The 115343-nt window shown below is 67.6% G+C and carries 73 protein-coding genes and 11 pseudogenes (2 of these 84 cut by a window edge); 45 read left to right on the top strand and 39 right to left on the bottom strand.

Features of this window, described 5'->3' with window-relative positions:
• A protein-coding gene (locus OG332_RS42110; RefSeq protein WP_327418388.1) for an ImmA/IrrE family metallo-endopeptidase crosses the window boundary here: on the top strand, positions 1 to 105 show its end. It extends 423 nt beyond the left edge of the window; the window shows 105 of its 528 coding nt (coding positions 424-528); its start codon lies beyond the left edge, outside the window; the stop codon is at positions 103 to 105.
• 28 nt (positions 106 to 133) lie between these two features.
• Here the strand turns inward: OG332_RS42110 and OG332_RS42105 are convergent, their stop codons facing one another.
• Entirely contained in the window at positions 134 to 511 is a 378-nt protein-coding gene (locus OG332_RS42105; RefSeq protein ID WP_327418387.1) for a hypothetical protein, read from the bottom strand.
• A 46-nt stretch (positions 512 to 557) separates the two neighbouring features.
• On the opposite strand from OG332_RS42105, the gene OG332_RS42100 reads away from it, so the two are divergent.
• The gene (locus tag OG332_RS42100) at positions 558 to 1829 is read left to right on the top strand and encodes a HupE/UreJ family protein (RefSeq protein WP_327418386.1); all 1272 of its coding nucleotides are present in this window, start codon (positions 558 to 560) and stop codon (positions 1827 to 1829) included.
• Positions 1830 to 1987: 158 nt separating this feature from the next.
• On the opposite strand, the gene OG332_RS42095 is transcribed toward OG332_RS42100, so the two are convergent.
• From OG332_RS42095 to OG332_RS42085, 3 genes and pseudogenes are all read right to left on the bottom strand, one after another.
• Positions 1988 to 3040, bottom strand: a complete 1053-nt coding sequence (locus tag OG332_RS42095) for a GNAT family N-acetyltransferase (RefSeq protein WP_442816406.1) — start codon at positions 3038 to 3040, stop codon at positions 1988 to 1990.
• Between the two features lie 232 nt (positions 3041 to 3272).
• Positions 3273 to 3824 (bottom strand): hypothetical protein, encoded by a 552-nt coding sequence (locus tag OG332_RS42090; protein ID WP_327418384.1) that lies wholly within the window; start codon positions 3822 to 3824, stop codon positions 3273 to 3275.
• A 299-nt stretch (positions 3825 to 4123) separates the two neighbouring features.
• Positions 4124 to 5436 (bottom strand): annotated as a pseudogene (locus OG332_RS42085) (heavy metal translocating P-type ATPase); the annotation flags it as partial.
• Positions 5437 to 5678: 242 nt separating this feature from the next.
• Between OG332_RS42085 and OG332_RS42080 the strand changes: the two are divergent.
• Positions 5679 to 6134: a tellurite resistance TerB family protein gene (locus OG332_RS42080; RefSeq protein ID WP_327418383.1), complete on the top strand. Its 456-nt coding sequence runs from the start codon at positions 5679 to 5681 to the stop codon at positions 6132 to 6134.
• 33 nt (positions 6135 to 6167) lie between these two features.
• Here the strand turns inward: OG332_RS42080 and OG332_RS42075 are convergent, their stop codons facing one another.
• Together OG332_RS42075 and OG332_RS42070 are read right to left on the bottom strand one after the other, a co-directional pair.
• Positions 6168 to 7853, bottom strand: a complete 1686-nt coding sequence (locus tag OG332_RS42075) for an ISAzo13 family transposase (protein ID WP_327418382.1) — start codon at positions 7851 to 7853, stop codon at positions 6168 to 6170.
• Positions 7854 to 7949: 96 nt separating this feature from the next.
• Positions 7950 to 8947 (bottom strand): annotated as a pseudogene (locus OG332_RS42070) (IS5 family transposase).
• A gap of 138 nt (positions 8948 to 9085) precedes the next feature.
• On the opposite strand from OG332_RS42070, the gene OG332_RS42065 reads away from it, so the two are divergent.
• Together OG332_RS42065 and OG332_RS42060 are read left to right on the top strand one after the other, a co-directional pair.
• On the top strand, positions 9086 to 10294 hold the full coding sequence (locus tag OG332_RS42065) for an IS4 family transposase (protein WP_327417459.1): 1209 nt from the start codon (positions 9086 to 9088) through the stop codon (positions 10292 to 10294).
• A 318-nt stretch (positions 10295 to 10612) separates the two neighbouring features.
• Positions 10613 to 11245, top strand: coding sequence for an aminotransferase class V-fold PLP-dependent enzyme (locus OG332_RS42060; protein WP_327418381.1), 633 nt, complete (start codon positions 10613 to 10615; stop codon positions 11243 to 11245).
• Positions 11246 to 11266: 21 nt separating this feature from the next.
• Here OG332_RS42060 and istB read toward each other — a convergent pair whose 3' ends face one another.
• From istB to OG332_RS42045, 3 genes are all read right to left on the bottom strand, one after another.
• Positions 11267 to 12040 carry an IS21-like element helper ATPase IstB gene (gene istB, locus OG332_RS42055; protein ID WP_327411911.1) on the bottom strand — a complete coding sequence of 258 codons (774 nt, stop codon included), beginning with the start codon at positions 12038 to 12040 and terminating at the stop codon, positions 11267 to 11269.
• A complete protein-coding gene (gene istA, locus OG332_RS42050; RefSeq protein WP_327411910.1) occupies positions 12037 to 13455 on the bottom strand; it encodes an IS21 family transposase in 1419 nt (472 codons plus the stop codon). Before istA ends, istB begins: the two co-directional genes overlap by 4 nt.
• A 115-nt stretch (positions 13456 to 13570) precedes the next feature.
• Entirely contained in the window at positions 13571 to 13909 is a 339-nt protein-coding gene (locus OG332_RS42045) for a hypothetical protein (protein ID WP_327418380.1), read from the bottom strand.
• Between the two features lie 65 nt (positions 13910 to 13974).
• Between OG332_RS42045 and OG332_RS42040 the strand changes: the two genes are divergently transcribed.
• The gene (locus OG332_RS42040) at positions 13975 to 15036 is read left to right on the top strand and encodes an IS630 family transposase (protein WP_327411887.1); all 1062 of its coding nucleotides are present in this window, start codon (positions 13975 to 13977) and stop codon (positions 15034 to 15036) included.
• A 113-nt stretch (positions 15037 to 15149) separates the two neighbouring features.
• Positions 15150 to 16147, top strand: a pseudogene (locus OG332_RS42035) (IS5 family transposase).
• Positions 16148 to 16166: 19 nt separating this feature from the next.
• Here the strand turns inward: OG332_RS42035 and OG332_RS42030 are convergent.
• From OG332_RS42030 to OG332_RS42005, 6 genes and pseudogenes are all read right to left on the bottom strand, one after another.
• Positions 16167 to 16703: a hypothetical protein gene (locus OG332_RS42030; protein WP_327418379.1), complete on the bottom strand. Its 537-nt coding sequence runs from the start codon at positions 16701 to 16703 to the stop codon at positions 16167 to 16169.
• Between the two features lie 155 nt (positions 16704 to 16858).
• Complete coding sequence (locus OG332_RS42025) at positions 16859 to 17602, bottom strand: DUF5655 domain-containing protein (RefSeq protein WP_327418378.1); 744 nt, start codon at positions 17600 to 17602, stop codon at positions 16859 to 16861.
• 77 nt (positions 17603 to 17679) lie between these two features.
• Complete coding sequence (locus OG332_RS42020; protein ID WP_327417518.1) at positions 17680 to 18951, bottom strand: hypothetical protein; 1272 nt, start codon at positions 18949 to 18951, stop codon at positions 17680 to 17682.
• Between the two features lie 359 nt (positions 18952 to 19310).
• A complete protein-coding gene (locus OG332_RS42015) occupies positions 19311 to 19649 on the bottom strand; it encodes a helix-turn-helix domain-containing protein (protein ID WP_327417517.1) in 339 nt (112 codons plus the stop codon).
• Positions 19646 to 20713, bottom strand: a complete 1068-nt coding sequence (locus OG332_RS42010; protein ID WP_327417516.1) for a tyrosine-type recombinase/integrase — start codon at positions 20711 to 20713, stop codon at positions 19646 to 19648. The genes OG332_RS42015 and OG332_RS42010 overlap by 4 nt, the downstream gene beginning before the upstream one ends.
• A gap of 178 nt (positions 20714 to 20891) precedes the next feature.
• Positions 20892 to 21050, bottom strand: a pseudogene (locus OG332_RS42005) (transporter); the annotation flags it as partial.
• Positions 21051 to 21693: 643 nt separating this feature from the next.
• On the opposite strand from OG332_RS42005, the pseudogene OG332_RS42000 reads away from it, so the two are divergent.
• The 6 genes and pseudogenes from OG332_RS42000 to OG332_RS41980 all read left to right on the top strand — a co-directional run bounded on the left by OG332_RS42000 (position 21694) and on the right by OG332_RS41980 (position 27755).
• Positions 21694 to 22938 (top strand): annotated as a pseudogene (locus tag OG332_RS42000) (IS110 family transposase).
• Between the two features lie 446 nt (positions 22939 to 23384).
• Positions 23385 to 23534 (top strand): annotated as a pseudogene (locus OG332_RS48035) (IS630 family transposase); the annotation flags it as partial.
• 236 nt (positions 23535 to 23770) lie between these two features.
• Positions 23771 to 24982 carry an ABC-three component system protein gene (locus OG332_RS41995; protein WP_327418377.1) on the top strand — a complete coding sequence of 404 codons (1212 nt, stop codon included), beginning with the start codon at positions 23771 to 23773 and terminating at the stop codon, positions 24980 to 24982.
• Positions 24979 to 25470: a three component ABC system middle component gene (locus OG332_RS41990; protein ID WP_327418376.1), complete on the top strand. Its 492-nt coding sequence runs from the start codon at positions 24979 to 24981 to the stop codon at positions 25468 to 25470. The genes OG332_RS41995 and OG332_RS41990 overlap by 4 nt, the downstream gene beginning before the upstream one ends.
• Complete coding sequence (locus OG332_RS41985; protein ID WP_327418375.1) at positions 25467 to 27437, top strand: DUF3732 domain-containing protein; 1971 nt, start codon at positions 25467 to 25469, stop codon at positions 27435 to 27437. Before OG332_RS41990 ends, OG332_RS41985 begins: the two co-directional genes overlap by 4 nt.
• Positions 27438 to 27587: 150 nt before the next feature.
• Positions 27588 to 27755, top strand: a complete 168-nt coding sequence (locus tag OG332_RS41980) for a hypothetical protein (protein WP_327418374.1) — start codon at positions 27588 to 27590, stop codon at positions 27753 to 27755.
• A 27-nt stretch (positions 27756 to 27782) separates the two neighbouring features.
• On the opposite strand, the pseudogene OG332_RS41975 reads toward OG332_RS41980, so the two are convergent.
• Positions 27783 to 28301, bottom strand: a pseudogene (locus tag OG332_RS41975) (substrate-binding domain-containing protein); the annotation flags it as partial.
• 90 nt (positions 28302 to 28391) lie between these two features.
• Between OG332_RS41975 and OG332_RS41970 the strand changes: the two are divergent.
• Positions 28392 to 29633 (top strand): IS256 family transposase, encoded by a 1242-nt coding sequence (locus OG332_RS41970; protein ID WP_327411484.1) that lies wholly within the window; start codon positions 28392 to 28394, stop codon positions 29631 to 29633.
• 25 nt (positions 29634 to 29658) lie between these two features.
• On the opposite strand, the pseudogene OG332_RS41965 reads toward OG332_RS41970, so the two are convergent.
• Together OG332_RS41965 and OG332_RS41960 are read right to left on the bottom strand one after the other, a co-directional pair.
• Positions 29659 to 29853: pseudogene (locus OG332_RS41965) on the bottom strand (LacI family transcriptional regulator); the annotation flags it as partial.
• A 33-nt stretch (positions 29854 to 29886) separates the two neighbouring features.
• Positions 29887 to 30027 (bottom strand): annotated as a pseudogene (locus tag OG332_RS41960) (transposase); the annotation flags it as partial.
• Between the two features lie 728 nt (positions 30028 to 30755).
• On the opposite strand from OG332_RS41960, the gene OG332_RS41955 reads away from it, so the two are divergent.
• The gene (locus tag OG332_RS41955) at positions 30756 to 31037 is read left to right on the top strand and encodes a hypothetical protein (RefSeq protein WP_327418373.1); all 282 of its coding nucleotides are present in this window, start codon (positions 30756 to 30758) and stop codon (positions 31035 to 31037) included.
• Here the strand turns inward: OG332_RS41955 and OG332_RS41950 are convergent, their stop codons facing one another.
• Together OG332_RS41950 and OG332_RS41945 are read right to left on the bottom strand one after the other, a co-directional pair.
• Positions 31038 to 31487, bottom strand: coding sequence for a hypothetical protein (locus OG332_RS41950; protein ID WP_327418372.1), 450 nt, complete (start codon positions 31485 to 31487; stop codon positions 31038 to 31040).
• A gap of 60 nt (positions 31488 to 31547) precedes the next feature.
• A complete protein-coding gene (locus OG332_RS41945; protein WP_327418371.1) occupies positions 31548 to 32861 on the bottom strand; it encodes a Dyp-type peroxidase in 1314 nt (437 codons plus the stop codon).
• A 421-nt stretch (positions 32862 to 33282) separates the two neighbouring features.
• Here OG332_RS41945 and OG332_RS41940 point away from each other — a divergent pair, with 421 nt between their 5' ends.
• Positions 33283 to 34443 carry an ISAs1 family transposase gene (locus OG332_RS41940; protein WP_442816266.1) on the top strand — a complete coding sequence of 387 codons (1161 nt, stop codon included), beginning with the start codon at positions 33283 to 33285 and terminating at the stop codon, positions 34441 to 34443.
• An 11-nt stretch (positions 34444 to 34454) separates the two neighbouring features.
• Here the strand turns inward: OG332_RS41940 and OG332_RS41935 are convergent, their stop codons facing one another.
• Both OG332_RS41935 and OG332_RS41930 read right to left on the bottom strand, forming a co-directional pair.
• A complete protein-coding gene (locus OG332_RS41935) occupies positions 34455 to 34865 on the bottom strand; it encodes a hypothetical protein (RefSeq protein ID WP_327418370.1) in 411 nt (136 codons plus the stop codon).
• Between the two features lie 556 nt (positions 34866 to 35421).
• Positions 35422 to 36207: a tetratricopeptide repeat protein gene (locus tag OG332_RS41930; RefSeq protein ID WP_327418369.1), complete on the bottom strand. Its 786-nt coding sequence runs from the start codon at positions 36205 to 36207 to the stop codon at positions 35422 to 35424.
• A 637-nt stretch (positions 36208 to 36844) separates the two neighbouring features.
• Between OG332_RS41930 and OG332_RS41925 the strand changes: the two genes are divergently transcribed.
• Positions 36845 to 37048 (top strand): cold-shock protein, encoded by a 204-nt coding sequence (locus OG332_RS41925; protein WP_030299464.1) that lies wholly within the window; start codon positions 36845 to 36847, stop codon positions 37046 to 37048.
• Between the two features lie 224 nt (positions 37049 to 37272).
• On the top strand, positions 37273 to 37728 hold the full coding sequence (locus tag OG332_RS41920) for a SpoIIE family protein phosphatase (RefSeq protein ID WP_327418368.1): 456 nt from the start codon (positions 37273 to 37275) through the stop codon (positions 37726 to 37728).
• Between the two features lie 135 nt (positions 37729 to 37863).
• Here OG332_RS41920 and OG332_RS41915 read toward each other — a convergent pair whose 3' ends face one another.
• From OG332_RS41915 to OG332_RS41900, 4 genes are all read right to left on the bottom strand, one after another.
• A complete protein-coding gene (locus OG332_RS41915) occupies positions 37864 to 38340 on the bottom strand; it encodes an alpha/beta fold hydrolase (RefSeq protein ID WP_327418367.1) in 477 nt (158 codons plus the stop codon).
• Positions 38341 to 38363: 23 nt separating this feature from the next.
• Positions 38364 to 39605, bottom strand: a complete 1242-nt coding sequence (locus OG332_RS41910) for an IS256 family transposase (RefSeq protein WP_327411484.1) — start codon at positions 39603 to 39605, stop codon at positions 38364 to 38366.
• A 58-nt stretch (positions 39606 to 39663) separates the two neighbouring features.
• Positions 39664 to 41388 carry a transposase gene (locus OG332_RS41905; RefSeq protein WP_327418366.1) on the bottom strand — a complete coding sequence of 575 codons (1725 nt, stop codon included), beginning with the start codon at positions 41386 to 41388 and terminating at the stop codon, positions 39664 to 39666.
• A 144-nt stretch (positions 41389 to 41532) separates the two neighbouring features.
• Positions 41533 to 41754: a hypothetical protein gene (locus OG332_RS41900; protein WP_327418365.1), complete on the bottom strand. Its 222-nt coding sequence runs from the start codon at positions 41752 to 41754 to the stop codon at positions 41533 to 41535.
• Between the two features lie 664 nt (positions 41755 to 42418).
• On the opposite strand from OG332_RS41900, the gene OG332_RS41895 reads away from it, so the two are divergent.
• The 9 genes from OG332_RS41895 to OG332_RS41855 all read left to right on the top strand — a co-directional run bounded on the left by OG332_RS41895 (position 42419) and on the right by OG332_RS41855 (position 57530).
• Entirely contained in the window at positions 42419 to 42823 is a 405-nt protein-coding gene (locus OG332_RS41895; protein WP_327418364.1) for a hypothetical protein, read from the top strand.
• A gap of 333 nt (positions 42824 to 43156) precedes the next feature.
• The gene (locus OG332_RS41890) at positions 43157 to 44218 is read left to right on the top strand and encodes an IS630 family transposase (RefSeq protein WP_327418363.1); all 1062 of its coding nucleotides are present in this window, start codon (positions 43157 to 43159) and stop codon (positions 44216 to 44218) included.
• A 549-nt stretch (positions 44219 to 44767) separates the two neighbouring features.
• Positions 44768 to 45070: a hypothetical protein gene (locus OG332_RS41885; protein ID WP_327418362.1), complete on the top strand. Its 303-nt coding sequence runs from the start codon at positions 44768 to 44770 to the stop codon at positions 45068 to 45070.
• Positions 45071 to 45408: 338 nt separating this feature from the next.
• Positions 45409 to 48687 carry a DUF6603 domain-containing protein gene (locus OG332_RS41880; protein WP_327418361.1) on the top strand — a complete coding sequence of 1093 codons (3279 nt, stop codon included), beginning with the start codon at positions 45409 to 45411 and terminating at the stop codon, positions 48685 to 48687.
• Positions 48688 to 48693: 6 nt separating this feature from the next.
• A complete protein-coding gene (locus tag OG332_RS41875; protein ID WP_327418360.1) occupies positions 48694 to 50922 on the top strand; it encodes a hypothetical protein in 2229 nt (742 codons plus the stop codon).
• On the top strand, positions 50922 to 54563 hold the full coding sequence (locus OG332_RS41870; RefSeq protein WP_327418359.1) for a hypothetical protein: 3642 nt from the start codon (positions 50922 to 50924) through the stop codon (positions 54561 to 54563). The genes OG332_RS41875 and OG332_RS41870 overlap by 1 nt, the downstream gene beginning before the upstream one ends.
• Before the next feature lie 38 nt (positions 54564 to 54601).
• Positions 54602 to 55966 carry a hypothetical protein gene (locus OG332_RS41865; protein WP_327418358.1) on the top strand — a complete coding sequence of 455 codons (1365 nt, stop codon included), beginning with the start codon at positions 54602 to 54604 and terminating at the stop codon, positions 55964 to 55966.
• A gap of 157 nt (positions 55967 to 56123) precedes the next feature.
• A complete protein-coding gene (locus OG332_RS41860) occupies positions 56124 to 56879 on the top strand; it encodes a transposase family protein (protein WP_327418357.1) in 756 nt (251 codons plus the stop codon).
• 213 nt (positions 56880 to 57092) lie between these two features.
• Positions 57093 to 57530 (top strand): hypothetical protein, encoded by a 438-nt coding sequence (locus tag OG332_RS41855; protein ID WP_327418356.1) that lies wholly within the window; start codon positions 57093 to 57095, stop codon positions 57528 to 57530.
• Positions 57531 to 57950: 420 nt separating this feature from the next.
• Here OG332_RS41855 and OG332_RS48030 read toward each other — a convergent pair.
• A pseudogene (locus tag OG332_RS48030) lies at positions 57951 to 58235 on the bottom strand (pirin family protein); the annotation flags it as partial.
• A 142-nt stretch (positions 58236 to 58377) separates the two neighbouring features.
• Between OG332_RS48030 and OG332_RS41845 the strand changes: the two are divergent.
• Entirely contained in the window at positions 58378 to 58572 is a 195-nt protein-coding gene (locus OG332_RS41845; RefSeq protein ID WP_327418355.1) for a hypothetical protein, read from the top strand.
• Between the two features lie 36 nt (positions 58573 to 58608).
• On the opposite strand, the gene OG332_RS41840 is transcribed toward OG332_RS41845, so the two are convergent.
• The 3 genes from OG332_RS41840 to OG332_RS41830 form a co-directional block, all read right to left on the bottom strand.
• On the bottom strand, positions 58609 to 59646 hold the full coding sequence (locus tag OG332_RS41840; protein WP_327418354.1) for a phosphotransferase: 1038 nt from the start codon (positions 59644 to 59646) through the stop codon (positions 58609 to 58611).
• A gap of 280 nt (positions 59647 to 59926) precedes the next feature.
• The gene (locus OG332_RS41835) at positions 59927 to 60847 is read right to left on the bottom strand and encodes a LysR family transcriptional regulator (protein WP_327418353.1); all 921 of its coding nucleotides are present in this window, start codon (positions 60845 to 60847) and stop codon (positions 59927 to 59929) included.
• Between the two features lie 294 nt (positions 60848 to 61141).
• Positions 61142 to 62596, bottom strand: coding sequence for a carboxylesterase family protein (locus tag OG332_RS41830; protein WP_327418352.1), 1455 nt, complete (start codon positions 62594 to 62596; stop codon positions 61142 to 61144).
• Between the two features lie 320 nt (positions 62597 to 62916).
• Here OG332_RS41830 and OG332_RS41825 point away from each other — a divergent pair, with 320 nt between their 5' ends.
• From OG332_RS41825 to OG332_RS41795, 7 genes are all read left to right on the top strand, one after another.
• Complete coding sequence (locus OG332_RS41825; RefSeq protein WP_327418351.1) at positions 62917 to 64185, top strand: cytochrome P450; 1269 nt, start codon at positions 62917 to 62919, stop codon at positions 64183 to 64185.
• A gap of 26 nt (positions 64186 to 64211) precedes the next feature.
• Positions 64212 to 65486: an LLM class flavin-dependent oxidoreductase gene (locus OG332_RS41820; RefSeq protein WP_327418350.1), complete on the top strand. Its 1275-nt coding sequence runs from the start codon at positions 64212 to 64214 to the stop codon at positions 65484 to 65486.
• 5 nt (positions 65487 to 65491) lie between these two features.
• The gene (locus tag OG332_RS41815; protein ID WP_327418349.1) at positions 65492 to 66454 is read left to right on the top strand and encodes an LLM class flavin-dependent oxidoreductase; all 963 of its coding nucleotides are present in this window, start codon (positions 65492 to 65494) and stop codon (positions 66452 to 66454) included.
• A gap of 6 nt (positions 66455 to 66460) precedes the next feature.
• Positions 66461 to 68749 carry a CoA transferase gene (locus OG332_RS41810; protein WP_327418348.1) on the top strand — a complete coding sequence of 763 codons (2289 nt, stop codon included), beginning with the start codon at positions 66461 to 66463 and terminating at the stop codon, positions 68747 to 68749.
• A 47-nt stretch (positions 68750 to 68796) separates the two neighbouring features.
• Positions 68797 to 70134, top strand: a complete 1338-nt coding sequence (gene ccrA, locus OG332_RS41805) for a crotonyl-CoA carboxylase/reductase (RefSeq protein WP_327418347.1) — start codon at positions 68797 to 68799, stop codon at positions 70132 to 70134.
• 165 nt (positions 70135 to 70299) lie between these two features.
• Positions 70300 to 71061 (top strand): class I SAM-dependent methyltransferase, encoded by a 762-nt coding sequence (locus tag OG332_RS41800; RefSeq protein ID WP_327418346.1) that lies wholly within the window; start codon positions 70300 to 70302, stop codon positions 71059 to 71061.
• 38 nt (positions 71062 to 71099) lie between these two features.
• A complete protein-coding gene (locus OG332_RS41795) occupies positions 71100 to 71606 on the top strand; it encodes a flavin reductase family protein (protein WP_327418345.1) in 507 nt (168 codons plus the stop codon).
• Between the two features lie 123 nt (positions 71607 to 71729).
• Here the strand turns inward: OG332_RS41795 and dnaE are convergent, their stop codons facing one another.
• Positions 71730 to 75287, bottom strand: coding sequence for a DNA polymerase III subunit alpha (gene dnaE / locus OG332_RS41790; RefSeq protein ID WP_327418344.1), 3558 nt, complete (start codon positions 75285 to 75287; stop codon positions 71730 to 71732).
• A gap of 129 nt (positions 75288 to 75416) precedes the next feature.
• Here dnaE and OG332_RS41785 point away from each other — a divergent pair, with 129 nt between their 5' ends.
• From OG332_RS41785 to OG332_RS41770, 4 genes and pseudogenes are all read left to right on the top strand, one after another.
• Positions 75417 to 76607, top strand: coding sequence for an IS4 family transposase (locus OG332_RS41785; protein WP_327418343.1), 1191 nt, complete (start codon positions 75417 to 75419; stop codon positions 76605 to 76607).
• 274 nt (positions 76608 to 76881) lie between these two features.
• Positions 76882 to 77917, top strand: a pseudogene (locus OG332_RS48025) (winged helix-turn-helix domain-containing protein).
• 391 nt (positions 77918 to 78308) lie between these two features.
• Positions 78309 to 78629, top strand: a complete 321-nt coding sequence (locus tag OG332_RS41775; protein ID WP_327418341.1) for a response regulator transcription factor — start codon at positions 78309 to 78311, stop codon at positions 78627 to 78629.
• Between the two features lie 996 nt (positions 78630 to 79625).
• A complete protein-coding gene (locus OG332_RS41770) occupies positions 79626 to 80261 on the top strand; it encodes a dihydrofolate reductase family protein (RefSeq protein WP_327418340.1) in 636 nt (211 codons plus the stop codon).
• Positions 80262 to 80330: 69 nt separating this feature from the next.
• Here the strand turns inward: OG332_RS41770 and OG332_RS41765 are convergent, their stop codons facing one another.
• From OG332_RS41765 to OG332_RS41730, 8 genes are all read right to left on the bottom strand, one after another.
• Entirely contained in the window at positions 80331 to 81575 is a 1245-nt protein-coding gene (locus tag OG332_RS41765) for an MFS transporter (protein ID WP_327418339.1), read from the bottom strand.
• Positions 81576 to 81807: 232 nt separating this feature from the next.
• A complete protein-coding gene (locus tag OG332_RS41760; RefSeq protein WP_327418338.1) occupies positions 81808 to 82485 on the bottom strand; it encodes a 4'-phosphopantetheinyl transferase family protein in 678 nt (225 codons plus the stop codon).
• Between the two features lie 2 nt (positions 82486 to 82487).
• Positions 82488 to 83348 carry a metallophosphoesterase family protein gene (locus OG332_RS41755; RefSeq protein ID WP_327418337.1) on the bottom strand — a complete coding sequence of 287 codons (861 nt, stop codon included), beginning with the start codon at positions 83346 to 83348 and terminating at the stop codon, positions 82488 to 82490.
• A gap of 122 nt (positions 83349 to 83470) precedes the next feature.
• Complete coding sequence (locus tag OG332_RS41750; protein ID WP_327418336.1) at positions 83471 to 84268, bottom strand: phytanoyl-CoA dioxygenase family protein; 798 nt, start codon at positions 84266 to 84268, stop codon at positions 83471 to 83473.
• Between the two features lie 231 nt (positions 84269 to 84499).
• Positions 84500 to 85549 carry an aldo/keto reductase gene (locus OG332_RS41745; RefSeq protein WP_327418335.1) on the bottom strand — a complete coding sequence of 350 codons (1050 nt, stop codon included), beginning with the start codon at positions 85547 to 85549 and terminating at the stop codon, positions 84500 to 84502.
• A gap of 19 nt (positions 85550 to 85568) precedes the next feature.
• The gene (locus tag OG332_RS41740) at positions 85569 to 86429 is read right to left on the bottom strand and encodes a phosphotransferase family protein (RefSeq protein ID WP_327418334.1); all 861 of its coding nucleotides are present in this window, start codon (positions 86427 to 86429) and stop codon (positions 85569 to 85571) included.
• Between the two features lie 4 nt (positions 86430 to 86433).
• Positions 86434 to 86628 (bottom strand): ferredoxin, encoded by a 195-nt coding sequence (locus OG332_RS41735; RefSeq protein WP_327418333.1) that lies wholly within the window; start codon positions 86626 to 86628, stop codon positions 86434 to 86436.
• Between the two features lie 25 nt (positions 86629 to 86653).
• Positions 86654 to 87583, bottom strand: a complete 930-nt coding sequence (locus OG332_RS41730) for a cytochrome P450 (protein WP_327418332.1) — start codon at positions 87581 to 87583, stop codon at positions 86654 to 86656.
• Positions 87584 to 88014: 431 nt separating this feature from the next.
• Between OG332_RS41730 and OG332_RS41725 the strand changes: the two genes are divergently transcribed.
• The 6 genes in view from OG332_RS41725 to OG332_RS41700 are tightly spaced (at most 48 nt apart) and all read left to right on the top strand, a layout consistent with a single transcriptional unit that may run on beyond the window.
• Positions 88015 to 88893: an HpcH/HpaI aldolase/citrate lyase family protein gene (locus OG332_RS41725; protein WP_327418331.1), complete on the top strand. Its 879-nt coding sequence runs from the start codon at positions 88015 to 88017 to the stop codon at positions 88891 to 88893.
• Positions 88890 to 89708: a cyclase family protein gene (locus OG332_RS41720; protein WP_327418330.1), complete on the top strand. Its 819-nt coding sequence runs from the start codon at positions 88890 to 88892 to the stop codon at positions 89706 to 89708. Before OG332_RS41725 ends, OG332_RS41720 begins: the two co-directional genes overlap by 4 nt.
• Positions 89709 to 89714: 6 nt before the next feature.
• The gene (locus tag OG332_RS41715; RefSeq protein ID WP_327418329.1) at positions 89715 to 90893 is read left to right on the top strand and encodes a cytochrome P450; all 1179 of its coding nucleotides are present in this window, start codon (positions 89715 to 89717) and stop codon (positions 90891 to 90893) included.
• A 1-nt stretch (position 90894) separates the two neighbouring features.
• On the top strand, positions 90895 to 91086 hold the full coding sequence (locus tag OG332_RS41710) for a ferredoxin (protein WP_327418328.1): 192 nt from the start codon (positions 90895 to 90897) through the stop codon (positions 91084 to 91086).
• A gap of 44 nt (positions 91087 to 91130) precedes the next feature.
• Entirely contained in the window at positions 91131 to 109001 is a 17871-nt protein-coding gene (locus OG332_RS41705) for a type I polyketide synthase (protein ID WP_442816297.1), read from the top strand.
• A 48-nt stretch (positions 109002 to 109049) separates the two neighbouring features.
• On the top strand, positions 109050 to 115343 hold the start of the coding sequence (locus OG332_RS41700; RefSeq protein WP_327418326.1) for a type I polyketide synthase. It continues 8073 nt past the right edge of the window; only the first 6294 of its 14367 coding nucleotides appear in the window; its start codon is at positions 109050 to 109052; the stop codon falls past the right edge of the window.

The following is a 115343-nucleotide window of genomic DNA, read 5'->3' as shown; positions in this document are numbered from 1 at the left end:
GGGCTCACGATTCCGCGTCTGGCTGAGGAGCTCGGGTGGTATCCGGCCCGTGTCCGACAGCTCCTGGGTAATCCCGACACCAGGCCGGTGCTGCGCATCGTGTGACAGCGGTCCGGGCCCGGTCGGGCATCGGTCAGTCTCGGGAGTTACACGGGCTGCTGAACAGGACATCCTTACTCCTCCAGTCGTCTCCGGATGCGATGGGGGGAGCGAACACGTAGAACACCAGGAACCGCACCCCGTTCATCACCCGCACCGTCGCCGCTTCGGCCCTCGCAGCCGATGCCCTCCTTCTGGCCTCCGTCTCTGCGGCCGCCGATGTCGAGTTGGAGTCCCACACGGCGCTGCCGAGGCCGAACCGAACCACCCTCAGCATCTCCTCCCTGTGGGTTGTACTGCCCACGGGGTCGTGCCGGGCGAGGTCACCCTCGCCGGTGCCCCGGCCGTCTGCAGGCTGGCGCCGATCTCGGACGGGTACAACCTCGCCGGCCCGGCCGTCGCGCCCGGGCACCGACCTCGCTGGCCACCGGCGAGCCAAGCCTGACAAGCCTTGCGCGATGACGGATATGCTCGCCCGGCGCGGAGCCAGGCTGACCCACCACGAGGCCGGCTTGCAGCGCCACACCACGCATCTCAGACCGGCCTCCGTGCTCTCGCGCGCATGGTCTGCCGCGGCCCGTCGCCACCCGAGGAACGGGCCAGGCGATGGCGGATCTCGGCGATGCCCTGCTGCCGTGGCGCCACGAATGTGCCTGCCTCCTGAAAGGTCACGCATGCTCAACCCACAACACCGAGGTGCTGCTCTCATATCGTTGACAGCCCTGCTCCTTGCAGCGTCCGCGCCGTCGGCGTCCGCGCACGGCATCGGCCCCGCGGCCGGCAAGAGCGCACCGGAGTTCGTCTGGCTGGGCACCACGCACATGCTGCTGGGATGGGACCACCTGCTCTTCGTCGGCGCCGTTCTCCTTCTGGCCGGCTCGGCCCGCCGCGCCGCCGGGCTGATCAGCCTGTTCGCCCTGGGCCACAGCACCACCCTGCTGATCGCCACACTCGCCGGTTGGCGAGTAAACCCGGTCGCCGTCGACGTCGTGATCGCGCTCAGCCTGGTCTTCACCGGCGTGGTCGGCCTGCTCGGCGCGGGACACCGCCGCTGGTTCGCCCCCACCGTCGCCGGCTTCGGCCTCATCCACGGGCTGGGCCTGGCCACTCGCTTGCAGGACCTGAACTTGCCGGAGGACGGCAAGGTCCTGCGGGTGCTGGCGTTCAACCTCGGCGTGGAGATGGGGCAGATGATCGCGATCGTCGCATTCATCGCCCTCGCTGCGGCCGCCCGCAGGCTCCCTACCCGGTTCCGCCCCGCCAAGCGCGTGCTGCAAGGCGCACAAGCCGCGCTCGTGGCATGCGGCGTAGTGGCTGCCGCAATTTTGGTGGTCGTCGGCAACCCGCCCGAGAGCGCGCAGGCCTTGAATCACTGCCAGGTCCGCGATCGCACCGAGTCGTTCGTGGGTGACTCCGGCCACCCGAAGGTGCAGTTCACCGAGCCCGACCAGCCGGCCCCCGAATCCGCATTCGGCCACATCATCGGCGACGGTTTCATCATCGTCCAGTACCGGCCCCAGCTCGAAGCAGCCGAACTGGACGCACTGCGGAACTATGTCACCGACCCGCTGTCCGGCCGCGTCGTTGCCGGACCCGCCCCTGCCCAGAAAGAGGCCTTCAAGGCCGTCAACGCCTACCGCACGCTGAGCTGTACCCCGTTTGACCTCGACGCCCTGAAGACGTTCACCCTTGACTGGTGGGCCGACCCCCGCTCACGCCCCGTCGAGTAGCAGCCCGGCTCGACTGCGGTCCCCGCGACCGCAGTCGAGCCCGACGGCTCGCCTTTGTCGTCGCAGAAGACGAACCGGACCTCGTAGCGAACCAGTCAGCGGCATTCCGAAACGATCAGCCGGTCATGGAAGGTGTCTCGGCGCTGGTGCGGTGCTGTTCAGGGGCGGGGGTCACGCATCTTGCCGATTGTCTCCAGGGTGCGTACGGCTGCGGCCTTGAGTTGGGGTCGCTCTCTCACGAAGCGGCGGACAGCACGTGACGGCTCGCGGCTGAGCCAGTGGACAGCCGCACCCGGCCTGGGCCGCAGAAGGGCGCCTTCATGCACCATGAGCTCCCGTGTTTTGAGGGAATCCTTGTAGGCGGCATCACCCCTGCCGAGATCGAGCATTTCGATGCCGGCGGCAGCGGCTGCCTCGATCATGCGGAGATGGAGAACGAGACCGGGGGAGAACTTGGCGAAGTTCCGGTCGTACGCGGGGAACCAGCACGACAGGACGGTGCGCGAGCGCAGTCCGAAGTGCGCGGCGACAGGCCTGTCACCTGCGTAGAGCACCGACAGCACGCCCGTGCAGGCGGGTTCGGTGGTGTCGGCGAGGATGCGCACCAGGTTGTTGATCCAGGTTTGGGCGAACCGGTCGCGTCGGCCTGTTCGGCGGTACTGGGCGGATTTCCACGCCATCAGCGTCCGCAAGGCGGCCGGGTTCCGTTCGTCGAATACGAACTTCAGCGGTCCGACGTGCCGTCCCAGGCGGCGATCCTGTGCCAGCGTCGTTTTGAGGAACTTGCGGGAGCCTGTTCGGAGCAGGTTTTCGTAGTGGGTGTAGCCGCCAGGGACGTCGATGACGGGCGAGGCGAAGCGCCCTGTGGCGAAGGGGAGGAACAAGTCCTGGCCGCTTTCGAGATGGTTGAACTCCCAGACGCTCAGGGAACTGGCTCGCAGCAGCTCGTGCGGATCCAGGTGCAGGTCAGGGTGGAGGACAGCCCCTTGGGAGTCGGAGACGCCCAGGCCGATCGCGCGGCCGCGGCTCCACCGGCCGCGCTCGAAGGGGAAGAAGCCGGCGGGCTCGCCGTCCTGGCGCACCACCGCGACCCTGGCACCCGGCCGGACACGGCCGACCGCCTGGCAGAACTCGGGGCTCATGAAGGGATTGGCCACGGGTGCTGTCCTGGCCCGCAGCTCGCCCCACAGTTCTACGTCTGTCGGGCGCATGTCGGCAGGGTGGATCACGTCGATGCGTTGGGTGGTCACATGGGCTCCTGCTGCTCGGATCACTCACGGGGCCGTGACCGGTCTGCCACCACACAAGTGCTGGATTACGGCCAGGCCGAGGACAACGACAACGGGCGCACAGGCATGACCCCGGCATCGTCAGCGAGCCGGGAAGGGTCTCCCCTCAGCCGAACCTGCTTGATGGCGAAGCCGGGTCGGGATGCGTGGGCGCCTATGGCCTCACGACTGCCGAAGCGTCAGGCAGCCACGGGCGATGACGCCGAGGCGGGCCCCGGCGCACCAGCGCGTCGGCCAGGAGGACTTCATGAAGGGATGCGCCCCTCGGGCCGCTTCGAAGACCGTTGAACGGCCGCGGATCTTGCGCGTTGGTGGGGCTGATCCAGGGGACGAACAGAGCGCGCAGGCCTACGGCCAAGGAGCCCAGCTCCTCCTGCACCGCGCTCACAAGCCACAAGCAGGCGGTGTCGGCGGCGTGCAGTGCCCAGCCGACGGCAAGAGTCAGGGCGAGATAGGACATGCCCCACGGCCCGTCGTGGGAAGAGGCCAGCGCAGACTCAGGGGCATCACTGAGGTGAGTGAAAAACCAGGAGGTGACTGCCTGGGCGACGGCCATGGCAGTCAGATCGATGCTCAGCGAGCCCGGCCTTCCGGCTCGCGGCAAGGCTGCGGCGAACAGTCCGAGTGCGGCAATCAGACATGAGTTTGCCGACGGCGTGCCACCGAAGACCAGATGGTGTCCTGCGGCCGCCAGCACCGTCGCCATGACGGCAAAGGAGGCAGCCCGCGTCACTCCTCTTCCGGACGCCGAAACGAAAGGAGGAAGAAGAGGTGAAGGGAACAGGAAGGAGCAGGCCGTCATCAGGACCCATACTCGGCGAGAGGACGAGTGCGGCGCCGTGGAATGAGACGACTGGCGTATCCGAACATTCGCTCTATTTGGCCCCTAAAGAGTCCCCCGCGCGCCGTCACGCGGTTGCAGCAGCCCCGGCACACGGTCACCGGCACCGGCCCGGGCAGATCCGGCCCCAACCGGGCCGTACTTCGTTGTGGCGCGACGGCGGCTCACTGGGTATGTCCGGTCCGGACCTTCTCCCATGCCGCCTGCCGCAGCAGGCGCAGACCGTTGAGACCCACGAGAACGGCGGATCCCTCGTGGCCGGCGACTCCGAGGGGCAGCGGCAGGTGTCCGACCAGGTCCCAGACGACGAGCACCGTGATGAACGTTCCCGCGATGAACAGGTTCTGCACGACCAGGCGGCGCGCTGCCCGTGAGAGCCGCAGGACGGCGGGGATGGCCGCGAGCTCGTCGCGCACCACCACCGCGTCGGCGGTCTCCAGGGCGAGGTCGGAGCCCACGCAGCCCATGGCCACGCCGGTGTGGGCGGCGGCCAGGGCTGGAGCGTCGTTGACTCCGTCGCCGACGACGAGCACCTTGCGTCCGCCAACCTGGAGTTCCGCTACGGCGGCGACCTTGTCCTGCGGGAGCAGGCCGGCGCGGACGTCGGTGAGGGAGACTTCGGCGGCCAGTCGTGCGGCCGCGCGAGGGTTGTCCCCGGTCATCAGGACGGGCGGCGCGCCGGTCAGCGTGGTCAGAGCGGCGACCGCGTCCGCGGCGGCGGGCCGGAGGCGGTCGGCGAAGGCGAGCACTCCTGCAGGCTCGCCGTCGACGAGTACAAGGACGGCGGTACGGCCCTGGGCCTCCAACTCGGCAACGACCTCGTCGACGTCCGGCGTACGGGCACCCGCCGACAGGCGGGTGGGTGCAGCGACCTCGACGTGCCGGCCGCCCACGTTGGCCGTGACCCCTTGGCCGGGAATCGAGGTGAAGGCGTCGGCGGCCGGGAGCTCGAGGCCGCGGGTGCGGGCTGCGTCGACGACGGCGCGGGCCAGCGGATGCTCGCTCGCGTGCTCGGCTGCGGCTGCCAGCAACTCGCTCTCGGCGAGTCCGGACCCGGTGCGGGGACTGATCTCGGTGAGACGGGGGCGCCTTCGGTCAGGGTGCCGGTCTTGTCCAAGGCGACGGCGTCGATCTGGCCGATGCGTTCCATGACGACGGCGGACTTGACCAGGACTCCGTTCCGGCCGGCGTTGGCGATGGCGGAGAGCAACGGCGGCATCGTAGCCAGCACCACGGCGCACGGCGAGGCGACGATCACGAACGTCAACGCCCGCAGGAGGGTCGGCTGAAGGGCGGCGCCGAGGGCCAAGGGGATGGCGAACAGGGCGATCGTGGCTGTGACCACGGCCAGGGAGTAGCGCTGTTCGACCTTCTCGATGAACAGTTGCGTGGGGGCCTTGGTCTCGGATGCTTCCTCGACCATCTTCACGATTCTGGCGATCACGGAATCTGCTGGATCCCGGTCGACACGAGGTCGGCGACTTCTTCGAAGGAGACGACGAGGACGAGGGCGACGACGAGTCGTAGCCCATTCAGGCGCACTGGGCCGATTCGACGGCCTGGTGCGCCGCTCTCATGTTCGCGGGGGTAAGAGGATCCGGCCGGGGCACACTGCATCGGGAGCCATCACGCTGATAACTTCTACAAGACTGCAGAAATCGGGGCGGTCCGGGTCGTACCCCGTTGCCGGACCGCCTGCCCGACCGATACGGAGTTGGCATGGCCCTGTGGGACCGGATCAAGGAGTCCGCATCGACGATGCAGACCCAGCTGGTGGCGAAGAAGAACGACCTCAAGAGCGGTGCGTTCCGCGACGCGTCGATGGCGATGTGCGCCCTGGTGGCCGCGGCCGACGGCACGATCGACCCGTCCGAGCGCCGCCGGGTGGCGCAGCTCATCTCCACCAACGAGGTGCTGCAGAACTTCGACGCCGCCGACCTCCAGCGCCGCTTCGACGACAACCTGAACAAACTGACCGCCGACTTCGACTTCGGCAAGGTCAGCGTCATGCAGGAGATCGCCAAGGCGAAGAAGAAGCCCGCCGAGGCCCGCGCCGTCATCCAGATCGGCATCGTCATCGGCGGCGCCGACGGCGACTTCGACAAGACCGAGCAGGCCGTCGTACGCGAAGCCTGCTACACCCTCGACCTGCCGCCCCACGAGTTCGACCTCTAGAGCCAACGCCGTTCAGTTAGGGCTCGCAGATCATTAACTCGCTGGTTTGATCTCTGCTGGGAGGGTGATTCCACGGGTGCTGGCGAAGTCGTAGAGGTCGTCGAGGGTGGCGAGTCGGTCGTCGGCGGGCTGGATGGGGTGCCCGGCTGTTTCCAGGAGCTGCCGGATGTCGCGGATGCGTCTGTTGATTGTTCCGGGGTGGACGGTGAGCAGGGCGGCGACGGCGACTTGGGGCAGGGCGAGCCGGTAGTGGAGGAGTGTGGCTAGGAGCCGGTCGGCGAGGGTGAGGACGGGGCGTCGGCCGGTGGTGCCGTCGCCCTTGACGCGAGGTCGGTGGCCGCGTCGTTGGTCCAGGTGAGTCTCGCGCTGGGCGTCGTGGAGGATGGTCAGCGCGGTGATGAGGGTGTCCCACTCGGCGGGCGGCAGTCCGGTCAGGGCGGGGTGGCATAGCCAGGCGAGGTCGGGGCTCGGCTGATCGAACGGGTCTGGTGCGTCGTTGACCTGGGTGTATGCCTCGGGGCGGAGTGTGTAGTTCCAGTCGCCGTGCCAGTCGTGGCGTGTGACGGGGAGGACGTCCATCTGCCCGTCACCGATGCGGACCCCGGTCTCGTAGGTAGCGGTGCCGAGTTCGGCGTGGACTTTCAGCCCGGTGCGGGTGGTGGTCGCGGCGATGCTCTGCACGATGACTTCGTGGCTGGTCAGCGGCCTGCCGCGCCAGTTCATGGTGATGTGTGAGAACAGCCGGTGCTCGATCCGATTCCATTTCGATGTGCCCGGAGGAAAGTGACAGACAGTGACCTCCATGCCTGTTTCCAGGGCCAGGGCGGCGAGTTCGGCCTTCCAGGCGCGGGTTCGGTAGCCGTTGGAGCCGCCGGCATCGGCGGTGATCAGCAGCCGCCTGGCCTGCGGGTAGTCCTCCTTGCCGCGGGCATTCCACCAGCGGCGGATGGATTCGACGGCGAAGGCGGCGGTGTCGTGGTCGGTGCCGACGCTGACCCAGCCGGTGTTCGCAGCCAGGTCGTAGATGCCGTAGGGCACGGCCTTCCCGAGTTCCTTGTCCGGGAAGTCGTGGGTGCTGACCCGCTCGGGGTTGCCTGCGGGCCGCCATTCCCGGCCGCCGTTCTTGAACGGCCCCACCACTTCCTTCTTTTTCGTATCGACGCTGATCACCGGGTCGCCGGCCACCTGGTGGGCCTTGGCCTGCTCGTTGATATAGCGGAACTGGCCGTCCCGGTCCGGGTGCTGCCGGCCTTCGATGACTTTGGCGTTGCCCTGGAGGCTGAAGCCTTCCTCGCGCAGCACGTCGGCGACGGTGTCGGCGGATATCCGGTGGCCTTGGCGCGTGAGCTCGGCGGCGAGGTGGCGGGTGGACTTCGTCGTCCACCGCAGGGGCGACATCGGGTCCCCGCGCATGTCCGGCTCGACCAGGGCCAACAGTGCCGGACGCAGTCCCGGATCCAGGTCCACTACCCGCTTGCGGCCACCACCGACCCGGCGCGCCCGCCCCAACGGGGCTTCACCGGAGTCCAGTTCAGTGACACCAAGCGACACCGTGGCCTCTCGCACTCCAGCCGCCCGGGCGACCAGCCTGATCCCGCCATGGCCCAGTACCCGGGCCTCGGCCGCCAGCAGGAGACGACGCTGACGTTCGTCCAGATGCGGGAACAGCACCGTGAACTTCGCCACCAAGGCCGCCGCTATCTCTTCCGCCGCTTCCATACCACGCCAACGACCGCCAGATCGGGAAGCTACGGGTTAATCCTCTGCGAGCCCTAACTGAACGGCGTTGCCTCTAGGGCCTGTTCTGAGTTGAGATCACGGGAGGGCTGGCAGGCTGCGTAACCAGAGGATGGATCCGCGCAGGTGGAGCCCGGCGGCATAGCTCTCAGGTGTCTTGTCGTAGCGGGTGACCAGCCCCCGCCATTCCTTGAACTTGTTGATGGCGCGCTCGACGGTGTTGCGATCTTTGTAGAGCGTGCCGTCGTGGCTGACCGGGCGGCCGCCGGAGCGTCCCTTCTTCTTGCGATTGGCAGCCTGGTCGGCCTTTTCCGGGATCACCGCCTTGATGTTGCGTCTGCGCAGGTGGGCGCGGTTGGCTCGGGAGGAGTACGCCTTGTCGCCGGCCACTGCGTCCGGCCGGGTCCTGGGGCGGCCGATCCGGCCGCGCACCTTGATCTTCTTGAGGACAGGGATGAAGTGCGGGCTGTCCGCGGCCTGCCCGGGGGTAAGGATGATGGACAGCGGGCGGCAGCGCCGCTCGACGGCAAGGTGGATCTTGCTGGTGAGCCCGCCCCGGGAGCGGCCCAGTTCGGCGGCCCGCAGTCGGGCCCTGCGGCGCCGGCGCACGGCTCGGCGCTGTTCCCGCTCGGGGTCCTCCCTGTCCGCGGATCCCTCGCCTACGGGGTCGTTTTGTCCCTTTGTTGCAGCCCCTTTTCCTCCGCCACGGCCTTCTCCAGATCCTCAAGGAGCTCCGGGGCGACCGCCGTGCCCGCCGCGTGGTGATGCGCCCGAGCAACGGTCGAGTCCACGCTCACCAGGCTGAGATCGACATCGTCGCGAGCCTCCGCCTCGGCGATCATCGCGTCCATGAGGGTCTGGAAGACCTCGTCACGCGCCCACATCCGGAACCGGTCGTAGATCGTCGACCAGGAGCCGTAGCTCTCCGGCACATCCCGCCAGGGACTGCCGGTCCGGAACCTCCACATCACCGCGCTGAAGTAGCGGCGCAGGTCAGGGATCGGTCCGAACGCCCCCAGCGGCAGGTGCGGCTCGATCAACTCCCACTCGGCATCGGTCAGATCATCACGAGTCATGCGACCGGTCTACCCCGGCCAGCACCCTCCTGAAGCGAGAATGACCGATCCCGTGATCTCAACTCAGAACAGGCCCTAGCCCCAATACCAGTGACTTAAGGATCTCGGCTGGTAGGGTGTTGGCCAGGAGGTGTCTGGATGCCACGCCCTGGACAGGTCAAGCCGGAGACGGACGAGCGGTTGTCGGATCGGATCGCGATCGGACTGCTGACGCGGACGTTCCCGCCGGAGCTGGTGGACCGGGTCGTGGAGGAATCCGGGAAGGCCGGGCAGCGCAACCGGCTGCTGCCTCCACGGGTGGTCGTCTACTTCGTGCTGGCGATGTGCTTGTTCTCCGGTCAGGGCTACGAAGAGGTCGCACGGCTGCTCACTCAGGGTCTGGCCTGGGCCAAGCACTGGTCGGGTTCGTGGCAGGTGCCTACGCCCGGTGCGGTTTCCCGGGCCCGGGCCAGGCTCGGGCCCGAGCCGCTCAAGGCTCTCTTCGAGCAGTCCGCCGGGCCTGTGGCGACCGAGTCCACTCCCGGTGCGTGGTACGGGTGTTGGCGTCTGATGGCGGTCGACGGGACCACGTTCGACGTGCCGGACAGTGAGGAGAACGACGCCCGGTTCGGTCGTCCCGCCACCCACCGGGGCGAGCGGACCGCGTTCCCGCAGGTGCGGGTGGTGGCGCTGGCGGAGTGCGGCACGCACGCCATCACCCGCGCGGCTCTGGGGCCGTTCACCACCGCGGAGTCCGTGATCGCGCGGGAGCTGTTCGACGCCCTTGGACCGGATGACCTGCTGATGGCCGACCGGGGCTTCGCCGGGCTGGAGCAGTGGCGAGCGGCATCGGCCGGCGGTGCGGACCTGCTCTGGCGCATCAAGTCCAACGCCGTCCTGCCCGTGCGGCGCGAGCTCCCCGACGGGTCCTACCTCTCCGACATCGTGGCGGCCAAGGACCACCGCAAACGCACCGATCCCACCGTGGTGCGGGTCATCGAGTACACCCTGGACGACCCCGGACGCCCGCAGCACGACGCCCCGTACCGGCTGATCACCACCATCCTCGACCACGAAGCCGCACCCGCGGCGGAGTTGGCGGCCCTCTACAACGAGCGATGGGAGATCGAGACCACACTGGACGAGCTGAAGACCCACCAACGCGGCCCCGCCCAGGTCCTGCGCTCCCGATCGCCCGACGGCGTCGAACAGGAGGTCTGGGCCCACCTCCTCGTCCATCACGCGATCCGCCAGCTCATGCACACCGCCGCCCGGGACACCGACACCGATACCGACCGGCTTTCCTTCACCCGCACCCTCCGCCTCGCCCTACGCCAGGTCACCGCGCAGGCGGCCTTTTCCCCCTGACCGCCTGGCCACAGCCCTCACCGACGGGATACGAGAGATAGCCCGTCACCTCCTGCCACCGCGACGACAGCGGTCGAACGCCCGCGTCGTCAAACGCAAGATGTCCAACTTCGGCGTCAAGCGCACCGCACACCGGCTCTGGCCACAGCCGACACTCGACCCAGCCCGAGCCGTGGCCATCGCCCCACACCACAAAACGGCCCCGACCAACCCACCGAAGACCCCAGGCACCCCGGACCCTTAAATCACTGGTATTGGCCCTAGCCCCCGACTTCGTTCCGCGCGACATCGCCCATCCCCAGGAAGGGATGCATCCTCGTGCCCACAACTGCCCAGCCCGTGTACCAGTACAGCCTCCTCACCGCCGACGCCCAGAACGCCCTGGTCGGCGACGGGATACTGTCCGGCCAGATCGCCACGTTCAACGGCGCCCTCATCCCGCAGCTCGAAGACCGCGTCGCCCAGCTGACCGGCCGTGCGTCCGCCCTCGCGGTCGACTCCGGATCCTCCGCCCTGCGGATGGCCATGCGCGGACTGGAGATCCGTGCCGGACAGGAAGTGATCATCCCGGAGATCGGGTGGGTCTCAGTCGGTGCCGCCGCCGACATGCTCGGTGCCGCGGTCCGTGTCGCCCCGGCCACCGACTCGCTCACCCCGACCTTGAAGGAGATCGAACCCCTCATCGGGCCGGACACCGCGGCTGTCGTCCTCGTCCACCTCCGGGGACGGCCCGCACCCGGTACCGCTGAGATCGCCACCCGGCTCCGCGAACGCGGAATCCCCCTCATCGAGGACTGCGCCCAGGCCTGGGGTGTCGACGTCGGCGGTCGCCCGGTCGGCGCCTGGGGCACCCTAGTGCTGCTCCGCGGAAGTTCGTGGAGGGGTGTTGGGGTCGGTCAGGCGGGGGTGTGTCGGCGTACGGGCTGTAGTGCAGAGGTGTGTACGGGCTGATGTGCAGAGCTTGATCCTGTGTCAGCTGGCCGCAGTGATGCCGCCTTCGATGGCTGTGAGGCGGTTCTTCAGGCGGTAGCTGGCGCCGTTGATGGCGAGGATCTCGCAGTGGTGGAGTAGGCGGTCGATGATGGCAGTGGCCAGGACGTCGTCGCCGAAGACCTGACCCCACTCACTGAAACTCTTGTTCGAGGTCAGCAGGGTGGAGCCCTTCTCGTAGCGCTTGGAGAGCATCTGGAAGACGAGGTTTGCCTCGTCACGCTCCAGCGGGAGGTAGCCGACCTCGTCCACCACGAGAACGTGAGGCCGCAGGTAGGTGCGGAGTTTGCTGGCCAGGCGGCCGATGGAGTCGGCGGCCTTGAGCTGGCGGACCATGTCGTCGAGGGTGGTGAAGTAGATCGAGTAGCCGGCCCGGCAGGCGGCGACAGCCAGCGCGACGGCGATATGTGTCTTGCCGACCCCGGGCGGGCCCAGCAGCGCGACGTTGGACTTGGCCTCGACGAACGCGAGGGTGGCCAGGTCCTTGACCTTCCTGGGGTCGAGTTCGGGCTGGTAGGAGAAGTCGTACTCCTCAATCGTCTTGTGGTGTGGCAGGCGGGAGACCCGTAGCGCGTGGCGGAAGCGGCGTTCTTCACGGACGGCAAGTTCTTCTTCCAAGACCAGGTCGAGGAAGTCGAGGTAGGCCATCGACGCGGCGTCGGCCCGGCCGACGTGCTCGGCCAGGGCCTCGGTGAGGTGGGGCAGGCCGAGTTTGGTGGCGGTGGTGCGGATCCGGGCGGTGACCAGCTCGCTCAACGCATGTCCTTGGGGTCGATGGGGGCGGGGTTGAACGGGCGGGTGCCGGCGATCTGGTCGTAGAGGGCCAGCGGACGGGTGCCGACGTGGACTTGCGCGGCTCTGGCCCGGGTCAGCAGCGAGATCAGACCGCCCGGTTCCTCGGCGCCGGAGCGGGCCGGCCTGCTCACGGGTGGCGGAAGGTCGGTGGTGGTGGCGCGGGTGTGTCCGTCGGGCAGGGCCTTCCAGTGGGCCTCATCCACGATCCTCGCGCTGCGTCCGACCGCGCGGGAGTGCACGGCCAGCAGCGTGATGCCCTGCGCGTCGGGCACGGTGGAATGCAGGGCCACGGTGCCTGCGGAGGCTCTGACCTCGACGAGCTGGCGGTGGCGGACCTTGGTGGCGGGCACCGAGTAGAGGTTGGCGTCGAAGGCGACCAGGCAGTCCTTGGCCACGTGTCGCAGGTGCCGATCGGCCACGATGTAGGGCTTGGCGGGCAGCGCCCGCAGCGCGGCGTGATCCCGCTTGGCCCGCACGCCGATCACCTCGCCGTGGGTGCGGTGCGTACGCGCCCGGCGCTGGGGCACCCAGGCCATGAACGCCCCGTCCATGTCATCCAGGCTGGAGAAGGACCGCCCCGCGAGCACATGATCGCGGACGATGAGGACCTGGCGCTCGACGCGGCCCTTCCCCGTCGGCCGGTAGGCGGCCAAGACGTCGATGTCGAAGTCGTAGTGCCCGGCGAACGCCACGGCCTCCGGATGCAACGGGACCGCCTCGCCCGGGGCGACGTGACGGCGCACGACAGTCTTGGTCCGGTCGTAGACGATCACCCCGGGCGCCCCGCCGAAGTGCGCGAACGCCCGCCGGTGGCACTCGAAGAACGATGCCAGATTCTGGCTGGTGGTGAAGCAGCAGAACGGATCTCGGGAGTAGGACAAGGTCATGTGGAAGGAGTAGACCTTCGGGATGCCGACATGGGCCAGGATGTTGCCCTCGTCGCCCCAGTCGACCTGGGCCTGGGCGCCGGGCACCACCTCGAAGCGGCGGTGCAACTTCGCCAGCTCGCGCGGGGTATATCCCAACTCCTCGGCGATGCGGGGTCGGGCCTGCTGCACGTACATCTTGACGCGCTGGTAGTGGTGCGGGAAGGCATACTGCTCGACCAGACGCTCATGGATGACCGCGGCCTTCAGCAGCACCTCAGCCCGTAGCCACGCATCAATCACATGCGCCCACGGCTTGATCACCTGGTTGCCGAGATCCGAGCGCGGCGCCGGAGCCGGCGGAACCGGAGGACCGTCGCTCTCCAGATACTTCTTGACCGTACGCCAGTTCAGACCGGTCTCCCGAGCGATCTCCGAGATGCTCGCGCCCGCCTCATGCAGAGCCCGGAAACGCCGCAGCTCCAGCCACCGCCCCGGTTCCAGCAACATCCGACAGGCCCTCCTCGACGCTTCACAAGATCAGCGTCAGGCTCCTCTCATCGAGCCGGGCCCCACCCCGACACGCCGAGTCACCTCTGTAGATCAACCCGTACGCACCTCTGCATCAGAGCCCGTACGCCGACAGGGTGTCGAGGTAAAGGCCGCCGGCGCAGTCGAGGCAGTCTTCGGGACTGCCGATGGGCAACCCTGTGGGCAGGTAGTTGTCCTGGTATCCGCCGCGGCTGGCGAGGTAGAGGGCGAAGCCCCAGGTGTGCAGGACGCCGGTGAAGCGCAGGCGGCACAGGGGTAGTTCCTCCCCGTCCTTCAGCTCGGCTGCTACGCAGGCGAATCCGGCGCGGAAGCGGACGTGGACCCGGGCCAGCTGCGGCCAGCGGGCCTGGGCGTGGGTGTTCAGGCGCTGGCGCAGGTGGTGCTGCATCGATTCCGGGGGGTTCTTCGGCACGGGCCCATCCTGCCGGGTGTGGCACCGGTCCGCCATGATCGTCTGCCGTGCAGTGTGAAGGACGGGTGGGGACGGCGGTTGCGGTGGTGCTCGGGCCGGAGGTTCGTGAGCGGCTGGCACGAACGGTCTGCTCGCCGAAGTCGCAGGTGCGGGCAGCGCTGCGGGCCAAGATCGTGCTCGCGGCGGCGGACGGGCGAGCCAACGGCGCGATAGCGCGGGAGCTGGAGGTCAGCGTGAACACGGTACGCAAGTGGCGGGGCCGGTTCGCCGCCAGCGGGCTGGACGGGCTGCGGGACGCCGGGCGGTCCGGACGGCCGAAGATCTACGGGCCCCACGTGCGGGTGGCGATCGTGGCCACGGCGACCAGTGCTCCGCCGCACCCGGAGGCGACCTGGTCGCACCGGACCATCGCCGCACAGATTGCGGGCACCTGCTTCGCGCCGGTCTCCGCGTCGCAGGTCGGGCGGATCCTGGCGGACCTGGACCTGAAGCCGCACAAGGTCCGCGGCTGGCTCACCCGCCGCGACACCCCCGACTTCTGGGAACGCGCGGCGGACGTGTGCGCCCTCTACCTCGACCCGCCCGAGGGCGTGGTGGTGCTCTCGATCGACGAGAAGACCGCGATCGCCGCCCGCTCGCGCCGGTATCCCGGGCGCCCCGCCGCTCCTGGCGAGTTCGCCCGCCAGGAGTTCGAGTACCGGCGCCACGGCACCGCTTCCCTGGTCGCCGCCTTGGAGGTGACCAGTGGCGAAGTGCTCACCGAGGTGATCGCCCGCAATGACGCGGCGACCTTCACCGCGTTCCTGGACCAGCTGGACCGGGCCATTGCCCCCGACAAGGAGATCCACGTAGTGCTCGACAACGGCTCCTCCCACACCGCCAAGCACACCAAGGCATGGCTGGCCGCGCATCCGCGCTGGCACGTTCACTGGACCCCACCGCACGCCTCCTGGCTCAACCAGGCCGAGCTGTTCTTCTCCGCCCTGACCCGCCGGGTCCTGCGGAACGGCGACTTCGCCAGCCGCGACGACCTGATCAACAAGCTGGAGACCTACGTGATCAAGCACAACGACACGGCCAAGCCTTACCGCTGGACCTACGAGGGCACCCCACTCAAGGCGGCCTGATCAACACCCCTCCACGAACTTCCGCGGAGCAGCACTAGGGCCTGTTCTGAGTTGAGATCACGGGATCGGTCATTCTCGCTTCAGGAGGGTGCTGGCCGGGGTAGACCGGTCGCATGACTCGTGATGATCTGACCGATGCCGAGTGGGAGTTGATCGAGCCGCACCTGCCGCTGGGGGCGTTCGGACCGATCCCTGACCTGCGCCGCTACTTCAGCGCGGTGATGTGGAGGTTCCGGACCGGCAGTCCCTGGCGGGATGTGCCGGAGAGCTACGGCTCCTGGTCGACGATCTACGACCGGTTCCGGATGTGGGCGCGTGACGAGGTCTTCCAGACCCTCATGGACGCGATGATCGCCGAGGCGGAGGCTCGCGACGATGTCGATCTCAGCCTGGTGAGCGTGGACTCGACCGTTGCTCGGGCGCATCACCACGCGGCGGGCATGGCGGTCGCCCCGGAGCTCCTTGAGGATCTGGAGAAGGCCGTGGCGGAGGAAAAGGGGCTGCAACAAAGGGACAAAACGACCCCGTAGGCGAGGGATCCGCGGACAGGGAGGACCCCGAGCGGGAACAGCGCCGAGCCGTGCGCCGGCGCCGCAGGGCCCGACTGCGGGCCGCCGAACTGGGCCGCTCCCGGGGCGGGCTCACCAGCAAGATCCACCTTGCCGTCGAGCGGCGCTGCCGCCCGCTGTCCATCATCCTTACCCCCGGGCAGGCCGCGGACAGCCCGCACTTCATCCCTGTCCTCAAGAAGATCAAGGTGCGCGGCCGGATCGGCCGCCCCAGGACCCGGCCGGACGCAGTGGCCGGCGACAAGGCGTACTCCTCCCGAGCCAACCGCGCCCACCTGCGCAGACGCAACATCAAGGCGGTGATCCCGGAAAAGGCCGACCAGGCTGCCAATCGCAAGAAGAAGGGACGCTCCGGCGGCCGCCCGGTCAGCCACGACGGCACGCTCTACAAAGATCGCAACACCGTCGAGCGCGCCATCAACAAGTTCAAGGAATGGCGGGGGCTGGCCACCCGCTACGACAAGACACCTGAGAGCTATGCCGCCGGGCTCCACCTGCGCGGATCCATCCTCTGGTTACGCAGCCTGCCAGCCCTCCCGTGATCTCAACTCAGAACAGGCCCTAGTCGGCGGGGGAGGGCCCGCCCCAGCGGGCAGGGTCAACGTCCTTGCTCTGGAGAAAGCGCTGCATCGGGATCGAGACCGGCTGCTCCACGGTGAACTCTGTCCCGTGCCGTCGCTCCAGCTCCTCCCACACGCGATCGAGAAGACCTCTTCCTCGCTGGAAGGGGTGGATCCAGACCCAGGTCAGGCACTTCTCGTCCAGGTCGAACCCCACCGCGCCGCACGCAACTGGCGACAGCATGATCACGTCCCTGGAGTTGATCAACAGCACCTCCTGACTGCTGTCGCTACCAGTGGCCGTGAACTGGAGGAAGTCGAACCGCAGCTCGCGCTTGAAGTAGCTGGCGAACTGCTCAACCACCTTCCGTAGCCGTATGTCATCCGTGGCCACGATGAGACGCCCTCCGATGACATCCTGGTCGGCGACGAACGGCAGCGGCACCATATCGATCAGGTACTTCTGGCGGAACCCGTCCTCCCCGTGCCAGTAGGTCTCCAGCTCTTTGTCTCGGCGGGTGAGCTCGTCAGAATCCATGCGCAGAGGCTAGCCGTCGAGTGCTCTGATTCCGCCCGTTCAGCGCGTCAAGGCAGCAACTCCCGGTGGACATGGATGCAGGCATGGTGCACCCCGAACTGCCACCCAAATCCATTGGTGTTCTCCTAGCAGCCACCGCCCGCGTCTTACCCGGCTCATGCAGCCTCGTAGCTCATGCGCAGCATGGGCTCCGCCCGTCGCAGATCGCGCTCCGTCCGGAGGCGGACCTCCAGGTCGCCTGTGCCGTGGTGGCCGACCGTGCTGACATCCCGGGTGAAGCCCGGAGCGAGGTCGATGTCTTTCGGGCTCACCCGAAGGGTGACGACGACCTCCTGCTGGTGGGCATGGCTGACGCAGGCAAAGTTACGCAGGCGCCGGTAGGCGCGGTACTGCTTGCGATCCACACTGCTCACGTCGTCACCGAACCCCCTTACCAGCTCGTCGAGCGTGCCGCGGAGGTCGGACGTACCAGCGCCACGCGGTCCGATCGGCGCACCTTGCGAGGGGCGCCTCCGCCCGCCCCTCGCCGGCACACCAGTCGTCACCTTCGCCACCGCCTCGAGTGCGAGCAATGCGCTGCCGAAGTAGTTGTAGCGGACCAGGTCGATGGTGCGGCGAATCTCGCGTACAGCGTGGAGGTCGTAGCGGGTGAAGCCTTCTGCGATACAGATCAGCCGGGGGCTACTCCACAGCACCTGGGCTGCTGAATCCGCCCCGAGTTGCTCACTGACCAGGTGCTGGAACTCTGCGCGGTGATCGGTCAGCCAAGCGAGGTAGAAGAGGCCCTGGTTGATGACGCCGGCGTCACGCCCACGCTTGTACTCGACTACAACAGGAGACCCGTTCTCATCGATGCCCAGCGAGTCGATCCGGCCTCCGTGAAATCCCCGCGAGTTCACGATTTCTGAAGGTATCGAAATCTGAACTGTAGGTGCTGCTGGGGGATTTGGAGGTTCTCTGGCCGTGGGTTCGCAGGTTACCCGGTCGTCGTTTCGGTGCCTGCCGGGCTGGCCGCGCGGGTGTAGCGCAAGCTGGCCTGGGCGCTGAGGTTGAACATGGTGGAGATGCGGAGGGGATCGGGTCCGGCGGCGATCGCTTCTTCGAGGACCCGGTCCTGGCGGAGGCTGTCGGCCGTGGCGGGCAGCCCCTTGAACAGGCGCTTGAGCCAGAAGTCGCTGACTGGACCCTTCCTCTTGGCTGTCTGCTGGGTGAGGAGGAGATGAGGGTTTGCCGAGTCCGGCCAGCGGGCGTCACGGTAGCGCCGGTACTTGCGGATGGCTTCGGCGGTGAAGTCGTCGAGGGGCCGGCTGACCTCGGCCCGCCGGAGGCGCCCGGTGCTCAGCTCGATGTCGGAGTCTTGGAGCATTCTGATCTCGTGCGGGAAGAGGGCGTGGATGCCGGCAAGGGCGACGACGGCCAGGAGGGCCGGGCTCTCAGCCGCGGCTCTGGCCACTTGTTTGAGTTGGTCTTCCGCGACCGGTGTGGGCGGGTTGACGAGGGTGTTGCCGGGCCTGATGCGTCGGGCTGGGTCGGCGAAGATCAGCCGCTGTGACTTGAGCGTCTTGAACATGTCCCGGAGCGCGACGATTTCGCGCTGGACGTTGTTCCGTTTGGACAGCCAGTCAGTAATGTCCTCGGGGGTGACCTGCCTCAATGTCGAGTATCGGAGGGCACAGTACTGGGCAGTGAACGGGACGATCAGCCGCAGGTGGATGCCGACTGTGTGAGGCGACCTGGGGCGGCGGCGGGGGGCTCCGTTGCGGAGGATGTCGAAGTAGGCGGTCACCTCGACGCGTATCTGCTCGGGAAGCACTGTGAGGTGAGCTCTGACAAGTTGTTCGAGGGGGTCGGGTGCGTCGTCGAGCAGGATGTCGAGATCGTTGAGCATGTCGATGAGATGGACTGCGGGAACATCGATGTCCCGGGAGAGTGCGTGCACCGTGGTGGCTTTGATCCTTTCGGAAGGCTGGTGCAGGGCCGAGAGGATCATCAAGCCGCACTTCACGCGCTTGATGGTGCAGTGGTTCCAGCCCCGTACCGCCGCGACGTCCCTGGCCCGATCGACGAGGAAGTCCGAATATCCGGGATCTGCCGGGGTGAATCCTGTCCAGGAGCGCCCCTTCGAGCCGTTCGGGTTCCGATAGCGCCGGAAGTCCCGGACCGGCTCGAAGAGCGTGAGTTGGATGCTCTCGGGCGGCTTCAGCAGCAGGGGGTGTCTGTGCGTCGTCTCGCTCGGCAACTCAGGCACCTCCGCTGTTCTTGCGGTGAGGTGGTGGCGCCGATTCCATTTGATCAGGTCAGCGAGAAACGTCTGGTGCCCGGTTGCGGCTGCGACCGTGAGGTCCAACCGGGCCCCGTGGCCGGCTGACGGGACCTTGATACGGCCGGCGACGAATGCGGCCTGGTGACGGCAGGCCCGGCAGACTCCGTCACGCAGGGGGACGGTCGCGCCGCACGTGCCGCACGAGTCGGCAGGATACTTGTACCACCATGCCCTGCACGCATAGCAGAGGATCTTCGAGCCGCCCGGGTTAGGGTGCAGGCCCCAGGCCATGCAGACCTCGCAACTCTCAGGCGTCCCAAGCCCCTTGGCCTTCGCTTCCTTCGTCACAACGGCGGCATCAAGTTGCGGGAGGCCGGGCCGCCGCCGCTCCGACGACGGTTCTCACCAACAGCGGGACGGATGGCCGCCCTGCTCTCATCCTGCTCCGGTCGTTTCGCGCGGGCCTTCTCGGGCTCACGGACAAGCAGATCGCTGGGCTCGCATTGCAGCACCTCGCAGATCACGTCGAGATCGTCCAGGCGGATAGTCACCGGCTGTCCGGCCCACAGGTTGGACATCTTGCCCGCACTGATCACCAAGCCCGCGTCGGCCAGCATGCGCTGGAGTTCGGAGGACTTCCAGATGTCCCGCTTGGCCGCGGTCATCCGCAGGTTCCACTTCATGACGCTCCTCCGAATCGCGCCCGTCCACGCTCACCCGCACGGACCCACGCGTCCTCGACATGAGTCTGGTTGACGTGTACGTAGATCATGGTGGTGTTGATCCACTTGTGGCCAAGCAGCTCTTGGATCGCCACCACATCCATGCCCTGACGGTAGAGCTCCGAGGCAGCGAAGTGCCGAAGCGTGTGCGGCGTCAGCTTGCCTGCCTGGGAAGGAAGGTGCTGGGCGACCATTTTCTTCAGATGCAGGCGGAGCGTGTCGGTATCCACCCGCAGGCTCGAGCCGTCTGCGGCCCGCCGCTCCGAGGGGAACAACGGCGCCTCTGGCTCATCCACCCGATCGTCGCACTGCCATCGGGGGCCGTCGACCCACCACTCCAGCAGCGAACGGCTCCCGTTGATCAGCGAGACGAGCCGTTCCTTCTTCTTGCCGCGCCTCCCCTTGCCCCGCAGAAGAATCTTTCCGAACTGGCCGAGCTCCCAGTGGATGTCGTCGACGTTCGCCAGGCTCAGCTCCGAGACCCGGGGACCTATCAGACTCGCCAGCCTCATCGCGGTGTAACTCCGGACGATCGACAACGGTTTACGCGCCTGCGGCACCTCGTCACGCCAAGCCGAGAACAGATGGTCGACCTCCCCGAGCGGCGGCGGAACCCGCAACCGGGACAGGGTCGATCCACGGGGCCGGTTGATCTCATCCAACGGCGACTCGACGACATAGCCGGTTGCCCTGTGGATGGCGGGCTTGTGCCGTAGTTCAAGGAACTCGAAGTACACGCTGAGAGAGTGCGCCTTGTGGACCTTTGTGGCATGAGCCAGGCCCTGTTGATGTCGGCCGAAGAACCGGTCCAGATCGCGAGGTTCCATCTCCCACAGCGGGCGCGTGAACCATGAGCGCACTTCGACGATCACGCCGACATCGCCGGCGACCGTCCCATCGCTGATGCCGGCCGAAGCCCGGGCGAGCACGAACTCGGACAACAGGTCCTGCTCGAAGGCCGCGAGCTCCTCCGGCGTCGTCAAGCGCAGTTCCGGACGCAGGTCTCGCACGATCGCCAGGGACACGAAACCTCCAGCTCGACCATTTGGCCAACTGATCGGACTGGACGATATTATCTCAGGAATTGCGAGATTCCATCGGGATGGACAACCTCTCGCGTGGGACGGATAGACCTCCAGGTCAGGCGCACGCTGCGGCGAGACCATGCTTCGGTGTGCTTGAGGAACCCTCGGGAGGAGAGTCAACCGGCCCCGTGCTGTACTCGCTCGCCACGAACCGGACCCCGAGCATGGTCTGCATGTGCCCCTCGACGAGGTCCTGCACATCGGCTTCGACCTCAGCCAGACGCGGCGCAACCTCGGTCACACCGCTCTTCGTGTTGAACAACTTCAGGCCCGACACCTCCCCCTCCGTACCGACCTACCGCCAACACGCAGCCGACTAGATCTATTTCCGGTATGCAGCAGGATGCTCGGGAGCCCAGCCACGACCGTCACCGTACGTAGCCGGACCCAAGTCCGTGACCCCGGGCCGGGTTGGAGCCTCGCCAAGTACGACGGGCGCGAAAATGCCGCCTTCCACACCAGGATTTCACCCTGGTACGGAAGGCGGCTTTTTCATGCTGACGCCCCATCAGAAAAGACGCCGGGCGTGCGTCAAACGTGCGTCACGAGCGTCAAATCTGCGTCAAGATATCGCCCGTAACGCCCACAGCGCACATAACGCACACTGCCCAAACCTGCAGGTCAGCGATCCAGCGCACCTTCGGTGCGCGCCGGGGGCGTGGTAAATCCCGGGCGCGCGCCGGGGGTGCTTCTGTCTGCCCTGCCGGGGGCTGGTACCGGTTCGGGAACCTTGGGGTGTTCGTTCCGGCCGAAACCGATGCCTCTGTGATGCCCGTGAGCTCGCAGGTCAGCGTGGTGCTGGGGGCCGTCCACGGGAACCGTGGAGTGTTGCTGTGAAGCACGTGCGTCAGAATTCCTGATTCACCCTGGCCCTCCCGGAACGGCATACCCGGTTGTCCGGCGAGGGAGGGAGCAAGACCGTGGACGTGCTGCACGAACGCTGCGCCGGCCTCGACATCAGCAAGAAGGACGCCAAGGTATGCGTCCGCACCCCCAGTACGAAGCGGCGGGGGTCCTTCACGGCCGAGACCACGACGTGGGGATCGACCTCGAACGCAGTCCTGGACCTGCGGGATCACCTGCTCGCCACCGAGGTCACCCTGGTGGTGATCGAGGCGACCTCGGACTATTGGAAGCCGTTCTACTACGTGCTGGCCGAGGGCTTGAACGTGATCCTCGTCAACGCGCGGCAGGTCAAGAACCTGCCCGGCCGCAAGACGGACGTCTCGGACGCGGCCTGGCTGGCCCAGCTCGGCGCCCATGGCCTGGTGAGGCCCTCCTTCGTCCCACCCCAGCCGATCCGCGAACTACGAGACCTCACCCGCGCCCGGACCACCGCCACCCGCGAACGCAGCCGTGTGGTCCAGCGGTTGGAGAAACTCCTGGAGGACACCGGAATCAAGCTGTCCGCGGTCGCCTCCGACATCATGGGCGTCTCCGGCCGGGCCATGCTCGAAGCCCTCATCCGCGGCGAAGCCGACCCGCACGTCCTCGCGGACCTGGCCAAACGCAAGCTCCGCAGCAAGATCCCCGAACTCACCGAGGCCCTGACCGGACGCTTCCGCGAACACCACGCCTTCCTGACCCGCCTGCATCTGGACCAGTACGACCAGCTCACCGGGATGATCGACCAGATCAGCGGACGGGTCGAGGAGGCGATGTCGCCCTTTCGTGGCGCCCTCGACCTGCTCGACACCATCCCCGGGATCAACCAGGCCACCGCCGAGGTGATCATCGCGGAGACCGGCGGGGACATGACACGGTTCGCCTCCGCCAAGCACCTCGCGTCCTGGGCCGGGGTCTGCCCCGGCCACCATGAATCCGCCGGCCGCACCAAGAACACCAAGGTCCGGCCCGGCAACCCCTACCTCAAAGGCGCCCCCGGGCTCGCCGCGTTCGGCGCGGTCAGAACCAAGGACACCTACCTCGCCGCCCGCTACAAACGCCTGACCGCCCGCCGCGGCCCGCTCAGGGCCCTGGTCGCCGTCGAGCACTCGATCATCACCGCGATCTGACACATGCTCACCGACAACGCCGCCTACCAAGAACTCGGCGGCAGCTACTTCACCCAACGCGACCCCGAACGCGCCACCCGCCGGGCCATCGGCCAGCTCAACCAACTCGGCTACACCGTCACCCTCAACCCCAGGGAGACCGCCGCCTGACCGGCAGACCAGACACCCGGCGGCCCTCAACGGCCACCGGGCACCCAGCCCTGCCCACACCCACCCTGACCTGCTGCTATTTACGCGTCAGAGGCCCTTTCCAACGGGCTCAAGGATCGCGACGCACTCGACATGATGGGTCATCGGGAACAGATAGAAGATCACGTCGAAGGCGAAAGCCATCACCGAGCCCCCCGCTCTCACCGTCGCAGGTCAGCAATACCAAACGGGCACATGCGGCTACCACTGCCCGTTGCCCCATTGCTCCCCCGACGCCGTTGTCACTGCGTGGAACGACATAGATGGCTGACCGGCCCGGGGTGGGAGAAGATCGAGGCTCCGCTCTCAACTCGGCGCGGGCGGGGCGGCCGCTGAAGAGATCAACGAACGGTCATCGACGCAACCTTCTGGAAGTGCCGCACCGGAGCACCGTTGCGCGATCTGCCGCCGGCTTCACCCGACGCTCGCCCCGGGGACGGACCTGGGGCCGGCGGGGCCGCACCCCGGTCGGGACCGTCAGCGGCCGACGTTCGGGACGGCTGTCGGTGGCCGGGCTGATCGCGATGCGGCCGGGTTCTAGAACTCGGCTGTGTCACCTGTCCCTTCCGGCCGCTCAGCGGGCGCCGATCGCGAAGGGGCCGCCCGGCGCGACAGGACAGGAAGCTCATTAGTTCGAGTTCACCGCCATCCCTAGAGATCGCAGCAAGGTCCCTCGACTTGGCCGCACCTCCAGCTCAGGTGCGGCATGGCTGTGCTGGGGACTGTCCTGGGTGAGGTTGCCGTGCCAAGATCGGTGTCACGTTCGGTGAGCTTCGCTGCACTAGGGGGAATCATGGCGGAGAAGGTGGACCCGTTCGAGGCGTCGGCCTCGGCTATCGGCTACGTGTATCAGCTGCGCCAGGCTCTCCACCTCTGCGTCGGTCATCACGGACGGGGGCTTGAGTGGTCGGTAGCCATCGAGGCCGGGGACGACATTGAGGAAGTATCAAAGTCGGGCGCGGTCTACTACCAACTCAAGCACAGGGCACCGGGGATCAGCCTCACGGATGCCAGCACCGACCTATGGAAAACGCTACGGATCTGGGCTCACGCCATCACTGGTGACCAACTGAACCTTGATGAGACAGATCTGGTTTTGCTTACCACTGCCGAGCTGCCGGGCGGCTCGGTGGGCAACATGTTGCAGCCGGCAGTGTCTGGCTGCCGGGACGAAGACCGTGCCCTAGCCGCGCTGGTAGCAGCGCGAAAGGCTTCGACGAACAAGGACTTGAAGAGGGCTTTCGAGGCGTTCGACAAGCTGACGGACAGCCAACGGCAACGCATGGTCGCCCGCATCCAAGTGTTCGGCAAGGCTCCCGATGTGGACGCGGTGGAGGATCTCCTGTTGGAACGGGCCGTCACTGCCGTCGGCCACCAGTACGCGCGTCCATTCCTGAGCCGGCTGGAAGGCTGGTTCTTCCAGCGCACCATCCGCCAGCTACGGGCCCAGGACATGGACGCGATCAGTGGCGGCGAGTTCGACCAGATGTTCACCGACCAGCGCAATCAGTTCCGACCGGAGAACCTGCCGATCGACGAAGACATCGCCACCCTTGAACCGAACCTCTCGAAGTACACCGACCATGCCTTTGTCGGTCAGCTGCTTCTGATCGACATCAGTACATCGCGCGTTAGTAGAGCCGTCCGGGACTATATGAGGGCCTTCACTCAGCGCTCTCGCTGGTCCGACGAGAACCTCCTGCTGCCAGGGGAGATCAGCCGGTATGAGCGCCGCCTCGTCGAAGAGTGGGAAGAGCTCTTCGAAGAGATGCAGGACGAGCTCGGTGCTCAGACAGCAGAGACCGAGAAGGTGGCCGCAGCAAGGAAGATCTACCGGTGGGCGATGAGCGAGGCACAGAGGCGCATCCGCCCGGACTGTGACGAGCCGTTCGTATCAAAGGGCTCCTTTCACATGCTGGCAGACGACTACCGGGTGGGCTGGCACGTCGACTTCGGAGCCAGACTGATGGCGGTTCTGGAGCCCGCGAAGGCCGCCTCGTCATGAGCGAGTTCGCCAACCTCAGCCGTGAGGAGCGTGCGCTGTACAACCCGGCTTTCACGGCCGTGCTCACTGCCAGGGCAGTACAAGGACACGAGGTTCAGTACAGCCAGCCGTGCCCAATTCCTGTTGCCGTGCTCAGTTCCGTCATGGCCTTGCAGCCGGCAATACGTGACCGGCTGCCCAGGACGACCGGCGCCGGACTGAACCGCTGGCTGGAAGAGAACAGGGCCGTCAAGGTGAACATGACCCAGAACGCCACCGCGCTGGCCGCCGTCGTCCGCCCCGGTCTGCTGATGGCGCTGCAAACCGCGCTAGTGCGCTGCACCGACCAGGGGCTGCTGTTCCTTCCAGCCGGTCGACTGAAGAAGGTAGTCACCGGCCGGACCGAAGAAGTCATCGCCATCCAGCAGGCCGCGCACATGCTGGGTCGGTGGCTACCCAGCACAGGAAGCATGAGTACTGTGATGACCCTGCTAGGAGTCCGGCCTTGACCTTCCAGATCAGCGCCATCTCGATCTACAGCGCCGACGGCCGGATCCGCACCGTGCCGTTCAAGACCGGGCGGATGAACATCATCACCGGGGACTCGCGGCGCGGGAAGAGCGCCCTGCTCAACATCATCGACTACTGCCTTGCCAGCGACGACTACGGCATCCAAGGCGCGGCCCTGCGTAACTTCGTACGAGTCTTCGCCGTCACTCTCGTCAAGGGCGATCAGCAGCTCTTCGTCGCCCGGCCGGCGCCCCCCGCCAAAGCAGCCACCGCGACCACGATGTGTGTCGTCTCCCAGGCCCACGGTGCGGCGCCCCCGCCTCTGATCAAACTGATCTTCGCGACCCCGCTCGATATCGCCAAAGCCCTGCTCTCGGACTTCGCAGGCATCGACCACACGCTGCGAATCCCGGCGGTGCGCAGCGCCAAGCCCATTCCGCCCTCAGTACGGCACGCTCTGTTCTTCTGCCTCCAGAAACAGAACGAGGTGGCCAATCCGGACCTGCTCTTCCACGGGCAGAGTGAAGACTTCCACCGGGCGGCCATCAGGGCGATGCTGCCGTACTTTCTGGGTGCTGTGGACCCCGAGCGAGCCCTGCGCGAACACAACCTTCGGCTCCTCCGCCGACAGCTGGCCGACATGGAGAACGCACTTGCCGCCGCCCGCACAATGGGTCCGGCTTCCGGCCAAGCCCGCGCCCTGCTCACCGAGGCCATAGAAGCAGGCCTACTTGCGCCGTTGCCAGGAGGTCACGCGCTGCTGACAGCCGCACAGGTTCTCATGGGGCTGCGCCGGGCAGCATCCGGCGCGGTTCCCGACGCGAGCCCCTCTGGGTCCGAGGACCCTCTGACGGCTCTGACCGAGGACCGCAGGGGGCTCCGCCAAGCCCACGGCCGCGCCCGAGCACGCATCTCCAATCTCAAGCGGATCGCTCAGGAGAGTGACGAGTTCCTCGGCCAGGCCGCCGAACAGCATGCTCGCCTAGCCACCCTCGGTCTCCTCCCAGAACCGCGAACTCATGAGGAGGAATACACCGGGCAATGCCCTGTGTGTGGCAGCTCGACACCCCAGCCCGGTCAAATCGCCGACATCATCCGCCAGGACCTAGCCCGACTGAACGCCGAGATGACCACCATCGGTAGCAGCACTCCCGACATCGCGGCGCTGATCGCCGAGGAAGAGAACACGCTGCAGGAACTGCGCGCCTCTCTGGCCCGTAACCAGGAGGAGATCGACACCCTGGCTGCGGGCCAGCGGTTCACGGCTGGTCAAGGTGACCCTCTGAGACGTGCTGCCGTGGTGCAAGGACGCATCAGCCTCTTCTTGGAAACGGCCGCACGCCATGAGCACGTGCCCCAGGTGGTCGACCGGCGCGAGGACATCGTCGCGCAGATCACGGAACTGGAGGAGCAGCTCGGCACAACCGTCCAGGACGATCGACTGAGCAGCTCCACCTCCCTTGTCAGCGCAAAGATCAAGGACAAGGCGATCAGGCTGGACCTGGAGCATCGCGAATCCCCGATCCGGCTGGATCCTCGGGCGCTGACGGTCGTGGCGGACACCACCCGCGGGCCGCTTCGCCTGCCCGAGATCGGAGGCGGGGAAAACGCGATGGGGTATCACGTCGCCACCATGCTCAGCTTGCACGAATGGTTCCGCGAACAGGGCAGCCCCGTCCCGCGCTTCCTCATCCTCGATCAGCCCTCCCAGGTGTATTACCCCGAAGACGCCAACGACGGCACCCCCGTGACTGACCGGGCAGCGCTACTGAACCTGTACAAGACCATCCAGCGCACCATCGACGCCTTGCAAGGCGAGTTCCAGGTCATCGTCATGGAACACGCCGACCTCGACGAGGAACCCTTCCGCAGCGCCGTTCAAGCCCGCTGGAGGCGCAGTAACGGCGACGCCTTGGTCCCGCATGACTGGATAACAGATGACATCAACGAGGACGTAACCAGCTAAACCATCCCATCAAGGGCTTCGAAGAGCCAGCTCCGGCACGAGGCAAGCCGCCCCCGGCAAGGCGCCGAGAAGGAGTCTCTACGACGTTCCGGGTAACCCAACGGCCACAAGGGACCTCAACCGGCGTGTCATGGGCGCCTCTTCTGGAAGGTGTCCCTGGATCGAGGTGCCGCTCAGCGCCTCGTCTTCACCATCGCACCCGAAGACCTGATGGTGTGGAACTCGGGCAACTGGACACTCGTTCCCGGGCTCTACACCTTCGCCGCGGCGCGTGCGTCCCGCGACATCACCGGGCAACGCACCCTCACCATCGGCTGACCGACGTTCTGCCCTCCCGGTTCCGCATCACCGTGAGGGCAGAGAGGAGCTGCGCACCACCAGTTCCGGCTGCAGCACGATGTGCCGGTGCTCGTGTACGGCCCCGGCCTCCCCCGTCTCCTCCAGGAGCATCTCGGCCGCCAGCGTGCCCATCGTGACGGCTGGCTGCCAGACGGATGTCAGCGGGACCGCGGCCGCCGCGGCGAATTCGATGTCGTCGTAGCCGACGATGGCCACGTGGTCGGGGACCTGCACGCCGGCGGCGTACATGGTCTGGAGGAATCCGAGGGCCAGCAGGTCGTTGGCGCAGAAGACCGCGGTCGGCCGGTCGGACAGGCCCAGGAAGCGGGATCCCGCGTCCCGGCCCGCGGCCACGTCGAGGCTTCCGGCCGGCAACTCAAACAGCGCCGACTGTGCCAGGCCCGCTTCGGTCAACGCGTTCCATGCCCCGATGCGCCGGTCCCTGACCTGGCTGAGGATGGCGTCCCGCCACGTGGTGTAGCCGATCAAGGGTGAGGTGTGCGCGGGCTTGCTCGCCGGGCGCACACCCGCGGAGGGCTCGCGCTCTCTGCGCATGAGGTGGGCCACCATGCAACTCTCCGTATTGAACGGCCAGTTCAACAACGGAGGTGCGAGGTGGCCCTGTCCCAGTCTGACCTATTACGCCTGCTGGAGTCACTACGCTCGGCAGACGGACTCGAACTCGTCCGCGGCATCGCCGAGCGGATGCTGCAGGAGCTGATCGAGGCCGAGGCCGCTGCCCACATCGGTGCCGGCTGGAACGAGCACACCGAGGCCCGTACCGCCTTGCGCAACGGGCACCGCGAGAAGACGCTCACCACCCAGGCCGGCGACCTGGAGCTGGCCATCCCCAAACTGCGCGCCGGAAGCTTCTTCCCCAGCCTGCTGGAGCGCCGGCGCCGGATCGACCAGGCCCTGTACGCGGTCATCGTGGAGGCCTACGTCCATGGCGTGTCCACCCGGTCGGTGGACGACTTGGTCAAGGCCCTGGGCGCGGACACCGGGATCTCCAAGAGCGAGGTCTCCCGGATCTGCGCGGACCTGGACGAGCCGCTGACCGCCTTCCGCACCCGGCCGCTGGACCACACCCGCTTCCCCTACATGTACCTGGACGCCACCTACTGCAAGGCACGCGTGAACCACCAGATCGTCTCTCGCGCCGTGGTCGTCGCCACCGGGATCACCGAGGACGGCGGCCGCGAGGTCCTGGGCGTCATGGTCGGCGACAGCGAGACCGAGGCGTTCTGGGCCGAGTTCCTGCGCTCCCTGCGCGAACGCGGCCTGACCGGGGTCCGCCTGGTCCTGTCCGACAGCCATTCCGGCCTGGTCAAGGCGATCCGCAAGGTCATGCTCGGCGCCGCGTGGCAGAGATGCCGTGTTCATTTCCTGCGAAATGTCTTCGCGGTGATTCCGAAGGAGGCGACCGAGATGGTCGCCGCAACCATCCGCACAGTCTTCGCCCAGCCCACCCAGGACGCGGTCCGCACCCAGCTCGACACCGTCGCCGAGATGCTCGGCAAGCAGTTCCCCAAGGTCAAACAGATGCTCCTGGACGCCAAGGACGACCTGACCGCCTTCGCGGCCTTCCCGGAACGGCACTGGAAGAAGATCCAGTCCACCAACCCGCTCGAACGGATCAACCGCGAGATCAAGCGCCGCACCGACGTCGTCCAGGTCTTCCCCAACGACGACGCCCTCCTGCGACTGGTCACAGCCGTGCTCTTCGAACTGCACGACGAATGGATCGCCTTCCCCCGCCGCTACCTGCCCGAGGGAAGCATGGACGAGATCTACCCCACCGAGCTCCCTAAAAGCGCCCCCGCACCACCCAACGCCACCAACGCGCCCACCGAGTGATCGGCTACACCACGAAGGGGGACATGACCTGGCTGAGCTCCTCGGGCCCGGACACGTAGCCGATGGAACGATGCCCGGCATCGATGAGGTGGTGGACGGCCAAGGCCCCGCCGACCACGTCGTCGACCGAGACCGAACACTGGTCGGCGCCCTCGGCAACCCGGTCGACGACGATGAAGGGAATGCCGTGCCGCCGGAACGCCTCTAGGTTGCGGCCACTGGACGTTCCGGCCTTGGTCCCGTCATCGATGTCCGCCCGGCGCATCCATTTCCACAACGTCATCGGGTGGACTCCGAAGTCGGTGGCGACCTGCTCGACCGTCACACCCGGGCCACGGTTCCGCGCGACGCGCACGACGTCCTGGCGGAACTCTTCCGGATAGGGCTTGGGCACAGCGACATCCTTCCCACCTGCCCTACAGGGCAAGCCACTTCAGATGTCACCCGATCGTGCGGCAGACCCCTCCTACAGCACCACATCTTCCCCGCGCTCGGCACCCGCCGGATGAGCACCTTCGACCACAAGCCGGATGAGCACCTTCGACCACAAGGTGGTGGACGGCTTCATCCGGACAATGGAGCGCAACGGTGTGGGACTCGCAGCGCAGTCGAACGCATTCGACAAGCTGAAGTCGATCCTCCTCGACGCGCATCGCCTGGGGCTCTTCGACGACAACCCCCTTCTGGGCGTCAAGGCACCGCAGTACGACCCCAAGCGGGCCGTCATCCCCTCCCCTGCGCAGCTCCAGACTCTTCGGGAGGCCGGCGACGACACCTTCCGGCTCATAGTGGAGCTCATGAGTGGCTGCGGCCTTCGAAACGGTGAGGCCGCTGCGGTCAACGTGAACAACATCGTGGACGACGACGTCTACCGGGTTACCGAGCAGGTCAACCAGTCAACGAAGACGTATGACCGTCTCAAGCACCGCAAGATCGGCGAGTACCGCGACGTCCCTCTCCCGCGCCGGACCAAAGGCGCCATCGAGTCGTACGCCGATCACCACGGCACCATCGATGGCTACCTACTGCGCCATCCCCAGGACCCGAGCCGTCCAGCCGTACCTCCTGCAGAACCAGTGGCAACGGCTCAAGAGGCGGGGCGAGCTCGACATACCCGACGGCATGGTCATCTACAGCCTCCGCCACTTCTTCGCCTCGAACTGCCTCAGGCACAACATCCCCATCACCGACGTCGCCGAGTGGATGGGCCACAACAACATCGACATCACATTCCATGTTTCCGGCACGACGCATGGCAGCGTTGTTCCGGCACGGTCGACCTCCGCTGCCCACGAGGCGCGGGCGAGCGAGGGGCAGCAACCTCTGGCGCGGGTCAGGGTTCGGTGTACACGAGTGGCGATCCACCGACGAAGCGAACGCTTTTTTTGGGGATGCTGCGCATAGTCATGTGGTGGTGGGCGCGGCAGGGTGTCGAGCATCGGGGTCCAAGGGCTGCCGATACGGGCCCAGGAGCAGCGCCATGTCTTCTTCCTTGGCTGCTACCTCGGCGATGGCGTCGTCTGCTTTGAGCCGGATGACGGTGGGTTGCTTGCCGAGCCGTTTTATTTCATCGTGGCGGGCTGGTCGTTGCTGATCCAGTCCGTCGGCGGGGACAAGTGTGTTGCGGAAAAGGAACGGGCGCTTGCTCCAGATGAGGATGTCACGGACCCAGCGTCCGTAACCCCGGCTCCACTTGGGTCGCAGGCCGTCGATCTCCCCGCTTGCGACCCGGATGGCTCCGCGGAAAGCGCCGGGTTGCTTTGTCACCCAGCGTTTTCGGCCGTACACAACCACTGCGTAGAAGACGATGACGATGAGGTCGACGCCGAGCACGGCGAGCAGTGCGATCAGCATGTGGGCCTCCAGGGTTGTACTGGAGTCGTTGCGAGGGCAGTGAGCTGGGTGGATCGCCGGTTAGCCTTCGGCGAGCGAGCGAAGTGCTTGCAGGCCGGGCAAGAAGGCGTACGCCCCTCCTCTCACTCGGGTGAACCGGGGCAGGCCACGCAGTGTTTTCCTGATCGGCTTTTTCTGGACGGTCATGTTGTAGGTGCCGTCGTGATCGCCCGCGATCGGATCTTTGTCGTGGTCCAGGCCAAGAAACTTGGGGGCGTTGATCCATTCCTTCTGTACAAACTCGAACTGTCGCTCGAGATCTGCGCAGCCGAAGAAGAGCGCAAGCCCGCGATCCATTCCGTCGTCGGGTGAGCCTTCTGGGAGCAGCGGTCCGTACGGGAGTCCCCAGCGGATCAGCCGTCGCCGCTGGATGTTGCCGATCGTGTCTCGTGGGTTGACGCGTCGGATGTGGGCGCCGATGGGGCAGGCGAGTCCCTGCGGGTCCATCTGCCCGTAGTTGAAGTTGTTGTTGCGCTCCGGATCCGCGACCAGCTCCGGGTCATCGTGGTGGGGCGCCAACACCAGTGGGGCACCACTGCGCCAGCGTCCCAGCAACTTAGCGGCCAGTAGTTCCTGCTCGTCACGCGTGGCAGCGTGGCGCCCCAGGAATTCCCGGAAGGCGATGACATCCTCGTAGAGTCGTCGATAGGCGAGGAAGCTGCCATTGCGGCTGAGCCATTCCGGCTGCGGGAGGGATGGAATGGAGCTGGTTTCGTCGGGATAGCCGAGCACGAACTCGCCGGGCTTGACGGCAGGACCGCAGCCGGGTGGTGGCTCGATTCCGGTTCCCTCGACATAAATCCTGGAGATACCGTCCTGATAGCCGAAGTGCTCGCGCCTTGTCTCCGGTAGCGCAACATCGAGTTCGGACAGGATACGGACGCCGGTTGACGCTATAAGCGAGTGGATTTCCTCGATCCGCTGAGCGCGTTCAGTGAGGTCCGCGCCGAAGAGCAGCAGCAGTGCATGGAGATCGGAGCTTGCCAGGCCGCCAACCCACTGATCGGGATGGCTTTCTCCATGGTCGCCAAGCTCTTCCGCACGGGCCGGCATGCCTACCCGGAACGCTTCGGGAAAACTCTGGAGCGATGCCTCATCGACGCCCAACGTGCGCAACCCGTTGCACGTGAGCGCCAGGTGGACACGCGAGATGGGCGACCCGATCACGGGCTCGGCCGAGCACACCTTGTCAACGACCCTCGTGAGGAATGCTCGTGCTTGGTCAGGGTGGCGAAATGTGAGAAAGAAGTATTGGCCGCAGGGCATGGGCACCGATCCCAGCAGCAAGCCCTGGATTTCGTCGAGCTCAAGGACGAATGACGTATTCTTCAACACGGAACGAACGCCTCGCTCGGCAGTCTGAGTCCACACGGCAACGCGTGAGGGGGCATACGGTTCGAAGAGGCCCGCGGCCACACTCCTCCCGGCGCGCCTCTTGTTCAGGAAACACAAGAGGCGCTCCGCAACGGGCTTCCGTCAGCTTACTGGAAGTCCTCCAGCACGGCCTCCATGTTGGTCCGGATGCGCAGCGCTTTTTCGATTTCTGGGCAGGTCACTCCGGGGAAATGGGCGTACGTGAGAAGGTCCGGGACCCAGGGCATCGGCACGAAGGTGACTTGAGGGTGTTCACCCCAACTTGCCTTGCTGGGAGGGTTCGTGACGAAATGTGGCAGGCACGGTCACCGGCGATCATGTGAGTGTCTACGTCCCATGATCCTGCTGGAAGACCGTGCCTGCCGTTGCCGAATCATCCCTCATGCCCGCCTCGCTTGACCAACTCGCCACCGCATCGTCTCTGTCGGTTGAGGAGTGCCCGGGCCTGTTGACCTGCCTTGCGACGGTGACGGACCCCCGTGACCCACGGGGCCGGCTTCACCCCCTGGTCGGCGTGCTCGCCATCTGCGCCGCTGCGGTCCTGACCGGCGCGACCTCTCTGCTGGCGATCAGTGAGTGGGCGGCTGACGCCTCGCAGTCGGTCCTGGCCCGGCTCGGTGCCCGCTGCGACCCCTTCACCGGCCAACACCACGCCCCTGGTGAGGCCACCATCCGCCGGGTACTCGCCCAGGTCGACGGTGACGTACTCGACCGAGCCGTCGGCAGCTGGCTGTCCGCCCGATGCCCGCAACCCAGCGAGCGGTTGCTGCGGGCGATCGCGGTGGACGGCAAATCCCTGCGCGGCGCCGCCCGCGCGCACGACCGGAAGATCCACCTGCTGGCGGCCGTCGACCACGCCACTTCCGCCGTCCTGGGCCAGGTCGACGTTGAGACAAAGACGAATGAAATCACCTGCTACCAGCCACTACTGGATGCCATCGACCTGACCGGAGCGGTCGTGACCAGCGACGCGATGCATACCCAACGCGAGCACGCCGAGTACCTGGGAGGCCGGGGCGCCCACTACATCGTCATCGTCAAGGGAAACCAGAAGAAGCTCCGCAAGCAGATGAAGTCCCTTCCCTGGAAGCAGATCCCACTCCAGAACCGCACCGTCGGGACCGGCCACGGCCGCAGCGAGATCCGCCGGATCAAGGTCTGCACTGTCGCCGGCCTGCTCTTCCCCGGCGCCGCCCAGGCCATCGAACTCAAGCGGCGCCGAGTCAACCGCAAGACCGGCAAGGTCAGCACCAAGACCGTGTACGCGGTCACCAGCCTGACCGCCGAGCAGGCCAATCCGGCCCAGCTCGCGTCCTTGATCCGCGGCCACTGGTCGGTAGAGGCGCTCCATCACGTGAGGGACACGACCTTTGCCGAGGACGCCTCACAGCTGCGGACCGGCAACGCGCCCCGCGCCATGGCCACCTGGCGCAACCTCGCCATCGGAGCCCTTCGCCTGGCCGGTCTCCGCAGCATCGCCACAGCTCTCAGAGGAAACGCCCGCGACGCCACCCGGCCCCTGCGAATCCTGGCCATTCCGTGATCAAAAAACGGTCATACCTGCTTCATGCCGGAGCCCTGGTCCGGGACCCTGTGAGACTTCCAAAATTCAATGAACCCCTCACGGTCATTCGGCCCCGGCCAGTCTTCGCAGTAGCGCAAGACTGCATCAAATCCCACTCCGCCGAGAGTGACAGTGTAGAAATCGTCGAGGTAGGGCTCGATGTCGCCGTCGAATTGGCTGGCGAAAAGGAAGGTGTCATCGTTGATGATCGCAACGCGCACGAAATGCACAGTGCCGACCTGCGCAAGCGAACCAGTCGGGTCCTCAATGTTCTTGGCGTTCGCGGACACTGCTTCGCGAAGCGCGTCCGCCTGTCCCGGCTTGATCTTGGCTATGAGGAGGAACGCCGTCGTGGAAGGCGCCGCGGATGCTTGCGTGGCCTCCGCCTGTTGTGTAGCCATAGCTTCTCCTGCTGATCAATACGGTTGGAGTCGCTCAAATCGTCCAGGCCGACCTTGGCCGACCGGCGCCGATTGCCGCCAACCTAAGCGAGAGAGAAGCGAATTCGTATGCGAACTCAGGCATACAGTCCGGCCCAAGCACGACGCCTGTCTCGCGGTTGGTGACGAGGCTTCGTGATTGCCACACCATTGTACGGCGAGAGGAGGAAGATGAGCAGGTGTGCCAAGGCTGGCAGCGAGCTGCGGCCGGACGGTTACGGTCTCGTCTTCATCGCGAAGTACGGGACTCCGATCGAGCCGGGGAGTCCGCGATGGCTCCGCGTACACCGGCCAGCTCCCCCACGACCAACCCGGGAAGGCCGTGCCGCTGGGTCTGCCATTGGTGCAGGGACTGGCGGGCTGCCAGGTGCTGGCTGGTGCCGTACGCCTGGGTGGAGAGCAGGTGTCGGTCGGTGACCGGTGGGCGTTCGTGGGCTGGGTTGTCACCGCGGCTCCGTGGGTGTGAGCAGACCATCACAGAGGAGTAGGAGTACCTGGGGGCGGTGAGTCCCACCCCTCAGTCGGCGATGCGGGCTGCCCTTTCGCGGAGCTCCTGGGCCTCCGGGACTCCGCTGTATCGGCGCAGGCGTACGCGCATGTCCTGGAGGGCGGCCTGGACCTTCACGGAGCGGATGCCGTCCGCGCAGTCGAGGAAGTCGCGCCAGGTGACCATGGCCCCATCTGCATCGCCTTGGCGCAGGCGGACACAGCCGAGGTCGGCGAGGACGATGGCGCGGGTGCGGCGGTCGAGGCCGTGGATGTCAAGGGCGAGGTGGAGGTGTTCCTCTGCGGCGTCGAGGTCGCCGAGGCGGGAGAGGATCATGCCGGACTCGTGGGCCCAGCGGCCGGGGGAGTAGTGCGCGGCCCAGGAGTCTCCGCCCGCGGCGGCCGGCTTGCCGATGGCCGCCTCGGACATGGCGAGGTGCTTGGTGGCCATGCGGCGGTCGTCGTCCTGGGCGGCGGCGTTGGCGAGGGTAGCCTCGTAGTAGGCGACGGCGCGCGGGTTGTCGAGGTGGCGGCCGTAGTCCACGCAGGCTTCGCCGAGCTGGACAGCTTCGGCTCGGTAGCCCAGGTCGACGCACTGCACGGCGAGGCCGCGCAGCGCGGTCGCCGACAGCTCCGGATCGCCGGCTTCGGCAGCCAGGCGGAATGAGTGCGCGTAGTAGCGCTGGGCGAGCCCGCGGAGTTCAGGGGTGTCGCCTTCGTCCTGGGCCATCCAGCCGGCGAGGTGGACGAGCTGGGAGGTGGCGGCGAACAGGTCGCGTCCGGTGGCCTGGGCCAATCGAACCGGGGCGTGCACCACCAGTCGATCGTCCCGTCGGAGGACACCAACGCGGCCGTCTGGAGATCACCGACCATCCCGTGATCGGCGATCGCCGGGTAGGCGCTCATAAGAATCTCCCGTCGTCGTTGGAGCCGTGACGGCATCCGACAGACGGGAGCATCAGGGCGCGCCCTCGGGAAAAATCCGGACCCCACACACGTCCTCGCGCCCCGAGACGGGGCCCGCCTGCCCGGCCGCCCGAACACACCTCCAACGAGATGCGACCCCGACAACGCCGACACCGACACCGACACCGAGGCATGGCTCGTCATGCCCTCAGGCGCATTCTGCCCCCATATATTCGGTAAAAGCAGGATGCCGCGCGGTGACCGCACGGGGTGACTCTGCGCGGGCAGGGCGTTGTGGACGGTGAGGTAAGCGGTCAGCGGCGACACCAACGAGGGTCTGGCGGCACCCGATCCCGGGGCCGATTGCTGGGCGACTGGACCTCAGGGAGAGCTATGACGCGGCCAAGTTCATCCTCACGGGTGAGGCTCGGGGAGGATGGCGGATTTCGCCGCGACGGGAGGAAAAGATCAAGTATCGGAGCCTGCTCGCTGGGCTGCGGCTGGCGCGTTGCAGATCGCGCCGTAGCACCGAACGAAGGACGGAACCGATGGCAACAGGCACTGTGAAGTGGTTCAACGCCGACAAGGGGTACGGTTTCATCAGCCAGGACGATGGCGGCGCAGACGTGTTCGTGCACTTCGCAGCTATCCAGACCAATGGATACAGAAGCCTGGAAGAAAACCAGCGGGTGGAGTTCGAGGTCACCCAAGGACAGAAGGGTCCGCAAGCGGAAATGGTCCGCCCCTTGTAGCCCCTTGTTCTGGCTGTGCTCTGCTCCACCCGATGCCGATGGAGCAGAGCACCGCCAGCCGGCTGACGCCCGGGCCTCACATCGACGACACCCGCTCGCGAGCCCCAGCCCTTGCACCGTGCGATCCGGCTCGGCGTGCTCGCGCAGTGGGTTAAAATCAGCAACGCAGACGCTGTGGTGCGTGCCGTCACCCGTCCTGTGCGGTCCAGAGCAGGACCCCGGCCTTGGAGCGGTCGTGCCGAGCGCGGTGGCCACCTCTTCGGCTGGCAGACCGTCGTCGCACAGCACGCTGGCGGCCTCCCGGCCCACCACCGGCGATCCGCTCCAGCCCGCTGGCAGCGCGCAGCGCGGCCAGCCGCTCGGGCAGCGGAACGGCCGCCTCGCGGACAACCCTCGCTACCGCCGATCAGCACACCCTGGCCGAGCTCCTGCACCCCAACGCCGCCACGGAGACCTTCGCCTTCGCGCCGGGAGACACGCTGCTCCTCTACACAGACGGCGTTCTTGAGGCACGTGACGAGAGCGGGGCCTTCTATCCCCTGCATGAGCGCTTCGCCACTTTCCCCGGCGCAGGCCCGCACGATCTGCTGCGTCACCTGCACAGCGATCTCCTCGCCCATGCCGCAGGAGGAGTCCTGGGGGACGACGCCGCGATGGTCGCAATCCAGCGCGTGCAGTGACGGCCGACCGCGTGAGGTCGCGCCGCCAACGCCGGCCGGGGGCCCACGCAGGCACTCCCCGCTCAAGGTGGTCCACGTGCTCACCACTTCGTCAAGGACACCGCAGGAGGCGCGACTCTGACGGCCGGCCGACCTCTACGACAGAACGCCCAACTGCCGGCCGAGGAATCGTTCGACCACTGCCGCCAGCGTCTCTGGGCTCTCTTCCGGGGCGAAGTGGCCGGCGTCGTCGAAAACCTCGAGCTCGGCGTTCGGATACCACTGCAGCCAGGTGGACCGCACGGTGTCGGGGCCCATCGCCGGGTCGTTCGCACCAGCCACGACAAGCACCGGGGTCGGATTTCCCTCGAGCCGCTCGTGGATGTCGGAGCCCCGAGTCCAGGATTCGAGGTAGGAGCGCAGGGCAGCCGGCGAGGAGCGTTCCGAGCCGCTCACCCTGGCATCCAGCCATGCACCGTTGTGCCGACCGCCGGTGGTGACTCTGTTGCTCAATTCCGGGGTCAGGCTGTGAGCTGGTAGCCGAGGCGAGCGAGGCGGCCGGTTCGGGGTGGGGTGTCCGTGGTGGTCCAGTGGGCGTCGAGGCGGACGATGTTGATCGCGGTGGCGGGTCATGTCCCCCTTCGTGGTGTAGCCGATCACTCGGTGGGCGCGTTGGTGGCGTTGGGTGGTGCGGGGGCGCTTTTAGGGAGCTCGGTGGGGTAGATCTCGTCCATGCTTCCCTCGGGCAGGTAGCGGCGGGGGAAGGCGATCCATTCGTCGTGCAGTTCGAAGAGCACGGCTGTGACCAGTCGCAGGAGGGCGTCGTCGTTGGGGAAGACCTGGACGACGTCGGTGCGGCGCTTGATCTCGCGGTTGATCCGTTCGAGCGGGTTGGTGGACTGGATCTTCTTCCAGTGCCGTTCCGGGAAGGCCGCGAAGGCGGTCAGGTCGTCCTTGGCGTCCAGGAGCATCTGTTTGACCTTGGGGAACTGCTTGCCGAGCATCTCGGCGACGGTGTCGAGCTGGGTGCGGACCGCGTCCTGGGTGGGCTGGGCGAAGACTGTGCGGATGGTTGCGGCGACCATCTCGGTCGCCTCCTTCGGAATCACCGCGAAGACATTTCGCAGGAAATGAACACGGCATCTCTGCCACGCGGCGCCGAGCATGACCTTGCGGATCGCCTTGACCAGGCCGGAATGGCTGTCGGACAGGACCAGGCGGACCCCGGTCAGGCCGCGTTCGCGCAGGGAGCGCAGGAACTCGGCCCAGAACGCCTCGGTCTCGCTGTCGCCGACCATGACGCCCAGGACCTCGCGGCCGCCGTCCTCGGTGATCCCGGTGGCGACGACCACGGCGCGAGAGACGATCTGGTGGTTCACGCGTGCCTTGCAGTAGGTGGCGTCCAGGTACATGTAGGGGAAGCGGGTGTGGTCCAGCGGCCGGGTGCGGAAGGCGGTCAGCGGCTCGTCCAGGTCCGCGCAGATCCGGGAGACCTCGCTCTTGGAGATCCCGGTGTCCGCGCCCAGGGCCTTGACCAAGTCGTCCACCGACCGGGTGGACACGCCATGGACGTAGGCCTCCACGATGACCGCGTACAGGGCCTGGTCGATCCGGCGCCGGCGCTCCAGCAGGCTGGGGAAGAAGCTTCCGGCGCGCAGTTTGGGGATGGCCAGCTCCAGGTCGCCGGCCTGGGTGGTGAGCGTCTTCTCGCGGTGCCCGTTGCGCAAGGCGGTACGGGCCTCGGTGTGCTCGTTCCAGCCGGCACCGATGTGGGCAGCGGCCTCGGCCTCGATCAGCTCCTGCAGCATCCGCTCGGCGATGCCGCGGACGAGTTCGAGTCCGTCTGCCGAGCGTAGTGACTCCAGCAGGCGTAATAGGTCAGACTGGGACAGGGCCACCTCGCACCTCCGTTGTTGAACTGGCCGTTCAATACGGAGAGTTGCATGGTGGCCCACCTCATGCGCAGAGAGCGCGAGCCCTCCGCGGGTGTGCGCCCGGCGAGCAAGCCCGCGCACACCTCACCCTTGATCGGCTACACCACGTGGCGGGACGCCATCCGGTGGCGGAGAACGTGTGTTGGAGGCGGACCTTCGGGAGGCCGCGGTAGCGGGCCCTGCGCAGGCCAGTGAGGTCGAGGGCCTGGTTGATGGTTCCCTCGATGCCCGAGCGCAGGGCGTACTTGTCCTTCCAGGTCCGGGACTTCTGCTCGGCGCGGGCCGTGGTCAGGGCAGCGTGGAGGTGTTCGGGGTAGAGGGTGAGCATCCGGTTGCCGCGCCGGGACCGGGTGCACAGCTTCAAGACGGGGCACTCGCGGCAGTCGGAGCGGGCGAACTCGACGACGATGGCGTCGCGTCCGTGCTGTTTCACCGGGTGCCACCCGGTGCTGGTGCGGCCTTCGGGGCAGGTGGCCTGGCGTGTCTTCCAGTCGATGCCGAAGGCGTTCTTGTCATAGCCGGCGGCCGCCTTGGCCTGGGGCGAGTGGTCCAGGAGCACGGGGGTGACCATGATGATGCCCTGCCCTGCGGCCTGGGTGATCAGGTCGGCCGAGGGGTAACCGGAGTCGAGGTAGTGCTCGGCCGGCTTCAGGCCGCGGGCGGTGAGCGCGGCCTGGACGGTGGCGGTCGCCTTCACGTCCGGGACGGTGGCCACCGTGGTCAGCACATCCGTGATCAGGTTCACCGCCCGGACCGGCTCCTGCCTCCCCACCGCCCCGGCTTCGGCTTCGGCTTCGGCTTCGGCTTCGGCTTCGGCTTCGGCTTCGGCTTCGGCTTCGGCTTCGGCTTCGGCTTCGGCTTCGGCTTCGGCTTCGGCTTCGGCTTCGGCGGGAGTGTCGCAGGTCTCGGTGAGGTGGACCTTGTAGCCCAGCCAGAACAGATCCTCGCCCTTGGCCGCCCAGCGCGCGTCGGCGTCATAGGGCGAGGCGAGGCGGAGATGACCGGGCGGAACGCCGTCCGTGTCGGCCTCCCGCTTCCTGACCACCTCCCGCCCGCGCGTATCGGTGCTGATCACGTACGTCTGGACCAGGACCTGCCGCAGCAGGGCGACCGGCTCGATCTCCCGCAGCCACCCGGGCGCCCCCGGTGCCCAGACCGCCCGGCACAGGGCCAGCGCATCCTGCCCGAAGACCAGCGCGAGCCGCTCCCGCTTCGTCTTCGAGGCCGGAAGCGTCCAGCCCTCAATCCGCTGCCCGTAGCGGTGGGCGAGTTCGGGCACGTCTACCACGCTGGCCAGCCAGGACGGCGCGGCCGCCGCGAGGGCTTCCAGCGCGGCCCGCACGCTCTCCCCGGCCAGCTCCAGCCGGTTCAGGTCCCGCACCGCGCTGATCACATGGGTCGCGTCCGTGCGCTGCTTCCCGCCCGCCGCCACCAGCCCCGCCTCCCGGCAGTGCTCCAGCAACTTCTCGAAGACCACCCGCTCCATGTCATGCTCGACCAGCCGGGCCCGGAACTTCGACAGCACGCTGAAGTCGAACCCCGGATCCTCCAGCTCCACCCCGAGCGCGTACTTCCAGTCGATCGCCCGCACCGCCATCACCGCGGCCTGCCGGTCGGTCAGGTTCTCCGCGAACTGCAAGACCGTGACCAGCGACAACACCCCCGGCGACAATCCCGGGGCCCCACGAACCCCGAACGCCTCGACGAACGGCTCGTCCGCGAACACCTCACCGAGCCGATCCCGCACCCGTATCGGCAGACTCCCCTTCGGGAAAGCGGCCCGGGCCACCCGCGCCGTCCGTTCCGGCACTGGCGGCAACCCGCTCGACCGCAGCGACATCCACATCACCCCCACGGCCGCACGACAGGGAAGCGACCGCACGATAGATCATCACGCACCAACCGAACCACGCAGCCGGAATTGAGCAACAGAGTCGGTGGTGACGTCAAAGATCGTCCTGCGGCTGCCGGAATCCTCCACAGCCCCGACGAACAGCTCCCACATCTCCCCTTCGAGCGGGAACCCGGACGCGGGTACCGGTGAGATGCCGACGATAGAGCGGACCCGCGAGGGGGCGTCCAGCAACATCAGCTGGGCCGCCTTGCCGCCCATGGAGTGACCGATGACCGAGAAGGTGTTCCAGCCCGAGGTCGTCGGCCACGGCGAGGGCGTCCGCCGCGACCTCCTCCATCGTGTACGCGCCGGGGGCGTCCATCGCCTCGCCGTACCCACGGCAGTCCACGAACGCGTAACTGAACGCGCTCCCGTCCAGGTACCGCCGCAGATGGCCGAAACTCGACCTGTCGCTGAGCCAGTGGAGTGCGAGGACCCGCTCCGGACCGTTGCCCAGTACCTCATACGGAATTACGTGTCCTGCTCCATGGCCTGTCACAATGCTGGGTCTCCCCCTCCGGGCCGGGCCCGAAATCCCGTCGGCTTGTGGATTCGCTCCGACGGCGTAGCAGCGTGGGCGGGCAACCGAAGGCGTCGCAAGCCAGATGAATCCTGCTGGTCAAGCCACCCCCGCCCGGGAACCTCCAGACGATCCCGTAAGGGCCCCACTCCGACTCGATACTCCGGACCCCGACTGCGCCGACATCAGCGGTCGAGAGATCGACCCGAGGCGGCGGACGAGGAGCGGATGCTGCTGGCCGCGGCCACCGCCCACCCCGAGGACCTGCTGCGGATGCGGTAGCTGCACGAGACCGACCTCACCACTCCGCTGCACGCCGCCCTCGTCGCCTGCCTCACCGGCCTGGCCCGCCGTGGTGCACCGGTGGACCCGATCACCGTGCCGTGGGAGGCACAGCAGCGCGGCCTCCTCCACGACGGGTTTGGTCCCACCGATGCCCTCTACGCGGTCTCCCATCCTGCAGGGGCACCGGAGCACTGGGGGCAAAAGATCCTCCAGCGCGCCCTCCTCCACCGAGCCGAGGATGTCGCCGCCCGGATCGAAACCCTCACTGCGGACGAAGCCACCACAGTCCACCAGCTAGCCACCGGCAGCCGCCGGGCCCTCGCCGCGCTGTCCACCGTCCGGGCCCGCTGGCACCAGGCCACCAGCGACTGCACCGAGACGGCCCCAACCCGCTCGTCAGCTGCCGCTCGGACTCCCGCCGGCCGCACCCCGACTGTACGAGCTGGCCCCGCCGCGCGGATCCCAGCCCGGCCAGGCCGATGACCATTTCCACCCCGAGCGGCGTCTGCGGGAACGGTGGCGTGGAAGGCGTCCCCGAGTCGGCCGCGCAGCTCAAGTCGCTCCTGGCCACGGGCGTACCCGTCGGCTGCACGTTCACATCGACGACTGCGCGGCCTTCAAGGAGCTGTCCGCGCGCAGCTCGCGGAAGATCCGCCACGACTCCAATCGCGCAGCGCCGCGCTCGACTGGTGCCCGCAACTGGCGGCATACCGGCTCGCCCCTGCCTCAGGTCATCAGCCATCCCGCCGAGCTGAGATGTGTCCTGTTCAGTGCTATTGATCCGAAACGCTTTGGGTTCATGCTCGTTGATGGTGTGTGAGTGATCTGGTGGGGGATGCGCGGGCCTGGCCGCCGGACGCGCAGGAGGCCGTGCGGTTGCTGGCGGTGTCCGCGCTGGTGGAGGGCCGGGACCGGGTAGAGGTTGCCTCCCTGTTCAAGGTGTCGGCCAGGGCCGTGGACAACTGGTGGGCGAAGTGGCAGGCCGGCGGCCGGGACGCACTGCTCTCCCGCCCGCGAGGCCGTCGCGTGGGTGAGCATCAAGTCCTGTCGGAGGCCGAGCAGGCAGCCGTCCGGCAGGCTGTCCTCGATCACATCCCCTCCGACCTGGGGCTTTCTGGTCAGCTGTGGACACGGGGGCAGATAGGCGAGCTGATCTTCAAGCTGTACCGGGTCCGCTTCACCGAGCCCGGGGTGGGCAAGTACCTCAAGCGTTGGGGGCTGACCTTCCAACGTCCGGACAAGCGGGCGGTCGAGCAGGACCCGGAAGCGGTCCGCCTCTGGCACGAGGAGACCTGGCCGGCGATCCGGGCCAGGGCGAAGGCGGAGAACGGCGAAGTTCTCTTCGGCGACCAGGTCGGGGTCCGCTCGGACCAGGTCACCGGCCGCACCTGGGGTGCCAAGGGCATGACTCCCATCGTCCGCCGCACCGGGAACCGGTTCTCCGTGAACGCGATGTCCGCGATCAGCACCCGTGGCCGGATGCACTTCATGGTCTTCACCGAGTCGTTCGACGCGAAGGTCATGTGCCGCTTCCTCGCCCGGATCGTCGGGCACTTCGACCGGAAGGTCCACCTGATCGTCGACCGGCACTCGGCCCACCGCTCGAAGACCGTCCAGGCCTGGCTCGCCGGCCACCAGGACCAGATCGAGCTGCACTTCCTGCCCTCGTACTCACTCGAACTGAACCCGGACGAGCTGGTCAACGCCGACCTCAAACGCAGCCTGCCCCACACCCACCGGGCCAGGAACCAGGCCGAACTCGCCGCCGAAACCCGCAGGTTCTTCCACCGACGCCAGCGTCAACCACACATCGTCCGCGGCTACTTCGGCGGCCCACACGTCCGCTACGTCCTGAACGAGAACCCTTTGAGTTTCTGATCAATAGTTACTGGACTCGACACCCACATGATCTTGGAAGCTCGTGCCTGTCCTGCGTCCGGGCCACCGCCGGCACACATCGGGAAAACCCACTCAAGCCGCGACTACGCCGAAGCCCTGCGCTGCGGGCTACTTACCTCCCACGCGCCTGTCGCTCTCTCGCACCCGAGGTAATGCTGACAGCGTGGACGAGGCCCGGTTCACGGACATCGAGCACCTGGAGTTTGACCTGTAGCAGCCGCGTCCCGCACTGCCGTGAGTCCCGAACCAGTCGGTCCGGGACTCACTTGCATGACCGCCGTGTGAGCCATTCCGCCCGATTTTCATCGTGAGTTAGTCAATGACCCACCGACCTATTCCACCCTCGCAAACGCAGTGCAACGTCAATCCGCTGACCGTGCAGGAAGTGTGACCGAGGACGGCTCGGGAGACCTCCGACCCGCAGAACGGCGGCGGCCCATCAACTGGAACAATGAAGTGTGCCCTCGGCGCCCGCCGACCGCCGAGTCCCGTCGGCGCCGCGCGGCCAGCGAACCCACCACCCGACGGATGTTCCAGAACGTCGACCCCGCCCGCACCTGCGCCTACCTGCTGGAACAGCGTCACGCCGACTACGCCCTGTCGGCCAAGGGCAACCAGGCGGCCCCGCTCGCCTGGGTCCACGCAGCTCTGCCACCCGCGGTCCCCGAAGCGGAGGAGCACGTCCAAACCGAGCGTTCCCACGGTCGCATTATCCGCCCGTCGATCTGGACCGCCCCGCTACCTGATCAACTGACTTTGATGCTGTCCTGGGGGTGCATGCCTGAATCCTGTAATTCGGTCATTCATTCGGGACGGCGGATCGCGAAGTGAGGAGGGCAGCGGGCAGCGGATTCGGTCGTCTGAAAATGCGCTGGCCGAATCGATTCTCCGAACGGCCCTTCGGTCAGGCGTCCGCTTCCAGTGGCCCGTAAAATATTCCAAATCCCCTCACGTGAAAGCGCGTTTGGCGGGAAAGAGGCGTCCATTTCTGGGCCCTTGGCAGGTGTTTTCCAGACGTAATGGCCGGATGGCTGTGCCACGCACACGCTCCGTATTGATGTTTCCGTGACCCTCGCCTATTTTATTTTCCGTAACGGCACATAACGGCACAGGGGCCCCGCAGTTCCGCGGGCACCTCACCCAACCGTGTCCACAGGCGGGGGTCACCCATGGCGCTGACGGTCGATGAACTGGTTGCACTGTTCCCGGCGGGGGGTGCCGGTACGTTCGAGCTCGACACCGGGCGGCTCGGGCTGAGCGGCGAGTCCGAGTCCCTGGAGCACCTGCCCAGCGGCATTCTGACCCTCACTGAGGCGACTGCCGACAGCGCCGCTCTGACAGTGACCGGCAAAGTCACTTTGGCCGGTGAGGAGATGCCGGCCAGCGCCCGGTTCTTCGCCACCGGCACGGCGGTCGACGCGCTGTTCTTCGAGGCGAGCCCGGCGACCTGGCTGCTCCAGACCGCCGTCGCCCGCGTCGACTTGTCCGGACTGTCCGGCGGCCGGTCACTGCGGGTCCTGCTGGCCGCCGGTCCGGCCGCGGCCGCGGCCGGACGGTGCCCCGGCACCGGGCCCTGGGTGGGCTTCCAGCTCGGCGGGGCGGTCGCCGAACCGCTGGAGTTCCGCGCCGAACTGCGCAAGGAGTCCATCGGCACGGCCCAGCCTCTCGACGGACCGCCGCTGCTGATCACCCCGCTGCTCGAAGCCCTCGGCGAGTACGGCGTCGAACTGCCCGGACCGCTGGTCGACTGGCTGGAGCGGGTCCAGCTGCACCAGCACCCGATGGGCAAGATGGACAACCTGATGGTCACCGCCGAAGCGCCGGTGGACCACGGCACCGGCGCGAACCCGGTGGAACTGCTGGTGCTGCGGACCACGGTGCTCGGCCGCACCGGCCAGGACGGCAAACCCAAGGCCACCACCGTCGCCATGGTCCGGGCCCGCACGGACTGGGACGGTTCCGGGCTGCCGGTGGTCGGACCCATGATCGGCAATGGGCTGCTGTCCCTGCCCGCGCTCCAGATCATGTACGTCTCCGAGAACCTCAGCGCCGAAGATGTCATCAAGATCAACCGGGTCGTCACGGAGTACAACCTCGGCCCGCTCCAGCAGTTGCCGGTGGTGAACGCGGCGGCAGGGGTCCCGCTGGGTAAGAACGTGAGTGCGGCGGTCTACCTCGCGGTCATGGGCCATCCGACCCCAGCACTGGTGATCACCGTCCCGCCGAAGTTCGGACCGGCTCCGGAGAGCCCGGACAAGCCGAAGCTCGAATACGAGTTCGTGATCGGCAAGCAGTTCGGGCCGGTCTACCTCTCGTCGATCGTATTCCGCTACGACTTCAAAAAAGGCCTGCTGATCGAGCTCCAGGGCCAGGTCACGATCGGTTCTCTCACCTGGCAGGTCGCCGGCCTAGGCTTCTACGTCGGCATGAGCGGCGGCTTCCCGCTGCTGCCCTTCCTGCACGGCATGAACATCGAAGCCACCGCCGCCGACGGGCTCATCGGCCTCAAGGGCGGCCTGCTCAACAAGACACCTGACGACCCCACCCTTGACTTCGAACTCGCCGGACTGATCCTCGTCCAGGCGATGGCCGTCGAACTCGGCCCCCAGGCCGTGTGGGCACGCAGCATCGAAGGCTGGCACTCAGTCTTCATCTACGGCGAGGTCTCCCTCCTCGGCGGCGCCTCGGTCTTCGGCCCGCCGCCCTTCACCGTCACCGGCTTCTCCGCCGGATTCGGGATCAACAGCTCCTTCAAGAAGGTCCCCACCGGCGCCGAGATCGCCGAATTCCCTCTGGTGGCACGGCTGGACGCGGCCCAAGCGCTGCCCGGCATGCCGGCCCCGACGCCGCACACCCCCGAGGACGCCCTCAAGGCCCTCACCGGACCCACCGGCTGGATCCGCCCCACCGAGGGCCAGTACTGGATCGCCGCCGGAGTGAAGTTCACCAGCTTCGGCTTCATCGAGACCAAAGCCCTCGCCGTCATCGAACTCGGCGACTCCGTCAAGGCCATGCTGCTCGGCCGCACCTCCGTCAGCCTGCCGCGCACCCTCAACCCGAACGCCCGGGCCATCGCCAAGGTGAACATCGGCCTGAGCCTCGGCTTCAGCTCCGCCGAGCACTGCCTGTCCATGGACGTGGCCCTGCTGCCCGGCAGCTACGTGCTCGATCCCTCGATCGAACTCACCGGTGGCATTGCCGTCTACGTCTGGACTGGCGGCGGCCGCGCCGGGGACTTCGCCATCAGCCTCGGCGGCTACCACCCCGACTACAACGTCCCCACCCACTACCCCCGGCCCAAGCGACTCGGGTTCGTGTGGTCCCCAGCCAGCGACATCACCGTGCGGGCCGAGGCCTACGCCGCGATCACCCCCGCCGCGTTCATGTTCGGCGGGCGCCTGGCCGCCGTCTACGACAAGGGCATCTTCTCCGCGTGGTTCACCGCGCACCTGGACGTGCTGGTCCAGTGGAAACCCTTCTACCTCGATGTCCGGCTCGGCATCAGCATCGGCGTCGCGGCCACCATCAAGGTCTGGTTCGTCCGGGTCCGCATCTCCGTCGAGGTCGGCATCGACCTCCACCTGTGGCTGCCGCCCTTCGGGGGCCGGGCCACCGTCAAACTCTGGTTCATTTCCTTCAGCTTCGGCTTCGGCTCCTCCCGCGACAACACCCCCACCGTGGACTGGCCCGAATTCCGCACCCAGATCCCCGCACCCGCCCGGGTCATCCCCAACGAGGGCCTGCTCGCCGACGCCGACCAGGGCGAGATCGCCCGGCGCGCGGCCACCAAGGAACCGACCCTCGTCTCCTCGGCCGGATTCACCTTCACCACCGAATCCGGCATCCCCGCCTCGCACCTGTACATCAACGAACGGCTGATCAAGCAGTCCGACGAGGGGACCATCGACATCCGCCCCATGCGGAAGACCGGTGTCACCTCCGCCCACCGGGTCACCATCACCAAGGACGGCACGACCTTCCACCCCACCGACCATCACTGGGTGGTCAAGCCGGTCACCGGCACGGTCGCCCCCGGCCTGTGGGGCAAGCCCCTGGCCAAACCCGGTGATGCGCTCGACGGCGACCAGCTGCTCGAAAACCGCCTCACCGGACTGAGGATCACCCTCCCCGAGCCGGACTACGGCACCGACACCGGGCCCGTCACCTCGAAGGCGCTTTCGTACGAAGGACTCCCGGACGGTCGCATGCCCCTGCGCGTGTCCGACCCCGCCGGGCCCGAGCCGCGGGCCGACCGCCAGAGCGTCCGGACCATCGTCGACACCGTCGCCGCCGACGCCGTCAAGGACCGCCGCACCGCCGTGCTCAGCACCCTCGCCCGGCTCGGCGCGGGACCCGGCGCCGACACCGACAGTCCGCTCACCGGCTACGCCGCACTCGCCGGCCGCAGCCTGACCACCCCGCCCCTGACCACCACCGCGACGAGGTGACCGGCCGTGACCGCTGAACCGGATCTGCGCATCCACTTCCTCGACCACCTGATCCCGCGTGCCACCCCCGGCGACTACCGGGTCGTGGTCAAGAACACCCTCAGCGACCCCGGCGGCGAACTGGACGCCCAGGACAAGCTGCTCCCGTCCGAGGAGACCTTCGAGATCAAGGCCGTCCGCTTCGTCCTCAGCGAAGCGTCCGTCCACGCCTACTACCCGCCGCGCGAGAGCACCGGCGCCTACACCAGGACCCTGCCGCACATCACCCTCAGCCGGTCGATCCTGCCCTGGGAACGCAACCTTGCCGGAACCCGCGCCGAGCAGCCTCCGGCCCGCCCGCCCTGGCTCGCCCTGCTCGTCTTCGGCGAGAACGAACTGCCCGACGACCCCGCCGCGTCCGGGGACACCGTGCTGCGCACCGTCGAGGAGCTCCGCAACCCTGCCGAGGCAGGGGTCAAGGGCCCGGACCTGCCGTCCGGCGGCGTCGACGAGGCTGAGGCCCGGAGCAAGTGCCAGACCATCGACGTCCCGGCGGACCTCTTCAACGCGGTCGCCCCGCGCGATGACGAGATGTACTACCTCGCCCACGTCCGCAAGGTCGTCGACGCGAGCAAGGCCCGGGCCGACGGCGAAGTCCTCGAAGAAGGGGAGTACGCGGTCGTCAACGCCAACCGCTTCCCCCACAACCCCGGTAACTACGCCGTCCACCTCGTCTCCCTCGAAGGCTTCGAGGGCCGCCTGTCCGGCACCCTGCCCGGCGGCACCACGGCCGTCCGCCTGTGCTCGCTGCACAGCTGGAGCTTCACCAGCAGTGAAGGGCCCGCCGCCGACCCCGGAGCGCTGCTGGAGAACCTCGTCGCCCCCGGCGCCGAGGACCCCGAAGAACTCGCCCTGCGGCTGCCGGTGGCCGCACCGGTCACCGACGACCCCGAGGACGATTACGTCCGCGACCGCCTTGCACTCGGCTACACCGCCGTCCCGCAGCTGACCCTCTCCGGCGAACGCACCTTCGCCTGGTACCGCGGCCCGGCCACGCCGGTCACCGCTTTTGACGTGCCCACCGAGCACAGCCCCGGCCCGCACACCACCTCCGACCACGCGCTCATCTACGAGCCCGAGCACGGGATCTTCGACGTCAGCTATGCCGTCGCCTGGACTCTCGGTCGCACCATCGGCCTGGCCGACCCCGAATACACCACCGCCGTCGGCCGGGCCCGCCGCGAACTCGCCAACCGGGCGACGACGCTGATGGCGCTGGCCAAAGATCCGGCGCGCGCCTCGGTCGACCCGGATGCCCCGCCCGCCCTCGGCGCGCTGCGCGAACTCGCCTCCGCACGCTTCCGCGAGCGGCTCAGCACCGGGCTCACGAGCCCCCAGCTCCCGGACGACGCCGGACGCAGGACACCGCAGCCGAGAGTGACACATGCACAGTCAAGGTCCGTGCTCGCGGAAGAACGCGCCGTCTCCCTGCTGCGGACCACCGCGGAACGCAACGCCGAGGCCATCGCCGCCTGGCAGGCCCGCCTCGGCCTGCTCCAGGGCGTGCCGTTCCACCACCTCGTGCCCGACCCGCGCATGCTGCCCCTGGAATCCCTGCGGATGTTCCGCCTCGACCAGGGCTGGCTGGACGCGCTCGTCGCCGGAGCCGCCGACGTCGGCGTACACACCTCCGTCGACAGCCGCCTCGCCCGCGAACTCAACCGGGCCACCGCACGGTCGGGCAGCACGAAGCGGGCCGCCGGCGGGCTGCTCATCCACTCCGAACTCATCCCCGCCTGGCCGGACATCAAGGTCAACGCCTACCTCAAGGACGGCACCGTCCTCACCGAACTGCGCCGCGCCAAACCGGACAAGAGGATCCTGCTCGTCCTCTGGGACGGCGTTCCCGACAAGGTCGTCATCCGCGAACCGGGACAGGGCATCCACTACGGCATCGACTCCGGGAACCGCCTCGGCCTGCGCAGCCTGGCCACCGACCCGCCGATCGGCACCCCGCTGGAGACCTACTACCCCGCCACCGGCAGCCTCTTCGACCTCCACCTGCGCTCCGACCCGGACACCGGACCCGCGGTGCTTCAGATGTTCGGCACCGGCGGCCTGGTGCCCGCCCTGGCCCGGGAGTTCGGTCTCACCGACCTGGACCCCGGACAACTGGCCCTGGAACTCGTCAACGCCCCGCTGGAACAGGAAATCCTCAGCCCCACCGGCACCGCTGCCCGGACGGAGACCGCCTGATGAGCGCCACGGACCTGATCGTCCCCGTCAAGGTGAACGCCCTTGTCGTCAACCGGCTGACCCGCACCGCCGAGACGTTCAACCGGTGGACACCGAACTTCGACGCCATGATCGAGGAGGGCGCGAGCGCGGAACCGCCCCCCGGCGTCGGCACCGAAACCATGGGCCCGGACAGCGAAGGCGTCTACGTCCACTGGCAGCTGCCCGAGGCGCTGGCCAACGGGCACTACGACCAGACGACGGGGGAGACGACCTTCCCCTTCGTCCCCAACCGCTGGCTGGTCGTGCGCTACAGCACCACAGCGGCGGCGGCGGACCGCAAGGCCGTCGGGTGGATCGTGCAGAGCGACTACCTGGAGAGCCGCCCGGTCCAGGACGCCGACGGCAACGACGTCTACGGCACCACCAAGCACCCGAACCCCGATTCGCCGGAGGGCGCTCCGCTGGAGCTGACCTTCCTCGGCCGCCGCCACGACCTCACCCAGGCGCCGTGGACCGAACCACCTGCCCAGAAGCCGCACCTGACCGCGGCCGGGCCCGGACTGCCCGGCTTCGCGGCCTACCAGCCGTACAACAAAGACGTGTTCTCCATCCACGACACCCTTGAGGACCTCAAAGGCGACCTGGACAACTACCCGCCCGATGCGACGCTGAGCTACTTCGTCGTCGGCTGGTACAGCGACGACACGCTCGACTACCTCAACCACGCCGCGTCCGTGCCCGGCCTGCTCCCGCCGGACGCGGACGGGGCAGCCGACCTCCTCGAAGCCCTCGGCTGGAACATCCCCGAAGGCACCGCCGCCGACGCCCTGGACCGCACTCTCTACAGCGGCTCGGCGCTGGGAGTCGACTGGCAGCGCGAAGGCGCCACCCACGAGTCCGACAAACCGAGCAACATCGAGCTCAGCAAGATCCTCACGCTGGGCAGCAGCAGCGCCGAAGCCCTCGGCCGGCTGGCCGCCCGCCAGACCCGGTCCGCACGCACCGGGGACCTCGTACGCTCCCTCTTCCACGGCACCCTCGAAACACTCGACACCGCCGACGGCGAAGAGGACCTCGACACCCTCACCCATCACTCCTGGTTCTCCGGCTCCGACGGCGGCCATGTGTGGAAGGTGACCGCGCGCCCCGTCGAAGGCGACGACGAGCTGCCGCCCCCGCCGCGGGAACCCGGGTGGCTGACCGAACTCAACGATGTCCAACGGCGGTACGACGACCTCACGCCCAGGCTCCGCCGCTCTCAGCAGCGCCTGTGGAACATCTGGTGGCTGCGCAACAAGCCGGTTCCCCCGTTCACCCCTGAGCACCCCGCAGGGTTCGACGCCGCAGCTGATGTCCAGCTCAACGAGAACGATGCGACGAGTCTGGCCGGGCGGACCAAGGCTCTGCTCGACGAACAGTTCGTGCTGTCGAGGCAACTGCCCACCGGCGCCACCCCGGAGGAACTCGCGGCCAACATCAAGAGTTACGCGACCCTGCGGCGACTCGACCCGCGCTACCAACTGGAGCGCACCGCCCGCGAGTCCTACTATCGCCCCGCCGACCCGGTCGTGCTCATCAAGGACACCGGTGCCAAGGAACCCCTCACCCGGGACACCCCGCTGCCCTGCCGCCTTCCCGAGGCCCTGATCACCCGGATCACCGTCGGCGGCAAAACCTACGACCGGCCCACCACTCCGCCCAGCCCGGGACTGGCCGGACTCCCCGACGCCTGCACCCCGCTGCTCGCCGAGTTCGCCCTCCTGGACCAGGTGGCCCGGGTCCCCGGCGCTCTCGACGCGGCTCTCGCGGACCCCGCCGCCGTCGCCGGGCCCGTCCCCGAGCACACCTCGCCGTGGCAGCAGCCCTGGCTGCCCATGCACCTCGAATACGAACTGAAGTACTGCCCCACGCCCTTCCAGGCCGGCGACACCACCTACTGGACCTTCAACGGCAGCCGCTACGAATGGTCCGGCCGGGGAGCCCAGCCCGGCGGCGGCGAAGCCAACCTGCGTTGGCTCACCTTCAAGAACCGGGCGTTCCTCACCCCGAGCGTGCCGTGGGTCCTGCAGAAGCAGATCGACCGTTACCTCGACACCTACTCCGGCGCTCCCACCGAAGGCCTGCTCGCCCTGCGCGAGGAACTCGGCGACCCCGGAATGCTCTCCCAGCGCCTCGACGGCTTCCACGACTGGCTCGTACAGCAGGACTCCACCGCCAGGACCACAGTGCACGTCCCCGAGGCCATCGCCAGGCTCGTCGGCGACATCCAGAGCGTCCCGGAAGGCGGCCCGCTCGAACCGCCCGCCGACGACCCCGGAACACCGTTCCAGCCGGTCCGCGCCGGCCAGTTCACCTTTCACGACCTGCGCATCGTCGACCGCTTCGGCCGCACCTACGACATCGTCAACAGCGGCAACTACGAACAGGTCTCCCTCACCCTCGCGGAGAGCGTTGCCCCTGACAGCGTCCTGCACGAGGACCTCATCGGCACGGCCCGCTTCGTCCAGCTCGGCCCGCGCCTTCTCCAGGGCGCCCGACTGCGGCTGGAGACCGTACGCGCCGTGGACGGACAGCGGCTCTCGCCGATGGCCCGCGCGGCCACGAAGGAAAACCCCCTGGCCGGCTGGCTGCTGCTCAACCATCTCGACCAGACCCTCGTCGTCCACGGACCCGACGGCGTCTCCCTCGGTGAACTCCGCGTCGTCAAGGACATCGACGGCGCGGACGACAGCGTGTGGCTACCGCTCCCCGGCTCGCCCCATCCCGACGTCGACGCCCAGGAGTTCGAGGACGCCATGCCGCACCTGGCCCGGTTCGTCCGCACCCTGAAGGACAAACCCGCCGCCGCACTCACCGGTCTGCTTGACACCATCGACCAGACCCTCGACACCATCCTCGACGACGCGGCCCAGGAGGACGGCTCTCCGCTGCGGCTCATCGGCCGCCCGCTCGCACTGGTGCGCGCCGATCTGGGCGTCGAGCTCGAAGGGCCGCTGCTGAGCAACCCGAGCTGGGACCAGGTGCTGGGGGAGTCGGAGGAGGAGTACGACGGCTACCGCTGGCCGGTCCGGCTCGGCAACGAGAAGCGGCTCGGCGACGGCCTCGTCGGGTACTTCGCCGGGGCGACCGGGCCCGACCAGGAGACTTCGTACGAGCTCTTCCACGCGGTCATGCCCCAGGGCGGCGGGGGCTATCTGACCCCGATCGACAAAGGCCACGGCCTGGCCGTGCCCGCGCGCACCCCGGACCAGCCGGTGACGCACCACCTGACGCTGCTGATGGATCCGTACGCGGCGGTGCATGCCACCACGGACATCCTCCCGGTGACCAAGGTGCAGCTGCCCGACGACCTGGTGTCAGAGGCGATGCGGCGGATCCGGGCGTCTTTTCGGCTCGGCCCACTGCTCGCGGCCGAGCGGGTCGACAAGGCCGAGGAAGCCCGGCGGGCGCGGGCGGGAGAGGAACCGACGGAGGCAGGCGTGGTGCTGCCGCAGCCCGCGTCGTGGCACGGAACGTGGAGTTGGGCTGAGCCGCGCGGATCGGAGACCGAGTGGGTGGAGCTGCCGATCGTTCCGGCTGATTCCGCGGCGCACTTCGGGGATCCGCAGGCGGAAGCCCGGTATGGATACCTGCTGCTCGACGCGACCGAAACGTCCTGAACCTCCGTTTACAGAAGGGCTGTTGCATGAGCGTTATCATGGTGAACGCCACCAACCTGCTGCCGTACGAACCGTCGACCGACCCCAAGCCCTTGCGGGTGAGCTCCGCCGAGGAAACCGAATACGGCTCCGTCAACATCAATGTCGGCGGCGGCATCACCACGTCGGCCTGGTGCAACAAAATCACCGTCCGGGTGCCGGTCGGCGCGGGGGCCGAGCACCTCACCACCGAAGGCGCCGACATCAAGACCGGTGCCAGCACCGGCTGGACGCCGTCCGCCCCCACCGTCTCCGGCGGCTTCGCGGTCATCACCTTCACCCCGGCCCGCGCGGTGCAGTTCACCGGGCAGATCGTCACCCTCACCCTGTCCAACATCGCAGTCAACCGCACGGCGGGACAGGTCTCCATCGCGATCATCGAAAGTTCGTCAAGGACGAACGGGAGCTTCACCAACAAGGACGCCGCGGTCGAGGTGGACAAGTTCCCGGCCGGGTTCGTGTTCCGGAATTTCGCGCCCGAGAAGATCATGGTGGAGAACGGTGAGGTCGCCGTGCTCCGCTGGGAGGGCTCGGACGCGAAGTACACGATGCACTGGGGCGACCCCCCCGCCGGAGTCCCCCTCGACAAGGAACGTGTCTGGTCCACCCCGCGCGGCCTGACCACCGTCACCGGCTTCATGCTCCGCGCCGAAGTCACAGCCGGTGGCGTCACCCTCACCCACACCCTGACCACGGCGGTCACCGTACGCATTCCTGACCTCGTCGTCAGGAACCTAACCGTCCAGGGCCCGGCCACATTCGCCGACAGCGTCAGCCTCAGCAACACCGCCAAGGACCTGACGGTCGCCGGATCGGTGCGCGGTGCGGGCAGCAACCCGCTGCGGGTCAGCCAGCCCGCGGGCCTGAAGGTCGACGCGGCCCTGAACGTCACCGGGGCGAGCACGTTCGCCAACAGCGTCAGCCTCAGCAACACCGCCAAGGACCTGACGGTCGCCGGATCGGTGCGCGGCGCGGGCAGCAACCCGCTGCGGGTCAGCCAGCCCGCGGGCCTGAAAGTCGACGCGGTCCTGAACGTCACCGGGGCGAGCACCTTCAACAACAGCATCACGACCATCAGAGACGTCACCGCCGCAGGCAATATCAAGGCCGGAGGAAATCGGGTGCTCCGGGCGGGCGACACGCTCCGCTTCGTGGGCTTGTCGAGCAGGTACCTTACGGAAGATTACGACTATGGCGGCGAGACTTTGGTGGTCAAAACTTATAGGACCCTCTACGCAAACGCCCGTTGGAGGGCACAGCATGTCTCCTCTGCCAGCTCGTTTGGGGAGGAGCCGGAGGGAATGCAGGAGCCGGAAGACCTCGCGCAGGATGAGCGGACCGTCACCCCAGACCCGGAACTCTGACCCGGCCGCCGGGGGGCGCCGGCGCAGCTCACGCATTGAGCCTTTTTCAACCTGACCGCGATGCCGAGCTGTTGGGGGTCAACGGGCTGACGTAACGATGAAACTCCTGGTAGACGGGTTATCGACCAAGATCACCCGTGTCCGCCAGGAGCTTCTCGTGCTTGTCTACCCATCCTCGATCGATCTGTCCAGCTGCACCCTGCGGTACCTGACCGAGCAGCTCACAGTTCGGCAACGGGAGATCGGTACGCGGTGGCGACGACTGCCCGCCGGCCGTCAGGCCCTGCTCGCCCTGGCCCACCTGCGGTGCGGAGACACCTACGCCCAGCTTGCCGCCGGGTTCGGAATCGGCATCGCGACTGTCTACCGGTACATACGCGAGGTCATCGAAGTCCTGGCCACTCTCGCACCGACCCTGGCCGAGGCGATGGAGACCGCCCGGACGAAGGCATTCGTGATCCTGGACGGCACCCTGCTGCCGATCGACCGGATTGCCGCCGACACCCCGTACTACTCGGGCAAACACAAACGGCACGGCATGAACGTGCAGGTCCTCACCGACCCGTTCGGCCGACTGCTCTGGGCATCCCCGGCCCTGCCCGGCTCCACCCACGACCTGACGGCCGCACGAACGCACGAGATCGTCGACGCGCTCGCCGCCGCGGGAGTGAAATGCTGGGCGGACAAGGCGTACCAAGGCGCCGGCCGGCACATCCGAGTCCCCTTCCGTAGCCGCCGGCTCAAGCGATGGAAGCGACGACACAACAGCAGCCACGCCAAGATCCGGTGCGTCGGCGAGCAGGCCATGGCCGTCCTGAAAGGCTGGCGCCTACTGCGGAAGCTCCGCTGCAGCCCCAACCGGATCACCAACATCGTGAAGGCCGCCCTCGTCCTTCACCACGCCTCAACCTGAGGTTGGAAAAGGCTCGATGCCTTGGCCAGCGACGGAGGGACCATGGTGTCCCGCTTGGCCGATGCCGGAGTCGACGTCTGGTGACCGACTCGGGCAGCGACCGCTTGGGCCGAGACAATCAACGCGTTCCGCCTCAGCGAAGTGGACGGGCGAATCGTAGGCCGCCGACCTCTGGAACAGGCGGCTACGCTCGTCTCGGACATCAGCAGCGCCATGCTGACCACCTACGGCCTGCGGTGGCTCGTCGCTCCTGAGCGAGACAGCAAACTCGTACGCCAGCTCTACGCGTACCTCGACGATGCCCGCATCGCCTACGACCGGCGACCCACCGTGGAGCTCCCCCGCGGCGCCAAGGTACGACCCACCGCCCGCATCAATCTTCCCAAACGAACAGTCCTGGTTCAGGCCGTCGGGGGCTCGGAGCAGGGCCTGGAGCATGCTCTATCACTCGTGCAGCGCATCGAACGAGCGGATTACGCCTTCGACCAGCGCCTCGTATTGCTGAAGGGCAACCCGCAGACCTGGCCCGCCGACCATCTCGACCTCTTGGCGGACCACACACCGGTCGGGTTCTCTGACCGCATGGACGCGGTCACCCGATTCCTCAAAGAGGGCACTCCCCTGGAACGTCCAGTCACCCCAGAGCCGTAGGCCTCCCGCACTCACGGCCTTCCGTGACCTCCTGGCGGACATGACCGGACAAGCAACGCTGTTGTCACCTGTACACAAGATCCGCCACGGACCCACGCACACACTTCGGCGACAGATCGCACGCCCCGGCCGGATCCGCCGGTCAGGTCGTAGGAGCCGACGGCGCAACGGCTGCCGCCACTGTCCTTTGCAAGCAAGGCAACCCAACGCAGCCCGAGACTAGATCTAACTACTCGTCAGTAAAGTCAGCAAAAGGTCAGCATCCGTCCGACCAGAGTTGATTACAGCTTGCAACAGGTGAGACTCGACAACCGGCACCGGAGGCTGTCGGACCACGTCCGGCAACCTCCCTTCCGAAACCAGAAGCGGAGGGCTAGGTGCGAGCACCGCACCCAGCCCGGGTCCGCATAAAGCAGCAGTTCAACGCGCCCTTCCCCTGGGCTTCAGGTGGGTCGGAGGCAGTTCCGGGGAGGGAATCGGAGGGCCGTCGTAGCCTTTCACTTCACCGAACCTCGTCCCGTTCATCCAGTCTTCGCGGGCCTGCGCGATATCATCGTGTGACCGTCCGATCCAGTTCCAGAACCATTGGATCGCCAGACGCTTTCGCAGGTCAACGCCATCGCATCCTCCAAAGTCAGCAAAAGTCAGCATGGAAAGCTGCCTCACCGGCACGACCGAACCCCGTAGTTCGTAGCGCCCGCTCATGGTTTGCGAAGTCCCCGCTTCTCGGACTCGAGGCCCCCCGACAGCCACCCGATCATCTCCACAGGAGCCACCCGCAACTCCCTCGTAGGAGTTCCTGCGCTACGACTGTGCTCCCAGGGTCGGCTGACCAATCGCCACCAGTGTGATCGAAGTCGCTTGCCAGCACCTGATCGCCGACCGCCTCGGCAGCACTCGTTGGGGACTGGCCGAAGCCGAAGCCATCCTCAAGCTCGGGGCCGTGTCCAGCAACGGCGACTTCGACTCCTACTTCCGATACCACATCACCCGCCAACACCAAAGCGTCTACCGGGAAAAATGCACCCTCCAGCGTGACTGACGAGCTCCCTGTAGAAGAGCTACACCCTGCTGCGTTCTAGCTGCCCACCGCGAAAGCTGCCTGGACCAGGTCGCGGCGCTCGGTCCACCAATCGGTCAGGGCCTCGCCCGCAGCAAAGAGGTGGTCAGAGGAATGATCGGAACGGTCGTTGTGGAACACCAGATGCCATAAGTCCGACACCCGCTTCCACCACAGGCGCTCCACCGCGTCCGCCAACTCGGTGACGCCGATCGGCAGCACGCTGCGGTACCCGGTCACCAACGCCGCGATCTTGACCAGGTCCATTGCCCCGTCCGGCCCGCTGAACATCAGCGTGGCGGTGCGGGCCATCTCCTCGCCGAAAGCCCGCGGACGCATCCGGTCCCAGTCGGTCACTCCCCTCACCCGGCCATCCCGCCACAGGAGGTTCAGGTACTGCACATCCCCATGAGTCCAGCCGAAGGAAGCAATCGTCTCCGTCGCTGCGGAGCGCGCGGCGGCGTACTCCCTTATAAGGATCTTGCGCTCCTCCAGCAGGCCCGCCACTTCCACGTCGCACGGCAGCGGCTCACGCCGGGCGCGTATCACGGCCAGGTACCGATCGGCCTCGGCGAGGGCCTGAGCGGGATCGGGTACGGAAGCGGGAAGCGAGGTAGGAAGGGCGGGAAGGTTGACCAGCACAGCCTCCTGGTTCAGCGCCTGGTGGATCTGGCCCAGCACCACTCCCAGGTGAACCACTTGGTCGGTGGACATGTCGCTCCCGGCCAGGTGTTCGCCGTCGATCCACGGGAGGACGCAATACCCGGCGCTCCCGAATTCCACCACCGCGCTGCGCCCAGCGTCCTGGACGGGCGCGGACACCGGCAGCCCCTGGGCTGCGAGTTCGCCCAGAACACGCAGATTTCGACGGGCTGTGGGCAGCGGGACGTCCCTGATCTGCTTCACCGCGAACACGCCCGCGTCGGTCTCAACGCGCCAGTTGTTGTTCATCAGCCCGTCGGCAAGGAACCGGGCCGCAGTCACCGTTCCCAGGCCAAAGGCGGCGGCGACCCGCTGGAGGTCGGCGCTGACCTCCAGCGGGTCGCCGGCAGACACACGAGCTCCTGAAAGACCAGTCACCCCACCAGGTTAGCGGAGCACGCAGGGTGAGCCGCCACAGCGCCCCCTGTGGCCATGAGACAGCCGAGGAGATCCTAGACGACCTCTGGTGGGGCCTGGACAGCGCCATCCAGCCCGGCATTATGGAGCGAGCGGGCCGCCGTTGGGTGGGCCCTGTCCTGGGCTATCGCTGGACCTCCGCCGGCTCCAGTCGCTGATCACAACGTTCGGGTCCGCTACGACAACGACAACGCCGGCATCGGGTTCTACAGCGGGTTCAGCGCGGCCCCCAGGTCCCGTCGGCGTCGTGGCCGGCTGTTGTGGCGGCGAGGTGGGCGCGGAGGGCGGGCAGTGCCGGGTGGGGGTTGTCGCGGTGCCAGAGGAGCGAGTGTGGGTAGACGGGCGTCGGGTCGGTCACCGGGATGCGGCGCAGGCCGTGGCCGGCGGGCCAGACGAGGCGGGTCTGCTCGCCTATGAAGGTGGCCAGGGCCGGGCTGTCGGCGATGGTGTCGAGGAGCGCGTCGGAGCCAAAGTTGGGGCCGGTCACCTCGATGGTGAGCCCGAACTCGGCGACGAGGTCGTCATAGTAGGCGGCCCACTCGGCGCCGGGGACGATGCAGGGCATCCAGATCCGGTGCCCGGCGAGCTGGGCGACGGTCACCGAGCGGGCGCCGGCCAGCGCGTGGGCGGGGCCGGTGAGGAGTTGGATCGGCTCGTCGAGTACCCGGACGGACTTGATGTCCTCGGGCAGGGGCCGGCCGGGCACGGCGCCAGCGCGGAAGGACGCGTCGATCGCACCCGACCGGAGGGCGGCGACGGCCGTCTCGATGTCGAACAGCATCGCCACGTCAAGCTGAATGTCGGAGTGCGCGCGGTGGAAGCCGCGTATCAGCCCCGACGCCGCGCTGCGTGAGGCGATCACGTCGACGCGCAGCGGACGGCGGTCGGGGTGCACGGACGCGGCCGCACGGTCGGCTACGCGCAGCAGCTCACGCGCGTGGGGCAGGAATACCTGCCCGTCGATGGTGAGCTCCGCGCCGCGCGGGGTGCGGGTGAACAGCCGCACCCCGAGGTTGCGCTCCAACCCGGCGATGCGCTTGGAGACAGCCTGCTGGGTGACCGCCAGCTCGGCGGCAGCCTCCTGGAACTGCCCCGCATCGGCAGCGAGGACGAAGGTCCGGACGGTATCGAGGTCCATGCCGATACCCTACGGGCACAACCGTTGGTTACGCCCGCCGGCCCTGCGGTTGATTGATCCCTGGGCATGGCACCTGCTTTTGATGCTTCCGATCGCCGATCGGTTGTGCGGGCGAATGGTGCTGAGTGTCGGCATGAGAGACCTCAAGGACCAGCAGCCATCTGGGCATCCTGCTGCCGACTCTGCCATTCTTCGTGCCAGTGACACCAGATCGTCACAGGCGGATACACGCCCACCCAACCTTGACGCTCCGCCACTAGGGCTGGCCGACAGGGTCACTTCATTGGCGAGTGGTCAGGGGAGGGGGCCAAGTCGCGTTCCCACCGCATTATCCGCAGTGATCCACTTCGCCACAGGAGTGCCCGGCGTGTAGCTGGGCCAAGCTAGCTGTCCGTGTCTGGCAAGGTCGATCAGAGCGTGCTGCACGTCGGCAACGATTGCACGATCCATCGCGTTGCCCTCGGTGCCCTCGGCTTCGCCGAACAGGGCGGCAGTATCCGCGCCGTGGACGGCTCGGCCGGCCACGGCGGGGTTCCCCGCGAGATGCGAAGTCGTCGGGTGGTAGTCGAAGACCTGCGCCCAGCAGTTCCCGCCCGCGCCGTGCACCGACGTCAGGAGACGTTTCATCGGCTCGTAGTAGAGCGTCCGGGACAAGAAGGCGAGCTTCTCAGCATGCGTGGCGTTTCGCTCCGGGCCGGCCAGCGCGGCGTATTTGACGTCGACCGCCGGACCTGTCGCCAGGTCGAGGATCCTCGCTTCATCGGAGGTGACGGACAGGAGCAGCGGGACGTCTGCGGCGGAGCCTTGTGAGAGGGTCCGGAGCGGCGGGCCCGGGACTAGGTCGCCGTCGATTACCGGCTCGTACAGCAGCGGGCCTGCGCTCAGGGCCTTGAGGTGGATGTGCCTGAGCGCGACGTTGCTGAGTCGGCGCAGGTCGGCGGTGGAAGCCACCAGTGATCCTGCGGCGGTGATGAAGTTTTCAGCGGTGGCAGCGGCCTCAGCGGGTTCGATCGGGTGCTCTGCCGTGCCGCTGTAGACCGCGGCTTTGTGAAACAGGCCGCGCGCCGCAGGGACGCTCACGAGGGTGGCCACGTCTGAGCCGCCGGTAGACAGACCGAAGATGGTGACGTTGTCGGGATCGCCGCCGAATCCGGCAATGTTGTCCTGCACCCAGCGCAGCATCAGCAGCTGGTCGCGGACGGCGAGGTTGACGCTGTCGGCGAACTCCGGGTCCAGGGTGCCGAGGTGGAGCCAGCCCCAAGGGCCGAGACGGAAGTTCGCCGATACGACGACGGCTCCCTGACCGGCGGCGAGAGTCCAGGGGTCGACAGTCGGCATGTTTCCACCGACCATGTGCCGACCAGGGTGGAACCACACCAGAACGGGCTTCGGGGCCGCACTGTCCGGCCTCGCCGACCAGATGTTGAGGTTGAGGCACTCTTCGCTCTTCACAGCGTCCGGGTAGAGCGGGCTCCACCGCCCCGGCGTGGTGGACATCGGCACCTGCCAGCTGTCCGGACCCCATTGGCGGGCGTCGATCGGTCCGGAGGGTGTCGCTGGCACCGGCGGCCGGAATCGTTCGGGGATCCGCCCGTAGGGGACACCACGCCAGTTCGGTACCCCGCGGTCGAGGAACCCGTGCACCTCACCGGAGCTGGTCCGGACCACCAGCGCCGTCTCGTCGCTGGACGGATCGGATGCCTTCCCCCCTGCGAGCGAACTGGGAATCATACGGGCGGTGAACGACATGCGAACCGATTTCCTTCCGAAGCGGGGCCTCGATACGTGGCGGCTCTGCCCGGTGGGTGTTCGATGTCCGTCACGCCTAAGGGCTCTGCGTCGGTGGTGCTCACCGGAACACCCGTGCACTGGTGACCGGCTCACGGCCCCGGGGGACCTCGTGGGTTCGACGCGGCCGCCAGTATTTACCTATGCCGGGCCATGCGCTGTGAATTGAACCTTCGTGCACGTTTACTTCGAGTGTACGAAGGTTCACTTTACGACAGGAGGCCGACCGACTAGTAACTATATGACGTTCATTGCACAGTCGGTCGGACCCGAGGATGAGAATGCCCGATACAGCGCCGGAAGTTGACTTCGACCATCACTCGGCGGAGTACGCCAGCGACCCGTGGGCCACCAACATCGCGATGAATACGCGCTGCCCGGTGGCGCACAGTAGCCACCACGGCGGCTTCTGGCTGGTGACCGGCTTTCAACAGGTCTCGGAGGTAGCGCATCAGCCCCAACTGTTCTCGTCCGCCCACGAGCTCCCGAACAAACCTGGCCGTCCGCAGGGGACGGTGGTGCCCGCGTCCTCGTTCCGCGGCCTGCCGCTGGAGATCGACCCGCCCGAGTTCCTCGAATGGCGGAAGGCGCTGAACGTCTTCTTCTCGCCGACCGCGGCGCGCAAACTGCGGCCGCGGATCGCCCAGTACGCCAGTTGGTGCGTCGACCAGCACATCGAGAGCGGCGAGATCGATCTCGTCATGGATCTCTCCAACCCGGTCCCTGCGCTGATCACCCTCGACATCGTCGGGCTGCCCATGGACGACTGGCGGCTGTATGCGGACGTTGTGCACGCTCTGGTGTACACCCACCCGGGCACACCGGAGTTCGACCGTGTGGAAGCAGGATTCGCCCAGCTCATCGAAACCGTGCGGGAGCTGATCCCGAAGCGCCGGGCGAACCCGGGGGACGACTTCATCAGCTTCCTCACCCAGCTGGAGATCGGCGGTCGGAAGATCTCGGACGAGGACATCCTGGCCACGTGCAACGCGGTCATCCCGGGCGGCGTGGACACGACCACGGCGCTGCTCGCGTCGACGCTGGACCACCTCGACCGCAATCGGGCAGACCGCCGGCGGCTGATCGACTCGCCGGAACTGATCCCGGGCACCTGCGACGAGTTCCTCCGGTACTTCACGCCCGTGATGGGCGCCGGGCGGACCGTCATGGAAGACGCCGAGATCGGTGGCTGCCCGGTGAAGGCGGGCGACCGGGTTCTGCTGTCGTGGGCCGCGGCCAACCTCGACGCGCGGGTGTTTCCCCAGCCGGACGCCGTCGACCTGGACCGCGACGCGCGCAAGCAGGCGGCCTTCGGGATCGGCGTGCATCGCTGCATCGGCCGGCACATCGCCCGCATGGACTTCGAGGTGGTCATCGGGGAGGTGCTGCGACGCCTCCCGGACTACCACCTCGTCGAAGGGGAGGCCGAGCGCTATTCGACGGTCGGCCAGATCAACGGATATGTGAAGATGCCGGCTCGATTCACGCCCGGCCCCCGTATGGGGCCGCATGTGGAGACGGCTACCGAACTGCATTCCTTGATGGGCTGACGTCTAGATTCGATAGGAACGCAACAATGGCGCAGCAAGAGAGATTTCTACGGCTCGGGGCCATCATCGACGGCCCTGGAGGGCATATTGCCGCGTGGCGGCACCCATTGACCCGGGCGGATGCCCAGCTCGATTTCGCCTTCCATCGGAGCAACGCCGAGACGCTCGAACGGGGCGTGTTCGACTGCGTCTTCGTTCCGGACGTAGTGGCCCTTTGGGGAACTGACGTCGAGCACGTGAGCCGAACCGCGCGGAACGAGCACTTCGAGCCGTTCGCGCTGCTGGCCGCGTACGCCGCGATGACCGAACACATCGGTGTGGCAGCGACCGCGACGACCACTTACAACACTCCCTATGACATCGCCCGCAAGTTCGCCTCACTCGACCACATCAGTGGGGGCCGTGCGGGGTGGAACATCGTCACTTCCGCCGCGCCGTGGGAGTCGCGCAACTTCGGCTTCCCCGAACACATGGAGCACGACCTGCGCTACACGCGAGCCGATGAGTTCGTCTCGGTCGTGAACCGCCTGTGGACGAGCGGTGGGAAGCCCATCGACCACAAGGGCAGGTTCTTCCATGTCCGCGGCCCGCTCAACGTCCCGCAGCCCCCGCAGGGACGCCCGGTCCTCTTCCAGGCGGGCGCTTCTCCGGTGGGTCGGGACTTCGCCTCACGGCACGGAGAGGTGCTCTTCACCCGGCACACCAGGCTGTCGGACGCACAGGACTTCTACGCCGACCTGAAGCGTCGCGCCGTCGAGCACGGCCGCAGCGCCGAGCACATCCAGATCTGGGTCGGCCTGCAACCCATCGTCGCCGGTACCGAGGCAGAGGCCAAGCAGCGACTTCGCGAGCTCCAAGAGCTTATGCCGGACATCGTCGCGCTGCGTGCCCTGCAGGACCAGCTCGGCGACGTGGACCTGACCGGGTACCCGCTCGACGGACCCGTACCGGACCTCCCGGTGGCCAACCACTCGCACAGCACGGCAGAGCGGTGGATAGAGCTCGCCCGCCGGGAAAACCTCACCTTGCGTCAACTATCGCTCCGACAGGCCGGAGACATAGTGGCGGGCACCCCCGAGCAGCTGGCCGACCACATGGAGACCCTGTTCATCCAGGGTGGCGCCGACGGCTTCATCGTCGACTTCCCCTATCTGCCGGGCTCCCTGGAGGACTTCGTGGACCAGGTGGTGCCCGAGCTGCGCCGCCGAGGGCTGGTGCGTACCTCCTATGTCGACGGAACACTGCGCGACAACCTCGGTCTGAACGTGCCGTACAACGGGGCCCTGGCAGGAAAGAGGTGAACGGGATGCTGCTCTTCGCTCCTCTGGTCACCGCTCAGGATGACGGTGAGACCGGCCGGACGGCCTACCGCCGGACGCTCGAGCGCGTGCGCTCCGCACAACGGTCCGGCATCGACGCCCTGCTGATCGGTGACCGTCAGGCCGTCGGGCCCGCCAGCGTAGGTGAGTTCGAGGCCGGCACGCTTGCCGCCGCCCTGGCGGTAGCGACCGAGGGGATCGGGCTCGTCACGACCATCTCCACCGAACAGCTCGAGCCTTACCACGTCGCCCGGCTGCTGGCGACGATCGACTACCTGAGCCATGGCTGGGCGGGCTGGCAGTCGGCCGCTCCCAGCGACGACCAAGAGTCCGCCAACTATGCGCAGGGGACCGCCGGTCCGCAGGATCGCCAGTTGGCTCGCGCCGAAGAGTTCGCCCACGTCGTGACCGGGCTCTGGGACAGCTTCCAGGACGATGCCTTCCTGCGCGACCGCGAGTCCGGGGTCTACTTCCTCCCGAATCGGCTCCGGGCGCTCGACCACAAGGGCGAGCACTTCGATGTCGCGGGCCCGCTCAACATCGCCCGTCCCCCACAGGGACACCCCGTACTGGCACGCCGTCTCCTCACTGTCGAAGACGCGGAGTTCGCCGGACGGGTGGCCGATATCGCCGTGGTTCCCGCCGAGCGGTCGGCCGAGGTCGCGGAGATGGGCAAGACCGTCCGGGCGGCCGCGAGCCACCGAGGGCGGGCGGAGTCCGACGTGCGGCTCCTCCTCGAGGTTCCGGCGCACGGGGCCGACGAGCTTTTCCGCACCGATGCCGTGGACGGCTTCGTCCTGATACCCCCGCCGGGGTCTGCCGAGGGCGCCCACTCCGCGCTGGTGGAGCGCGCCAAAGCACTGCGGAGCAGCACCTCACGGCCTGCGGACGGCTCACTGCGCGCCCGGTTGGGACTCCCTCGCCCTCCGGACCGGCGAAGGGCGGTGTGAGGGCCTGTGGAGGAGGCGAAGACCCTTCCGCTGGCCGATCTCACGGTCATCGACATAGCCACCCTGCTCGCCGGACCGTTCGCGGCGGCGCTGCTCGGTGACTACGGCGCCGACGTGATCAAGGTCGAGCACCCGTCCGGCGACCCACTGCGGCGCTTCGGTCATGCGTACCAGGACGTGCCGCTGCTCTGGAAAGTGGCCAACCGCAACAAGAAGAGCGTGGTGCTCGACCTGAAGGAGCCTGAGGGCCGTGAGCACTTCCTCCAGCTCGCGGCGCAGGCGGACGTCGTGATCGAGAACTTCCGACCTGGGACGCTGGAACGCTGGGGTATAGGCCCCGAGGTGCTGGAGCGGATCAACCCGCGGCTGGTCCTGACCCGCGTGACGGGTTTCGGCCAGGACGGCCCGTACGCGAGCAGGCCTGGCTTCGGCACGCTCGCCGAGGCGATGAGCGGACTCGCCGCGATGTCCGGAGACCCCGACGGACCACCCATGCTCCCCCCGTTCCCACTGGCCGATGCCTTGGCCGGCGTGCAGGCGGCTTACGCGACGATGGTCGCGCTGCACGCCCGGGGCCTGACAGGCCGAGGGCAGGTCGCCGACGTGGCGATCACCGAGTCGATGATCGGCGCCCTCGGTGCCCAGCTGCCCGTGTTCGACAAGCTCGGACTCAAGCCGGACAGGGTGGGAAACCTCTCCAACAGCAACGCACCGCGCAACGTCTACCGCTGCGCGGACGACCGCTGGGTGGCGGTGTCCGCCCCCGCACAATCGGTGGCGGATCGCGTCATGCGGCTCGTCGGCAGGCCGGAGTTGATCGAAGAAGCATGGTTCTCCACCGGAACCGGCCGCGTCGCACACCGTGCCGTGGTGGACGAAGCGGTGTCGCGGTGGATCGCGGAGCGCAGCCGCGACGAGGTCGTCGCCGAGTTCGAGGCGGTGGAGGCCGCCGTGGCACCGATCTACGAGGTCGACGACGTACTGAAGGACCCACACTTCCAAGTCCGGAACGTGGCAATCGACGTTCCGGACGACGAGCTGGGTTCCGTCCGTATGCAGAACGTGCCCTTCAGGCTTTCCGCCACACCGGGGAGTGTCCGGTGGGCGGGCCCGCGGCTGGGAGAGCACACCGAGGCGGTGCTCGAGGCCGTGAAGCCCAAGACTGCTGATGCGGCAGGGAAGGGAACGATGAGCAAGACGGCCGAACACCAGAGCTGGGATGTACTCGATCCCTCGACCGACCCTTCGGACCCCGAAGAGTACCTTCGCACGGCGATCCGCTGGCATTTCGGGAACGACACAGGCTCCCCGTTCTGGCTCAGGAGGGCGGCCCTCCTGGACTTCGACCCGATCACCGACGTGCGGACCTTCGATGACCTGAGGCTGTTCCCCAACATCGTCGACGAACTGCGCATGGTGCCGGTGGAGGACCTCATCCCGCGTGGGTACGGACCCAAGACAGGGGCACCAAGGGTCTTCGAGAGTGGCGGGACAACTGGAGCGCCGAAGCGGGCGATCCTCATGCCGGACTGGATCGAGAGCGCCGTCAATCGCATGCTGTACGGCCCCCAGTTCGCGGGTCGCGATCCGGGGAACATCCTGGTCCTCACACCGACCGGCCCACACAAGATCGGCGGTATGTACGACTACATCGCCGAGCGGCAGAACACCATCAAGTTCTCCATCGACATGGACCCCCGGTGGGTCAAGAAGCTGATCAGCCGAGGCGATACCGACCAAGCGGCGGCCTACGTCGACCACCTCCTCAGCCAGGCCGAGCACATCCTCAGCACGCAGCAGGTGGCACTGCTGGTGGTCACGCCGCCTCTGCTGCGGGCCTGTACGCGCAATCCGCGTCTGGTCGAGCTGATCAATTCCAAGGTCGACCTGATGTTCTGGGGCGGGGCGCACATGACCGTCGAGGAGCGCTTCGAGTTGCAGCACGAGTATTTTCCGAACGTGCGGATGCTCAGCCGGTACGGCAGCCTCATGATCCTCGAGAGTGCACAGGAACGGCCCGGTCTCGGGCCGGACGAGGACATCGTCTACGACCCGCGGAGCCCCGTCGTCACCTTCACGGTCGTCGACCCGGCCACCGGGGAGGCCGTCCCGTACGGCAGGCGCGGGCAGATCGTGATGAACCACGTCAGCAAAGGCATGTTCCTGCCGCACAACCTTGAGCGGGACACCGTCATCCGGGTGCCTGGGCTGCCCGGACAGATCGGCGACTCGGTGTCCTCTCCCGCCCCGGTCGACACCTTCGGCGGCGAAACGGTGATTGAGGGCGTGTATTGACCGCCAGTCCCCGAACGCCTCAACTCTCAATTCACCGGAGGCCCAGTGTGAACGACATTCTCGACGCGATCCTCGCGTCGGACGGCACGGCAGCCGACTTCGGTGCGCTGCCACTACCCCAGTCGTACCGGGCGGTGACCGTCCAAAAGGATGAGACCGCTCTCTTCGAAGGAATGGACAGCCTTGCAAAGGATCCGCGCAAGTCGCTGCATGTGGACGAGGTGCCGGTTCCGGAACTGGGGCCGGGTGAGGCCCTCGTTGCCGTGATGGCCAGCTCGGTGAACTACAACACCGTGTGGAGCTCGATCTTCGAGCCCGTCCCGACCTTCGCCTTCCTGGAGAGGTACGGCCGGCTCTCGCCACAGGCCAAACGGCACGACCTGCCCTACCACGTCGTCGGCTCGGACCTGGCAGGCGTCGTGCTGCGTACCGGCGTGGGCGTCAACGCCTGGAAACCGGGCGACCACGTCGTCGCGCATTGCCTGTCCGTCGAACTGGAGAGCGCCGACGGCCACGGCGACACCATGATGGACCCGGAGCAGCGCATCTGGGGCTTCGAGACGAACTTCGGCGGCCTGGCCGAGATCGCCCTGGTCAAGTCGAACCAGCTGATGCCGAAGCCGGACCACCTCAGCTGGGAGGAGGCCGCAGCCTCGGGGTTGGTCAACTCCACCGCGTACCGCCAGCTGGTCTCCCGCAACGGCGCCGGCATGAAGCAGGGCGACAACGTCCTGATCTGGGGCGCCAGCGGCGGCCTCGGCTCGTACGCCACCCAGTTCGCGCTCGCCGGCGGCGCCAACCCCATCTGCGTGGTCTCCAGCCCCGAGAAGGCGGCCATCTGCCGCGCCATGGGCGCCGAGGCGGTCATCGACCGCAACGCCGAGGGCTACAAGTTCTGGAAGGACGAGCACACCCAGGACCCCAAGGAGTGGAAGCGCTTCGGCAAGCGCATCCGCGAGCTGACCGGCGGCGAGGACATCGACATCGTCTTCGAGCACCCGGGCCGCGAGACCTTCGGCGCCTCGGTCTACGTCACCCGCAAGGGCGGCACCATCACCACCTGCGCCTCCACCTCGGGCTACATGCACGAGTACGACAACCGCTACCTGTGGATGTCGCTGAAGAAGATCGTCGGCTCGCACTTCGCGAACTACCGCGAGGCGTGGGAGGCCAACCGCCTGGTCGCCAAGGGCAAGATCCACCCCACCCTGTCGAAGGTCTACTCCCTGGAGGAGACCGGCCAGGCCGCCTACGACGTCCACCGCAACCTCCACCAGGGCAAGGTCGGCGTCCTCGCCCTCGCCCCCGAGGAGGGCCTCGGCGTCCGCGACCACGAGATGCGCGCCCGGCACCTCGACGCGATCAACCGCTTCCGCAACGTCTGAAGCGGTCGGGCGTACCCCCGACGTGCTCCGGCCGGCCTGAACACGTCCCCTCCAGTTCCGTTTCCGACGCGGCTGCGGCCGCGAGCCCCACACCCGCAGCGCAGCTGAACCAGCACCTCTACCGGGCCTCCGTCGGCTGAGCCAACCAAAGGGAGCAGCTCCCGCATGTCCTTCAGCAAGCGGTACCTCGACCGTGCCAGGGCCGGAGCGTTCGGTTCCGTAGCTCAGCAGTACGACCTTTACCGCCCTTCATACCCGGAGGCGCTCATCAATCGCCTCGTGGCGTCGTCACCGGCCGCGGTGCTCGACATCGGCTGTGGCACGGGGAAGGTCGCGACGGCGCTCGCCAAGCACCGTCTCCCAGTCCTCGGCCTTGAACCCGACAGCCGGATGGCGGAGATGGCAAGGGCCAACGGAGTGACCGTTGAAGTCGCGATGTTTGAGGACTGGGACGGAGCAGGACGGACCTTCGACCTCCTCACCAGTGGCGATGCCTGGCACTGGATCGACCCCGTTGAGGGGCGGCGGAAGGCGGCCGACCTGCTCAACCCGGGAGGACTGATCGCACGTTTCTGGAACGTCCACGAGGCGGAACCGGCCCTCCTCAGGGCATTCGAAGCCGTGTACCGGGAGTGGGCACCGGACGTCACCGTCGCCGGCGGTGTCCCCAAGAGCACCCGGAACGCCCCTGATTCCTTCGCGGACGATCCTGCTTTCGCCATCTGCAGTTCGGACACCTACTCATGGGAACTCACCCTGACAGCGGAGGAGTGGGTAGGACTGGTCACTACCTTCAGCGACCACCAGCAACTGGCGCCAGAACAGTTGGCGACCTTGCTCGACGGGCTGCGTGCAGTGATCGAACGGCACGGCGGCACCGTGCGGACTCGCTCCGGCACCTTCGTCCAGCTTGCCGAGCGGGCCTGACGGCTCGGGTAGCCGATATCGCGAGGGGGAGGTCGACGATGGGAACGCACGGTGTGCGGGGCGTGGCGCCCGAGGAGGAGACGTTCCGCGAAGTGCTTGGCCACTTCGCCAGCGGTGTGGTCGCGGTGACAGGCATGGCGCCCGACGGCAACCCGACCGGACTGACCATCAGCTCGTTCACCGCGGTCTCGCTCGAGCCCCTTCTCGTGTCGTTCTGCATCGGACGTACCAGTCGCACCTGGCCACTGCTGCGTGCATCCGACAGCATTTGCATCAACATCCTGAGCGAGCACCAGCAGAACGTCTCCGCCTGTCTGGCTCGCAGTGGCGGGAAGAAGTTCAGCGGACTGGGATGGTCCCGCTCGCCGGGTGGTCTGCCGCTGCTCGACGGCACCCTCGCCTGGCTGGAGGGCACGGTCGACGCGCAGCACCAGGCCGGGGACCACGACATTGTCGTCACCCAGGTTCGCGACCTCGGAATCGTCGAAAGCTCTGGCCCCTTGATCCACTACCGGGGCGCTTACCGACGCCTCAACCCCTCCTGACGAGAGGGCGTTTCCCTCCCCGGAGGAAGCGGGAGCAGACCGACCAGTCGCCTGTCCGGCTGCCGCTCCCGCTTCCTGAAGCACACCGGCCTCAGCGGTCTCGAACCCAGATCGTCTCCGCGCTCAGGCCAGACTCCATACACCGGTTCCCAGTAGGCTCTTGATCTCGGAGGCGACGGGGTCGGGGTCGATCAGGAAGCCAAGTTCGTACACGGTCGTCTTCTGGCGCCCTTCAACCTTCAGCCGTACCGGGGTCTGACCAGGGTGGCTGCTGAAAGAGTGCTTCATCTCAGCGACGATTTTCGGCGTGATCTTCGACTCCGTGACGGTGATCAGGATCGGCGATAGACCGCCGTGTTCGGCCGATGCGATGTCAAGTGCCTGTACTGCCTCCCCGAACACCGAGACCGTACCGTCGCGCTCGTTCAACCGTCCGCTGGTCGCGATCACGTTGTCTTCGATGAGTTCGTGCTGGACCAGCATGTACGCCTTGGGGAAGAACAGCACCTCCATCTCGGCGTCGCGGTCGGCCAGGCTGATGATCGCCCACGGGTTCCCCGCCTTGTTCACCCGCTTGTCGACCGAGGTGATCAGGCCGGCAAGCTTGACGATCCCCTCTGTCCGCCCAGAGCCCAGGAGATCCGCGATAGAAGTGTCTCGGTTCCGGGCCAAGATGTGCTCCGCTCCGTCCAGCGGGTGACCGGAGACGTACAGCCCCAGCATTTCACGCTCTTGGCTGAGCAGCAGTTTACGCGGCCACTCACGGTCCCCGATGGTGAAGTCCAAACCGATACCGGGCGTTCCGCTACCGTCGTCGATGGCACCGAACAGGTCGTCTTGCCCGATGGCCTGCTGCTTTTTCACCCCGATGACGGAATCGACGGCGCCTTCGGCGATCGCAGCCAGACCTTGGCGGGTGTGGCCGAGTGAGTCGAACGCCCCTGACTTGATCATGGAATCGATGGCACGCTTGTTGCACACCGGCAGGTCCACTTTATCCAGGAAGTCCGCGAACGAGGAGAAGGGACCCTTCTCCGCGCGCGAGGCGATCAAGGAATCGATGACAGGGAGGCCGACGTTCCGAACCGCTTGGAGGCCGAAGCGCACGTCATCGCCGACGGCGGTGAAGTCGGCGACGGACTCGTTCACGTCCGGGGAAAGGACCTTGATGCCATTGGATCGGGCGTCGGCCAAGTACACTGCGGACTTGTCCTTGTCGTCACCCACTGACGTCAACAGCGCCGCCATGTACTCGGCCGGGTAGTTCGCTTTCAAGTAGGCGGTCCAGTACGACACGAGGCCGTACGCGGCAGAGTGCGACTTGTTGAAGCCGTAGCCGGAGAACGGCAGCATGACATCCCAGACAGCCTGGCACGCTTCGTCCGAGAAGCCGCGCTCGTTCATGCCTGCATGGAATTTTTCGAACTCCGCAGCCAGGACTTCCGGCTTCTTCTTCCCCATCGCCCGTCGCAGCAGGTCGGCGCCACCGAAGGAGTAGCCGGCCAACTCACGTGCGATGGCCATCACTTGCTCCTGGTACACCAGAAGGTGATAGGTCAGGCCCAGGATCGGCTCCAGCGCTTCCTTCAACTCGGGATGGATCGGTAAGACTTCCTGGCGGCCGTTCTTGCGATGCGCGTAGTTGATGTGGGTGTTCGCGCCCATCGGCCCCGGACGATAGAGAGCACCGACGGCAGAGAGGTCCTCGAACTGGTTCGGCACCATCAGGCGCAGCAGCTGCCGCATGGCTGCACCGTCGAGCTGGAACACGCCCAGCGTGTCGCCCCGAGCGAGCAGTTCATACGTCTTCTTGTCGTCGAGCGGGATCTTGGCCGTCTCGATCTGCACGCCGCGGTTCTGCTCGATCGTCTTGATCGCGTGATCAATGATGCCGAGGTTGCGAAGCCCCAGAAAGTCCATCTTGATCAGGCCCATGTTTTCACAGGACGGGTAGTCGAACCCTGTGATGATGACGCCGTCCTTGGACCGCATGTGCAGCGGTACCAGGTCAATCAGAGGCTCGGAGGATAGGATGACCGCTGCCGCGTGCACACCGGTTCCACGGACCAGACCTTCGATCCCAAGGCCGGTCTCGTAGATCTTCCGCACATCAGGCTCGTTCTCGATCATGGCCCGGATCTCCGCGCCCTCACTGTAGCGCGCGTGATCCTTGTCAAAGAGCTTGGCCAGCGGAACGCCCTTGCCATTCGCGTCCGGCGGCATCGCCTTGGTAATGCGGTCGCCCATCGCAAACGGGTACCCGAGGATTCGGCCGGCGTCCTTGACTGCGGCCTTGGCCTTGATCGTGCCGAAGGTGTTGACCTGAGCCGTGTGGCTGGAGCCGTACTTCTCGGTGACGTAGCGCACCATCTGATCACGCTGGCGGTCGTCGAAGTCGAGGTCGACGTCGGGCGGGTTGATGCGCTCGGGGTTCAGGAACCGCTCGAACAACAGCCCGTGCTCCAGAGGGCAGATCTCGGTGATGCCTGTGGCGTAGGCAACGATTGAGCCGGTTGCGGAACCACGACCAGGACCGAGCGGGATACCGCTTCTCCGGGCGTGTTGACAGATATCGGAGACGACGAGGAAGTAGCTGGAGAATCCCATCGGCCCGATGACCTTCATCTCGATCTCAAAGCGATCAAGACACTTCTGGGGCACGGGATCGCCGTAGCGCTCCCGGAGGCCGTCCAGGGTCACCTTACGCAGCCACGATTCCTGCGTCTCCCCCTCTGGCACGTCGAACTGGGGCATCCGGTCGACGTAGTCGAAGACCTCGTCGTACGGCTCGACCATCTCCGCGATGAGCAGCGTATTGTCACACGCTTGTGGGAGCTCGCGGAACAGTTCTCGCATCTCGGTGGCGGTCTTCACGTAGTAGCCGGAGCCACTGAACTTGAACCGGTTCGGGTCGTCCTTGTTCTTGCCCACACCGATGCACAGCAGGGAGTCGTGCGCGTCCGCCTGGTCGGCAGTGACGTAGTGCGAATCGTTCGTGGCCAACAGCGGGATGGCGAGGTGGTCGGCCAGCTTGAGTAAGTCGGCGCGGACATCCCGCTCAATGTCCAGGCCGTGGTCCATCAGCTCAAGGAAATAGTTCTCCTTGCCCAGGATGTCTTGGTAGGCGGAGGCGACCTTCACGGCCTCATCCCACTGTCCCAGGCGCAGACGGGTCTGGACTGCGCCGGACGGGCAACCGGTCGTGCCGATGATGCCCTCGGAGTGCTCGGCGATCAGCTCCATGTCCATGCGCGGCTTGCCGGCCGGGAACTGGCCCTCAATGCTGGCGATGGACGACAGGCGGAAGAGGTTCCGCAGGCCCTGGGTGTTCTTCGCCCACATGGTCATGTGGGTGAAACGGCCACCGCCGGACACGTCCTTGCCGCCTTCGCCACCGTCAGCCGCCGCGCCGCGGACTCCACCCCGCCCCCAGAAGACGGGCTTCTTGTGGTGCCGGGACTCGGGTGCGAGATAGGCCTCGATCCCGATGATCGGCTTCACGGCAGTCGTCTTCGCGGTCTGGAAGAATTCGTACGCCCCGAACATGTTCCCGTGGTCCGACATTGCGACCGCGGGCATGCCCTGACGCTCAGCCTCGGCGATCAGCTTGCTGTTCTTCGCGGCCCCGTCCAGCATCGAGTACTCGGTGTGAACATGCAGGTGAACGAAATTATCGGCCACGGTGGGGGCACTCCTCGGGCGAGCGGCGGCGGCTGGGCGACTCTGATCCTAGCGCCAAAGCCGTTGACTTTGGGGGCATTTAGCGGTTCAACGGAGGCCAGGGGGTGGCGTCTGATGACTGTTCGGCTGGTGGACCGGATCAGGCTGGGCGATCTGGACGAGGTGTTCCCGCCAGAGCTGGTGGACGCGGTTCTGGCCAAGTCCCAGGCGTGTGAGGTTCGGGTACGCCTGCTGCCGCCGAGGCTGATGGTGTATTTCGCGCTGGCGCGGGCATTGTTCTGTCCGGAGCCTTACCTTGGAGTGCTGCGCACTCTCGCCGTGGCTGCTCGCCACGAGGACGAGTGGGGCGAGTGGCGAGTCCCGGACAAGGCGGCAGTCTTCCGTGCCCGACGCAAGCTCGGCGTGGAGCCGATGCATGAACTGCTGGTTCACACCGGCACCGCAGTGGCCGATGCGCGGACGCCGGGTGCTTTCTGGCGGGGACTGCGGCTGATGGGAGTCGATGGCACAACACTGCCGGCCGCCTACTCGCAGGCCAACGAAGCAGGGCTGGGACGGCTTCAGACGAGGCCGGACAAGGGCCCGACCGGATCTCCCCTGGCCCGGGTGATGGTGCTGGTCGAAGTGGGGAGCCGTGCGATCTGCGACGCGGCGGTCGACTCTCACCGGGTCGAGGAACGCGTTTTGGTCGAGCGGCTCGCCCGCTCGTTCCGGCCGGGCATGCTCGTCCTGGCTGATCGCGGCCTGCCCGGAGCCCAGCTCTGGCAGCTGCTGGCGGCTACCGGTGCCGATCTTCTGTTGCGGATCCCCGGCATCGTGAAACTTCCGGTGGCGGAGGTCCTGTCCGACGGCTCGTGGATCTCCACCGTCCTGGACAGAAGGAGCGGCGGCGTCCGACCGCCCCAGGACGTCCGGGTCCGGGTGATCGAGTACAGCCGGGAGATCGCCTGCCGCAAACGGGCCGAGACCTACCAGTTGATCACCACACTCATGGACCCCGAACGGGCTCCGACCACAGAGCTGGCCGCGCTGTACGGTGAGCGTTGGGAGCTGGACAACACCCTGGCCGAACTGGAGACCACGCAGATCGGGAGTCGAACCGTACTGCCGAGCAAGAGCCCGGAGCTGGTGTTCCAGGAGATTTACGCCCACCTGGTCCTCTACACCGGCGTGAGAGTCCTGATGCACAGAGCCGCAGTGAACCGTAGCGATCCGCTCGATCCTGGTCGGCTGTCCTTCGCCGCCGCCCTGCGGGCAGCCCGCCACAGCGTCACCTCGTTGAACAGGGAGCCTTCCGGACCTCTCGAAAATGGCGTTTGAGCTCCCCCGGACTCAATCCGCCCAGTCGGCTACGTGCGGTGATCCGGCAGGCGAAGCGAAGGATGCCCTGCTTGCTGTCATGAAACCTCGACCAACCACGGCAGACCCCGCTGGCCAGCCGAGATTCTGCAGATCATCGCAACCGTCGCCCCCCGCCACCTCCCTCTCCAAGAAATCCCGTACGCCGAAACCGGCCAGTCCATCCACTCGTGACGTTCAACTCGTGATGTCGTAGGGGCTGACGGCCTGTCGTCCGCTGCGGTATCACCGGGGTATGCGGTATCCACAAGGGGGCGGGCTGACCACCGAACGCCAGTAGTTCCGCGAGGGGTTACGGCTCCAAGCCGCGGAGCGCTTCGCCCTGGGTGAGGCGCCTGCGGTGATCGCGAAGGGCCTGCGGGTCAGTGTGCGGTCGGTGCAGCGATAGCGGCGGACGTGGAACGAGGGCGGTCCGCAGGCTCTACGGTCGCAAGGCCCGCCGTCGCGGCCGAGGCTGACCCAGAAGCAGTTCACCCAGTTGGTGGCGGAGCTGGCCAAGGGCCCGCCGCGCACGGCTGGGAGGACCAGCGGTGGACGCTGGCGCGGGTCAATACGGTGATCCGCCGGCGCTTCCACCGGACCTACACGGTCCAGGGCGTGCGGAAGCTGCTGCGCAACGGCTGGTCCTGCCAGGTGCCGGCCCGACGCGCCATGGAGCATGACGGCAAGGCCGTGGCCGGGTGGGTCAAGGAGGTGTGGCTCTGCGCGGAAGACTCGCGGCGCCTTGTGGAGCCCGGCTCACCGTCGAGGACGAGCCGGGATTCTCCATGACACCGCCGCCGGCAAAGCCCTGGTCACATCGCGGCCGCCGGTCGGTGCTACCGATCCGTGCCCGTTCCCACAGACGGATGTCCATCGCCTCACTGGCCTGATACAAATCCGGCCACCGGCTCCGGCTCATCTGCAGGGCGACGGTCGGCATGACGGACGCCAGAGCTTCTCCTGGCGCGACTACCGGGACCTGCTGATCGCATCCCACAGCAGCTCGGGGGCCCGATCATGCCCGTCTGGGACAAACATCAACGTCCACAAGGCCGCCCGGCTGTGGGAGTTCGCAGCTTCCCGAGACTGGCTGACCAGCATGTAAGACCTGCCGTCCGACGCTCCCGGTCTCGACCCCGTCACAGGGCCCGGTCCCGCCCAGCGCATCCGACGCGACCTACGGCACATCCTGTACCGCGGCAAACCTCACAGACGGCCGCCCGGCCGAGACCGGCCTGACCATCAGACCCCTGAGCAACCAGATGACGTCACGAGTTCAACCTCGGTAACAGCAGATAAGCCAGCCACATACCTACTTTGACGAAGCCGTACACACTTCCCTGCCATCACGGAAATTAAACCTACAGTCGCAAAATAAGTCCAGATATCTCCCCAGAGAAGTCCAAATACTTCCCCTCGGATGAAAAAATCTTGCGATCTGAGGAGCCCTACGACTAACCTATAGAACTAATATTCGGCTGGAAACGTACGACTTCTACACACCTTCGATTTCACATTGCGCTCCCCGTTCCGATTTCTCAATATTCAAAGCAAGGCGCCCACCGAAGGGAGTGTTCGGCTATGATATTGGCCCCCGTTTCAGGAAATCGATGCCCCACTAGTTCGCGGATGCTCGCGTTACCTACCCTCACCGAGAGGGAGCATACATCCACTGCAGAAATGAACGAACGCATCCAGCATGAAGACCTCACGGAACTCGCCGGGGATGCCCAGCCACCAGCCAAACCGCACAGGTGGCACGAAGAACTAGCCAAGGTCACCCTGCTATCGGACCGGGAATTCCAGGTGTTCCGTTTATTGGGCAACGGCAGCTCAAACCGCGGTATTGCGCGACACCTGCGTATCACCGAGCGTACCGCGAAGGCCCACATGTCCCAAATCATGGCGAAACTCGGCGTCGAGTCGCGGCTACAGGCAGGACTGGTCTCGTACACCTACCAGCTCACGTTTTTCTACAACATCCCACAGGTTGACCTCTGACGCCCGGGGTGCCCGTTAGAACCGGAAGCAAACCGAGGCCTCCCGCACCTCTGGAGGAATTCTTTCAAGTCGAGTTAAAGAATTCCTCACCAAGATCGGAGACCCATGGAAGCGTGAGCAAACGTGTAAATAACGATGCCGCAGACGGCTCAGGTATCAATCCCAGGGTATCTGATCACGTGAACGCGACCACCGTAGCCGTCCCGTGGCGCATACGGGGGCAAAACTCGAAATCCACCTGCGGATGTCATGGTAGACAGCTGCCTTGGATCCTTCGCCGAATGGCCCGATCCATCTTGTCCACTGTGAATCGCGTGGCTCACGGTGTGACGGCGACGGTGGTCACCTGCGCCGCCGGCAAGGACCGGATCGGAGTCGCCCGCCACCACTGTGGGGTGACCCCGGGCGTACCCCGACCTCGGCGCCCCAGCCGTCCAGCGCGCAAACCACCTGGCCCAGCCGGACGAACTCGCGAGCGAGGAAGGCAAGCCGGATCGGCCCCCACCGCTACCTGTGACGAAGACCGGGGACGCGGTCAGCCGGCGCAGCCACAACAGGCGCCGGCCCAGCGGGCCGCGGCGCAGCGAGCCAGCCCGATGCGCCCACTGACCGTCGCCGCTCCGGCCGGGCTCCTCCCCCGACCGGCCCGGCCGTCCGGAATTGCAACACCGTGGACAAAGGTTCACTTTCCATGCGCACCGCATCGTGCCTAAGAATTGTCGTGCGCCGACCATGAAGAGTCCGTTCATCACGCCTGTATGAGTACGGGAGAGCCGCATTGACCGACACGACTCGCCAGACCAAGCCGTGCGCCGTCGCGGAGCAATTCGTCACCGGATTCATGGAGGCCGGACCCACCCGCGTCCCGCGCCTGGTGATGGGGAAGGACACGGCGCGATTCCGTGAGCCAAGCCGCACAGCTTCGTGGAACCCGGAGGATTGCCATCCGACGACTGCTGCCCACGGGTCCACGACTTCGCAAAAGGGCATCAGGGCATGAGCATCGTCAGTTGCCACGTCTCGATGTCCCTTGACGGCTTCGTCGCCGGCCCCGACCAGAGCGCGAAGAACCCGGTCGGCGTGGGCGGGATGCGCCTCTACCAGTGGGTGTTCGCCAGCAAGGCATGGCATGAGCATCAGGGCCGCCAGGGCGGTGAGCAGACCGTCGACTGCCAGGTCATCGAGGAAGTCCTCGACGGGGTCGGCGCCTACATCATGGGGCGGCACATGTTCGGTGGCGGCGAAGGCCCCTGGGACGAGTCCTGGCACGGCTGGTGGGGCGAGGAACCGGCCTTCCGCGCACCTGTTTTCGTGCTCACCCACTATCCACGGGAGCCGCTGGAAATGCGGGGTGGCACCACGTTCACCTTCGTGACCGAGGGCATCGAAGCCGCGCTTGAACAGGCCCGCCGCGCTGCCGGCGGGCAGGCCGTCTCGATCGCCGGCGGAGCCGAGACCGTCCGGCAGTTCCTCGCCGCCGGGATGCTCGACGAGCTCTACGTACACCTCGTCCCGATCGTGCTGGGTGCCGGCGAACGGTTGCTGCTGGACGTCGGCGACCCGACCCTGGAACTCGTGAAGGTCGTTCCATCGCCCAAGGTCACCCACATCAAGTACCGTATCGTCCATTGACCGCGGGCACTACAAGACGGACGGAGCTGGTTGCCCCGTAGCCGCACCGGTCTTCGGGGGTACACGGCGTCAAACGCTGATCATGGCCGGTACGCGTTCGTGTTGTGTGGTGTGCCGAGAGCGGAGAAGCAGAAGCGGGGTCGTCAGCATCAGGACACCGGCAATCCCAATAGCAGTGCGGGGGCCGATGAGGCTGGCCAGCACGCCCCACAGGACGGTCAGCATGGCGACGGTGGCGTTGCTGGTGACCGTCCAAGCGGACAGGACCCGGGCGACCCGGTCCGTCGCGGTCTGCTCCAGCCTGTAGGTCGCGAACACCGGGTTGAACACGCCCATACAGGTGATCATCCCGAACTCGACGGCCACCACGACCACGATCCCGGCGACGCCTGGCTGGATGAAGACAAGCCCGAGCAGCCAGCAGGCGCGCAGCACTCCGGCGGTGAGCATCACCTGGTGCTCACCGAAACTCCTGACAAGTGGGCGGGCCACGCGCGAGCCGATGATGCCCCCGATACACGGGAGTCCGAAGGCGAGCCCGTACTGCCAAGGGGCGAAGCCAAGCGGGCCCAGCATGAGGACCGCGAGCAGCGGCGAGGTGGCCATGATCAGGCCGTTGACCAGGATCGTGTTGAACAGCAGCGGGCGGAGTGCCGGGTGCGTCAGGATGTACCGCCAGCCCTCGAACAACTCAATGGCCCTCAGCCCCGGTGTTCCGGCGGACTCCGGCCGCTGCTCCGTGCCGCCGATCGCGCGGATACCCACGGCCGAGAGCAGGAAGCTGACCGCGTTGGCCATGACCGTCACCACAGGGCCGAGCAATCCGATCGCGGCGCCGCCGAGCGGCGGTCCCAGCACAGTGGCGGTCCAGGTCGTGGATTCGAACCGCCCGTTCGCGATGAGCAGGCTTTCCCGCGGCACGAGTGCCTTCAAGCACGCCCCACTCGCAGCCCGGAAAGTGATGTTGGCAGCCGCGACGACGACGGACACCACCATTAGCTGGACGTAGCTCAGAAGGTCGAACATGAATGCGATGGGGACGGTCATCAGTGCCGTGAAGCGGACGAGGTCCATCGCGATCATCACCGGCCGTTTGCGGCGGAACTCCACCCACGGAGCGAGCGGCACCGCCACCACGGCTCCCACCGCCAGCCCTGCAGCCGCCAGCACCGACACCTCGGCCGGCTCGGCATGCAGCAGGAGGATCGCAATCAACGGAAAGGCGTCGAAGGCAAGCCAGGTACCCAGGGTACTGGCCGCGTACGACGCCCAGAGCCAGCGGAACCCCGACCCCAGGGACTGCCTCTCAGCCATGCTTGCCTACTCTTTGCTCGCCCAAGCTCATCACGCGTAACGGCGATATCAAATCGAGTGGCGTGCCCGAAGGTCAAACAACCGATGTCACAACCGCGTGTTGTAGACGGGATGTCGTTCGGCTCACCTCAGCCCCGATTCGCCCGTCCATGAGCGGCTTTGGGGTGGGCGAAAGGGCAGTCGCAAGACCACCGGGCCTGCCCGGTCGTGCCTGCCCGGACGGACCGTGTGATCACCGCGACGCGGATCCGCCGACGGGCGGGACGGCGACCGCGACCGCGGTCAGCACGAAGCCGGCACGCACGGCCCATCGCCCGCTGAAGCCATCGAAGGTCGAGTCGCCCCCATGCGGCCCCGGGGCCAGAAGCCGGGCTTCGAAGGTCCCGTGGTCCGGGTCGAACTCGATGACGGCGTCCTCGAACTCCAGGGGCTTCCCTGTCAGTGGGAACCACGCTTTGTAGAAGGACTCCTTCGCACTGAAGAGCAGCATTTCCCAGGGCGCCTCGGGGAGGTGCCTGCGGTACCGCGCCACTTGCTTCCGCTCTTCCGGCAACGAGACCGCTTCGAAGACCCCTGGGCGGAGCGCTTGTACCCGCTCCGCATCCATCCCCACCGCCAACAGGTCAGTGCTGCGCACCACGGCCGCCGCCCGGTAGCCCTCGCAGTGCGTGATCGAACCCCTCACCCCGGTCGGCCACAGTGGTTCGCCCTGTGCCCCAGACAGCAGTGGTGCGGCCGGGTACCCGAGCCGGGACAGTGCCTCCCTGGCGCAGCGCCGTCCGGTGGTGAATTCCTTCCTGCGCACGTCCACGGCGTTGGCGATCAGCGCCTCCTCCGCGGGGAAGAGCGGTGGTCCCGGCGGGTCGCCGAAGGCCGACACCACCTGCACCGAGTCCGGCAGCAGTTCCACGATCACAGTGCCGCGGCAGCGGGGAAGACCTCGCGCAGCAGCGGATCCGGCTTGCCCCGGCGCGACCACTCCCTCGGGTAGCCCAGCGAGACCTCCCGGTGGGGCACCCCGTCGTGCCAGGTGACGCGGGGGATGTGAAGGTGCCCGTAGATCACGGTGGCCGCCCTGTAGCGCACGTGCCAGTCCGCGGTGCCCGAGGTGCCACACCACAGCGCGAACTCGGGGTAGCGCAGCACTGCGGTGGGTTCGCGGACCAGTGGGAAGTGGTTGACCAGCACGGTGGACAGTTCAGGGTCGCAGGTGTCGAGCCGCTTGCGCGTGTACTCGAGCCTGGCATGACACCAGGCCTCGCGGCTCACGTACGGGTCTGGGTGGAGCAGGTACTCGTCGGTGCAGACCACCCCGGCGTCATAGGCCTTGCCGAGGCCCTCCTGCCCGTTTCGGGTGCCGGCCGGCAGGAAGCTGTAGTCATAGAGGACGAACAGCGGTGCCACGGTCACCGGCCCGCCCGGGCCGGTCCAGACCGGATAGGGGTCCTCCGGGGTCAGCACGCCGAGGGAGCGGCACCTTTCGACGAGATGGAGGTAGCGGTCCCGCCCCCGCAGCGTCACAGGGTCGTCCTGGTGGGTCCACAGCTCGTGATTTCCCGGGACCCAGACCACGGTGTGAAAACGGTCGGCCAGCAGCCCCAGCGCCCACTCGACGTCGGCGGCCTTCTCGGCGATGTCGCCTGCGACCAGTAGCCAGTCGTCCTGGTGCCGGGGGTGGATCCCCTCCACGATCTGCCGGTTCTGTTCGTGGGCCACATGGAGGTCGCTCACCGCGTACAGCCTGCCCCCGGACGGTCCTGCCACCGGTCTCATTCCTGCTGCCTCCCTCTGCGACAACCTGGAGCCGGCATCGTCTCTGCTCTCTTCCGCCCTGGCCCGGGGACCGGGTTTGCCGACCGCACGAACCCGTCTCCCCCTCCGGGGTAAGCCCACTCCTAAGTGAAGCTCGAGATTCGGGGGTAGCGGTCGTCGAACAGCGGTTGGCCGGGCTCCAGATCCTTGTCCAGGTGGAGGTGGCCGGGACGCGGCTGGAAGACCGCCGTCGCACCGGTGTAGGAGGTGATGAAGGCCAGCCGCGCTTCCTCGGACGTATTGCCGCCGCTCGAGTGTCCGACGGTGCTCAGGTGAAATGTGACGTCGCCGGCGCGCACCGGAACCGTGACCCGCGGGCCCCATTCCAGCTCCGGCCATTCCGCGAACATATACGTCGTCGCGTTGCTCTTCGCAGCGACCGTATCGGCTCGATGCGGGCCGGGGCGCTTGTGCGAGTTGGGCAGGAAGACCAGGCATCCCCGCTCGACCGGTACGTCGACCAAGGCGATCCAGGCGTTCACGTTGACCGGCGAGTCAAGCGGCGTCCAGGTGAGGTCTTCGTGCCAGATGGTGGGCACCTCATCGTGCGGATGCTTGGCGTACGCCTGTCCGCTCCACACGCGCAACGGCATACCGGTCAGCTGCTCGGCCACTGCACCGACACGGGGGTGGCGGACGAGGCCGCTCAGGCTGTCATGCTGCCACCACGGGTCTGAGGTGGTCCTGAGGGCCGTGCCCCCGCCGCCCATACCAGCCCGCCTGCCGTCGCTTTCGATCGTGTCCAACGCGATCTCGCGCCACCGCGCGACTTCGTCCGCGGCTATCAGGCCGGGGATGTGTGTGAAGCCGTATTCCCGGAAGTTGGTTACGTATTCTTCCGCGACAGCATAGGGGGCATTTTTGGGTGTCGTGTCGGTCACGTCAGTTCCCATCATCTTTTGGCATGCCTGGCGACTACGTTATTTTCTAGCTGCGGCGCACGCTCGACGTAAAGTGGACTTTCGTTCATGCTGTGAGACGCATCGACAATTCACAACTGGACGGTCTCTTTTGAATAGGTGTCCCCCACCGATCAGGACATCCCTGTCCTGATGAGCGCGGTGGAAATTGCGCGAACCGATCCTGCACTGGCCTTCGCCGCCCCCGGCGGATCATTCGAGCGAGCGGCTTCGCTGCATGGCACCGAAATCGCCGTACGGGTATCCCGCGGGACGGGGATCGCTGGCTTCATTCAGGAGCGCCAGGTCGTTCTCGTCCAGCACGACGTCGCGTGCCGCGAGGTTGCTCTCGAGCTGCTGGGCGTCACGGGTGCCGAGAACAACGCCACTCACCCCCGGGCGCGCCGCCACCCAGGCCAGCGCCACCGCGGCAGGAGTCACGTTCCGGGTGCCGGCCATGTCGCGAAGGATCTTCAGTACGTTCCAGGTGCGGTCCCGCTCGATGTGGGCCCGGTAGAGGGAGTTGACGTAGTTGTTGTGCATCTTCCCGCGTTCCATGCTGTCGGTGAACCGGGCCTCTCCCTCCAGATGCCGGTGCGGGGAGTACTTGCCGGTGAGCAACCCGCCGGAGAGCGGCGACCACGCCATCAGGCCCAGCCGGTTCGCCCGGCCGGCCGGGATGATCTCCCATTCGACCTCCCGGCACAGCAGGTTGTACTGGGCCTGGTACGTGACCGGGCCCGCCAGGCCGAGTTCCTTCGCCAGGTCCACGGACTTCTGTATCTGCCACCCGGTGAAGTTGGACAGGCCGACGTACTGGATCTTGCCCTGGCGGACCGCACCGTCCAGGAAGGACAGCGTCTCCTCCAGCGGTGTCAGCGGATCCCACGTGTGCATCTGATAGAGCGTCACCGAGTCGACACCGAGCCGCGTCAGTGACTGGTCCAGTGCACGGGCGAGGTTGTGCCTGGTGTTGCCCCATTGGTTCATCGCGGCGCTCGTGGTGTAGCCGCCGCCCTTCGTCGAGAGCAGCAGACGCTCGCGTATCTCGGCGGGCTGCCTGCGCAGCCACCGGCCGACGATCTGCTCGGCTCGCCCGTCGGCATAGGCATCCGCGGTGTCCACGAGCAGCCCGCCCAGGTCCATGAAGGTGTCGAGCACCCGTCCGGCCTCGGCCTCGTCGGCGCTCTCGCCGAACGTCGCGGTGCCGAGCGCATAGACCGACGTGCCGACGCCGCTGGCGCCGAGCAATGTGTGTTTCATCTGTTCCGACCTCACTGGCTCATGCTCGGGCGTGCCGATGCGCCGCCCATGCTGCGGCGGCGTCCCGTAGGCGGTACGTCATGGTGTTGGGGTGGTTATCCGCGATGTTCTGCCAATAGCGGGCCAGCACGGAAGCGAAGACATCGAGCGCACCGCCCGGTGCGGCGGACCACGCGTGCACTTTCGCCGCCCACCTTTCCGCCTCCGGCGCCGAGTGCCCGGCGTAGACCAGCCAGACGACCCAGCAGGCCGGGTCGATCCACGCGGCCCCGCGGGTGGCCAGGGCCCAGTCGACCACGTACATCCGGTTCGCCGGGGTGACGAGCAGGTTGGTGTGGTGCCAGTCGGTGTGCAGCAGCAGGTCCCCGTGCAGCAGCGCGGCGTCCTCCTGCCGGTCGAGATAGCCGGCCCACCTGTCCTCCGCCGAGGGCAGCTCCAGGCCGGGAGCGGCGATCCGGGCGAGCTCGGCCATGGTCGCGACCACGAGTGGAAGGTCATCGGACGACTGGCCGAAGTCGGCGATCCGGCCGTTCTTGTACTCGAAGCCCAGCACGTCCCACCCGTCGGTGACGACGCGCCAGAGCAGTCGCGGACCGATCGGAGTGACGTGCGGGTTCACCACCGCCTCGCTCTGCTGCATCCGTGCGAGTCCGTCACCGGTTCGCATGCCCTTGACGAACACCCGGCCTTGCTCGGTGTCCAGCGTTGCGGCGATGTGACTGCTATATCCGGTCTCCGCCGGTGCGACGGAGTGGATCCGACCGGTCTGCTCCCCGATCGCCGTGAGCACCGTGCCAGGCACCACGCCCCAGTTCTCTCTCAGCGAGACCGCGCGGGGGGAAAGGGTGCCCGGATCAACCACGTGCTGGTCTTGCTCCATTGAACTATTCCGAGTCGAGGTCGATGGCGAGGGCCGGGCAGGTGTACGCGGCTTGTTCCACCGCGTCCTCCCCTTCGCCCGATGCCCGGTCGTCCAGGACGATCGCAATCCCGTCCTCGTCCTGGTCGAACCATTCCGGCGCGGCGAGTACGCACAGGCCCGATCCGACGCACTTGTCCCTGTCCAGGTGAATCCGCACAGTGAGACTTCTCCTTGCCGAAGCGCTACCAGGCCACCGGGAGTTCATTCACCCCGTAGATGGCCAATCCGAGTTTGTAGGACAGCCGGTCCACCGGGACCGTCAATGCGAGCGTGGGAATGCGCCGGTACAGCGTGCCGAAGACCACCTGCAGCAGTACGCGGGAAAGTTGCTGACCGAGGCACTGGTGGACACCGAACCCGAAGGCGAGGTGGTGCCTCGCATCGCGGTTCAGGTCGAGCACGTCGGGATCGCCCTCGAACGCACTCGGGTCGTGGTTGGCGGTGTCCGTCGCGACGATGATGCCTTCACCGGCGCGGATCAGCACCCCGCCGATGTCGATGTCGTCGATCGCGACCCGTCGCCTGCCCAGGTGCGCGACGCTGAGGTATCGCAGCAGTTCCTCGACCGCGTTCGCGATGAACTTGGGGTCACGTGATGCGCGGATGAGGGCCAGCTGGTCGGGGTTGGCCAGCAGCGCCATGGTGCCCAGGGTGGTCATGTGGGCGGTCGCGCCGTGGCCGGCCGCCATCAGCAGCAGCGCCGTGGCGACGATCTCCTCGTCTGGCACTTCACCGGCGCTGACCAGATGCCCGATGACGCCGTCGCCGGGGTCGGTCTTGCTCCGCTCGACGAGCGAGCGCAGCAGGGCGCGCATGTCATCAACGGCCTTGACGTTGTCCTCCGGCGTCGACGCGGGCGACGCCATGATTTTGCCCAACTTCGAGAACCTGACGCCCTCTTCATTGTGCACGCCCAGGATCTCGCAGATCGCGGTGGAGGACATCGGCACCGCGAGCTGGCTGAACAGATCTGCGCTGTTGCCGGCCGCCAGCATGTCGTCGATCAGCCCATCGACCATCTGCTGGAACTTGGGGCGGAGCAGCTCCATCTTCCGGTTCGCGAAGTCACCGGTCACCATGCGGCGCAGGGTCGCGTGCTCGGGGTCGTCCATCGTGGGCATCGACCTGTTGCGGTTGTGGAAGATCTTCGCTTGCGGTGCGGCGAAGGTGTACCCGGGCCGGGACTGGTCGGAGCTGACCCTCGGGTCGGTCAGTACCGCCCGGGCCTCGGCATATCCGGTGACCAGCCAAGCCACATTGCCGTCCCAGATCCGCACCCGGGACACGGGACTGTCCGTGGAGATCTTCTGGAGCTCAGGAGGTAGGTCAAGGGGGCACTTGGCCGCCCTCTCCATGGGATAGAAAGGCACTTCCGCCGACGTCGACATGCCCTCAGTCCTACTCACGCGGCCACCGCCCGTAAATTGAACCTTTGTACATCAGATCGCCTGACATGTACGAAGGTGCACTTTACGTAGGGAAGTGCGACTCCGTAGAAATTACCTCCGTAGTCTGTTTCTAATCAGATGATCACGGGGGTTTGATGCAACGTCCTGACTGGCGACGTCCACTCTCCCTCAGTTATCTGTACGTTCCGGGACACCAACCGGAACGGATTGAGCGGGCCTATTCGTCGGAAGCGGGTTCAATCGTTCTCGATCTCGAGGACGGTGTGCCGAGTCTGCAGAAATCATATGCCCGCGAAGTCGTGGCACAGGTCACCTCGGCGCCCACCGCGAAGCCGACCTTCGTCCGGGTGAACTCGATGGCGACCGGCCTGTGCAAAGACGACGTGCTCGCCGTGGCCGGAGTCGGCCTCGACGGTGTCCGCGTGCCCAAGGTGGAACACGTCGCAGACGTCGTCCAGATCGCCGAACTCCTGACCGGGGCCGGTCGGCCGGCTGCACTCCATCTGCTCCTCGAGTCGGCCTTCGCACTGGAGTCCGCGTTCACTCTCGCCACCGCGTCGCCGCTGGTCGAGATGCTCGGGCTCGGCGAGTCGGACCTGCGTGTGAACCTCGGTTGCGACCTTGAGGGGCAGACGATGGACGCCAGCCGTATCAGGGTCATCCACGCCTCCCGCGCGGCAGACCTCACCAGCCCGTGCCAGAGCGTGTATGCCGAGGTGCGTGATCCCGAGGGGCTGCGGCGCAGCTGCGAGCACGGCAGGAGCCTCGGCTTCTTCGGGCGCATGGCCATTCACCCGGCCCAGCTGCCGATCATCCACGAGGTCTACAAGCCGACCTCTGAGGAGATCGCCGAGGCGTACGAGATCTGCGCGGCCGCGGAACTCGCACGGGAACGCGACATGTCGGTCGTCGTGTCCTCCAACCAGCGGCTGGTTGCCCCGCCGATCGTTGCGAACGCGAGGCGCGTGCTGGAACTCTCCCGCTCGCTCGGTCTCATTGAGGACCCGTCATGAGTGCACCCATCACAAGCTCCGACGCATTGCTCGCCGCCGTCGCGCGCGGCCTGGACGTGCTCGATCTGGCGCATCCACTGGCCAATGGGATCCCCTGTTCACCCAACCACCCCGGTTTCCGGATGGCACTGGCCCGTCGGCACGGCGACATGGTGCGCGCGGACGGCGGCTCGTCGGCGAACGAGATCATCGTGACCGGAGGTCACGTCGGTACGCACATCGACGCGCTCGCGCACGTGTCCCACGACGGGAAGCTGCACGGCGGCCACGAGGCCGCGCGGGTGCAGAACGGTGGTGCGTTCTCCGTGCTGGGCGTCGACACGATAGAGCCGATGGTGTGCCGTGGCGTGTTCCTGGACATCGCGGGACTGCACGGTGTCCCGTGCCTTCCCGACGGCTATGGCATCACCGTGGCGGACCTGGAGGCCGCGGGCGTCCTTCCGGACGCCGGCGACGTCTGCCTGATCCGCACCGGCTGGAGCCGGTGGTGGTCTGAACCCGAGCGGTACCTGGGCTTCGGATCCGGAGTACCGGGGGTGACGCCCCAGGCGGCGGAGTGGCTCGCTGCCCGAGGCGTCCGTGCCGCCGGCACCGACACCACCGCGTTCGAGCAGATCCACGCCGGACGAGGGCACGCGATCATGCCCGTACACCGGATCCTCCTGGTGGACCACGGGATCCACATCATCGAGAACATGCGGTTCGACGAACTCGTGAACCATCAATGCAGTGAATTCACTTTCGTCCTTTCGCCCTTACGGATCACCGGTGCCACCGGATCCCCCGTCCGCCCCCTCGCACTCATCGGCAAGTGAGGAAACGTGTCCCAGGAAAACGACCGCTCGGCGGATTTCGACCTGTTCTCGCCCCCCGCCGCAGAGAATCCCTTCACCGTTTACGACGACATGCGCGGGCAGTGTCCGGTAGCGCACAGCGAACAGCTGGGCGGCTACTGGATCGCCACGACGTATCAGGCGGTCAACGACATCGCCAAGAACCCGGGCCTGTTCTCCTCGGTGTCCATCAGCGTGCCGAAGGACGCGTTCGGCGCCGACCTGGCGGAGCGTCCGCCGATCACCCTCGACCCACCGCGTCACGGGCCCTTCCGGTCCACCCTTCTGCCGGCTTTCAGCCCGCGACAGATCAGGGCGCTGGAGCCGTTCGTCCGAGAGCACGCCCGCGAGCTGCTGGCGGAGATCGCACCGCTCGAGCGGTGCGACGCGGCCTCCGCCTATGCAAAGAAGATCCCCTCCCGGTTGATGGCCCGGATGATGGGCTGCACCGACGACCGGCAGGAGCAGTTCGGGGAGCGGATGCGCGCGATCCTCGACTCCAATGAGATGGACGAGATCAAGGACGCGATGGCGGAGACCCAGGTCTTCCTCAACGAGCTCATAGCCGAACGCCTTGAGGACCCGCGCGACGACGTGGTCAGCTGCATCCTGTCCTCCGAGATCGACGGCCGCAAACTCACCGAGGGCGAGTTGATCGGCGCTCTGGTCCTGATCATTACCGCGGGCATCGACACCACGTGGAGCGCCATCGGCAGCAGCCTGTGGCACCTGGCCCGCCATCCGGAGGACCGGGCCCGGCTGGTGGCCGAGCCGGAGCTCATCCCCGCCGCCGTCGAGGAGTTCCTGCGGGCCTTCTCACCGGTACAGATCGCCCGGGTCGTCACGGAGGACACCGAGTTCCATGGCGTCAAGCTGTCGGAGGGCGAGTCGATCCTGATGGGTCTGCCCTCGGCGAACCGGGATGCCACCGAGTTCCCGGGCGCGGACCGCATCGTCCTGGACCGGGAGGTGAACCGGCACCTGGCGTTCGGTGTCGGCATCCACCGCTGCATCGGCTCGTCGATCGCCCGGTTGGAGATGCGGGTGGCGCTTGAGGAATGGCTCCGCGTCATCCCCGAGTTCTCCCTCGCCCCCGGCGACGCCGTGACCTGGTCCACCGGCCACGTGTGGGGGCCCCGCAAGCTCGATCTCCTGCTGGGAGGGTGACGTGTACATCCAGCTGAACACCGACCGGTGCCAGGGCCACCTGCGGTGCATGGACCTGGCCCCGGACATCTTCGACTGCGACGACCTCGGCTACGGCGTCGTCACGCTCGACGGGCCTGTGCCCGCCGAGCTGGAGCAGACCGTACGGCGCTGTGCCGCGAACTGCCCGGAGAGCGCCATCAGCTTCCGGTGACGACGCGCACGGCCATCAATCTCGCAAGCGGAAGAGGGAACAGAGTGTCATTGGGGAGTGAGGAATCCGCCGCTCGGTCGCAGGGAGCCTCGGTACGGTCGTGCGAGGGCGACATCGCGGTCGTCGGACTGTCTTGCCGGCTCCCCGGTGCCGACGGCCCAGCGGCACTGTGGTCGTTGCTGACCTCGGGTGAAGCGGTCGACTCCCCGGTTCCCGAGGGGCGCTGGGATTCGACCCTGCTGTCGGGACTCACCGAGACGGAGGCCAGGACCGTCCGACGGGGTGCCTTCCTCGGTGACGTCGCCGGATTCGACGCCGGCTTCTTCGGCATCTCCCCGCGCGAGGCCGCCATGATGGACCCTCAGCAGCGGCTTCTGCTCGAGCTCAGCTGGGATGCTCTGGAGGACGCGGGGATCCCGCGCACCTCGTTCGGTGGGGCCGGCGTCTTCGTCGGCGTCAGTAGCGACGACTACGCGTCGCTGGTCCGCGCGCAGACACCGGACGCGATCACCCCGCACACCTTCACCGGCTCGCTGCGCGGCATCATCGCCAACCGCGTGTCGTACTTCCTCAAGGCAAAGGGTCCCAGCCTCGTGGTGGACACGGGGCAGTCCTCATCCCTCCTCGCGGTCCACCTGGCCGCGGAGAGCCTGCGCCGCGGTGACTGCGACATCGCAATCGCCGGCGGCGTCACCCTGCGACTGACGCCGCACCATTCGATCGCCGCGCTCCGCTTCGGCGCGTTGTCGCCCGACGGACGCTGCCATGTCTTCGACGAGCGTGCGAACGGCTTCGCGCAGGGCGAGGGCGGCGGCGCGGTCATCTTGAAGCCGCTGGCGGCGGCGGTCGCGGACGGCGACGACATCTACTGCGTCATCCGCGGCAGTGCGGTCAACAACGACGGCGGTGGCGACCAGCTCTCCACGCCCACGGTGCAGGCCCAGGCCGAGGCGATCCGGGCCGCGCACCGCCAGGGAGGCACCGACCCCGGCGCCGTCTCCTATGTTGAGCTGCACGGCACCGGGACGAAGGCCGGCGACCCGGTCGAGGCCGCCGCGCTCGGCGAGGTCATCGGAGCCGCCCGGGAGCCGGGCGACTTTTTGCGCGTCGGCTCGATCAAGTCGAACATCGGGCACTTGGAAGCGGCGGCCGGCATCGCCGGTCTGATCAAGACCGCCCTGTGCATCCACAAGGGCACGTTCGTTCCCACCGCCGGATTCGACACGCCCAGCGAGAACATCCCGTTCCAGGAACTGAACCTCCGGGTCCAGGCGTCCGTCGAGCCGGTGCCGGACACCTCGGCGCTCTTCGGCGTGAGTTCGTTCGGCGTCGGCGGAACGAACTGCCACGTAACCCTGTCGGCCTGGTCGTCGAGCCCGGGGCAGCCCGAGCCGGCCCGCTCCGCCGGGCCGGTACCGCTGGTGCTGTCGGCAGCGAGCGCGGCAGCCCTGCGGGATCAGGCCGCCCGGCTCGCGGCAGCGCCGCTCGAGCGGCCGCTGGACGTTGGTTGGTCGCTGGTCACGTCGAGGTCGGTGCACGAGCACCGTGCCGTGGTGCTGGGCGCGGACGGCGTGGACTTCGGCGGGGCCGTGGCGGGTCTGGCGGCGCTGGCGGCAGCCGAGCCGTCGGAGCTGGTGCGCACCGGGCGTGCGACGTCCACCGGCGGTCCGGTGTTCGTATTCCCGGGCCAGGGTTCGCAGTGGGTCGGCATGACGGGCGCACTGCTGGACTCCTCACCAGTGTTCGTGGATGCCATCCGGCGGTGCGAGGAGGCGCTGGCGCCCTTCGTGAACTGGTCGCTGCACGACGTGCTGCGCGGCGAGGGCCCGGATGCGGGGCTGGAGCGCGTCGACGTCGTCCAGCCCGCACTGTGGGCCGTCATGGTCTCGTTGTCCGAGGTGTGGCGCAGCATGGGCGTACGGCCCGCCGCCGTCATCGGGCACTCCCAGGGGGAGATCGCCGCCGCCTGTGTGGCAGGGATGCTGTCGTTGAGCGACGGCGCGCGGATCGTCGCCCTGCGCAGCCGGATCATCGTCCGCCACCTCGCGGGCAAGGGCGGGATGGCTTCGGTCAGCCTGCCCGCCGACACCGTGCGCGAGATCCTCACCGATCACCCGGAAATCAGCCTCGCCGCGTACAACGGGCCGCGTTCCACGGTGGTCAGCGGTCCGTCGGGCCCGCTCGACCGGCTGCTCGCCGTTCTGGAGAGCCAGGACGTCCGGGTGCGCGTGCGCCGCGTTCCGGTGGACTATGCCTCCCACTCGGCACACGTCGAGGCACTGGAGTCCGAGCTGGCAGAGGCGCTCGCGCCGATCACCCCGCGCCCTGGCGACATCCCATTCCACTCGACCGTCACGGGCACCGAGCTGGAGGGCACCGCACTCACACCGGGGTACTGGTACCGCAACTTGCGGCAGACGGTGCTGTTCCAGCCCACCATCGAGGCGCTGCTGCGGCAACACGATGCTTTCATCGAGCCCAGCCCGCATCCCGTGCTGACGGTCAGGATCCAGGAGATCGCCGAGGCGGCGGGCGCCCCGGCCGCGGTCATCGGCACACTGCGCAGGGAGGAGGGTACGCACACCCGCATGCTCGCCTCGGCCGGCGAGGCGTGGACGCAGGGTGTCCCCGTCGACTGGACCACGCTCTACGCCGGCACCGGTGCCCGGCGCATCCGGCTGCCCGGGTACCCCTTCCAGCGCAGGAGTCACTGGTTCGACTCCCTCTCCGACGCCGTCGAGGAGGACACCACCGCGCTCGCCCTGAAGCTGCGCGAGACGGATGCCGAGGAACTGCCGGACGTACTGCTCGACATGGTGCGCCAGTACACCGCCGTGGCACTGGGCCACGGGGATCCGGCAGAGGTCCGCGACACCGTCCCGTTCCGGGAACAGGGCATGACCTCGGTCGTCGGGGCAGCCCTGTGCGTGGAGCTCACCGCGGCGACGGGCGTGCCGCTGCCGCCCACCGCCGTCTTCGACCACCCGACGCCGCGGGCGCTGGCCGTGCACCTGGAGCTCCAGGTGCACGGCAGGCCGGTGCCGGTGACGCCCCGGCCGGTCCGCCGGTCCGTGACGAACTCCGTGTCCGCGGCGGACGACCCGGTGGCCGTCGTCGGCATGGCGTGTCGTTACCCGGGGGAAATCAAGTCGGCCGACGGGCTGTGGCGGCTGGTCGCCGCCGAGCACGACGCGATCGGCGACTTCCCGACCGACCGCGGCTGGCACCTCGACGCTGACTCCACCGCCACGTTCCGCGGGGGCTTCCTCTACGACGCCGCTGAGTTCGACGCCGACTTCTTCGGTGTCTCGCCCCGCGAAGCACTGGCGATGGACCCTCAGCAGAGGCTCCTCCTGGAGACCTCCTGGGAGGCGGTCGAAAACGCCGGGATCGACCCCAAGACCCTGCGCGCAAGCAACACGGGGGTGTTCGTCGGCGTCATGGCCCAGGAGTACGGCGCACGACTGTACGAATCCTCGGACGGCACCGACGGTTACCGCCTCACGGGCAACACCTCCAGCGTGGCGTCCGGTCGGGTGGCCTACGCGTTCGGACTGGAGGGGCAGGCCGTCACGGTGGACACCGCGTGCTCCTCGTCGCTCGTGGCGCTGCATCTCGCCGTCCGCGCACTGCTGGACGGGGAGTGCACGATGGCCCTCGCCGGTGGTGCGACGGTGATGTCGTCACCGGGGCTGTTCGTCGAGTTCAGCAAGCAGGGCGGGCTGTCGGTGGACGGCCGGTGCAAGGCCTTCTCCGGTTCCGCCGACGGCACCGGCTGGGGCGAGGGTGTCGGCGTCGTCATGCTCGAGCGCCTCTCCGAGGCCCGCCTCAAGGGCCACCCCGTGCTCGCCGTGATCCGTGGCTCGGCCATCAACCAGGACGGCGCTTCCAACGGTCTCACCGCTCCGAGCGGCAGCGCGCAGCAGCGCGTCCTCCAGCAGGCCCTGAGCAACGCCGGGCTGAAGCCGTCCGACGTCGATGCGGTGGAGGCGCACGGCACCGGCACCCGGCTCGGGGACCCCATCGAGGCGCAGGCGCTGCTGGCCACCTACGGCCAGGACCGCGAGACGCCGCTGTGGCTGGGATCCCTGAAGTCCAACATCGGCCACACCCAGGCGGCGGCGGGGATCGGCGGCGTGATCAAGATGATCATGGCGATGCGGCACGGTGTGCTGCCCCGTACTCTGCACGTCGACGAGCCCACTCCCCACGTCGACTGGGCCAGCGGAGCGGTCGAGCTCCTCACCGAGACCATCCCGTGGCCGGACAGCGGCCGGCCGCGCCGGGCCGGTGTCTCCTCCTTCGGCATCAGTGGCACCAACGCCCACGTCGTACTGGAGCAGGCCCCCGAGGAGACCGTCGACGAGGCGGCGCTGCGCACCGACCAAGGCGGCGACGACGCGGCGCCGTGGCTCCTGTCCGCACACAGCGAAACCGCACTCCGCGAACAGGCTCGGCGTCTGCACGAGCACCTCACCGCGCGGCCCGAGGCGCAAAGCGCGGACGTCTCGTTCTCCCTCGCGACCACCCGTCACGGCTTCGACGTTCGCGCGGCCGTCACAGGCGACCGCGCGAGCCGCATGGACTTGCTTGCAGCGCTGGGAGCCGGCCGGCCGGGTGCCGGGCTGCTGCAGGGCAGTGCGGCACCGGCGGGCAAGGCCGTCTTCGTCTTCCCGGGGCAGGGCTCCCAGTGGGAGGGCATGGCAGCCGAACTTCTCGACACCTCGACCGTATTCGCCGAATCGATCGGCCGCTGTGCCGACGCCCTCGCTCCGTTCGTCGACTGGTCTCTGATCGAGGTGCTGCGCGGTGCGCCCGGCGCGCCGGAGCTCGACCGCGTCGACGTCGTGCAGCCCGCTCTCTGGGCCGTCATGATCGCCCTCGCCGACACCTGGACCGCCCTCGGGGTCCGTCCGTCCGCCGTGATAGGGCACTCCCAGGGCGAACTCGCCGCCGCGTGCGTGGCAGGCGTTCTCAGCCTCGACGACGGCGCCCGGGTCGTCGCCCTGCGCAGCCAGATCATCGCCCGCCACCTCGCAGGCAAGGGCGGCATGGCATCCGTCGCTCTTCCCGCCGGCACTCTGTACGAGCTGCTCGCCGAACACCCCGAGATCAGCGTCGCGGCGCTGAACGGCCCTCGGACCACCGTGGTCAGCGGACCGGCCGACGCGCTGGACCGCTTCCTGCCCACGTTGGACGCGCGCGTCCGCCGCATCCCGGTCGACTACGCCTCGCACTCCGCGCACGTGGACGCCATCCAGGAGGAGCTCCTGGCGGCACTCGCGCCGATCAGCCCGCGCCCGGGCCGCATCGCGTTCCACTCCACTGTCACCGGTACCCGCCTCGACGGCCCCGAGCTGACGGCGGAGTACTGGCACCGCAACCTGCGCCAGCCGGTCCTGTTCCACCCAACGCTCCAAGCGCTGCTGGAACACCACAGCACGTTCGTCGAACCCAGTGCGCACCCCGTGCTTACCGCCGCCGTTCAGGAGACCGCCGAGGACCTCGAAGCCACGGTCGCCAGTTTCGGGACGCTGCGGCGCGGCGAGGGTTCGCTCACTCGGCTGTTCTTCTCCGCCGCCGAGGCCTGGACCCGTGGTGTGGCCGTCGACTGGAGCACGGCCTTCCCGGGGGGGCGTCGCCTCACACTGCCCACCTATCCGTTCGACCGCGTCCGGTTCTGGCACGAACCGGCGCAGCCCCCGGCTGCACCGGCGGAGGACGACGGCTTCTGGGACGCCGTGGACGCCGCGGACGAGACCGCGCTGGCATCCGTGCTCGGCATCGACGGGGAACGGCCGGAGTGGCTCGCCCAGGCCCTGCCGGCGATGGCCCAGTGGCGCGACCTCCGCCGGGAGACCACCCGGCTCGACGGGCTGCGCTACTCGGTGGAGTGGAAGCCACTGCCAACCCTGAAATCCGGGGTACCCGGTGGAAGGTGGCTGGTCGTCCTGCCCGAGGCCGATGATCTGCCGTGGGGCCAAGCACTGGTGAAGGCACTGGCCGCGGCGGGCGTCGACATCGTCGAGTACCGTCTCGACGGCTTCGACCGGATGACTGTGTGCAGCCACCTTCCGGACGTCGACGGTGTGCTGTCCCTATTGGCGTTCGACGCGGCACCGCACCCGGAACACCCCGCCGTGCCGCGCGGCACCGCCGGAACGCTGACGCTGATCCAGGCCCTCACCGATGCCGGTTTGAACACACCGCTGTGGACGGTGACGTCCGGCGCGATCGGCGTGGGCGGGACGGACGCCGCCCGCGAACCCGCCCAGCATCAGGTGTGGGGGCTCGGCAGGGTCGTGTCACTGGAGCAGCCGGAGCGGTGGGGAGGCCTGCTTGACGTCCCGGCCGAACCGGACGCCCAGTCCGTCGCCCGAGTCCTCGCCGTCCTGGCCCAGCGGCAGGAAGACCAGCTTGCGATCCGCGAGTCCGGCACCTACGCACGCCGGATCGTCCATTCCTCCCCCACGGTGCCCGGGAACCCGCGGTCGCGCGGCACCGTCCTGGTCACCGGCGGAACCGGCGCACTGGGTGCCCAGGTAGCCCGGTCCTTGGCCCACGACGGAGCGCGCCACCTCGTACTTGCCGGCCAGCGCGGCCCGGACGCCCCCGGTGCCGACGCCCTCGCGGCCGAAATCCGCGCGCTCGGCGCGGAGGTCAGCATCGTCGCCTGCGACGTCGGTGACCGCGACTCGGTCGCCGCGCTGCTCGACGAGTTCCCGGTGACCTCGGTGATCCACGCGGCGGGCACACTCGACGACGCCGTCGTCGACTCCCTCACCCTGCCCCAGCTCGACCGGGTCCTGCGGGTCAAGGCCGAGGGTGCACGGCACCTGCACGAGCTCACCCTCGAACGGGAGCTCGACGACTTCATCCTCTTCTCATCCCTCTCCGGTGTCCTGGGCATCCCCGGCCAGGGCAACTACGCGCCCGGCAACGCTTACCTCGATGCTCTGGCCGACCACCGGCGGGCTCTCGGCCTGCCCGCGACCTCCTACGCCTGGGGCCCGTGGGCCGGCGACGGCATGGCGGCGATCGGCGCGGTCGAGGAGCGGCTCGGCCGCCACGGAGTACCCACCCTGGACCCGGACCAAGCGCTCGCCGTCCTCTTCCGGCCCGGAACCGAACCACGCGCGACGGTCATGGTCTCCCCCTTCCAGTGGGACCGCTTCCGGCTCGCCTACACCGAGGCCCGCAGGCGTCCGCTCATCGAGGACCTGCCCGAGGTCCTCGCCCTGGCGGCCCCGGAAAGCGGCGACTCCACCGAGATACCGCTGGCCGCCAGGCTCCGTTCGGTCCCCGCCCCCCAGCGGTCGGCGACCGTTCTCGACCTGGTCCTTGCCCAGGTGGCGGCCGTCCTCGGGCACCCCGACGCCGCGCGCATCGACGCCGGAAGGCCGTTCCGCGACATCGGTTTCGACTCGCTCACCGGCGTCGAACTGCGCAACCGCCTCCAGGCCGAGACCGGTATACGGCTTCCGTCCAGCCTGGTCTTCGACTACCCGGCCCCGGCCGCGGTCGCGCGCTTCCTGACTTCTGAACTGCTCGGCGACCAGGAAGCGGACTCCCAGGCTGCCGCAGTGGCCGTCGCCGATCACGACGACCTCGTCGTTGTCGTCGGAATGGCCTGCCGCTACCCCGGCCAGGTGTTCTCGCCCGACGGGTTGTGGAAGTTCGTCGCCAACGGCGGTGACGCAGTGGGCGACTTCCCGACCGACCGCGGCTGGGACCTCGATCGACTGTCGACGGCGACCCGCCGGGGCGCCTTTCTCCACGATATGGCGGACTTCGACGCCGAGTTCTTCGGCATCTCGCCGCGCGAGGCGCTGGCGATGGACCCCCAGCAGCGGCTGTTGCTGGAAACCTCCTGGGAAACCTTCGAACACGCCGGGATCAACCCGCAGGACCTGGGCGGCAGCAAGACCGGGGTGTTCGTCGGACTGTCCTACCAGGACTACCAGGGCCGGGTCGCCCAGCCGCCGCAGGAACTCGAGGGTTACCTCCTCACCGGCGCAACCGCCAGTGTCGCCTCCGGCCGGATCGCCTACACCTTCGGTCTGGAGGGGCCGGCGATCACCATTGACACCGCTTGCTCCTCCTCCCTCGTCGCGACGCACCTCGCCGCCGAGGCGCTGCGGCGCGGCGAGTGCACCATGGCCCTGGCAGGTGGTGTGGCGCTCATGGCGACACCGCACATGTTCTCCGAGTTCAGCCGGCAGCAGGGACTGTCCACGGACGGCCGGTGCAAGGCATTCGCCCATGAGGCTGACGGTTTCGGCGCCGGCGAGGGCGTGGGCCTGATCCTCCTCGAGCGGCTGTCCGACGCCCGCCGAAACGGCCACCCCGTCCTCGCCGTAATGCGGGGATCCGCCGTGAACCAGGACGGCGCCTCCAACGGACTCACCGCACCCAACGGCCCCTCCCAGCAACGCGTCATCCAGCAGGCACTCGCCAACGCCGGCCTCACCCCGGCGGACATCGACGCCGTCGAAGCCCACGGAACCGGCACCCGCCTCGGCGACCCCATCGAAGCCCAAGCACTCCTCGCCACCTACGGCCAAAACCGCGAAACACCCCTCTGGCTCGGATCGGTGAAATCGAACATCGGCCACACCCAAGCCGCCGCCGGCGCCGCCGGCATCATCAAAATGGTCCAGGCCATGCACCACGGCGTCCTCCCCCGCACCCTCCACGTCGACCAGCCCACCACCGAAGTCGACTGGACCACCGGCGCCGTCGAACTCCTCACCGAAAACCAGCCCTGGCCCGACACCAACCACCCCCGCCGGGCAGGCATCTCCTCCTTCGGCGTCAGCGGCACCAACGCCCACATCATCATCGAACAACCCCCCACCGACGACACCGAAGAAGCTGACACCAGCACCCCCACCACACCGACCACCCTGCCCGTGGTGCCCTGGGTGCTGTCCGCGAAGACGCCCCAAGCACTCACCGAACAAGCCCAACGCCTCACCAACCACCTCACCGACGACAGCAACCCCCTCGACATCGCCTACGCCCTGGCCACCACCCGCGCCACCTTCGAACACCGCGCCGTCATCATCGGCAGCACCCTCGACACCCTGCGCACCGGACTCACCACCCCCACCATCCAGGACACCGCAGAACCCACCGGCAAAACCGTCTTCGTCTTCCCCGGCCAAGGCTCCCAATGGGAAGGCATGGCCACCGAACTCCTCAACACCTCAACCGTCTTCGCCGAATCAATCGCCCGCAGCGCCGACGCCCTCGCCCCCTACATCGACTGGTCCCTCACCGACGTACTACGCGGCGAACCCAACGCTCCAAGCCTCGACCGCGTCGACATCGTCCAACCCGCCCTCTGGGCCGTCATGATCGCCCTCGCCGACACCTGGCACGCCATGGGCATCCACCCCGACGCCGTCATCGGCCACTCCCAAGGAGAAATCGCCGCCGCCTGCGTCGCCGGCATCCTCACCCCCACCGACGGCGCCCGCATCGTCGCCCTCCGCAGCCAAATCATCGCCCAACACCTCGCCGGCAAGGGCGCCATGGCCTCCATCTCCCTCCCCGCCGACACCCTCCACACCCACCTCACCCACCACCCCACCCTCGACATCGCAGCCCTCAACGGCCCCAACACCACCGTCATCGCCGGCCCACCACACGACCTCGAAAACCTCCTCACCACCCTCGAAAACAACGGCACCCACCTCCGCCGCATCCCCGTCGACTACGCCTCCCACACCACCGCCGTCGAAACCATCAAAACCCAACTCCACCAAGCCCTCACCCCCATCACCCCCCACCAAGGCCACACCACCTTCTACTCCACCGTCACCGCCACCCCCCTCAACGGCACCGACCTCACCCCCGACTACTGGTACCAAAACCTCCGCAACACCGTCCGCTTCCACCCCACCATCCAAACCCTCCTCACCCACGGCCACACCACCTACATCGAACCCAGCCCCCACCCCGTCCTCACCGCCCCCATCCAAGAAACCTCCGACACCGCCCACGTCCAAGGCACCCTCCGCCGCCACGACGGCACCCACACCCGACTCCTCACCTCCGCCGCCCAAGCCTGGACCCACGGCCTCCCCATCACCTGGACCACCCACCTCCCCCACCACACCACCCACACCACCCACACCCCCCTCCCCACCTACCCCTTCCAACACCACCACTACTGGCTCGACGGACAGCGAGACGGGGCATCCGACCCGGTGGCGGCAGGACAGGCGGCGCTGGACCATCCGCTGCTGACCGCGCGGGTCGACGACGCCAGCCGACCGGGCGTGCTCCTGACCGGCAGGGTCTCGCTGCACACCCACCCCTGGCTGGCCGAGCACGCCGTGGCCGGAGTCCTGCTGATGCCCGGCACGGCGTTCCTCGAGATGGCGGTGCGGGCCGGTGACGAGGTCGGCTGCGCCGTCGTCGACGAGCTCACGTTCACGGCACCGCTGGCCCTGCCCGACGAGGGAGGGGTCCAGCTTCAGGTACACCTCGAGACGGCCGAGTCCGGCTACGCGGTGAACATCTACGCGCGCCCCGAGGACGTACTCGACAGCGACTCGTGGACCCTCCACGCCACCGGCACGCTGCTGGCCGACCCGGCACCGCGACCGGTCGAGCCCGAGGTGTGGCCTCCCGCGGGTGCCACGTCGATCCCGCTGGACACCGTCTACGAGCGGTTCGCCGAGCGCGGCTACTCCTACGGCCCCGCCTTCCAGGGCCTGCGCGCCGCCTGGGAATCGGCGGAGCACATCGTCGCGGAGGTGACGCTGCCGGAGGGGGCGGACGTCGACCGCTTCCGGCTCCACCCCGCGCTGCTCGATGCAGCGGCGCAGACCGTGCTGCTGACGGCCAGTGATGCCCCGCCGGTTCTGCCGTTCGCATGGCGGAACTTCATCGTCCACACCACCGGCGCCCGCACGGTCCGGGTCCGCCTCACCCGCACCAGCCCCGACCAAGCACGGCTGTTGATCACCGACGCCGAGGGACGACCGGTCGCCGAGGCCGAGCATCTGGTGCTGCGACCGCTGGACCTGACCCGACTCGCGCGGCTCGGACGGCGTGACGCGCTGCTGCACGTCCGGTGGAACCCGGTCAGCCCCGCGGTGGAGGGGCCGGCGGAGGAGGTTCCGTACGCCGAGATCCGGCAAGCGGCGGACCTGAGCCAGCTGCCCGACCCCCTTCCGGCACTCGTATGCGCGCGGCTCGGCACTGGTCATGGCACTCCCTCTTCGGCCAACGCCCGAGCCGAAGCCCGGCTCGCGCTGGAACTGGTGCAGGGATGGCTCGCCGAGCCGCGGTTCGATGATGCGCAACTCGTCTTCGTCACGCGCGGCGCCATGCAGACGACCCCGGATGAGGAGGTCCGGGCCCACCACGCGACCGTCTGGGGACTGGTCCGCTCCGCTCAGAGCGAGCACCCCGGCCGCTTCGTCCTCGCGGATGTCGACGACACGGCGGACTCCGCGCAGATGCTGCCGACCGCCGTGGCGAGCGGTGAACCGCAGATCGCGTTGAGGAGGGGCCGGGTGTTGGTTCCCCGGCTGGCGCGCACGGAGGCTGCCGACACGGGTGACGCGGTGTTCCGCCCGGACGGCACTGTTCTCGTCACCGGCGGCACCGGCACGCTGGGCCGCCGGATCGCCCGGCATCTCGTACGCCGCCACAGCGTTCGGCACCTGCTGCTGATCAGCAGGCAGGGTCCGGAGGCGGAAGGCAGCGATGAGCTTCTCGCAGAGCTGCGGGCGTACGGCGCCCAGCTGCAGATCGTCGCCTGCGACGCGGCCGACCGGGAGCAGCTGAAGAGCGTGCTCGACCGCGTACCGGCCGTGCACGCCCTGAGCGCAGTGATCCACACTGCGGCGGCACTCTCCGACGGGACGGTCGAGGCACTCACGCCCGAGCGGATCGATGAGGTCATGCGGCCGAAGGCCGACGCGGCTCTGAACCTGCACGAGTTGACTCAGAGCCAGGACCTGGACGCTTTCGTCCTCTTCTCCTCCGCCGCCGGGGTGCTCGGATCCGCGGGGCAGGCCTCCTACGCCGCTGCCAATGCCTTCCTCGACGCGCTCGCCGGATACCGTCGGAGCCTTGGGATGCCGGCCGTTTCCCTCGCCTGGGGCCTGTGGGAAGAGCGCAGCTCACTCACCGGCGGGCTCACCGGCACCGACCTGCACCGCCTCGCGGGCATGGGAATCGGTGCGCTGCCGACCGAGCAGGCCCTCGCCCTGTTCGACTCCGCCTGCACCGGACAGCAGGGTGCCGCGCTGATGCCGCTGCGGCTGGACACGGCGTCGCTCAACGCCGCGGCACGCTCCGTTCCCTCCTTGCTGCGCGACCTCGTCAGGACACCGGTGCGGCGCGCCACCGCCGCGCAAGCGGACACCCGTCCGTTCGCCGACGTACCCGCCGACCGCCGGGCCGATGTGCTGACCGAACTCGTCAGGTCGCGAGCGGCCACGGTACTCGGCTTCGCCACGTCGGAAGCTGTACCCCTCTCCAAGGCGTTCCGGGATCTCGGCTTCGATTCGCTCGCTGCGGTCGAACTGCGCAACCAACTGAAGAACGCCACCGGCCTGCGCCTGCCCGCCACGATCGTGTTCGACCACCCCACGCCGCTCGCGCTCGCCCGCCGCCTCGAAGAGGAGATATACGGGCGCTCGGAGACCGGCCCCGCCTTCGATGTGATCGCCGCAGAGGACGACGACCCGATCGTCATCGTGGGCACGGCCTGCCGGTACCCCGGTGGCGCCGACTCACCCGAAGCGTTCTGGCAGCTCGTCGTCAATGGTGATGACGCGGTGGCTCACATGCCGACCGACCGCGGCTGGGACCTGGACGAGCTGTACGACCCGCAATCCCGGCGTCCGGGAACGTTCAGCACGGCCCAAGGCGCGTTCCTCTACGACGCCGCGGAGTTCGACGCCGACTTCTTCGGCATCTCGCCCCGCGAGGCGCTCGCCATGGACCCCCAGCAGCGGCTGCTGCTGGAGACCGCTTGGGAAACCTTCGAACGCTCTGGAATCGACCCGGCAACCTTGCGCGGGAGCCGAACCGGTGTCTTCGCGGGTGTGATGTACCACGACTACGGCGCCCGCCTCACCAACGTCCCGGCCGACCTCGAGGGCTACATCATCAACGGCAGCGCGGGCAGCGTGGCTTCCGGTCGAGTGGCGTACGCCCTTGGGCTGGAGGGCCCGGCGGTCACCGTTGACACCGCCTGCTCCTCGTCGCTGGTAGCGACGCACCTGGCAGCGCAGGCCCTGCGCAACGGCGAATGCACCATGGCCCTCGCCGGCGGCGTCACCGTCATGTCCACCCCGACTCCCTTCGTGGAGTTCAGCCGCCAACGCGGACTTTCGGCGGACGGACGGTGCAAGGCCTTCTCCGACTCCGCCGACGGCACCGGCTGGGGCGAAGGCATAGGACTCCTCCTCCTCGAGCGGCTGTCCGACGCCCGCCGAAACGGCCACCCCGTCCTCGCCGTAATGCGGGGTTCCGCCGTGAACCAGGACGGCGCCTCCAACGGACTCACCGCACCCAACGGCCCCTCCCAGCAACGCGTCATCCAGCAGGCACTCGCCAACGCCGGCCTCACCCCGGCGGACATCGACGCCGTCGAAGCCCACGGAACCGGCACCCGCCTCGGCGACCCCATCGAAGCCCAAGCACTCCTCGCCACCTACGGCCAAAACCGCGAAACACCCCTCTGGCTCGGATCGGTGAAATCGAACATCGGCCACACCCAAGCCGCCGCCGGCGCCGCCGGCATCATCAAAATGGTCCAGGCCATGCACCACGGCGTCCTCCCCCGCACCCTCCACGTCGACCAGCCCACCACCGAAGTCGACTGGACCACCGGCGCCGTCGAACTCCTCACCGAAAACCAGCCCTGGCCCGACACCAACCACCCCCGCCGGGCAGGCATCTCCTCCTTCGGCGTCAGCGGCACCAACGCCCACATCATCATCGAACAACCCCCCACCGACGACAGCAACAACACCGAGGCCGACACGAACAAGCCGACCGAACCCGCCGTCGAACCCGCCGTCGAACCTGCTGCCGTGCCGGTCATGCCTGCTGCCGTCCCTTGGGTGCTGTCCGCGAAGACCCCTCAAGCACTCACCGAACAAGCCCAACGCCTCACCAACCACCTCACCGACGACAGCAACCCCCTCGACATCGCCTACGCCCTGGCCACCACCCGCACCACCTTCGAACACCGCGCCGTCATCACCGGCAGCACCCTCAACACCCTGCGCACCGGACTCACCGCACTCGCCAACAACGAGCCCGCCCCCACCGTCATCACCGGCCGCGCCACCGACAACAACCGCCTCGCCATGATCTTCTCCGGCCAAGGCACCCAACGCCACGCCATGGGCCAACAGCTCTACAACACCTACCCCGCCTACGCCGACGCCTTCGACACCGCCTGCGCCGCCATCGACCCCCACCTCCCCCACCCCCTCCACGACATCATCTTCGGCACCAACAACACCGACCCCGAACTCATCAACCAAACCCAATACGCCCAACCCGCCCTCTTCGCCCTCCACACCGCCCTCTACCGACTCTGGGAATCCTGGGGCATCCACCCCACCACCCTCACCGGCCACTCCATCGGCGAAATCAGCGCCGCACACATCGCCGGCATCCTCACCCTCAACGACGCCGCCACCCTCATCACCACCCGCGCACGCCTCATGCAAACCCTCCCCCCCAACGGCACCATGGCATCCATCAACCTCCCCGAAGACCAAATACAACCCCTACTCGAAAACCACACCCACAACGTCGCCATCGCCGCCATCAACAGCCCCACCAGCCTCGTCATCTCCGGCGACAAAACAGCCGTCAACACCATCACCGAACAAGCCCGCCAAACAGGCCACCACACCAAACAACTCCACGTCTCCCACGCCTTCCACTCCCCCCTCATGGAACCCATCCTCAACGAATTCCGCACCACCCTCGAACAACTCACCTACCACCCACCCACCATCCCCCTCATCTCCACCCTCACCGGCCAACCCATCACCCCCACCACCATGGCCACCCCCGACTACTGGATCCAACACGCCCGCAACACCGTCCGCTTCGCCGACGCCATCACCACCCTCACCAACCAAAACCACACCACCTACCTCGAAATCGGCCCCAACACCACACTCACCCCCCACCTCCCCACCAACACCCACCCCACCCTCCACCACAAACACCCCGAAACCCACACCATCACCACCACCCTCGCCCACCTCACCACCCAAGGCACCAACCCCAACTGGACCACCTACTACAACCACACCCACCCCCACACCACACCCCTCCCCACCTACCCCTTCCAACACCACCACTACTGGCTCAACTCCACCGAAACACCCAGCCACCCCACCACCGGACTCGACACCACACACCACCCACTCCTGCCTGCATCGTTGACCTTCGCGTCGTCCGACCGAACCGTGTTGAGCGGCTGGGTGTCGCCGCACACCCAGCCCTGGCTCGCCGACCACTCCGTGCACGGCGCGGTCCTGTTCCCCGGTGCCGGTTTCGTCGAGCTCGCGCTGCACGCCGGACAGCAGACCGGACACCCTCACATCGCCGAACTCACCCTGGAGGCACCACTGGTGCTGTCCGAGGCACAGCCGACCCAGGTGAGGGTCGAGCTTGAGCAGCCGGAGGACGGGCACCGTGCATTCAGCGTGTACGCCCGCCCGGAAGAGACGGACGAGCCGTGGGCGAGGCATGCGACCGGAGTGCTCTCGGCAGAGGCCTCGGCTTCCGAACCGATGCCGTGGCCTCCGGAAGCCGACCCGGTCGACGTGACGCACTTCTACGAGCGGATGGCAGAGGCTGGCATCGCGTACGGCCCGGCGTTCCGCGGGCTGCGCGAGGCATGGGTGCGCGGCAACGAGGTGTACGCCGTCATCGAGCTGGAGACCACGGACGGGTTCCTTCTGCATCCGGCCTTGCTGGATTCAGCACTTCACGCGACCAGGGTCGAGACCGACATGGACGCCTCAGTGCTGCCGTTCTCCTGGACCGGTATATCCCTGTTCCGGCCCGCCACCGGGGAACTCCGTGTGCGGCTCGTCCGACACGGTGCTGATGACTGGTCACTTCAGCTGGCGGACGCCTCCGGCGCGCCGGTCGCCTCGGTGACCTCACTCGTGGCGCGTCCGGTGTCCGGCGAGCATGTGCGCCGGGCTTCAGGCCCCCTGCTCCACCTCGAGTGGCAGCCGGTCACGCTGCCCGCCATCGAGGCGATGCCGGTTGACGTCGTGGTGCTGCACGTCCGTCCGAACTCGCTGGTGGAGGGCGATCCCGCCGAGGCAGCACGCAAGACCGCAGAACGCGCCCTCATCTCCGTGCGCGACGCCCTGGCCCAGCAGGCACGGGTCGTGGTCGTCACTGAAGGCGCGACGACCTCCGAGGACCCCGTACTGCGCTTGTCGGGTGCGGCGGTGTGGGGTCTGGTGCGCTCCGTACAGGCCGAACACCCGGGCCGAGTCGTGCTCGTCGACAACGGCGAGACGGGAAATCTCGCCTCCGTCATCGCTTCCGGGGAGCCGCAGGTGGCGTTCCGGGACGGCCGCGCCGTGGTTCCGCGTCTGGTGCGTGCCGTGCAGGCCGCGGAGACCGACAGTCCGTGGGGCGACGGACCGGTGCTGGTGACGGGAGCATCCGGTGCGCTCGGCCGCCTGGTCGCCCGGCACCTCGTGGAGGCGTGCGGCGTACGGGAGCTGCTGCTGGTGAGCCGTCGTGGCGAGACCGCGCCCGGTGCGGCGGAACTGGGCATCCAACTAAGGGAGCTCGGCGCGACCGTCGAGTTCGCCGCGTGTGATGTCTCCGACCGGCAGGCGCTCGCCGACGTCATCGCCTCGACGCCTCCGTCGGCCGTGGTGCACTGCGCGGGTGTCGTGGACGACGCGACGCTCGCCGGGCAGTCCTCCCGGCACCTCGAGACCGTCTTCGCGCCGAAGGCCAACGCGGCTTGGCACCTGCACGAGCTGACGAAGGACCTCGACGCCTTCGTACTGTTCTCCTCCGCTGCCGGCACGCTTGGCTCGGCCGGACAGGCCAACTACGCGGCGGCGAACGCCTTTCTGGACGCACTGGCCGAGCTGCGACGGGCCCAAGGGCAGCCTGCGGTGTCCATGGCCTGGGGCCTGTGGGACCTCGCCGACGGCATGGCCAGCGAGCTGGGTGAAGCCGACCGCCGTCGGCTCGCACGGACGGGAGTGCTGCCGATCGGGGCGGCTCAGGGGCTCGCGATGTTCGACGCGGCACTGGGTTCCAACGACGCACTGGTGGTTCCGCTGGTCATCAACAGGGCGACGCTGCAGTCGAATGACACCACCCCGTCCGTGCTGCGCGGCTTCTTGCCTGCGGTCGCACCGTCCGCGGCACCTGTCCCACTGCGGGATCGGATCGGTCGGCTGAGCAGCGACAAGCGCAGGGCTGCCCTGCTCGAGGTAGTACTCAGCGAGGTCGCGGCGATCCTCGGTCACGCTTCGGCCGCGGTACTCGACCCCGGCAGGAGCCTCACCGACTTGGGCTTCGACTCGCTCACCGCCGTCGAGTTGAGGAGCCGGCTCGGCGCGCTCACCGGTCTGGTGCTGCCGGCAACGCTCGTGTTCGACCATCCCTCGTCGGAGGCGCTCGCCGCGCACCTCGACGGGCAGCTGCCGGGCGCTCGGACTCCGCTGCTCGAGGAGATCGACCGTCTGGAAGCGGCCCTCGCTTCCCCGCCCGACAGCACGGACCACGCCTTCGTGACGCGACGGCTCACCGGTCTCCTCACCGAGTGGGGCCGACGCCAGGTTCCCGGCACGGACCGGGACGAGGACGACCCGAGTGACGCCAAAACACCAGAGGAACTCATGGCCTTCATCGACCAGAACCTCTGAAGTCCCAACCGCCCCCTCCCACAGCAAACGAACCACAGGTGGTAATGCATGACGCAGGAAGAGCAGCTCTTCACCTACCTCAAGCGCGTCACGACTGACCTTCAGCGGACGAAGGAACAGCTCGCAAAGGTGGAGAACCGCGATCGCGAGCCCATCGCGATCGTGGCGATGGCGTGCCGCTACCCCGGTGGGGTGACCGCACCGGAGGAGCTATGGAACCTGGTTTCCTCCGGCGTCGACGCCGTCTCCTTCTTCCCGGAGAACCGCGGGTGGCCGCTGTCCGACCTCTTCGGCGACGACCCAGACGTCCCGGGTACCACCTATTGCCGTGAGGGCGGGTTCCTGCACGACGCAGCGGAGTTCGACGCCGGCCTCTTCGGCATCTCCCCCCGCGAGGCACTGGCGATGGACCCCCAGCAGCGGCTGTTGCTGGAAACCTCCTGGGAAACCTTCGAACGTGCCGGCATCAACCCACGCTCACTACGCGGCAGCCGCACCGGCGTCTTCACCGGCATCATGTACAACGACTACGCCGCCCGCTTCACCCACGCCCCCGAAGAAGCAGCCGGACACCTCGGCAACGGCAGCGCAGCCAGCATCGCCTCCGGCCGAATCTCCTACACCTTCGGCCTCGAAGGCCCCGCCGTCAGCATCGACACCGCCTGCTCCTCGTCCCTCGTCGCCCTCCACCTCGCAGCCCAAGCACTACGCAACGGCGAATGCACCATGGCCCTCGCCGGCGGCGTCACCATCATGTCCACCCCCACCACCTTCATCGAATTCAGCCGCCAACGCGGACTTTCGGCGGACGGACGGTGCAAGGCCTTCTCCGACTCCGCCGACGGCACCGGCTGGGGCGAAGGCATAGGACTCCTCCTCCTCGAGCGGCTGTCCGACGCCCGCCGAAACGGCCACCCCGTCCTCGCCGTAATGCGGGGATCCGCCGTGAACCAGGACGGCGCCTCCAACGGACTCACCGCACCCAACGGCCCCTCCCAGCAACGCGTCATCCAGCAGGCACTCGCCAACGCCGGCCTCACCCCGGCGGACATCGACGCCGTCGAAGCCCACGGAACCGGCACCCGCCTCGGCGACCCCATCGAAGCCCAAGCACTCCTCGCCACCTACGGCCAAAACCGCGAAACACCCCTCTGGCTCGGATCGGTGAAATCGAACATCGGCCACACCCAAGCCGCCGCCGGCGCCGCCGGCATCATCAAAATGGTCCAGGCCATGCACCACGGCGTCCTCCCCCGCACCCTCCACGTCGACCAGCCCACCACCGAAGTCGACTGGACCACCGGCGCCGTCGAACTCCTCACCGAAAACCAGCCCTGGCCCGACACCAACCACCCCCGCCGGGCAGGCATCTCCTCCTTCGGCGTCAGCGGCACCAACGCCCACATCATCATCGAACAACCCCCCACCGACGACACCGAAGAAGCTGACACCAGCACCCCCACCACACCGACCACCCTGCCCGTGGTGCCCTGGGTGCTGTCCGCGAAGACGCCCCAAGCACTCACCGAACAAGCCCAACGCCTCACCAACCACCTCACCGACGACAGCAACCCCCTCGACATCGCCTACGCCCTGGCCACCACCCGCGCCACCTTCGAACACCGCGCCGTCATCATCGGCAGCACCCTCGACACCCTGCGCACCGGACTCACCACCCCCACCATCCAGGACACCGCAGAACCCACCGGCAAAACCGTCTTCGTCTTCCCCGGCCAAGGCTCCCAATGGGAAGGCATGGCCACCGAACTCCTCAACACCTCAACCGTCTTCGCCGAATCAATCGCCCGCAGCGCCGACGCCCTCGCCCCCTACATCGACTGGTCCCTCACCGACGTACTACGCGGCGAACCCAACGCTCCAAGCCTCGACCGCGTCGACATCGTCCAACCCGCCCTCTGGGCCGTCATGATCGCCCTCGCCGACACCTGGCACGCCATGGGCATCCACCCCGACGCCGTCATCGGCCACTCCCAAGGAGAAATCGCCGCCGCCTGCGTCGCCGGCATCCTCACCCCCACCGACGGCGCCCGCATCGTCGCCCTCCGCAGCCAAATCATCGCCCAACACCTCGCCGGCAAGGGCGCCATGGCCTCCATCTCCCTCCCCGCCGACACCCTCCACACCCACCTCACCCACCACCCCACCCTCGACATCGCAGCCCTCAACGGCCCCAACACCACCGTCATCGCCGGCCCACCACACGACCTCGAAAACCTCCTCACCACCCTCGAAAACAACGGCACCCACCTCCGCCGCATCCCCGTCGACTACGCCTCCCACACCACCGCCGTCGAAACCATCAAAACCCAACTCCACCAAGCCCTCACCCCCATCACCCCCCACCAAGGCCACACCACCTTCTACTCCACCGTCACCGCCACCCCCCTCAACGGCACCGACCTCACCCCCGACTACTGGTACCAAAACCTCCGCAACACCGTCCGCTTCCACCCCACCATCCAAACCCTCCTCACCCACGGCCACACCACCTACATCGAACCCAGCCCCCACCCCGTCCTCACCGCCCCCATCCAAGAAACCTCCGACACCGCCCACGTCCAAGGCACCCTCCGCCGCCACGACGGCACCCACACCCGACTCCTCACCTCCGCCGCCCAAGCCTGGACCCACGGCCTCCCCATCACCTGGACCACCCACCTCCCCCACCACACCACCCACACCACCCACACCCCCCTCCCCACCTACCCCTTCCAACACCACCACTACTGGCTCGACGGACCGGAACGCCTGCCCAACGTCACCCCGCAGGACAAGACGGAGCAGAAGTTCTGGCAGACGGTGGAAGCCGAGGACGTCGACCTGCTGGCGACGATGCTCGCGGCCGGCGACCGCCGAGAGGAGCTGCGCCCGGCACTGTCTCTGCTTGCGGACTGGCGTCGCAGCCAGGTCACTCGCTCCGCAGTCGACGCATGGCGGTACCAGATCAGTTGGCGCCCGCAGCCTGGCTCCCACAAGTCGGCGCCGGACGGCAGGTGGCTAGTGGTTGCCCCGGACAACCACTCCGATCTTCCGTGGGTCGCCGCGGCGCGTGCAGTACTGGGCGGGGCCGACGTCACCACCCTCGAGGGCCTGACCACACAGATCACCGCCGTCGAGTACACGGGCGGTGTCCTGTCCCTGCTCGCGCTCGGCGCTCGCCCGGCAGAGGACACTCTGGCATTGCTGCAAGCTGCGGCGGGCACGGGCTTGGCCGGACCGGTCTGGTGTGCGACGTCCGGCGCCGTTTCCGTCGGCCAGTCCGACCGCATCAGGACGCCGGAGCAGGCCGGGGTCTGGGGGCTCGGGCAGGTGGCGGGGCTGGAGCACCCGGATTGGTGGGGTGGACTGCTCGATCTACCGGAAGAGCCCGACGAGCGGGCGACAACCCGGCTGGCGGCCGTGCTGGCCGGCACGTCCGAGGACCAGGTTGCGGTGCGCGCCTCAGGCGTGTTCAGCCGACGCTTGGCTCGCACGCCGTCCGCCTCCTCGGAAAAGACCTGGGACACGTCGGGTGCGGTACTGGTCACCGGTGGGACGGGAGCCCTGGGGGCGCATGTCGCGAAGTGGTTGGCCAGCACCGGCGTCAGCCATCTCGTACTCACCAGCCGCCGGGGTCCTGCGGCCTCCGGCGTCACCGAGTTGCTGGCGGATCTGGAGCAGCGGTCTCCCGGTATCCGGGTGGACGTCGTCGCTTGCGACGTCGCCGACCGCGAAGCGCTGACGGAGTTGCTGGCCACGACCGGCAAGGAGGTGACGGCCGTATTCCACACGGCGGGTGTCGGCACCACCGCGTCACTCGTGGACACCGGGGCCCAGCTGCTGGCAGAGGCGTACGCTGCCAAGGCCCTGGGGGCGCGGAACCTCGACGAGGCGTTCGCAGACGTCGAGCTCGACGCGTTCGTGCTGTTCTCCTCCGGCGCCGGGGTGTGGGGCGGGGCCAGCCAGGGCGCGTACGCTGCGGCCAACGCCTACCTCGACGCGCTCGCCCGGCACCGCCGTGACCGCGGCCTGCACGCGCTGTCGATCGCGTGGGGCACCTGGGGTGGCGACGGCATGGCCGCCCAGGGCGCTGCTGCGGAGTCGCTGCGGCGCATCGGTCTGCCTGCGATGGAACCGGTTCTGGCGGTCGAGGCTCTGCGGCGCTCGCTGGACATCGACGACACCACCGTCGTGGTCGCGGACATCGCCTGGGAGCGTTTCGCGCCGACCCTCAGCTCGGCCCGTCGCCAGCCGCTGATCAACGACCTGGCAGAGGCGCGTGCCGCACTGGACGGTGTCGCCGGGGACGAGACGGCAGCCGACGAAGGCGGCCTGCGGCAGCGCCTGTCCTCACTGACCGCCGGTGAGCAGGATCGCACCCTCATCGACCTCGTGCGCACCGAGGCCGCCTCGGTGCTCGGGCACACGCAGTGGCGAGAGGTGGCGCCGCACACCGCGTTCCGGGACCTCGGCTTCGATTCTCTGACCGCCGTTCAACTGCGAAACCGACTCAAGACGGCGACCGGGCTGTCACTGGCCGCCACCGTGGTCTTCGACCACCCTTCGCCGGAATCCCTGGCGGCCCAGCTCAAGCGGCAGCTGCTCGGTGCCGAGCCGCAGTCGGCCGTCGCCCACGCCTCTCTCTCTGCCGCGGACGATCCCATCGTGATCACCGCAATGAGCTGTCGCTTCCCCGGCGGCGCCGACACTCCCGAGCGGCTCTGGGAACTGATCGCCGACGGCCGTGACGCCGTGTCGGACTTTCCCACTGACCGGGGCTGGGACCTCGAAGGGATCTACGACCCTGAGCTGAGCCGTCCTGGCACCACGTACGCGCGGGAAGGGGCATTCGTCGACGCCGCCGGCTTCGACGCCGCCCTGTTCGGCATCTCGCCGCGCGAGGCGCTGGTGATGGACCCGCAGCAGCGGCTGTTGCTGGAGATCTCCTGGGAGGCCTTCGAGCGGGCCGGAATCGCGATCGAGGACCTGCGCGAGAGCCAGACGGGCGTGTTCGTCGGAGCCGCCACCTCACACTACGTAGGGGGCGCCGCCGGCCAGAGCGCCGAAGGCTACGTCCTCACCGGCGCCTCCACCGCTGTCATCTCCGGACGTATCGCGTACTCCTTCGGGCTCGAAGGGCCGGCGGTGACCATCGACACCGCGTGCTCGTCGTCCCTCGTCGCCCTGCATCTCGCGGCCCAGGCCTTGCGCAGCGGTGAGTGCTCGCTCGCGCTCGCGGGCGGGGTGACCGTCATGGCGACCCCGGCGGCGTTCGTGGAATTCAGCCGTCAGCGCGGGCTGTCCGCCGACGGCCGCTGCAAGGCGTTCTCGGACGCGGCGGACGGCACCGGCTGGGGCGAGGGTGCCGGCGTCATGGTACTGGAGCGCCTCTCGGATGCCCGGCGAAACGGTCACCCCGTCCTCGCCATCGTGGGTGGCACGGCCGTGAATCAGGACGGTGCCTCCAACGGCCTCAGTGCCCCCAACGGCCCCTCCCAGCAGCGCGTCATCCAGCAGGCACTCGCCAACGCCGGCCTCACGCCGGGGGACGTCGACGCCGTCGAAGCCCACGGAACCGGCACCCGCCTCGGCGACCCCATCGAAGCCCAGGCCCTCCTCGCCACCTACGGCCAGGACCGTGAGACACCCCTCTGGCTCGGATCGGTGAAGTCGAACATCGGCCACACCCAGTCCGCGGCGGGTGCGGCGGGTGTGATCAAGATGGTGATGGCCATGCGCCACGGCGTGCTGCCGCGCACGCTGCACGTCGACGAGCCGACATCACACGTCGACTGGTCGACAGGTGCCGTGGAACTGCTCACTGAAGAGCGGCAGTGGCCGGACACCGACCGGCCTCGCCGGGCGGGTGTGTCGGCATTCGGTGTGAGTGGCACGAACGCACACGTGATCCTGGAACAGGTGCCCGAGACCGTTGAGGAGCCGGCCGAGCAGCCCGCCGCTCCGACCACCCTGCCGGTCATCCCCTGGCTGCTCTCCGGCCGGGATCAGGCGGCACTGCGCGCGCAGGCAGCGCGCCTTGCCGCCGAACTGCCCGAGGACGCCTCAGTACTCGACGTCGGCTACTCGCTGGCCACCACCCGCACAGCGTTGGCCGAACGAGCCGTACTCGTGACGGGCGACACCCCCGAGCGCCTGCGGGCACTCACCGCATTCGCCAACAACGAGCCCGCCCCCACCGTCATCACCGGCCGCGCCACCGACAACAACCGCCTCGCCATGATCTTCTCCGGCCAAGGCACCCAACGCCACGCCATGGGCCAACAGCTCTACAACACCTACCCCGCCTACGCCGACGCCTTCGACACCGCCTGCGCCGCCATC

The organism is Streptomyces sp. NBC_01233 (assembly GCF_035989305.1).
In the GTDB taxonomy this organism is placed as follows: Bacteria; Actinomycetota; Actinomycetes; order Streptomycetales; family Streptomycetaceae; genus Streptomyces.
This window is presented reverse-complemented; position numbering and strand designations above follow the sequence as displayed.

What these genes read in the sequence shown, in the direction of transcription:
- OG332_RS42100 (WP_327418386.1), top strand. Translation starts at nt 558, where the DNA reads ATGACGGATATGCTCGCCCGGCGCGGAGCCAGGCTGACCCACCACGAG.
- OG332_RS42095 (WP_442816406.1), bottom strand. Translation starts at nt 3,040, where the DNA reads ATGCGCCCGACAGACGTAGAACTGTGGGGCGAGCTGCGGGCCAGGACA.
- OG332_RS42090 (WP_327418384.1), bottom strand. Translation starts at nt 3,824, where the DNA reads ATGGCGACGGTGCTGGCGGCCGCAGGACACCATCTGGTCTTCGGTGGC.
- OG332_RS42080 (WP_327418383.1), top strand. Translation starts at nt 5,679, where the DNA reads ATGGCCCTGTGGGACCGGATCAAGGAGTCCGCATCGACGATGCAGACC.
- OG332_RS42075 (WP_327418382.1), bottom strand. Translation starts at nt 7,853, where the DNA reads ATGGAAGCGGCGGAAGAGATAGCGGCGGCCTTGGTGGCGAAGTTCACG.
- OG332_RS42065 (WP_327417459.1), top strand. Translation starts at nt 9,086, where the DNA reads ATGCCACGCCCTGGACAGGTCAAGCCGGAGACGGACGAGCGGTTGTCG.
- istA (WP_327411910.1), bottom strand. Translation starts at nt 13,455, where the DNA reads ATGTTGCTGGAACCGGGGCGGTGGCTGGAGCTGCGGCGTTTCCGGGCT.
- OG332_RS42030 (WP_327418379.1), bottom strand. Translation starts at nt 16,703, where the DNA reads ATGGATTCTGACGAGCTCACCCGCCGAGACAAAGAGCTGGAGACCTAC.
- OG332_RS42015 (WP_327417517.1), bottom strand. Translation starts at nt 19,649, where the DNA reads ATGAAGTGGAACCTGCGGATGACCGCGGCCAAGCGGGACATCTGGAAG.
- OG332_RS41995 (WP_327418377.1), top strand. Translation starts at nt 23,771, where the DNA reads ATGGCGGAGAAGGTGGACCCGTTCGAGGCGTCGGCCTCGGCTATCGGC.
- OG332_RS41990 (WP_327418376.1), top strand. Translation starts at nt 24,979, where the DNA reads ATGAGCGAGTTCGCCAACCTCAGCCGTGAGGAGCGTGCGCTGTACAAC.
- OG332_RS41955 (WP_327418373.1), top strand. Translation starts at nt 30,756, where the DNA reads ATGGTCATCTACAGCCTCCGCCACTTCTTCGCCTCGAACTGCCTCAGG.
- OG332_RS41950 (WP_327418372.1), bottom strand. Translation starts at nt 31,487, where the DNA reads ATGCTGATCGCACTGCTCGCCGTGCTCGGCGTCGACCTCATCGTCATC.
- OG332_RS41940 (WP_442816266.1), top strand. Translation starts at nt 33,283, where the DNA reads ATGCCCGCCTCGCTTGACCAACTCGCCACCGCATCGTCTCTGTCGGTT.
- OG332_RS41935 (WP_327418370.1), bottom strand. Translation starts at nt 34,865, where the DNA reads ATGGCTACACAACAGGCGGAGGCCACGCAAGCATCCGCGGCGCCTTCC.
- OG332_RS41925 (WP_030299464.1), top strand. Translation starts at nt 36,845, where the DNA reads ATGGCAACAGGCACTGTGAAGTGGTTCAACGCCGACAAGGGGTACGGT.
- OG332_RS41915 (WP_327418367.1), bottom strand. Translation starts at nt 38,340, where the DNA reads ATGACCCGCCACCGCGATCAACATCGTCCGCCTCGACGCCCACTGGAC.
- OG332_RS41900 (WP_327418365.1), bottom strand. Translation starts at nt 41,754, where the DNA reads ATGGGCGGCAAGGCGGCCCAGCTGATGTTGCTGGACGCCCCCTCGCGG.
- OG332_RS41885 (WP_327418362.1), top strand. Translation starts at nt 44,768, where the DNA reads ATGTTCCAGAACGTCGACCCCGCCCGCACCTGCGCCTACCTGCTGGAA.
- OG332_RS41880 (WP_327418361.1), top strand. Translation starts at nt 45,409, where the DNA reads ATGGCGCTGACGGTCGATGAACTGGTTGCACTGTTCCCGGCGGGGGGT.
- OG332_RS41870 (WP_327418359.1), top strand. Translation starts at nt 50,922, where the DNA reads ATGAGCGCCACGGACCTGATCGTCCCCGTCAAGGTGAACGCCCTTGTC.
- OG332_RS41865 (WP_327418358.1), top strand. Translation starts at nt 54,602, where the DNA reads ATGGTGAACGCCACCAACCTGCTGCCGTACGAACCGTCGACCGACCCC.
- OG332_RS41855 (WP_327418356.1), top strand. Translation starts at nt 57,093, where the DNA reads ATGCTGACCACCTACGGCCTGCGGTGGCTCGTCGCTCCTGAGCGAGAC.
- OG332_RS41835 (WP_327418353.1), bottom strand. Translation starts at nt 60,847, where the DNA reads ATGGACCTCGATACCGTCCGGACCTTCGTCCTCGCTGCCGATGCGGGG.
- OG332_RS41830 (WP_327418352.1), bottom strand. Translation starts at nt 62,596, where the DNA reads ATGTCGTTCACCGCCCGTATGATTCCCAGTTCGCTCGCAGGGGGGAAG.
- OG332_RS41825 (WP_327418351.1), top strand. Translation starts at nt 62,917, where the DNA reads ATGCCCGATACAGCGCCGGAAGTTGACTTCGACCATCACTCGGCGGAG.
- OG332_RS41820 (WP_327418350.1), top strand. Translation starts at nt 64,212, where the DNA reads ATGGCGCAGCAAGAGAGATTTCTACGGCTCGGGGCCATCATCGACGGC.
- OG332_RS41815 (WP_327418349.1), top strand. Translation starts at nt 65,492, where the DNA reads ATGCTGCTCTTCGCTCCTCTGGTCACCGCTCAGGATGACGGTGAGACC.
- OG332_RS41800 (WP_327418346.1), top strand. Translation starts at nt 70,300, where the DNA reads ATGTCCTTCAGCAAGCGGTACCTCGACCGTGCCAGGGCCGGAGCGTTC.
- OG332_RS41795 (WP_327418345.1), top strand. Translation starts at nt 71,100, where the DNA reads ATGGGAACGCACGGTGTGCGGGGCGTGGCGCCCGAGGAGGAGACGTTC.
- OG332_RS41775 (WP_327418341.1), top strand. Translation starts at nt 78,309, where the DNA reads ATGAACGAACGCATCCAGCATGAAGACCTCACGGAACTCGCCGGGGAT.
- OG332_RS41770 (WP_327418340.1), top strand. Translation starts at nt 79,626, where the DNA reads ATGAGCATCGTCAGTTGCCACGTCTCGATGTCCCTTGACGGCTTCGTC.
- OG332_RS41765 (WP_327418339.1), bottom strand. Translation starts at nt 81,575, where the DNA reads ATGGCTGAGAGGCAGTCCCTGGGGTCGGGGTTCCGCTGGCTCTGGGCG.
- OG332_RS41755 (WP_327418337.1), bottom strand. Translation starts at nt 83,348, where the DNA reads ATGAGACCGGTGGCAGGACCGTCCGGGGGCAGGCTGTACGCGGTGAGC.
- OG332_RS41745 (WP_327418335.1), bottom strand. Translation starts at nt 85,549, where the DNA reads ATGAAACACACATTGCTCGGCGCCAGCGGCGTCGGCACGTCGGTCTAT.
- OG332_RS41740 (WP_327418334.1), bottom strand. Translation starts at nt 86,429, where the DNA reads ATGGAGCAAGACCAGCACGTGGTTGATCCGGGCACCCTTTCCCCCCGC.
- OG332_RS41730 (WP_327418332.1), bottom strand. Translation starts at nt 87,583, where the DNA reads ATGGACGACCCCGAGCACGCGACCCTGCGCCGCATGGTGACCGGTGAC.
- OG332_RS41725 (WP_327418331.1), top strand. Translation starts at nt 88,015, where the DNA reads ATGCAACGTCCTGACTGGCGACGTCCACTCTCCCTCAGTTATCTGTAC.
- OG332_RS41720 (WP_327418330.1), top strand. Translation starts at nt 88,890, where the DNA reads ATGAGTGCACCCATCACAAGCTCCGACGCATTGCTCGCCGCCGTCGCG.